The organism is Vibrio sp. 10N.247.311.51, assembly GCF_041467855.1.
GTDB classification, from domain to species: Bacteria; Pseudomonadota; Gammaproteobacteria; order Enterobacterales; family Vibrionaceae; genus Vibrio; species Vibrio coralliirubri.
In genome coordinates this window covers 115,343-209,517 of the sequence record NZ_JBFSVK010000007.1, presented here as the reverse complement: position 1 = coordinate 209,517, position 94,175 = coordinate 115,343, and the positions used below count along the sequence as shown (strand labels likewise).

At 42.9% G+C, this 94,175-nt stretch carries 80 protein-coding genes and 2 pseudogenes (1 of these 82 cut by a window edge); 43 read left to right on the top strand and 39 right to left on the bottom strand.

Features of this window, described 5'->3' with window-relative positions:
- The first annotated feature begins 953 nt into the window (after positions 1 to 953).
- From AB6E85_RS09260 to AB6E85_RS09235, 6 genes are all read left to right on the top strand, one after another.
- Positions 954 to 1,580, top strand: coding sequence for a transcriptional regulator (locus tag AB6E85_RS09260; RefSeq protein WP_372142379.1), 627 nt, complete (start codon positions 954 to 956; stop codon positions 1,578 to 1,580).
- Positions 1,567 to 2,025 carry a hypothetical protein gene (locus AB6E85_RS09255; RefSeq protein ID WP_372142377.1) on the top strand — a complete coding sequence of 153 codons (459 nt, stop codon included), beginning with the start codon at positions 1,567 to 1,569 and terminating at the stop codon, positions 2,023 to 2,025. Before AB6E85_RS09260 ends, AB6E85_RS09255 begins: the two co-directional genes overlap by 14 nt.
- A gap of 199 nt (positions 2,026 to 2,224) precedes the next feature.
- Positions 2,225 to 3,397, top strand: a complete 1,173-nt coding sequence (locus AB6E85_RS09250) for a GGDEF domain-containing protein (protein WP_372142376.1) — start codon at positions 2,225 to 2,227, stop codon at positions 3,395 to 3,397.
- Positions 3,398 to 3,480: 83 nt separating this feature from the next.
- Positions 3,481 to 5,148 (top strand): response regulator, encoded by a 1,668-nt coding sequence (locus AB6E85_RS09245; RefSeq protein ID WP_372142375.1) that lies wholly within the window; start codon positions 3,481 to 3,483, stop codon positions 5,146 to 5,148.
- Between the two features lie 29 nt (positions 5,149 to 5,177).
- Complete coding sequence (locus tag AB6E85_RS09240; RefSeq protein WP_372142373.1) at positions 5,178 to 5,807, top strand: TfoX/Sxy family DNA transformation protein; 630 nt, start codon at positions 5,178 to 5,180, stop codon at positions 5,805 to 5,807.
- 291 nt (positions 5,808 to 6,098) lie between these two features.
- Positions 6,099 to 7,823 (top strand): methyl-accepting chemotaxis protein, encoded by a 1,725-nt coding sequence (locus AB6E85_RS09235; protein WP_372142387.1) that lies wholly within the window; start codon positions 6,099 to 6,101, stop codon positions 7,821 to 7,823.
- Positions 7,824 to 8,017: 194 nt separating this feature from the next.
- Here the strand turns inward: AB6E85_RS09235 and AB6E85_RS09230 are convergent, their stop codons facing one another.
- From AB6E85_RS09230 to AB6E85_RS09220, 3 genes are all read right to left on the bottom strand, one after another.
- Positions 8,018 to 8,233 carry a PAS factor family protein gene (locus AB6E85_RS09230; RefSeq protein WP_372142371.1) on the bottom strand — a complete coding sequence of 72 codons (216 nt, stop codon included), beginning with the start codon at positions 8,231 to 8,233 and terminating at the stop codon, positions 8,018 to 8,020.
- Positions 8,196 to 9,950 (bottom strand): DNA phosphorothioation-associated putative methyltransferase, encoded by a 1,755-nt coding sequence (locus AB6E85_RS09225; RefSeq protein WP_372142370.1) that lies wholly within the window; start codon positions 9,948 to 9,950, stop codon positions 8,196 to 8,198. The genes AB6E85_RS09230 and AB6E85_RS09225 overlap by 38 nt, the downstream gene beginning before the upstream one ends.
- Before the next feature lie 79 nt (positions 9,951 to 10,029).
- Complete coding sequence (locus tag AB6E85_RS09220) at positions 10,030 to 11,247, bottom strand: tyrosine-type recombinase/integrase (protein WP_372142369.1); 1,218 nt, start codon at positions 11,245 to 11,247, stop codon at positions 10,030 to 10,032.
- 192 nt (positions 11,248 to 11,439) lie between these two features.
- On the opposite strand from AB6E85_RS09220, the pseudogene AB6E85_RS09215 reads away from it, so the two are divergent.
- A pseudogene (locus tag AB6E85_RS09215) lies at positions 11,440 to 12,096 on the top strand (IS5 family transposase); the annotation flags it as partial.
- 233 nt (positions 12,097 to 12,329) lie between these two features.
- The gene (locus tag AB6E85_RS09210) at positions 12,330 to 12,881 is read left to right on the top strand and encodes a hypothetical protein (RefSeq protein WP_136994508.1); all 552 of its coding nucleotides are present in this window, start codon (positions 12,330 to 12,332) and stop codon (positions 12,879 to 12,881) included.
- Between the two features lie 216 nt (positions 12,882 to 13,097).
- Here AB6E85_RS09210 and AB6E85_RS09205 read toward each other — a convergent pair.
- Positions 13,098 to 13,322, bottom strand: a pseudogene (locus tag AB6E85_RS09205) (integrase); the annotation flags it as partial.
- Between the two features lie 236 nt (positions 13,323 to 13,558).
- Between AB6E85_RS09205 and ylqF the strand changes: the two are divergent.
- Positions 13,559 to 14,503, top strand: coding sequence for a ribosome biogenesis GTPase YlqF (gene ylqF / locus AB6E85_RS09200; RefSeq protein ID WP_086714176.1), 945 nt, complete (start codon positions 13,559 to 13,561; stop codon positions 14,501 to 14,503).
- 282 nt (positions 14,504 to 14,785) lie between these two features.
- A complete protein-coding gene (locus tag AB6E85_RS09195; protein ID WP_170930168.1) occupies positions 14,786 to 15,811 on the top strand; it encodes a GGDEF domain-containing protein in 1,026 nt (341 codons plus the stop codon).
- A gap of 169 nt (positions 15,812 to 15,980) precedes the next feature.
- Here AB6E85_RS09195 and AB6E85_RS09190 read toward each other — a convergent pair whose 3' ends face one another.
- The gene (locus tag AB6E85_RS09190) at positions 15,981 to 16,526 is read right to left on the bottom strand and encodes a GNAT family N-acetyltransferase (RefSeq protein ID WP_019824456.1); all 546 of its coding nucleotides are present in this window, start codon (positions 16,524 to 16,526) and stop codon (positions 15,981 to 15,983) included.
- Between the two features lie 166 nt (positions 16,527 to 16,692).
- Here AB6E85_RS09190 and AB6E85_RS09185 point away from each other — a divergent pair, with 166 nt between their 5' ends.
- Complete coding sequence (locus AB6E85_RS09185) at positions 16,693 to 17,835, top strand: acyl-CoA desaturase (protein WP_372142368.1); 1,143 nt, start codon at positions 16,693 to 16,695, stop codon at positions 17,833 to 17,835.
- A gap of 257 nt (positions 17,836 to 18,092) precedes the next feature.
- Positions 18,093 to 19,508 (top strand): endonuclease/exonuclease/phosphatase family protein, encoded by a 1,416-nt coding sequence (locus tag AB6E85_RS09180; protein ID WP_372142366.1) that lies wholly within the window; start codon positions 18,093 to 18,095, stop codon positions 19,506 to 19,508.
- 314 nt (positions 19,509 to 19,822) lie between these two features.
- On the opposite strand, the gene AB6E85_RS09175 is transcribed toward AB6E85_RS09180, so the two are convergent.
- A complete protein-coding gene (locus AB6E85_RS09175) occupies positions 19,823 to 20,662 on the bottom strand; it encodes an isopenicillin N synthase family oxygenase (RefSeq protein WP_004730947.1) in 840 nt (279 codons plus the stop codon).
- Positions 20,663 to 20,863: 201 nt separating this feature from the next.
- Here AB6E85_RS09175 and AB6E85_RS09170 point away from each other — a divergent pair, with 201 nt between their 5' ends.
- Positions 20,864 to 21,472 carry a DUF2238 domain-containing protein gene (locus AB6E85_RS09170; protein WP_048608344.1) on the top strand — a complete coding sequence of 203 codons (609 nt, stop codon included), beginning with the start codon at positions 20,864 to 20,866 and terminating at the stop codon, positions 21,470 to 21,472.
- Positions 21,473 to 21,560: 88 nt separating this feature from the next.
- Here AB6E85_RS09170 and AB6E85_RS09165 read toward each other — a convergent pair whose 3' ends face one another.
- The 5 genes from AB6E85_RS09165 to AB6E85_RS09145 form a co-directional block, all read right to left on the bottom strand.
- The gene (locus AB6E85_RS09165) at positions 21,561 to 21,812 is read right to left on the bottom strand and encodes a hypothetical protein (RefSeq protein ID WP_017067298.1); all 252 of its coding nucleotides are present in this window, start codon (positions 21,810 to 21,812) and stop codon (positions 21,561 to 21,563) included.
- A gap of 21 nt (positions 21,813 to 21,833) precedes the next feature.
- The gene (locus tag AB6E85_RS09160; protein ID WP_372142365.1) at positions 21,834 to 22,739 is read right to left on the bottom strand and encodes a DMT family transporter; all 906 of its coding nucleotides are present in this window, start codon (positions 22,737 to 22,739) and stop codon (positions 21,834 to 21,836) included.
- Between the two features lie 48 nt (positions 22,740 to 22,787).
- Entirely contained in the window at positions 22,788 to 24,479 is a 1,692-nt protein-coding gene (locus tag AB6E85_RS09155; protein WP_372142363.1) for an SgrR family transcriptional regulator, read from the bottom strand.
- 154 nt (positions 24,480 to 24,633) lie between these two features.
- Positions 24,634 to 24,867, bottom strand: coding sequence for a DUF3389 domain-containing protein (locus tag AB6E85_RS09150; protein ID WP_017064605.1), 234 nt, complete (start codon positions 24,865 to 24,867; stop codon positions 24,634 to 24,636).
- Between the two features lie 95 nt (positions 24,868 to 24,962).
- On the bottom strand, positions 24,963 to 25,388 hold the full coding sequence (locus tag AB6E85_RS09145; protein ID WP_004730936.1) for a hotdog fold thioesterase: 426 nt from the start codon (positions 25,386 to 25,388) through the stop codon (positions 24,963 to 24,965).
- Positions 25,389 to 25,528: 140 nt separating this feature from the next.
- Here AB6E85_RS09145 and AB6E85_RS09140 point away from each other — a divergent pair, with 140 nt between their 5' ends.
- On the top strand, positions 25,529 to 26,317 hold the full coding sequence (locus AB6E85_RS09140) for a M48 family metallopeptidase (RefSeq protein ID WP_017060066.1): 789 nt from the start codon (positions 25,529 to 25,531) through the stop codon (positions 26,315 to 26,317).
- A gap of 137 nt (positions 26,318 to 26,454) precedes the next feature.
- Here AB6E85_RS09140 and AB6E85_RS09135 read toward each other — a convergent pair whose 3' ends face one another.
- Complete coding sequence (locus tag AB6E85_RS09135; protein ID WP_086968002.1) at positions 26,455 to 27,537, bottom strand: site-2 protease family protein; 1,083 nt, start codon at positions 27,535 to 27,537, stop codon at positions 26,455 to 26,457.
- 357 nt (positions 27,538 to 27,894) lie between these two features.
- Between AB6E85_RS09135 and AB6E85_RS09130 the strand changes: the two genes are divergently transcribed.
- From AB6E85_RS09130 to AB6E85_RS09120, 3 genes are all read left to right on the top strand, one after another.
- Positions 27,895 to 29,154: an outer membrane protein transport protein gene (locus AB6E85_RS09130; protein WP_372142362.1), complete on the top strand. Its 1,260-nt coding sequence runs from the start codon at positions 27,895 to 27,897 to the stop codon at positions 29,152 to 29,154.
- Between the two features lie 13 nt (positions 29,155 to 29,167).
- Positions 29,168 to 31,600: a VolA/Pla-1 family phospholipase gene (locus AB6E85_RS09125; RefSeq protein WP_372142360.1), complete on the top strand. Its 2,433-nt coding sequence runs from the start codon at positions 29,168 to 29,170 to the stop codon at positions 31,598 to 31,600.
- A gap of 223 nt (positions 31,601 to 31,823) precedes the next feature.
- A complete protein-coding gene (locus tag AB6E85_RS09120) occupies positions 31,824 to 32,381 on the top strand; it encodes a PhnA domain-containing protein (RefSeq protein WP_017060062.1) in 558 nt (185 codons plus the stop codon).
- A 72-nt stretch (positions 32,382 to 32,453) separates the two neighbouring features.
- Here AB6E85_RS09120 and AB6E85_RS09115 read toward each other — a convergent pair whose 3' ends face one another.
- Positions 32,454 to 33,368: a LysR family transcriptional regulator gene (locus tag AB6E85_RS09115; protein ID WP_372142358.1), complete on the bottom strand. Its 915-nt coding sequence runs from the start codon at positions 33,366 to 33,368 to the stop codon at positions 32,454 to 32,456.
- A gap of 237 nt (positions 33,369 to 33,605) precedes the next feature.
- Here AB6E85_RS09115 and AB6E85_RS09110 point away from each other — a divergent pair, with 237 nt between their 5' ends.
- Genes AB6E85_RS09110 through AB6E85_RS09100 form a run of 3 tightly spaced genes read left to right on the top strand, consistent with a single transcriptional unit; the run spans position 33,606 to position 36,058 of the window.
- Complete coding sequence (locus AB6E85_RS09110) at positions 33,606 to 33,818, top strand: DUF1656 domain-containing protein (RefSeq protein ID WP_004730923.1); 213 nt, start codon at positions 33,606 to 33,608, stop codon at positions 33,816 to 33,818.
- 10 nt (positions 33,819 to 33,828) lie between these two features.
- Positions 33,829 to 34,689: an HlyD family secretion protein gene (locus tag AB6E85_RS09105; protein ID WP_372142357.1), complete on the top strand. Its 861-nt coding sequence runs from the start codon at positions 33,829 to 33,831 to the stop codon at positions 34,687 to 34,689.
- Positions 34,690 to 34,702: 13 nt separating this feature from the next.
- Positions 34,703 to 36,058, top strand: a complete 1,356-nt coding sequence (locus AB6E85_RS09100) for an FUSC family protein (protein WP_372142356.1) — start codon at positions 34,703 to 34,705, stop codon at positions 36,056 to 36,058.
- Positions 36,059 to 36,185: 127 nt separating this feature from the next.
- Here AB6E85_RS09100 and AB6E85_RS09095 read toward each other — a convergent pair whose 3' ends face one another.
- The 5 genes from AB6E85_RS09095 to AB6E85_RS09075 all read right to left on the bottom strand — a co-directional run bounded on the left by AB6E85_RS09095 (position 36,186) and on the right by AB6E85_RS09075 (position 42,399).
- A complete protein-coding gene (locus AB6E85_RS09095) occupies positions 36,186 to 37,475 on the bottom strand; it encodes a DEAD/DEAH box helicase (protein WP_372142354.1) in 1,290 nt (429 codons plus the stop codon).
- Positions 37,476 to 37,676: 201 nt separating this feature from the next.
- Positions 37,677 to 38,417, bottom strand: a complete 741-nt coding sequence (locus tag AB6E85_RS09090) for a DUF1223 domain-containing protein (RefSeq protein ID WP_372142352.1) — start codon at positions 38,415 to 38,417, stop codon at positions 37,677 to 37,679.
- Positions 38,418 to 38,592: 175 nt separating this feature from the next.
- Entirely contained in the window at positions 38,593 to 38,781 is a 189-nt protein-coding gene (locus AB6E85_RS09085; RefSeq protein ID WP_017059812.1) for a hypothetical protein, read from the bottom strand.
- Between the two features lie 313 nt (positions 38,782 to 39,094).
- Positions 39,095 to 40,096 (bottom strand): TerC/Alx family metal homeostasis membrane protein, encoded by a 1,002-nt coding sequence (locus tag AB6E85_RS09080; protein ID WP_048612514.1) that lies wholly within the window; start codon positions 40,094 to 40,096, stop codon positions 39,095 to 39,097.
- A gap of 563 nt (positions 40,097 to 40,659) precedes the next feature.
- On the bottom strand, positions 40,660 to 42,399 hold the full coding sequence (locus AB6E85_RS09075; RefSeq protein WP_372142351.1) for a bifunctional UDP-sugar hydrolase/5'-nucleotidase: 1,740 nt from the start codon (positions 42,397 to 42,399) through the stop codon (positions 40,660 to 40,662).
- Positions 42,400 to 42,637: 238 nt separating this feature from the next.
- Between AB6E85_RS09075 and AB6E85_RS09070 the strand changes: the two genes are divergently transcribed.
- Complete coding sequence (locus AB6E85_RS09070; RefSeq protein WP_048608392.1) at positions 42,638 to 44,401, top strand: ATP-dependent endonuclease; 1,764 nt, start codon at positions 42,638 to 42,640, stop codon at positions 44,399 to 44,401.
- Positions 44,402 to 44,577: 176 nt separating this feature from the next.
- On the opposite strand, the gene AB6E85_RS09065 is transcribed toward AB6E85_RS09070, so the two are convergent.
- On the bottom strand, positions 44,578 to 45,072 hold the full coding sequence (locus AB6E85_RS09065; RefSeq protein ID WP_372142349.1) for a DUF1097 domain-containing protein: 495 nt from the start codon (positions 45,070 to 45,072) through the stop codon (positions 44,578 to 44,580).
- A 204-nt stretch (positions 45,073 to 45,276) separates the two neighbouring features.
- The gene (locus tag AB6E85_RS09060) at positions 45,277 to 46,182 is read right to left on the bottom strand and encodes a LysR substrate-binding domain-containing protein (RefSeq protein WP_048613690.1); all 906 of its coding nucleotides are present in this window, start codon (positions 46,180 to 46,182) and stop codon (positions 45,277 to 45,279) included.
- Positions 46,183 to 46,441: 259 nt separating this feature from the next.
- Here AB6E85_RS09060 and focA point away from each other — a divergent pair, with 259 nt between their 5' ends.
- Entirely contained in the window at positions 46,442 to 47,893 is a 1,452-nt protein-coding gene (gene focA, locus AB6E85_RS09055; RefSeq protein WP_372142348.1) for a formate transporter FocA, read from the top strand.
- Between the two features lie 274 nt (positions 47,894 to 48,167).
- Here the strand turns inward: focA and AB6E85_RS09050 are convergent, their stop codons facing one another.
- The 3 genes from AB6E85_RS09050 to AB6E85_RS09040 all read right to left on the bottom strand — a co-directional run bounded on the left by AB6E85_RS09050 (position 48,168) and on the right by AB6E85_RS09040 (position 49,704).
- Positions 48,168 to 48,737 (bottom strand): YceI family protein, encoded by a 570-nt coding sequence (locus AB6E85_RS09050; RefSeq protein ID WP_372142346.1) that lies wholly within the window; start codon positions 48,735 to 48,737, stop codon positions 48,168 to 48,170.
- Positions 48,734 to 49,273 (bottom strand): cytochrome b, encoded by a 540-nt coding sequence (locus AB6E85_RS09045; protein ID WP_048608399.1) that lies wholly within the window; start codon positions 49,271 to 49,273, stop codon positions 48,734 to 48,736. The genes AB6E85_RS09050 and AB6E85_RS09045 overlap by 4 nt, the downstream gene beginning before the upstream one ends.
- Before the next feature lie 185 nt (positions 49,274 to 49,458).
- Positions 49,459 to 49,704: a DUF2164 domain-containing protein gene (locus tag AB6E85_RS09040; protein WP_017059821.1), complete on the bottom strand. Its 246-nt coding sequence runs from the start codon at positions 49,702 to 49,704 to the stop codon at positions 49,459 to 49,461.
- Positions 49,705 to 49,993: 289 nt separating this feature from the next.
- Between AB6E85_RS09040 and AB6E85_RS09035 the strand changes: the two genes are divergently transcribed.
- Together AB6E85_RS09035 and AB6E85_RS09030 are read left to right on the top strand one after the other, a co-directional pair.
- A complete protein-coding gene (locus AB6E85_RS09035; RefSeq protein WP_017069925.1) occupies positions 49,994 to 50,629 on the top strand; it encodes a hypothetical protein in 636 nt (211 codons plus the stop codon).
- Positions 50,630 to 51,205: 576 nt separating this feature from the next.
- Positions 51,206 to 51,943: an EAL domain-containing protein gene (locus AB6E85_RS09030; RefSeq protein ID WP_372142344.1), complete on the top strand. Its 738-nt coding sequence runs from the start codon at positions 51,206 to 51,208 to the stop codon at positions 51,941 to 51,943.
- A 180-nt stretch (positions 51,944 to 52,123) separates the two neighbouring features.
- Here the strand turns inward: AB6E85_RS09030 and AB6E85_RS09025 are convergent, their stop codons facing one another.
- The 3 genes from AB6E85_RS09025 to AB6E85_RS09015 are packed head-to-tail and all read right to left on the bottom strand — an operon-like array spanning position 52,124 to position 57,323.
- Positions 52,124 to 55,183 (bottom strand): efflux RND transporter permease subunit, encoded by a 3,060-nt coding sequence (locus AB6E85_RS09025; RefSeq protein ID WP_372142342.1) that lies wholly within the window; start codon positions 55,181 to 55,183, stop codon positions 52,124 to 52,126.
- Entirely contained in the window at positions 55,180 to 56,235 is a 1,056-nt protein-coding gene (locus AB6E85_RS09020; RefSeq protein ID WP_050620782.1) for an efflux RND transporter periplasmic adaptor subunit, read from the bottom strand. The genes AB6E85_RS09025 and AB6E85_RS09020 overlap by 4 nt, the downstream gene beginning before the upstream one ends.
- A complete protein-coding gene (locus tag AB6E85_RS09015; protein WP_372142340.1) occupies positions 56,235 to 57,323 on the bottom strand; it encodes an efflux RND transporter periplasmic adaptor subunit in 1,089 nt (362 codons plus the stop codon). Before AB6E85_RS09015 ends, AB6E85_RS09020 begins: the two co-directional genes overlap by 1 nt.
- Before the next feature lie 150 nt (positions 57,324 to 57,473).
- Between AB6E85_RS09015 and AB6E85_RS09010 the strand changes: the two genes are divergently transcribed.
- Positions 57,474 to 58,217: a TetR/AcrR family transcriptional regulator gene (locus tag AB6E85_RS09010; RefSeq protein WP_048612523.1), complete on the top strand. Its 744-nt coding sequence runs from the start codon at positions 57,474 to 57,476 to the stop codon at positions 58,215 to 58,217.
- A 114-nt stretch (positions 58,218 to 58,331) separates the two neighbouring features.
- On the opposite strand, the gene AB6E85_RS09005 is transcribed toward AB6E85_RS09010, so the two are convergent.
- The 3 genes from AB6E85_RS09005 to AB6E85_RS08995 all read right to left on the bottom strand — a co-directional run bounded on the left by AB6E85_RS09005 (position 58,332) and on the right by AB6E85_RS08995 (position 60,605).
- Positions 58,332 to 59,603, bottom strand: coding sequence for a DEAD/DEAH box helicase (locus AB6E85_RS09005; RefSeq protein ID WP_372142338.1), 1,272 nt, complete (start codon positions 59,601 to 59,603; stop codon positions 58,332 to 58,334).
- Positions 59,604 to 59,660: 57 nt separating this feature from the next.
- Positions 59,661 to 60,272: an ACP phosphodiesterase gene (locus AB6E85_RS09000; protein WP_048612524.1), complete on the bottom strand. Its 612-nt coding sequence runs from the start codon at positions 60,270 to 60,272 to the stop codon at positions 59,661 to 59,663.
- A 204-nt stretch (positions 60,273 to 60,476) separates the two neighbouring features.
- Complete coding sequence (locus tag AB6E85_RS08995; protein ID WP_017059831.1) at positions 60,477 to 60,605, bottom strand: hypothetical protein; 129 nt, start codon at positions 60,603 to 60,605, stop codon at positions 60,477 to 60,479.
- 446 nt (positions 60,606 to 61,051) lie between these two features.
- On the opposite strand from AB6E85_RS08995, the gene AB6E85_RS08990 reads away from it, so the two are divergent.
- Positions 61,052 to 62,275: an aromatic amino acid transport family protein gene (locus AB6E85_RS08990; protein WP_017064640.1), complete on the top strand. Its 1,224-nt coding sequence runs from the start codon at positions 61,052 to 61,054 to the stop codon at positions 62,273 to 62,275.
- A 148-nt stretch (positions 62,276 to 62,423) separates the two neighbouring features.
- Complete coding sequence (locus tag AB6E85_RS08985) at positions 62,424 to 63,848, top strand: methyl-accepting chemotaxis protein (RefSeq protein ID WP_017064641.1); 1,425 nt, start codon at positions 62,424 to 62,426, stop codon at positions 63,846 to 63,848.
- Between the two features lie 407 nt (positions 63,849 to 64,255).
- Here AB6E85_RS08985 and AB6E85_RS08980 read toward each other — a convergent pair whose 3' ends face one another.
- From AB6E85_RS08980 to AB6E85_RS08970, 3 genes are all read right to left on the bottom strand, one after another.
- Positions 64,256 to 64,981: an HAD-IA family hydrolase gene (locus AB6E85_RS08980; RefSeq protein WP_050633293.1), complete on the bottom strand. Its 726-nt coding sequence runs from the start codon at positions 64,979 to 64,981 to the stop codon at positions 64,256 to 64,258.
- A 305-nt stretch (positions 64,982 to 65,286) separates the two neighbouring features.
- Positions 65,287 to 67,095, bottom strand: coding sequence for an HD domain-containing phosphohydrolase (locus AB6E85_RS08975; RefSeq protein ID WP_372142336.1), 1,809 nt, complete (start codon positions 67,093 to 67,095; stop codon positions 65,287 to 65,289).
- 60 nt (positions 67,096 to 67,155) lie between these two features.
- Positions 67,156 to 67,650 carry a hypothetical protein gene (locus AB6E85_RS08970; RefSeq protein ID WP_372142334.1) on the bottom strand — a complete coding sequence of 165 codons (495 nt, stop codon included), beginning with the start codon at positions 67,648 to 67,650 and terminating at the stop codon, positions 67,156 to 67,158.
- 248 nt (positions 67,651 to 67,898) lie between these two features.
- On the opposite strand from AB6E85_RS08970, the gene AB6E85_RS08965 reads away from it, so the two are divergent.
- The 4 genes from AB6E85_RS08965 to AB6E85_RS08950 all read left to right on the top strand — a co-directional run bounded on the left by AB6E85_RS08965 (position 67,899) and on the right by AB6E85_RS08950 (position 73,993).
- Positions 67,899 to 68,375: a CreA family protein gene (locus AB6E85_RS08965; protein ID WP_017059837.1), complete on the top strand. Its 477-nt coding sequence runs from the start codon at positions 67,899 to 67,901 to the stop codon at positions 68,373 to 68,375.
- A gap of 128 nt (positions 68,376 to 68,503) precedes the next feature.
- Positions 68,504 to 69,808 carry an inosine/guanosine kinase gene (locus AB6E85_RS08960; protein WP_050644845.1) on the top strand — a complete coding sequence of 435 codons (1,305 nt, stop codon included), beginning with the start codon at positions 68,504 to 68,506 and terminating at the stop codon, positions 69,806 to 69,808.
- A gap of 294 nt (positions 69,809 to 70,102) precedes the next feature.
- Positions 70,103 to 71,851 carry a formate--tetrahydrofolate ligase gene (locus tag AB6E85_RS08955; RefSeq protein WP_372142333.1) on the top strand — a complete coding sequence of 583 codons (1,749 nt, stop codon included), beginning with the start codon at positions 70,103 to 70,105 and terminating at the stop codon, positions 71,849 to 71,851.
- Between the two features lie 237 nt (positions 71,852 to 72,088).
- Entirely contained in the window at positions 72,089 to 73,993 is a 1,905-nt protein-coding gene (locus AB6E85_RS08950; RefSeq protein WP_372142331.1) for a diguanylate cyclase, read from the top strand.
- 63 nt (positions 73,994 to 74,056) lie between these two features.
- Here AB6E85_RS08950 and AB6E85_RS08945 read toward each other — a convergent pair whose 3' ends face one another.
- The gene (locus AB6E85_RS08945; RefSeq protein ID WP_048608431.1) at positions 74,057 to 74,662 is read right to left on the bottom strand and encodes a beta-phosphoglucomutase family hydrolase; all 606 of its coding nucleotides are present in this window, start codon (positions 74,660 to 74,662) and stop codon (positions 74,057 to 74,059) included.
- Positions 74,663 to 74,749: 87 nt separating this feature from the next.
- On the opposite strand from AB6E85_RS08945, the gene arfB reads away from it, so the two are divergent.
- On the top strand, positions 74,750 to 75,160 hold the full coding sequence (gene arfB / locus AB6E85_RS08940; RefSeq protein WP_050654392.1) for an alternative ribosome rescue aminoacyl-tRNA hydrolase ArfB: 411 nt from the start codon (positions 74,750 to 74,752) through the stop codon (positions 75,158 to 75,160).
- Between the two features lie 93 nt (positions 75,161 to 75,253).
- Here arfB and AB6E85_RS08935 read toward each other — a convergent pair whose 3' ends face one another.
- Positions 75,254 to 75,571, bottom strand: a complete 318-nt coding sequence (locus tag AB6E85_RS08935) for a helix-turn-helix transcriptional regulator (protein WP_372142329.1) — start codon at positions 75,569 to 75,571, stop codon at positions 75,254 to 75,256.
- A gap of 201 nt (positions 75,572 to 75,772) precedes the next feature.
- On the opposite strand from AB6E85_RS08935, the gene AB6E85_RS08930 reads away from it, so the two are divergent.
- The gene (locus AB6E85_RS08930) at positions 75,773 to 76,099 is read left to right on the top strand and encodes a hypothetical protein (RefSeq protein WP_372142327.1); all 327 of its coding nucleotides are present in this window, start codon (positions 75,773 to 75,775) and stop codon (positions 76,097 to 76,099) included.
- Between the two features lie 115 nt (positions 76,100 to 76,214).
- Here the strand turns inward: AB6E85_RS08930 and AB6E85_RS08925 are convergent, their stop codons facing one another.
- From AB6E85_RS08925 to AB6E85_RS08915, 3 genes are all read right to left on the bottom strand, one after another.
- Positions 76,215 to 77,273 (bottom strand): trypsin-like serine protease, encoded by a 1,059-nt coding sequence (locus AB6E85_RS08925; RefSeq protein ID WP_372142326.1) that lies wholly within the window; start codon positions 77,271 to 77,273, stop codon positions 76,215 to 76,217.
- A gap of 279 nt (positions 77,274 to 77,552) precedes the next feature.
- A complete protein-coding gene (gene gcvT, locus AB6E85_RS08920; protein ID WP_372142324.1) occupies positions 77,553 to 78,686 on the bottom strand; it encodes a glycine cleavage system aminomethyltransferase GcvT in 1,134 nt (377 codons plus the stop codon).
- A gap of 448 nt (positions 78,687 to 79,134) precedes the next feature.
- Positions 79,135 to 79,758, bottom strand: coding sequence for a helix-turn-helix domain-containing protein (locus AB6E85_RS08915; protein ID WP_017064652.1), 624 nt, complete (start codon positions 79,756 to 79,758; stop codon positions 79,135 to 79,137).
- Positions 79,759 to 80,199: 441 nt separating this feature from the next.
- Between AB6E85_RS08915 and AB6E85_RS08910 the strand changes: the two genes are divergently transcribed.
- The 3 genes from AB6E85_RS08910 (at position 80,200) to gcvP (ending at position 84,893) form a co-directional block, all read left to right on the top strand.
- Entirely contained in the window at positions 80,200 to 81,492 is a 1,293-nt protein-coding gene (locus tag AB6E85_RS08910) for a serine hydroxymethyltransferase (protein WP_048663507.1), read from the top strand.
- Between the two features lie 51 nt (positions 81,493 to 81,543).
- Complete coding sequence (gene gcvH, locus AB6E85_RS08905; protein ID WP_017064654.1) at positions 81,544 to 81,924, top strand: glycine cleavage system protein GcvH; 381 nt, start codon at positions 81,544 to 81,546, stop codon at positions 81,922 to 81,924.
- 89 nt (positions 81,925 to 82,013) lie between these two features.
- Entirely contained in the window at positions 82,014 to 84,893 is a 2,880-nt protein-coding gene (gene gcvP / locus AB6E85_RS08900; protein WP_372142322.1) for an aminomethyl-transferring glycine dehydrogenase, read from the top strand.
- Positions 84,894 to 85,235: 342 nt separating this feature from the next.
- Here the strand turns inward: gcvP and AB6E85_RS08895 are convergent, their stop codons facing one another.
- Entirely contained in the window at positions 85,236 to 85,892 is a 657-nt protein-coding gene (locus tag AB6E85_RS08895; RefSeq protein WP_372142320.1) for a hypothetical protein, read from the bottom strand.
- A gap of 390 nt (positions 85,893 to 86,282) precedes the next feature.
- Between AB6E85_RS08895 and AB6E85_RS08890 the strand changes: the two genes are divergently transcribed.
- Positions 86,283 to 87,665, top strand: a complete 1,383-nt coding sequence (locus AB6E85_RS08890) for an MATE family efflux transporter (protein ID WP_372142318.1) — start codon at positions 86,283 to 86,285, stop codon at positions 87,663 to 87,665.
- 87 nt (positions 87,666 to 87,752) lie between these two features.
- Here AB6E85_RS08890 and AB6E85_RS08885 read toward each other — a convergent pair whose 3' ends face one another.
- Positions 87,753 to 88,808 carry a DUF1254 domain-containing protein gene (locus AB6E85_RS08885; RefSeq protein ID WP_050646387.1) on the bottom strand — a complete coding sequence of 352 codons (1,056 nt, stop codon included), beginning with the start codon at positions 88,806 to 88,808 and terminating at the stop codon, positions 87,753 to 87,755.
- A gap of 403 nt (positions 88,809 to 89,211) precedes the next feature.
- Between AB6E85_RS08885 and AB6E85_RS08880 the strand changes: the two genes are divergently transcribed.
- The 6 genes in view from AB6E85_RS08880 to AB6E85_RS08855 are tightly spaced (at most 19 nt apart) and all read left to right on the top strand, a layout consistent with a single transcriptional unit that may run on beyond the window.
- Complete coding sequence (locus AB6E85_RS08880) at positions 89,212 to 90,180, top strand: MoxR family ATPase (protein WP_122080888.1); 969 nt, start codon at positions 89,212 to 89,214, stop codon at positions 90,178 to 90,180.
- A 14-nt stretch (positions 90,181 to 90,194) separates the two neighbouring features.
- Positions 90,195 to 91,127 (top strand): DUF58 domain-containing protein, encoded by a 933-nt coding sequence (locus AB6E85_RS08875; RefSeq protein WP_372142317.1) that lies wholly within the window; start codon positions 90,195 to 90,197, stop codon positions 91,125 to 91,127.
- 19 nt (positions 91,128 to 91,146) lie between these two features.
- Positions 91,147 to 91,686: a DUF4381 domain-containing protein gene (locus AB6E85_RS08870; protein ID WP_372142316.1), complete on the top strand. Its 540-nt coding sequence runs from the start codon at positions 91,147 to 91,149 to the stop codon at positions 91,684 to 91,686.
- Positions 91,679 to 92,704 carry a VWA domain-containing protein gene (locus tag AB6E85_RS08865; RefSeq protein ID WP_372142314.1) on the top strand — a complete coding sequence of 342 codons (1,026 nt, stop codon included), beginning with the start codon at positions 91,679 to 91,681 and terminating at the stop codon, positions 92,702 to 92,704. Before AB6E85_RS08870 ends, AB6E85_RS08865 begins: the two co-directional genes overlap by 8 nt.
- Positions 92,697 to 93,677 carry a VWA domain-containing protein gene (locus AB6E85_RS08860; protein ID WP_372142313.1) on the top strand — a complete coding sequence of 327 codons (981 nt, stop codon included), beginning with the start codon at positions 92,697 to 92,699 and terminating at the stop codon, positions 93,675 to 93,677. The genes AB6E85_RS08865 and AB6E85_RS08860 overlap by 8 nt, the downstream gene beginning before the upstream one ends.
- Positions 93,671 to 94,175, top strand: partial view of a hypothetical protein gene (locus AB6E85_RS08855; protein ID WP_372142311.1) — the 5' portion only. It continues 215 nt past the right edge of the window; only the first 505 of its 720 coding nucleotides appear in the window; its start codon is at positions 93,671 to 93,673; its stop codon lies beyond the right edge, outside the window. Before AB6E85_RS08860 ends, AB6E85_RS08855 begins: the two co-directional genes overlap by 7 nt.

Here is a 94,175-nt window from a genome sequence, read left to right as displayed (position 1 = left end):
AAATGATCAGATCACAGGACTTGGAAAAGGTTCAACTAATTTAGGCAACAACGCCCTTTAACATTATACGAGTGTACTTGATTGAATATGGATGAGAGGAGAAAGGTAATTTCTATGTCGAGAGCATCTACGCTATACCGAAAGAAAATATGGTCGCTGGTTTAGTGTTCGAAGGAGTGATCGTTTTACTGAGCTTCGCAGATATCATGATTATTTCGAGCTCGAATGACCCAGGAACGATAAAATTAGGATTGGCGATTTTACCTATTTTTCTCATGTTATATGTTTTCTTTGGGCTGGACTATCGCAAAACTTAGGGTCGAAATGTTGGGCTAGTTTTATATAGTAGCGAGCTCTAAATTGATGAGTCATATAGAAAAGCTATACATACCATTTGGCTTGATTATTGAAATTGACGTTTTTGACGTCTTTTTTGACGACGAAATGTACAGCTGATTTCATAAGTACTTGATTTGAATGTTAATAAAGGTGAATTGATTAACTGGCTAATTTATCAATTGGGTGCGATTTCTATCACATTAATCGCATATTTTGACTATAAATTATATATTTTCATTATGATTTTTATAGTATTCCTCTTCTAATGCACTCCTTATATAACTTAAGCTTAATTTGTAAAAACTCGGGAGAGCGAGCATGGGAAAGTTAAATGGTATTGTAACTGAGCGCCGAATGGCCGAGGTAGCACCTACAAGGGCTACTCTTATAGCTAGGTCAGTCCAGTCTCTTTTAGACATGTGTGACAATGAACTTGTGATAGAGAAAAATGTCCATTGCACCTTTCGGATTTCAGAACACGAACAGCATTGGCTAGAAGAGTACTTTGTAAGGAAGGGAGGTCAAAGGTTTACAGTGACTAGCATTCTTAACTAGGTAAAGCATAAATAATAAAAAGAACTATAATAAGTTGGGGTTGTAAGTTGGAGTCAAAAATGGAGCTTATTCACATAGGTACTTTTGAGTTGGAGATTTCTCAAAATGCCACTTTGAAGATGCCTGATGGAATGGACTATGTCATTACTTTACCGGAAGCTAATATTCTTAAAAAACTTCATAGTGATATTGACTCATTAATACCTAGAAAGGATCTCGAATTAGCCGGTTGGGGTGAAGATAACTCGATAGGAGTTAACTCTTTAGCTGTTGCTATTTCAAACTTGAGAAAAATTCTTAAGCTCGGAGGTATAAAGATAGTTAATGAGCCTAAAAGAGGCTATAAGATTGTCTTAAGCGATGCTGATGTGCCGATCTCAGAAATATTTGCGATTGATAAGACTCAGATAGGTAATGAAATTTCAAATAATAAAACCGAGAAATATAAAAATGGAAAAATTATAAAGATTGGTTTGATTTCGTTTTTGATTTCGTTTTCCAGCATATTTATTTTCTATTTTTCAATGTCGTGGGTTTATGTGAAGTGTGAGTCAATATTTAATAATGAAGTTTGCTATCAAACCTCACAAGAGAGTGACTTAGGAAAAATAAAATTTAACAAAAATAGTAAAATATATTTTGCATCTTTAGACGAGTATGTCGAGGTGGCTGATGATGTTGAATAAATTATTAGTTATTTCTTTGTTCATGTTTTCGATCACAGTTTCATTTTTTATGTATGGTTTGGTTAATGGAGCTGGTTGTTCTTATCAACTCACCGATATGGTAACGGACAATAATCGAGAGACATTTTTGAGTTGTTATCGAGGAAAAGTAGTCGCTTTACATTATCATCGAGAAGGTGATAGTAAAATTCTATCTACATGGAAAGTTGAGGGAAGGCAATTAGTGTTTGGTGAACAAGTTATATACTTGGTCTACAATAGGAAAAGAGTTCAAGGCGGAGTTGATGAAAATACAAGTGACCGATATAACCGAATATCTGAAGGCTACAAGATGTTGTTTTATAAATTTAAGATCGTAGGGAGTAAAGTCTATATTTTCCAAAAGTTCCCAAGCAAGAAAGTGCTAACTAGTGACTTTAAAGGACGTATTTCGTTGTCAAATTAATTTTAAGATTTAAACAATGTCAAAATCAATCATTAAACAGCTTACTTTAAATAGCCAAATCGTGTTTGCAACGTTAATAGTGCTTAGCTTATTTATCCTTGACTTAAGCAAGAAACGAACGGAAGTTCAACATGAACTGGAGTTAGTTCTTAACACTTTTACTTTGTATACTAACTAAGTATTAGCTGATGCTTTATATTTGTCAGATGATTCTAATTATAGCATTGATTCATCAATACCAGATAATATTGATATGAAGAATTTTTATTATCACAACAACTTCTACGATCTAAATGAACAACAGAAGATAATTACAAAAAATATTTTTGATGGCTTTCATTCACGTATTAACTTTCGTAATTTTGGTATTGCTTTTCCTGAAGATGAAATTTTTATAAGTTCTTCTCCATATCAGGATATTGTTGCCCCTATTCCTTTCACTGATCTTTGTAGGGCCATAAAAATTTGTACCGATCGATATGTTAATAATCAGTATTATGATAATGGGATCAAAGTTAGCAATAGCTACTATTGGAACTCAAAATCGATAGTTACAATTTATATTCCTATAAAATATGCTAACAATACTTTTGTGTATTTTATTAAATATGATGTACCAACTAGTTCGTATTTTTCATCTTTATTTAACTTCAGAATTGACAATTTTGATCTAACATCAAATAAAGAAATCTATTTGAGACCCAAAAAGGAATTAGACTCTATATTTTCGATTAAGCTTAAGGAATCTTTTGAAAGAAATGGAATCAAGATAAACTATGATGTAAAAATACCACTTTTATTGATCCTAGATGAAAGAGATTTAGCTAAACTTTTAGCGATTTTATTCTTAATCTTCTTATCTGTCTATAATGTAAAAATTAAGCATAAGCATAAAGCTCACCTTGATAGAGTTAAGATTCAGTCTTCTATCGATAGTTTGACAGGGGTATATAACAGAAATTATTTTGACGAGTATAGAAAAATAAAGTTTAGTCACACAAAATATGCTTTGATATCTATAGACGGTAATAGAATTAAATACTTTAATGATAACTACGGACATAAAGTTGGTGATGATGCGATAAAAATAATCGCATCAGCTTTGAAAAATAACTTTAGAGAAGAGGACCTGATATTTAGATTAGGTGGGGATGAATTTTTGGTTATTGTTATTGGCAATTGTGATGTTGGAAAACTAGATATGATTATTGAACGGTTGCATAGTTCACTTTCTCTGTCCGAAGTTTTGAAAGGGCAAGTTGTTTCTATTTCTTGTGGTATAGCTTTTTCCGAAGAGGCTAATGACTTTGAAACAGTACTTAAGCTATCGGACTCGAGAATGTTTGAAGATAAAGAAAAATTATTGATATAAATTATACTTATATTGCGGTTTTTTACTGTAAATAATCACTTTTCCTACGTACGTTACTGCTTTATTTTCTAAAAGATTAAGTGATGGACGTTTCAAAGCTAAAAGTATTAATACTTGATGATTCAAATGTAGTGTTGAATAGTATGCGAGGGATGCTATCGAAAATAGGATTTAACGAAAAAAGTATTTTCTTCTCTCAAAGCCCGAAGACTGGCATATCTATAGCAAAAAGAGAAGTTTTTGATTTAGTTATATGTGACTACAATTTCTACTCAACGCTTGACGGTAAGCAAGTTTTCGAAGAAATGAAACATTTTGATTGCTTAAAAAGTGATGCTTTATTCATCGTTATAACAGGTGACTCATCACTTGAAACTGTTAACGCATTGGTAGAGCTAGAGCCCGATGATTACCTATTGAAGCCGTTTAATCAGTCGTTTTTGAAGACTAGGGTTATTCAAGGACTTAAGCGTAAACAAGCGATGAAAGACATCTATGTTGCAAGAGCTCTTGGAGATTTTTCTCAAGGCATCGCTGCATGCGATCAAATATTGCCTTTCTTCCCAAGCTATTACACACACATTATGAGAGAAAAGGGTAGATTTCTTAGACTCATGCAGCTCTGGGAGCAAGCTCAATCATTTTATTCAGAATTGTCTGCTAGTAATGACTCTGATTGGGTCAAGCTAGGAATATCTAACTCTATGAAAAACCTCGGAGAAATTAACAAAGCAAGGAAGGTTGTTGAGAGTATTGTCGAGCGGGATCCTAACAATGTTAGTGCGTTGAAAGAAATAGCAAGTATCGAAGTTCTTTCCCACAACATTCCGGCAAGTATTACACACCTTCAAGCTGCAAATAATTTGACCAAAGGCAACTCAGAGCGAGAGCTTGTGATATCAAATTTGTCTTTATCTGTTGGAGATTACTCTTCATCCCTAGATTTTTATAAGAAATATGTCCAGTGCAATAATGATACATTCAGGAGTAATAACTGGATGAAAATAAATCTTATTAGACGAATGCTAATGCGATATTCTGAAAATCAAGAATCAGCTTCTAGTCTACTTGAGATTGAAAGGTTAATGGCTGAATTGCTATCGATAGATCAACGCTCAAAAGATTTACAATTACAAATTGATATTATCTCAGCCCACGTATTATTGGTTCAAGGTAAGTATGATGACTTTGTTAGCTTGCTCAATTCATCTTATAAAATTACAAGTAAGGGAGAGTGTCGCTTCCATTTCTATGACGTTTTGTATTTTGTGTGGCTATTGTCCCATTGCTCTTATGACAACGAGTGCAAAAAAATATCCTTAATGTTGATCAAAGCATTTGAGACTTGTGTGGTAGAAAATAAGAATGACCTTAACAGTGAAATAATATTAGACTCTATGAACCTTTTGATGGAGAGTATATTGGAGATCGAAGAAAAGAAAAGTACATGGTTGAACGATAAATATAATCTAATTAAAAGCCTTTCAAATAAAGAGTCACTTCCTATTTATATAGAAATTTCTAGGAAGTACCCAACTCTTGTATCTGTTAGGACTAAGATAGTAGAGTACCTTGGAGAAATTTGGCCTGAAGGTTTTGGGAAAAATCAAGTTAGAGTATTGTTGAAACAAAGTGACGATATAATACGTCAATCGAGTGATAACTCTGAACTTAAAAAAACAACTTATAATCAAAGCTATAATAAGGCGTTATCATCAATAAATGGAAAGAAAGCCTTGGTAACGCAATAGTCCCATCCTAATTAAAAATAGTTCTATCAATGAATAAAGAGTTTCTAAAAAAATGCTTAAACTTACTTCAAAGAGTAGGTGAAGCTAAGTACATAACGTTGTTTGGTAGTTATGGGGTTTTTATCAATGGCAATTTGATCGGAAAAGTAATTCACGACGACTTTTACGTCAAAGCCGATGAAGAGCTCATTTCATTTTTTTTGGATAGCGGCATATCTCCATACTGTTACGATAAATGTAATGGGCATGTGGTTACGAAATATTATCCGGTAAATGTTGACGATACAAAATATTTTTTTGAACTTATCCATAAAGTCATTATTTCATGCGAGAGTGAGAAATTGGTTCTTTCAAAAACACTGACTCGTTTTAAAGACCTGCCAAACTTACGTTTATCTACAGAAAAATTGTTGTTAAAGGCCGGTATTAATGACGTAGATAAGCTTAGGTTGGTAGGCTCGGTGTCAGCATGCCTTGCCATTAATCAAGTACATAATATCGAAATAAATGAACAGTTTTTATTATCGATAGAAGGGGCCATTCGCGGTGTGCATTGGTCGACTTTTAGTCAGGGTATACGCAGTGAACTTTGGCTTGAATATGTTGATGCTCGGTCGTGTATAGATGTAGTCCTGCGATGTTCGGACTGCGTAGAATAAAGGATCTAGGTCTATCTCCTTGGTCATGTAGTGATTTAATCAAAAGTGACACAGTGTAACCAATTTGATTTTAACAAATTTACGGACCTGTAAGTTTAGGACTGGGTCGACGATAGTGTGAGGTTAACATTACTGATACAAAAAATATAACAATAACCAGGTCGCGCAAGTTGGATATCCATTCTTTGATGCGATTTATTTAGACATTCATAGTTAATTTAGTAAAGACGAGGCACGTATATGAATATAAAGAAAAAGCTCTATTCGTTGGGGATGTTCTCCATCTTCGGCATGATTTCACTGCTGTTTACCACATCACAATTTGCAGACACCACCGCTCAAATGAGCGAAGCCAAACAAATTACCAAAGAGCTTGAAGTGCGTTTGCTCAACCTTCGCCGTAACGAGAAAGATTTTTTACTGCGTAGCGATATGAAAGACCTCGACAAGTTCGACGTAAACTACAAAAAATTCTTAGCGTCTGAATCTGAGCTAGATACAGTGCTCAGTGATTTAGGTTTAGCCAACAGCACACACCTACGTGAAGACATCGAAACTTACCACACCAGCTTTGTTAACTTAGTTAAAGCGAGCGAAGTCTATGGGCTATCACGTGACAAAGGTATGCTAGGCGAGTTTCATGTTTTGCTCGATAACATCAGCGCGACAGCCAGTGCGGAACAAAAAATCGAGCTTTACCTGTTCAATGACTTAATTGAGAAGGGGGAGTTTGACCCGAGTGTTCTTTCTATAACTTCAAATATGAGTAGCTCAGCGGCTTTGATAGACGCTGCTCGCCAAGTGGTTGAGCAAAAGCGCGTGATCGGTTTGAAGCGTAACGAAGGCCTGCTAGGCGAAGCGCGTTCTGGTTCGCACGTTATCGAGACTCAGTTTAAAGAGTTCTCGGCGGTGCTAGACCAACAAACGCAGCAAGAGATGGACAAACTATCGCTGATCAACAACATCCTTTGCGTCACACTACTTGTGTCGATCATTCTGTTCAGCTGGTTAATCGTCCGTTCTATCATTGGCAAAATTGAGTCACTGCTTTCGGTTATCCGTAATATCGTTAACTCAAACGACGTGTCTATTCGCTCTCACCTAGATGGTAAAGACGAACTCAAAACGCTAGGCCAATACTTCAACCAACTGTTGGATCAACTGGAAGGGCTTATCGCTGCCTCTCAATCTAAGTCACTGCAACTGACACAAAGCACATCGAACATGCATGATGAGCTAGAGTCAGTAATCAAACAGTTTGAAGTTCAAGCAAATCACACATCTACAATGACAACGTCAGTTCAAGAGATGGTACTCACCATTGGCGAGATCTCTGAAAGCACATCGGTTGCCGCTGAAGGTGTACATCAAGCGAAAGTGAATGCCGATAAAGGCCGTGAAGTGGTGGTTGAAACCATCAGCAACATCACCCAGTTGTCTGAACGTCTTTCAAGCAGCCAAGATTCGATCAGTTCACTGAACCATCATGTTGACCAGATCGGCGATGCAGTAAACATCATCCAAGGCATTGCAGAACAAACTAACCTATTGGCATTGAACGCAGCAATTGAAGCAGCACGTGCGGGTGAACAAGGTCGTGGCTTTGCGGTAGTTGCCGATGAAGTACGCGCACTAGCAAGCAGAACGCATCAATCGACCACAGAGATAACTTCAGTGGTGAGTGCAATTCAAAGCCAGATGCAGGCGTCGATGGCAGAGATTGGCGAGTGTAATCAACAAGGTCAACTAACGCTGAAAGATTCGGAAGAGCTGGATGCGAGCTTGCAACTTATCTTGAGCGACATGGAAAGCATCCAAGGTAATTCAGAACGTATTGCTTCAGCGATTGAAGAGCAGGGCGCAGTAATGGCGCAAGTGAGTGACTCAATTACTGAGCTGAACACTATATCGAACGACAATAACGCTTCGGCGCAGCATTGCTTAGTTGAAGTGGACAAGGTAGCAGAGCAAGCGAACGATATGGACCAAGCGGTGGCGCAGTTCAAGACTTCTTAATTGATAATGATTTGAAAAGCACTTAATAATAGGGAAACCAAGATTTAAGTGGGATGAAAACAAAGGCGCAGATTATCTGCGCCTTTTTGCATTTGAGTGCTTTGGATGTGATTTACCTTGTCAAAAAAAGACCCTGCTCGGGGGGAGCAGGGTCATTTGGTTCAATAACGCTTGTTACTGTTACTGTCGCGTTGTTATTTACTTCGGCCTTCCAACACTTCGAGTGCAAGATCGACCGCTTTGTCGATGTTGTCGCATCCCGCTAACTTACCTGAGCTGATAGGACCAAGCACATTAGCGTATAACGAGAGCTGCTTGTTAAATGGCAGGCTCAACTGCTCATATAACCGCTGTCTAATCTCGGCATGCTGCTCAGGAGCGTGTGCAGCAAGTCTTTTCAAAGGCATCATAAGCGGCTAGGGTGAGTTTTCCTGATGTGATGTGAATCTTTATGAGGTCAATTTCGTCACCTAGTTCGCCATACATTTGCAACCCTGAACCTACGTATACTCGTAGCAGTAGTGGTAAATCATCGATAAGGTCTCGATGTAGGATCAGTGAGTGCCCTTCGTTTAGCAGGCTTGCTGGTAGTTGACCGTGTGCTTTCTCGCATTGCTGATGAATTAAGTCGGTGTCGGCAATCGCAAACAGTAATTCCGCAGCTAGGTTGATTGCGGTTTTGTAATCATCAAACAAGGCTTTGATGTCGCGCTTTAGGGGCTCTGGTTGCTGCGTATAGGGTTTTCTTTTCTCAAACAGTCCCATAGCAAAGTAGAGGAGAAGATCTTCTTTTCGGCTCTTTTCTGCTTGTTCAAATTCTTTGGTATCAAACATCTCTTGCAGTAAGTTGAAGGTTTTTCTGTGTGAGCCTATTAACTCAAGAATTTTGTCAGATTGTTCAAATTCATTATTGGCAGGAATACGCCCTAGCTCTAAACAGGTATTCCAAAAGCTATTAAACAAGCCTTGATGTTGAGTAATAAGCAGTTTGGCTTTGTCTTTGGCTTCAATAGGCTCTGGTGACGTCAGTTGCTGCCATTTGTGGTGGCGTTTGTATTTACTTTGCAGGTACAGTTGCTCTTCCAATTTGTCTTTGAAGATATAAAAAATACCAGGCGCGACGGTAATTGCGTCTTCTTGTAGGCTTCTCTCTATGTACGCTTTGATTTCTGATTGCGTATAGTATTTTTGGAAGGTGTTACGAGAGGTGATGACCCCATCTTTATAAGGTTTGAACTGAGCAATGTAGTTTTCGTTAGCCAGCATGACAGAAACCACCAGAAACTTGTCTGCTAGCTCCCATGCGTCTAGTAGGGCTTCGAGTCTGTCATCTTGGTCTTCTATTACGTTAAGAACAAACCCTATGTTTACGATATCAGAACTGGATTTGTCGTTGTCGGGTTGAAAGTTCGGATCCCAACCCAGAGCGTCGAGGCCATGTGCTTCGAGCTCTCTTAAATCGTCTCCGCGGCCACAGCCATAATCGAAAATTGAGTGTTCGCCTTTTAAGTAACCATGTTTAACGAGAGTCTTCATTGGTGCGGAGAGTTCATGACGAACGATGGCCGTTCTGTACCTATCAATCCCAGTTTCTTCTTGCGTTGTTACAGAGGAGCATCGGAATAGTCGACCATCGACAAGCTCGTAACCATTGCGTGCTATTAGGTTTTCCCAAGAACGTTTAAAACCAATCAAACGGCTGTTTTCGTACAGGCCTGCATTCTCGCCTTCTTGTGTGAGTGAAACGAAATGTTCGTAATATTCACTCGTTGGCAAAACCATGGTTTCTTTTCTATGTAAGATCGGTGGGTTTTCAGATTCGCGATAACCTGTAATTTTGTGGCTTAGTTTAGAGAGGTCGACATTGAGGCTTTGTTCTAATGCGGGATAGGAATCAGTATAAAAATTAGGGTAGTGGAGAAGAGATAAACGGAACTCTTTTTTAAACAGCTTAACGAGGTTCCAGTCTTCTACATCTAAGTTAACGGCTTTTGCTACGGCAGGAATGAACTGTATCAATGCATTAGGTAGCGCACTGAATGCATCTTTATGAAGGTAAATCGCATTGGGCAGTTGTTTGCCTATGTTAACCTCAGCAACTAATTTAGAGAATTGATTCACATCCATGTTAGTTGCTCTTTTTAATGTTTATTAGTTAATGACAAGCTGTATATTATTGAATGTCCGGCTTCCTCACTCGTGTTGTTTAGTGGCTGCTATTCGCTTTCATTATAAACTCACTCCACCAGCGCATGATTTCTTTCCTTTGTTCGAAAAAATCAGAGCGGTTATAGCTTGCTCTTGTCGAATTTTTGTCCATATGCGACAGGCAAGCTTCAATGTGAAGCGTATCGAATCCTTTTTCATGTAAAGCAGTAGAGGCAATGGCTCTTAATCCATGTGCTACAAGTTCATTTTTAAAGCCCAAACTACGTTTTAATGCTGCGTTAGCAGTAAAGATACTTAGGTGGCTTTTTGGGTTTCGTTCTCCGGGGAAGACGAATTCTTTACCTCCACTTTGAATCCTGATTTTTTCAAGAATACTAATAGCTTGTTTGGTGAGAGGGACTCTGTGTTCACGTCTACGTTTCATTTCCTCAGCAGGTATGGTCCAGCATTGTTTTATTAAATCGATGTCTTTCCAGCGTGTTCTAGCAGCTTCTTTTGGACGGGCGATGGTATGTAATTGCCATAATAGAAGTAGTTTGGTTTTATCTTGAATGTTCTCATTCTGTTCTAAACGAGACAATAATTCGTCTAATAATTCGGGACGTATAGTAGGCATGTTTTCAACTTGGTGTTTCTCAAATGAGTTGATCATTTTTGTTAGAGGATTAGCTGATATGACATCGCTCGCTACAGCGTATTCCATTATTTGATTTAGGCTTTGGCAAATTCTTTTAATGGTTGATAGTTTACCATCGGCTTCCAATGGCCTTAGTGTTTCAATAGCATCACGTCGACTGATCTTACTTATAGGAAGTGCGCCTAAATGGTCGAATACGTATTTTTCCAATGTTCTCCAGGTTCGTTCTGCATGAAATGGACTAACCGATTTACTCTTTCTTTCAAACCACATCGTTGCAACAGCAAGAAAGTTATCACTGTGCTTACGCAACTCTTCAATTCTCTTATCTTCTTTAAGGCGTTTAGGGTCTACACCTTCCGCAATTTGCTTCCTATATTCTGCTGCTTCTAATTTGGCGGCTGCCAGTCGTAAAGAGGGATAGGTCCCCATCGAAATTTTGGTTACTTTACGCGTTACAGGGTGACGATATTTAAACTGCCAGGCTTTCGTTCCTGTTCCTGCTCTGGAGCGTTTAGGTCGAATACGAAGTTGTAGGCCCTCTTCAACAGTGTAGGTATATTCCTTGTCTTTGATAACGAGAGCTTTGATTAATGTATCTGTAATTCGTTTGGCCATAACAATGATTACATGGAGTGATTGTGGAGACCATTGTATAGTAATTTAATCTGGTGGGGTACCAGGTGGGGTACCAAAATGTTGAATTGGAGCAGAATTTATTGGGATGGCCTGGGATGTGGAATTCATTTAGGTTGTTGTAATTTATAAGGTTTTGGTATTTATTGAGTGGTTGTGGGATTTTGATTCAGGTGCCCCCATTACACCTGCATCAGTCGTAGAGCAAAGCAAGTTGAGATCTCATTTAAGACTAAAACTAGAGGAGCAATACAGCACCTAGCCATTGATGCAACTGGCCTTAAGGTTTATGGCGAAGGTGAATGGAAAGTCAAAAAACACGGGACGGATGGCAAGCGTAGAGTCTGGCGAAAGCTGCATATTGCAGTCGATACAAGCACTCATGAGATCATTGCCGCCGAGCTAAGTTTATCAACGGTTACAGATGGAGAAGTACTCCCGAACTTACTGAAACAAACACGCCGAAGTATCCTTGAGGTGTCTGGTGATGGCGCTTACGACACGAGATTGTGTCACGCTGCTATTAAGATTAAGGGAGCCATTGGGCTTGTTCCCCCACGAGAAGGGGCAGCCTTCTGGGAGCGTGGTCACCCGAGAAATCTCGCCGTGGCTTGCCAGAAGTTATATGGCTCAAATAAGTATTGGAAAGAGCGGTATGGATACCACAAACGTTCACTCTCAGAAACAGCGATGTATCGTGTTAAACAGTTATTAGGAGGGCAACTGAGCTTAAGAAATTACAATGCACAGGTGGGTGAAACTTACGCGATGATAAAAGCGTTGAACAAGCTTACTGGGTTAGGTATGCCTGAAACTTGTCGTATCGACTAAGAAACGCCCGAAACGGGGTAGCTCTATTTTTAAATCTAATTACGCAACAAAGCCCTTACGATGACTTAATCGAGCGACTCGAGTCCACTATAAATCAATGGACAGAAACACATAAGAAGTCAATTAAATAGGATGTATAACGACTTGTCGTCGTTTTTGCAAAATACAAAAAGAGCAAAAGCGTCGCCAAACCTAGAGCCGTTTATTGAGGCGATAAATTTAAAGGAAGCATTATGCACTGGAACCTGTTTATTGTTTTGGAAAGCGATCTAGCTGATGTTTCCAAATACATCGAGTTTGATGAGAGAAATTTTGACGCTTTCTCCACTGAACTATCAAAGTTACTGCTATCCATTGGCTCGGAAGTGGATGTGGTTTTAAAGCAACTTTGTCGAACCGCAGACGCAAAGGCTTCTAGAAAAAACATCATCGATTACTTCAAGGTCATTAACAGCAATGCTTCAGCCAAAGAAATGCTAAATGAGGAGGTTTTTATAACGCGATTCGGTTTGTCATTTCAACCGTTTGCTGGTTGGGATGAAAACAATCGCCCTAAATGGTGGAGAGCATACAACAACGTCAAACATGATCGATTGCAAAACTACCCTGAAGCATCCTTAAAAAATGTACTGTTTGCAATTTCAGCATTGATGGTTTGTATTTTCTACTTAGAAAAGCTATCTAATCCTGAGAAAAACAATAAAAAGATCACATCAGCACTACAACCAAGCACTCTACTGTTGAAGCTGCAAGAAGGTTACTACTACGACACGGTGGTAGTTTAAATTAACAAACGTTTAAGGTTTCAAGTTACTTTTTCTCATCAGACACGACTACATTAGGTTAAGTGCTCTAAGAAGCTTTTGTCCAATTTTGAGTCACGATGCCAGCGGAACGTGTGTACGATTTCATCGTGACTTATCAGCAAAGTTGCCAGAACAAGTATGAGCTAGTGCAGTTAAAATGTGTGAGTTATACGTTGCTTTTGCATTCCCATGCAACTAACCCACAACCTTAAGACTCTTTTTACCACTCATCGACAAGCTCCCCTTTGCAGCTTCTTCAATGTGGTCACTCCACCACGCCATGAGAACTTTACGACGTTCAAGGTAATCTGTGCGATTGTATGCGCTTCTTACCTTATCTCTATCCACATGAGAAAGTGCAGCTTCGATAATATCAAGAGTAAAACTTTGCTCACTCGAGATGGTACTGGCTAACACTTGATAAGCGCAAAAGATCAATCTACTCAGAAGACAAATTTTTAACCGTTTAGGCAACCTCTCCGTTTGTTAAATTACCCCAAATCAATAGAAAATGTTAATATCGTCACATTAATTGCTGATGCGGCTATAGGTGACTTGGATTGTACCTTTGGTACCCCAAAATCGAATTCCACCTCTTGGTACCCCACCTGATACCCCGCCAGCCTAACCATAAAAACAAAAGGTAACAAATACATATGGTTGCAAGCAAAATCCAATGGTTTCCGGGTCACATGCATAAAGCCCGCAAAGAAATCGAAGAAGTTATCCCACAAGTTGATGTGATCATCGAAGTACTAGACGCTCGTATTCCGTTCAGTAGTGAAAACCCAATGATCTCCTCACTGCGCGGCGATAAGCCTTGTGTAAAAGTGTTGAACAAGCGTGACCTTGCAGATCCAGAACTGACTCAACGTTGGATTGAACACTTCGAGAAAGAGCAAGGCGTTAAAGCGATTGCGATTACGACTAGCGTAAAAGAAGAAGTTAACCACGTTATGGAGCTGGTACGTAAACTGGCGCCGCACCGTGAACAGATGGGCAAAAACATTCGTACAATGATCATGGGCATCCCGAACGTGGGTAAATCGACTATCATCAACTGCTTGGCTGGACGTACGATTGCAGTTACTGGTAACCAACCTGCGGTAACTCGTCGTCAACAACGTATCAACCTGCAGAATGGCGTGATCCTTTCTGATACACCTGGAATCCTTTGGCCTAAAGTAGAAAACCCACACAGTGGCTTCCGCTTGGCTGCAACAGGTGCTGTAAAAGATACAGCAATGGAATACGATGAAGTGGCATTCTACACAGTGGAATACCTAGCAAAGCAGTACCCTAACCTTTTGCAAGAACGTTACCAAATTGAAGAACTGCCAGAGTCTGACATCGAATTGATGGAAGCGATTGGTCGTAAGCGTGGAGCACTTCGTGCCGGTGGACATATCGACATTCACAAATGTTCAGAAATCCTGCTTCACGAATTGCGTAACGGCACTTTAGGTAAGGTAACGCTTGAGTTGCCAGAAATGATCACACAAGAGCTGATCGAAGTTGAAGAAGCGGCTGCGCTGAAAGCCGAACAACAGATCAAGAAAAAAGAAGAGCGTCGTAAGCGTTATTTGAAGAACAAGCGTTAATCGCGATTAGTTTTTATAATCTGCTTTAATTTCTGTTTACCACTCTTACACCAGCCTCTAGATATTCACGCTCTATCGATAATAGAGCGTGAATATTGCCCGCTACCGTTTGTTGATCTAGCTAACATACTGACAAATCTATAGAAATGGTCGTTTACAATCCCAAAGACTGTGACATACTACGCAAATTATTGTGTATCAATCTCGGCTAATTTCTCAATGCGCTCTTATTCTGGGTTCAAGAATCAAAGATTTAAAACCTATTTCGATAATGAAATTTATTTGCCGTACATAAATTTCATCTACATCCCTATCTCAATATTCTGTGCTTTTATCGTCACCGACTACATCCACTTTGGTAGCGAGTGCATTACGCCTATCATTTTCCGAGTCATACTTTTTTTATTGATGATGGCCGCCGCCAGATACTGTATTACAAACAAACCCAACGTTTTGGAACTCGTAGAAAGTGCCTTCCTTGTAATTAGCTCACTTTTCTTGGTCTATGTCGGTCGACTAGCCATCGAGCTGAACAACTTCGATTACCAAGGTGGCATCATTTTAGTGATGATCTACATTGGTACGTTTTCAAGATTGTCAGCCAGATACAGTATATCTACGCTGTCGTTTATCTTTTTGGCTTATCTCATCGGCCTTGCGCCACTGCTTTATGAAGCGGAGCCAGAGCATGAAATAGAAACAATTTCCGTTTATATTTCGGCTTACATCCTAATCTCAGCGGCCTGTATTAGACGTGACCTGGAAGTACACAAACGTTTCGCTCAATCCGAGCAACTCCGCAAACAAGCGATTCAGCTTCGCAAGCAATCCAATATGTTCGAGGCCCTTTCCTATCAAGACGCACTAACGGGCTGCTACAACCGCCTTTATCTTCATCAGGTGATAGAACCGAGCATAGACCGTCAGCGATCCATTACATCGATCATGATAGATATTGATCATTTCAAATCGATTAACGACACCTACGGCCATCAAATGGGTGACATGGTTATTAAAGAACTGGCCGATGAGATTCAAAAACGACTACCGACTAGCAGTAACTGCTTTCGATACGGCGGTGAAGAGTTTTTGGTGCTGGTCCAAGGAGAAACCGAGGCTTCAATTGAATCGCTGGTTAATGCCCTTTTAGAATCCCCTACTCGCCTTAGATTAGAAGTAACAATTTCAATCGGTGTGAAACATGCCCCTCAAGCCCTTGGTTCTGTCGAGCAGCTTATCGACGACGCTGACCAAGCACTCTACATTTCGAAAAAAGGCGGTAGGAATAAGATCACATGGTGTGATTAATCGCCCAATATTTCACGCATCTTTGCGAATCATTAAAACGACCACTAATTCAATCAAAAAAGCCCCGAGCAACTTAATACTCGGGGCTTTTGTCTTTGTTCTTCTGCTTTAAAATAGCTTCGTTAAGAACCTGCTACTCAGCAAAAAAACAGTATTCAACAAGAATCGACTAAGAATACACAACGCTAGCTGTTTTCTGTTCAAGTTCAACGGGAGAGCTCCAAGAAATCACTTTTTCATTCACTTGGCTGCCACATGGTGCGTTCCAAACTTGCTCTAGTTCTTCTTTGCCACCAATCGCCTGATAAAAAGCAATCGCTTGGTGGTTCTCAGACATCACCTCTAGGTAAAGCCCTGAGTCCGAATAGTATTGCTGCAACCACTTCGACAATTCAGACAACAGACGCTTGCCTACACCTCGACCACGATAATTATTGTCTACGTGTAGCGCATCAATGAACGTGCCACGTTCAAAGTTGTGATTACCAAACGCGCAGACGAAACCAACCAGTAAACCACCTTCTTCAAGCAATAAAACATGTTGGTTGAAAGGAGGATTAATCAAACGAGTCTGCCAAATAACAGATCTGTCCTCCAAAACATCATTTTCTAAGTAATCATCAGCAAGAATGCCACGGTAATATAGCTTCCAGCTATCCGCGTGTAATTGGGCAATCCGCTCATAATCTTTATATTCAGCTACCTTAATTTCCATTTATTAGCCCTTAGTACTTCCATTTATGACTTGCTACTACATTTCACACTACCTTTATACAATATTTAAGCAAAACATACTAATACACGTTTACACTTTCAATATTGACTTACACGTGTACGCTGATATTCTAGCGCACAGATGTAAGCCCAATGGAAATTTGCTAATGAATAGTGCCGACAAACAATCTACAAAAAAGCCGCCATTAATCTGGCTCAATATTTTTGTGTTCTCTTTTAGTATGCTGCTTGCTGTTGTTGCGGCTCCCGTTTATGGCTACTTTTTTGGCTATGGCATGGAGCACTGGATATGGCTAGCAATCTGCTTTACGTTCTGTAACCTTTCAATCACGACGGGTTATCACCGCTTATGGTCACATAAAGCGTTTGAAGCGCATTCAAGCCTAAGATTCCTGTTTGCATTAGGTGGTGCATTTGCCCTGCAGAACAGCGCGCTACACTGGTCTTCTGATCACCGTGTTCACCACAAGCATGTCGATAACAACGACAAAGACCCATACTCTGCAAAACGTGGATTTTGGTACTCACACATTGGCTGGATGATCCGTAATTACAGCACTTCAATGTACGAAAACTACGAAAACTGCCGTGACCTTAAAAAAGACAAGATCGTTATGTGGCAGCACAAGCACTATGTTCTGTTGGCATTGCTGATGAACTTCGGTGTTCCTATCGCGTTAGGTATTATTTACGGTGACATACTTGGCATGTTGTTAATCGTAGGCGCTGTTCGTTTGGTACTTAACCACCACACAACATTCTTTATTAACTCTCTTGCTCACATCTGGGGTAGCCAACCTTTTACGGATAAAAACACGGCCCGTGATAACGGTGTGTTAGCGGTTTTAACTTTTGGCGAAGGCTACCATAACTTCCACCACATCTTTGAGAACGACTACCGTAACGGTATCTACTGGTGGCAATACGATCCAACAAAGTGGCTGATCAAGAGTGCTTCGTGGATGGGACTGGCAAGTAAGCTTAAGAAAACCCCTCAAGCTCGTATTGAGAAAGCTGAAGCGTCAATGTTACTTAAACGCACCCAGCAAAAAATCATGCACCGTGCCGACAAACAACAAATCGCGGAGAAGCTTCAACAAGAGTTTGATGCTCTAGTATCAAACATGAATGAGTATTACGAAGTTAAAAAGCAGCTACTTGAAAGCAAGCGCGAAGACGTTGTGAAGAAGTACGAACACTCTGTTCTTAAAGTTCGTTATCAGCAAATCAAAATGAATTTCGAACAACAGAAGAAAAATTGGGCAATGACAGTGGAACAATATGCTTAACAGTCATTTAACATTAAGTTGTTTTTAATCAATAGCCTAAGTAATAATTACTTAGGCTTTTTTTCACAGGCAAAAAGCTATGATTTCTGTTGAATAAAAACTCCAATTTAAAATGGAGCAATGTCAAATATCACACCTAAAGTGCAAGAGAATGCTTTATTACATTTCCACTTGTGAACAAAGTCACTTACAGGGTTTTGTTTTGTAACATAAAATGCGCGCCTCCTGTTCCACGGAATACACAAGCGAGTTATTTTATGAAAATGTTAAAAACATCACTAGCGCTAGCAATCTCTACTTCCCTTTTATTCGGCTGCGGTGACGAGACAACAAACAACTACTACCCTCAAGAACCAACGGTTCCTTCTTCTACAGAAGCTAAAATTGCCGTATTTAATCTGTCTTTTGACCGTTATACCTACGAAGATCTTGTTGCTGAAATGAAACTGACTAAGCCAGAACAAGATGCACTGGTTGAGGGGTGGAAGAATGACACTCTATCGGACGAAGACAAAGCGACTGCGCTGAAAGTAATCCAGATTCGTAACGTAGCTGCAATCATCCAGACTGAACGCCCAGAAGTAATCATGATGGCGGAGTTTAACAACGATGGTACCGCTGAAAATAACGATGCTCTTATCGGGTTCCGCTTGAACTACCTATCTGTATCTCAAAATTCAAACAGCTTTGATCAAGACGGCACTCAGTTAGAGCCAATCGTATTCCAGTATTTCGCAAACTTCGCAACCAACACTGGCCTACTAAATGAATTTGGCTTCGATCTGGATAATGATGGTGTTGCCGGAGCTCTACCTGGCGATGCATGGGGTTTTGGTAACTACCACGGACAATATGCGTTCGCTCTAATGTCTATGTACGAAATTGATCACGACAACATTCGTACTTTCCAAAAGTTCAAGTGGAGCGATATGCCTTCGGCTACCATGCCAACTATCACCAACTGTAACGATTCTTGGAACCCTATCCCAGATGGCATGGAGTGTGGTGACGACTGGTATACCGCTGAAGAGTGGGCAGAAGTTCGCCTTTCTTCTAAAAACCACGTTGACGCACCAATCCTAATTCCTCAAGAAGACGGTACATCAGATACGATTCACCTACTTATGTCTCACCCAACGCCACCTATTTTCGACACGGGTAAGAACAAAGTTCAAAATGCTGATGAAGTCAATTTCTGGGTCGATTACATCGAAGGTCAAAGCTACATGTACGACGATAAAGGCGTGACTGGCGGATTAAACACAGACGCTAAATTCGTTGTTATGGGCGACCTTAACGCTGACCCTCTTAAAGGTGATGGTGACTTGAGAGCAATCAATGCACTCATGGACCACGACAAAGTTAACCGTTTAGCGACGTTCGGTCCATTAGCACCTGCCAGCCTTGGTGGCCCCGAGTGTCTAGCTCTTGGCGAATGTAAAGAAGCGAACTGGGATACTCCATACCCAGGTCAAGTAACAAGCACGAGCGGACTACGCCTTGATCATGTTGTACCATCAGAAAACCTAACAATTTCAGACTCTGGTGTTTACTGGCCAGCAACGTTCGAAGACGGCCGTCTATTAATGAATGACGAGCGTGTAGGTAGCTACGGTAACGGAAAAGATGTTTCTTCAGATCACCGTATGGTTTGGATTAAGGCAGAATTATAGTATCGCTATAACTTAGCTAACCCTTACCCAAGGCAGCTTATTTACATTATCTATTCAGTTTATTTCCCAACTAAGTCGATAATAAAGGCGCCTTGAAAGTTGTATGCCGAACAACGACATGGGGTCCATCGCTGATCCATTAACATTACGGGCACCACATAATTTGGGTTCTAAAAACACATATAATTGAAAATGTGCTCACGTATCTAATCTATATCTTGATGTTATTGGTGATGAGAAATAAATAAAAAAGGTCAGCGATTTAGCTGACCTTTCACATCTATCCCAATTTTAGGGACGAAGCATTTAACTTATTAGATAACGCCAAGCTCTCTTAGACGTTCCATTAGGTATTCGTTTGCTGTGTACTTTTCAGATAGTACTACTTCTGGTTTCGGGTGAAGGAATAGAGGCAAAGAGATACGAGATTTCTCTTGGCGTTCACCTGATGGGTTGATTACACGGTGAGTTGTCGATGGGAAGTAACCACCTGATGCTTCTTGAAGCATGTCACCGATGTTGATGATCATGTTACCGAAATCACATGGAACATCTAACCACTCGTCATTTTGAGCTTTAACTTGAAGGCCCGGTTCGTTTGCAGCAGGAAGAACTGTCAGTAAGTTGATGTCTTCGTGTGCCGCAGCGCGGATTGCACCTGGCTCTTCATCACCTTGCATTGGTGGGTAGTGAAGAACACGAAGCAGAGTCTGTTCACTGCCGTTGATCATTTCTGATAACGCAATAGAGAATTTCTCTTGTACTTCTTTAGGAGCATGAGCTTCAACCCAACCTAGTAGCTCTTGAGCAAAAGCATTCGCACGTTGGTAGTAATCTAGAATCTGTTCTTTCAGCTGCTCAGGGATTTGGCCCCAAGGGTATACGTGAAAGTACTCTTTGATGTCTTTTACAGTGTGGCCCTTAGCAACTTCAGACACTGAAGGTGGAAAATATCCATCTTGTGTTTCAACATTAAAGTGGAAGTTCTCTTTTTCTTCAGAGATGAAGAATTGGTACCAGTTTTCGTAAATTGACTCAACAAGCTCTTTCGGGATTGGGTGGTTCTTAAGAACACCAAAACCAGTTTCACGTAGAGAGCGAACAAATTGTTCTGCTGCGTCGTCAGCAAGGTAATCGACAGTTTCCAGTTTCATGACTTTCTTTCTTGTTATGTAGTAATAGAGCGATTTTAAGGATCGCTTTGTTGTAAATCAAACTTTTGTGAAACTCTAGCAACCGTTTGTCTAGATACTGGGCGATAACGCTACTTTTCAACAAATCTGGTGATTAAAGCTCAATTGAACACTGTTCATTATTGTGTAACACTAATAAAAACTTCGACGAGAGATCTTGATATGACAATCACGCCACTTGCTCAAAATCGACCATTACTGTCATTGACGACGCTGTATCTGATTGTGTTTTTATTTTCAGCGTTTGCTCCCTCTTCAAGAGCGGTATGGATTGCCGAAATTGTCCCAGCGCTTGCGATATTGGTGGGTATTTGGTGGTTATCAACCAAGCTCACCTTCACTAAGACAGCTTACGTTTTGATGTTTATCTGGCTGATTTTGCATACGATAGGCGCGAAATATACCTTCGCAGAAGTGCCATTTGATTGGTTCAACAACATGATAGGGTCTGAACGGAATAACTTTGACCGTGTCGCGCATTTCTCTATTGGCCTTTATGCTTACCCACTCGCTGAGTACTTGATTCGTAAAAAACTGGCTCAACCGGTGCTGGCATGTTTCTTTGCGCTATTTGCGATCATGAGTGTTGCTGCAGGTTATGAAATTATCGAGTGGTGGTACGCGGAGATTGCAGGTGGTGATGAAGGTATCGCGTTCCTTGGTTCACAAGGCGATATTTGGGATGCGCAGAAAGATATGCTGTGTGACACCACGGGCGCAATTGTCTCGCTATTACTTCTAAAGCTTCAAGGGCGTGTCAAAGCTTACTGAGCTCAATTCTTTACACGTAGTATCAAAAGCAACATTCAAATGCCACACACAAACCGTGCTGTGGCATTTTTAGTTTCATCGTGACGGGTTATTTCATCGTTACCTTGCCACCAACAAACTTGTAGGCTGGCGTACCTCGAACCAAAGTGTCTCGCGCAAATTCAATCCCGCATTCAGGGCATACACATGGCTCTGTCGTGAAATCTTCAACGATACGCTCCTTAAAACATTTCACGAGTGCACCTTTGCCACCTTTCCGATACTTAAAAAGCTGCGTTTTACATTTGGCACAGAAAATCTGAACCGTCTTGGTCGGTTGTTTCTTGTTTGGTTTAGCCATAGAAGTTAATGATTGAACTCTTTATTTCTTAAGTTTAGGGGCGACAAGAACCAAGCTTATCCCAAGAAGTATAACGGTTGATGAGACTATAAATTGCATAGTGACAGGTTCAGATAACAATAATACACCACCAAGTGTTGCGATAACTGGAACAGAAAGCTGTGCAATAGACGCAACCACCGTATTCAGTTTTTTCACTACGTAATACCACAAACTATAACCCACTCCAGAAGCCACAGAGCCCGATATAACCGCGTAAATCAAACCTTGCTCAGTGATAGACACTTGCGTTAACGCATTAGGTATCGAAACTAATAAGCTCAATGCCACAATGATAACTAGCGAGCTGAATCCAAAGTTAGCGGTGGTCGATTGCAGTGCGTTTGACGATTTCTTTCCTGCCAATGTGTAAATGCCCCACCCAATTCCGGCCAAAGACATCAAGATGATAGAAACTAAATCGGGTGCCTGTGTCGATTCCGTTGGCATTAACAAGTAAACGAGCCCTGCCACCGATAACAAACACCCGCCCCACTCGATCAGCGACATTCTGTTGCCAGAAAACAAGTGCGCGGCAATCATCGTAAATTGCACCGCGACAAACAACACCAGAGCACCAAGACCTGCGCCAAGCTCTAAGTAAGCAAACGAAAAACCAAACATATACACGAGCAGTGACAATATTGATGTTAATTGAAACTGTGATTTGAGCTTTGTGTATAGCGATGTGTTGTTTGTTAACTCACGTTTAGACTGAGATTGGGAAGATAACGTTACTAAAATCAAAAGTGTAAGCGCACCAGATAAGATGCGCACGATCGAAAAGCTCAATGGATCAATCGTTTGATCCATTAAGGCCCAGCGACACAAAACTGAATTAGCAGCAAATGCCACCAGCGTAATAAATGTAACCATCACAGTTTGCATCGTTTTGTCCTAATTGAGTTGTTTGGTCCTAATAAGTGTTCTTGGTTTTCAATCAACGTCAGGCTTCACCCAAACTTGGCTAAAGTCGAACCAACCTAATGCATTACATTTCGCGTTTTGCAACGTACCACATTGATCTTTATTAACGCCTAACCAGCAATGGAACATTGGAATCAATTGATTGCTTTGAACCAGTTGTTTACCGAGTTGTCTTGCTGGGAATTGCTCGAATTCACCGGAACGCCAACGGTCAATCATGTGACACCATTGGTCGAAGTCTTCTGCCGGGCTAGATTCATCAAGAAAACTGTAGTCCATTAGCCAACCGGCTAAAGCGTCGTCTCTGTTATTAGCGATACCCATTGGGTTAATCCAAATATCGACATCATCAGCGTGTGGTGGATCGGTTTCGTAACCGTAAAGATCAACATCAACGTTGTATTGCTTCAGCACCGTGACAATCGCCTTGGCAAGCGTTGGAAACATTGGGTGTTGGCATTGATACGCCAATCTTATGGTTGGTTTGATATTTGCTGGTGGACAAACTGGCACCTTCAATTTTATGTCATACCAACCGGGTTTTATCCCATAAGCGTGCAGCACGCCCAAATCGATAACGGTTTCTTTTGGAATATGAACAAATAGATCCGCCGCATTCAACGCATTCGATAAAAACTGTGCCCATGCAGGATCTTGTGCAATGCCTTTCTTTCTATTGAGCAGTAAATACGTGCAACCAGGATCGAGTTCTACTTCATCGCTATCGCCACGGTCGGCCATTACAGGTTTAGATAGGCTTGGGTAAACCATTGAAGAATAAGCCTCATCCACCACCCAAACTTCAACGCGATCAATTAACGGTCTGAAACCAAAGTACCCGTTGAAAGCGGTTAACACGAGTTGTTTCTCGTCGTTCTTTTCAATGCGATAAGGCCCCGTTCCAATCGGTCGAATATCGTAGTCTTCACCACGTAAAGTGATCGGTAAAGTAACTTTAGCGACCGATTCCGTTAGTGCGAGCGGAAAATACTTATCTGGACGTGTGAGAAAAACATCTACTACACAATTTGCAGGTGAAGAGACATCTTTGATATGCGAAAACATGTTGAGAGGTTCGAGCGCTAGCAGTGTATCCACAACATGATTGGTTAACAGAGGTTCCCCGTTATGGAAACGAACACCGGGCCTCAAAAAGAACCGCCATTGATGATCGCTGATTTTTTGCCATGAATGAGCAAGATCGGGTTGAAGTTGGTCATTCTCATCTAGACGAGTCAACCCACTGAATACCTGACAAGCGATATGTTGCTCTGAACGACGCATCGATTTGGTTGGGTTAAGCATTGAAAGCGGTCGGTAATAAGGCAAACGAATAACTTGTTCGCCTTCTTGATACTGTACACCCAAGTAGTTTTGAATAACTTGGGTGAGTTTGGCAGCATTGTGGTCAAGCACTGACAGTGCCTGTCCAATTTTGCCTTCTTGTAAATAGCGTCTTGCTAAGTTTTCACTGACATCACAACGATTCTGTTTAAAGATAAGTTGAGATAACTTCCCTCGACCAGCTGCTGGTAACCATTCTACCCACCCTTCTTCTTCAAGCTTGTTGAGTACCATTCGAGCATTACGACGGGTACAACAGAGCACATCCGTGATGTCGTCGAGCTGAACATCAGAATCTTTACCATCGAAGTATTCAAACAGGGTTTCAAATTGAACGCGAAGTCTTGGGCTGCTCATAAAGAGGAAAACTTATTCAAAGGACATTGAATTCAGTTTCCCTATTTTATGGCGTAAAATCAATATTACTGACACGATTTTATTGTGAATTATTGAGTACGACATCCTAAGATGTTATTCAATCTTAAGGGTTAAGTGCTTTTACCGTAAAGGATTACATTACATCGCAGCCAATTTCATTAGCTATTTCACGAAGCTGCTGTTCATCGTCTAATTTTATCGACCATTTACACTCAGAACCGTTAGCTGAAATGACATTTGCCCCTTTTCCGATCAATTGAATTGCATCAACTTGGGCTTGCAGCGTGACTCTATGCTCACCATCTAAACGAACAACCAATTCATGTGCGGTTGCGATGACTTTTCCACTTTTAAACGTTATGACCATGGGCTTCTCGGGTTACTTCTTTAAATACTGATTGCTTGTTCTAAATACTGATTACTTCTTCTAAAGACAAAGCCAGCGTACGACTGCCTAATCTGTTATCGCTTATGTTTCTTCACGGCAATGGTTAAGCGGCTGGTACAAACTAAGCGTTGACGCTCATCAGTGATATTGATCTGCCATACTTGAGTAGAGACGCCCAAGTGAATAGGCTCAGCAGTACCGATAACGTGCCCTTCGCGCATTGACCTTACGTGGTTCGCATTGATATCGAGCCCAACGCAATAATAGCCTTCTGGTACGCAGAAGTTTGCAGCCAATGAGCCAAGCGTTTCTGCTAGCACAACCGATGCGCCGCCATGAAGCATACCCAGTGGTTGGTGCGTAAAGTGACAAACCGGCATGGTTGCTACCAAAGAGTTGTCATTTACTTCAGTGTAAACAATGTTGAGGTGTTCAATTAAGGTATTTTTTGAGGTCGCGTTGAAGGTATCTAGGTCAACGGGCTTTTTCCAAATACTCATGTGGGTTCCTTAATTATTGATCTTGTTATCGCGTGCATAGCTTTTTTCTATATTACTGGCTGTTAGTTATCTTACAGCCCTTAGTTATTACGCAAGTTGATGTTAACATGCATAAAAACCGAATACACAGAGGATATTGTATGACGTCATGGATGAAGTTTGCCTCGCTTCTCACACTTGCAGGCCTAACCGCTTGTAGCGCTTCTCCGACAGGCAGAAACCAATTGCTGCTTTTTTCAGATAAAGACATGTCTCAGCTTGGAGCACAATCTTTTGAACAAATGAAAAAAGAACAACCCATCAGCAAAGATGCCAAAACTAACGCCTATGTACAATGCGTAGCGAACAGCATCACTCAATATATTCCTAAACAAGGTTTTAGTGAATGGGAAGTTGTTGTGTTTGATAGTGACCAAGTGAATGCATTCGCCCTGCCTGGCGGCAAAATCGGTGTATACACGGGCTTACTCAAGGTCGCAGTCAATCAAGACCAACTCGCGACGGTTATCGGTCACGAAGTGGCACACGTTCTTGCAGACCACAGTAATGAGCGCCTGTCTCAGTCTCAAATCGCTAATACTGGCTTATCTATTACTAACGTCGCGTTAGGCGCATCTGAGTACAAACAGTATCAAGGTATGACGATGGCCGCGTTAGGATTAGGCGTTCAATATGGTGTTATTCTGCCGTATGGGCGAACTCAAGAGTCTGAAGCCGATGTTGTTGGTTTAGAGTATATGGCTCAAGCAGGGTTCGATCCAAACCAAAGTGTCAACTTATGGCAAAACATGGCCAAAGCATCAGGCGGTAATCAACCGCCAGAATTGCTTTCTACGCACCCTTCCCACAGTACGCGTATTAAAGATCTACAAGCAACGATAAAAACGCTTCCTCAATCAGGGTCACCAAGACCCAATTGCAAAGCGTAATCTAAGTAAGAATCGCCTAGCTGGTGTAAATACAAAAATGCCCTATCCATATTGGTTAGGGCATTTTTAGTTTCTTGCTAACTGACAGTTCAAGTGCACTAGGCAGCTGAATAAATCCAACAACAGCAACTCACAGGTTAAGTACCGAGAATTTGTAATGGTAGGCTTAATAGCTGATCACCAGTAGATGCAAAATACCAGATAACACCGATCAAACTGCTCACTAAACCCACATACCAAACGAACGACACGACTTGACCGTATTTGTCTAACGGCAACAAATGACTGTGATGACGCCCTTTCCATTCGAATAGTATTTCAACACTGCCCATGATCAATAAGAAACCAAACAGGGTTAAATTCAACTGATAACTCAATACCACGCCAGCAACGGCAGCCGCGACACACAACACAATACCAAGCACACTGTTCATCGAGAAGCTGATACTTTTAAGAACATGTCCGCCATCGAGAGGCAAAATCGGCAATAGGTTGAACAGGTTTAATAGAGCATTAAATACCGCAAGGCCGGCAAAGAACATTTCTCCAGTAGCCCAATACAGCACCATAAATACTAACGACAATATCAGGCCGAACAATGGCCCCATTATTGAGATAACCACATCTTGCCAGCGCGTATTAATCTTTTCATCGGATAACGCTAAACCACCAAGGAATGGTATCAAATAAATGCCTTTGGTCTTCATGCCGAAGTATTTCATCGCTCTAATATGACCGTACTCATGGAACATTAAACAGGCGATTAAGGCCAAAGCGAACTGAATTGAAAACAACCATGAATAGGCCGCTAAACTCGCAGAAGCAAGTACGACCTTGATTAGCTTGGCGCTTTTTAGCGCTTTCATACCGAGCGACACCAACCCAATTAAGCTAAAACGCTTCTCTGGTTTAGGAGCGACAACAGGGGTTTGTTGCTCGATATCTTTGGTGTTTCGATTGCCTTCGGAAATGGTTTGGCCATTGACCAATGCTTTATACGTCATCTCAAACGGTTGCCACTGAACCGTCGACTCAACGTGACACTGCAACGTTTCTTCGCCAGCGCGTAGTGTAAATTCGTGTTTTCGGGCGTCTTCTTGGTCTGTGGTTGCATCTAATTGAGATACCAGAGTGTTGTCCCAATACAATTGTTGCCACCCTGCCATTGACCCCTCTAAACGAAGCGGTTTACCAAGAAACTCTATCGCGAGTAATTCCAAACTTTAATTCCAATTTAATGACTTCTAACGAGTGTCGATATTATGCCGATTTAGCGATCGGCGGTAAACATAAACAAAGTTGTTACATATTGAGCAATTGAACACTATTCGTACCAATAGCTAACATAAACATTCTGGTCACACCTCCAACCACGAATAAAGCATTGATTATGATTATATTATTAGTGTTAGAGTGCCGCCCCTCAAAAATATAACCTCTCAAAATAACAACTATTTCTTTGACTTTATATAAAACATGAATTTAACATGCTGTTTACATTAGAGCTTCAACACCAACAATGCTCAGTGTGTTTTCAAACGATAATAATGAAATTCGATGCCCTAGGAGGGTCAAGGATGAAAACAATACAACGCTCTCTCGTTTCGCTTTCTGTGCTATTTGCGTGCAATTCACTTGCGGCTGGCTTCCAAGTTGCTGAGCATTCTGCCTCAGGTCTTGGTCGCGCATTCTCAGGTGAAGGCGCTGTAGCCGATAACGCGAGTGTACTAGCGAGAAACCCCGCCGCAATGACCCTATTTGATACAGCCCAATTTTCAGGCGCGGTTTCTATCGTTGATCCAGAAGTGGATATTACTCAAAACAATGTTCCGGGTTCTGGCGGACAAAGCCAAGTATCTAAAGACGTAGCGCCACTGCAAGTCGTCCCTGCGGCATACTACATCAGCCCTATTAACGATAAATGGGCTTGGGGCATTGGTATGTTTTCTAACTACGGCGTTGCTACCGATTACCCAGACGATATTTATGCGGGTGATCTTGCAGGTGATACTTCACTAGTGTCAGTGAACTTAAACCCCAATGTGGCGTATCGAGTTAACGACCAGTTTAGTGTTGGTGCGGGTGCGAACCTTGTTTACGCCGAGGCTGAACTAAATCGTCATCAAGGCTCTATTTCGAACATCACTGGAGATCCTGCCTCAACAAAACTGATCAGTATGACAGGTGAAACATTTGCATTTGGTTGGAACGTGGGCGCGTTATATGAACTGAATGAAAACAACCGATTCTCTATCGCTTATCGTTCAGAGGTAGACCTCGACTTTGATGACGGTGACTTTACTGATTACACGGGCAGCATCGTGGAAGGCAGTGCTACGACAACAACAGGACGTCTAAAAATCACGTTGCCTTCGATTATTGAAATTTCAGCTTTCCACCAATTGACCGACCAATGGGCAATTCACTACGGGTGGCAACAAACTGGGTGGAGTAGCTTCAAAGAGCTTAAAGCGACAAGTTCAGATTGTGTAAGTGGCGAGTGTTTTAAAAAGACCGAAGACTACGACGACAATAACCGTTACTCACTGGGTGCAACTTACCAGTTAAACCAAGAATGGACCTTAAGAGCTGGTTTAGCATATGACGAGCAAGCTGGTGAAGCAACATTAAGCATCCCTGATAGCGACCGTTTCTGGTACAGCGCAGGTTTGACTTATCAGTACAGCCCTAACCTTTCAATCGATGCTGGTTTCGCTCTTGTTCAAAGTAAAGAAGGTGATTTCACTGAAACCAATGAACTTGGTCAGGAACTTGAATTCTCTGGTGATGCAGTCGCTTACCTATCTGCAATTCAAATGAACTACACCTTCAACTAAACGGAATTAAAACATGAAAAAGTTATTTAATGTTTCGCTGCTCGCTTCAGCAATGTTTCTTGCTGGTTGTGGTGATGACTCTTCGAGTTCAGGTGCTTCAACAGCGATTCAATATGAGCAATACATTCAAGATTCACTCGCACAAGCGACGAGCATCAAGTTTCAATTAACGGGTGCTGATATTGCTGTTCCTCTTCCTAGCTTCGCGTTGATGGATGCTAGCGACGGTACACTTGGCTTGCCGACTGGCGGTGATGACTCATTAACCAACCCTATTGCAGCAATGAATACAATGGATGGTTGGTCTACCTCAATGCCAATCATCATGGACTTTGAAGGCACAGGTTTAGCTGATGGTGTCGCAACTGGTGGTGTTTACCTATTAAAGCTTAGTGGCTCACTCACTTCTGAAACGGCACCAAGTGTTACTGGCGTACTGGTACAAGGAACTCATTTTAATGTTCTATCTAGTGCCTCAACTGACACATTCACTATTGTATTCAACGGTTCTCTTGATGCTTCGAGCGAATACGTGTTGGCACTTTCCAATGAACTAACGGATGTTAATGGCGATCCTGTTGGCATGTCGGCAAGTTATGCTGCTTTGAAATCAAGTGCAGTAACTTACACAGAAGGTAGCCTTGCTCAAGCGCAGCAAGTCACCCAAGGTGTTGAAAAGATCTTTGCTGGAGCGACTGCTGCAGGTGCGATTAACCTTGATACTGAGAACATCATTTACTCGACTTGGTTTACTACAGAGTCTGTTGGTGATTCCCTTTTCGCGACAAAAGCCGCAACGGCAACAGGATTGGCTGCGACAAATCTAAATGGTGTTTGGAAAGATAGCGCAAACCCTAACTCAGTCGACCTTTCGGCTGCCTACACAATGCAGTTCGGCTCAACAGAACTTTTCACAACAGCTCTAGAAAACGATACTGACTTTGATAAATATGTTGCTGGCGACGACGCAACAACTATCGCAACCCTTAAAGGAGCGATTAAAGGATTGTATGGCGCTACTGACAACGTTGATGTAACCCAAGGTTTTGTTCAATTACCTTATTATCTAGAAACAAGTGCTACTGAATGGAACTCACAGCCATTCGAATCGGGTATGCCTAGCTTAGCAAAAGTTTCAAGTGCTTTAAGTGATAGTGCCGAGCAAGCAAATATGGCTACTCAATTAGCTGCTGCTGGTATCGACACAAGCATATTAGCGACAGAGCAAACAGAACAACTAAAGTTAATCGGGTTAAACTTAACGATGTCCGATGGTTCTCCACTTGATAGCGAAAGAGTTATTACGAAATACTCTCCAGTTCCTCAAGTTAAATCATTAGAATCTGTCGAATTTTTGCTATTTACGCCTAATGGTACAGACCCTACTGATATAGTCATTTACCAACACGGTATCACCTCTGCAAAAGAAAATGCTTACGCGTTCGCTTACAACTTAGCGAGAGCCGGAAGTGCTGTCTTGGCTATTGACTTACCAATACACGGTACTCGTAGTTTGGATGACCAACGTTCTGCAAATGAAGATGTCTTAGCTTATTTAAATCTCACTAACTTGCCTGTAGCGCGTGATAACGTTCGTCAAAGTGGACTGGATGTAATGGGTTTAAGAGCTTCATTAACCGCTTCTTTGCAAGCTGGTTTACTTGCTAGCTCACCTTTGAAGGGATTTAACATAGCTACTGGCTCACAAGTTAAGTTTCTAGGTCATTCGTTAGGCGGTATTGTCGGAACGACAGCAGTTGCGTCTTCTAACCGTACGTTAGGTAGCACAACTGCTGATGCGCTTTATTCATTCAGCGCTGCTGCTATCGAAAACTCTGGTGGCCAAATATCTAACCTTTTGTTGGGTTCACCTTTCTTTGGCCCACAAGTTAAGCACAACGTAGCCTTGGGGGCTTCGGCAGAGTACGCAAGCTATGCGGCAGCTAGCTGTACAAACAGCTCAGATAAATTGTGCTACGAAACATTTGAAAGCAGTGCAACCACAGCACAACTAGCTGCAATGACTGCAGCATTTCAACAGTTCGCGTATGCGGCACAAACCGTGTTAGATACTATTGACCCTTACACAAATGCTGATTACTTGCTAGAAGCTTCTACTCAGATGCCAATTTACATGGGTCAAGTTCAAGGTGACGAAACGGTACCAAACACCGTTGCGGATGCACCGTTTGCAGGAACAACACCACTTGCGACAAAACTTGGCTTAACCGTTGTAGATGCAAGCAATACAATGCCAAACGGAACCAATGATTTTGTTAAGTTTGGCAAAGATGCAGTTCACAGCACATTTGTGGCTCCGCAAGATGACAGTACGCCTCTACCATTAGATTTAAGCCACCACGTTAGCATGCAGACGCAAGCGGTAGACTTCTTATTAGATAATGCTTTAACTGCAGCATCTATCGATGGTTCTGTATTGGAATAACCACAAGTTCTAATTGAAACCAAATGCCAGCCTAACCGTTGGCATTTTTGTATCTGCCGTTCGAACAATTTCCCTAGTTAACCGTTTGCATAAAACTTTAAAACACAAATGGTTGATCTCAGCTAAAATTAATCAAGACAGAATACCGTACGACCTCTTTCTTTATTGTAAATAAAGTGGATAATAGCCCCGTAATTTAATACCTAATAAATGTGAGTCCATTATGTCTTCTGAAGCTACTATGCTAGAACGCTGCCAATCTAAATGTGAACTATGTGGTTCTGATTCTTCTCTTACTGCATACGCAGTGCCGCCACACAGCCACGTAACAGTGGATCACGGCATCATGGTATGTGACAAATGTCTTGGTGAGATTGACGATCCTAAAGATATCAACCACTGGCGTTGTCTGACTGACAGCATGTGGAGCCAAGAAGCGCCAGTTCAAGTAACAGCATGGCGTCAACTTACTCGTCTGAACACAGAAAGCTGGGCTCAAGACGCGCTAGACATGATGTACCTTGAAGAAGAAACATCAGTTTGGGCACAAATCGGTATGTCTGCTGATGACAAGCCTCTTGATGTGAATGGCGTTGAACTTAAAAAAGGTGACGACGTAACAGTAATCAAAGACCTGCCAATCAAAGGTACTAACCAAGTGATTAAGCAAGGTACTGTTATCCGTGGCATCAGCGTTGGTGACGATCCTAAGCTTGTTTCTGGTAAAACAAACGGCGGTCAATCAATGTACGTAATCGCTGAGTTCTGCCGTAAGAAGTAATTCTTCTTTTCGCTGAACAAAATCTAAAAAGGCGCTAATGAATAATTAGCGCCTTTTTAATATCTCAAATTTTCACGACTTAAAACTATCAATAAGTTGCTCACGGTACTCTTTAATGACCGACACCAAAGAGCCTTTGATACCACTGACTTGTTTCGAGTGCGGACACCACAACGCGAATCCAAATTTGAATCCTTCCACCATTTGCGCAGAGTGAATGGGCTCTATTGAATGTTTTGAAAATTCAGAGTCGGTAAAAAAGGCTTTGGGAAGAAGTGCCCATCCAAAACCCTCTTCAAGCATTTTGATCATTAACGAAAGCTGATCGATCTCTTCATAGTCAGAGCTCACGATAATCTTTTCAGACATACCTTCGTCAATCAGAGACTTCAATACGAACTGTTTAGAGTTCCTAAGTGCGACTAATACTTCGTCTTTATCAATATGTGAGAGCGCTCCACCTTTCTGTCCGAATGGATAGAACTCAAAATGCCCAAGGAAAGTAGAATCAAAACTGTGCATCGCTCGGCTATTGTGAGCATTCACAAGTCCAAAGTGATATTCCCCACTTTGTATTCCTTGTTTAATTTCGTTCTTATTCCTAACCAGAAAGTTCACTCGCATCATTGGGAAATCGTGCTTAAGTCGTTTTCGTATATCGACCAAAACACGTTGTGGAACGAAACTAGAATACGCGATTGTTATTTTCTCTAACCCACCATAAGAGAGGCTCAACGCCACTTTGTCAAAAGTACGAGCTTGCTCAATCGTCTGTTTTGCGTAGTGATAAAGGAGGTGCCCGTCCTCCGTTGGTTCAACAGAACGCCCGACCCTTTCAAAAAGACTCACCGCAAGATGATCTTCCAAGTTTGTAATCACCTGACCCACGGTCGTTCTGTGCTTGTTAAGCTTTACCGCCGCCTTGCTAAATGACCGCTGTTCATAGACGGTCACAAACGCGAGAAGTTGTTCAATACTAAAGTTCATTTTGATGTGCTTACTTTCTTAATCATGCATACGAGATAGAAAAACATCTACTGCAACAGAATAATAATGATAAAAAGACAGAGCAAAAGTGACTACTGATTTGTACCTTTGCTGCCTATCCTTCCTAGTATATACCTAAACCTGTCTGGATTTGATGGATCTGATCCTCTATATACGATTATTAACATTGCCATAGTTCCTTTATCGTTACCTTCTTAAAACGATAGAGACAGACCCATGAACACAATGCCACATGAACTCGTGTGGGGTGAGATCTACTTCCCTCCTTTGCTATTGGTTATCGCGTTAGCTTATGTATTGACGATATTGACTGGCTCAATCGCGACAAAACTTGGGCTACATAAATATGTCGCTTTTCCTGCAATTGCCGAATTAAGCTTGATCGTAATTTTCGTCGGCGTTATCGGTCAATTCATTACCATCTTCTGAGGCATTCACCTTGATTAAACGTTATCTCATCACGCTACTACTGGTCGTTGCCGCAAGCTCTGTGGTTTATAGCTATTACCAATCTTATTCGAGTAATCCCTGGACTAGAGATGGTCAGGTCAGCGCTTACATAGTTTCAATTACTCCCCGAGTTACAGGGCAAGTGACTAAAGTCCATATTGAGGACAACTCACAGGTGGCGAAAGGTGACTTGCTGTTTGAGATCGACCCAAGCATTTATCAAGCGGCCTACAATAAAGCGCTGGCGACACAGAAACAGGCTCGCGCGCTCTTAGCAAAAGCTAAAAACGAAGAGCAACGCGCATTGAACTTAGAAAAGAGAACACCTGGCGCTATGCCAGTGCTGACATTGAATAACCTGAATAACGCGGTTGAGACAAATGCAGCTAACGTTGCACTAGCAAAAGCCAACGTTGAAGAAGCGCATTTAAATCTTGAATACACCAAAGTGTACGCGCCAACCAACGGTTACATCACGAACTTAAACCTACGAGAAGGCTCTCAAGTCGTAGCCAATACACCGGTAGTTGCATTGATCGATAAAGACAGTTTCTGGATCGAAGGCTATTTCAAAGAAACTGATCTGGTGAATGTTGGCCCTAACGACAAAGCGCTTGTCACTCTTATGATGCACAACAATACTCAATTGGAAGGCCATATCAAAAGCATTGGCTTTGGTATTGCAACACAAGACGGCAGCACAGGTAATGACCTTCTTCCTAACGTGAACCCAAACTTTCAATGGATTCGTCTTGCTCAACGTATACCAGTCAAAGTAGAGCTTGATAACGTGCCTGAAGACTTACAACTTCGTGTTGGTATGACAGCTTCACTCAAGATAATCAAATAGTTGGATGGCTTTTATGTTCAGTGCATCAACAAAAGAAGCCATTAAAGCGGCTCTCGCTATTGTTATCTCTATCTGTGTTGCGTTGTGGTTTCAATGGGAGAAACCTTATTGGGCGGCAATTGCGGTTGCGGTCATGGCACTGAACGAGAGCTTTGCTCATTCAATAAACAAAGGTCATAACCGATTAATGGGCACCTTATTAGGGACTGGTTATGCCTTTTTCTTGATTGCGATGTTTTCTCAGGATCGCTTTCTGTTTTTGATGTTTTTCACTTTATTTCTCGGTACATGCATCTTCATGTCGAGTGATGAAAAATACGGTTATGTCTTTTCAATAGGCTTTGCAGTTTGCTCCATCATCTCTTGTATGGGTGGGTTCGATAACCAAATTACATTCTATTTTGCAGTGCTTCGAATACAAGAAACTCTATTAGGTGTTATCACCTTCTCGATTGTTTATCGTCTGCTCTGGCCTGTAAATACTGAGCAGAACTTTGTACAACGATTTGAAACAAGCAGAGAAACGCTGATAACAGCAATGAGCGATACCAACAACCTTGATATAGAAGCTTTAGAGTCCAATACCGCTAATATTGAAAAGCTCTATCAACTGTTGGATTTGCCGCTCGCTGGCAGTTATCACCTAAAAGAAAATATTCACGCATGGCGTTTACGAATCAACGAAATGGCGCATATTCAAGGGCGTTTGCTTGAGATCGCCTCGGGTGAACTGACTCAAGCTATTGATTGGGTCGCTCTCACCCAAAAAATGGAAAAACTGGAGTTAATGGCGCCAAACACGTCACTAATTGATGATGTGCCATTTGTGATGAGTGAGAACAAAAACGTCTCTTGGCACCATGAGCACCGTACGTTTGTTCAACACCTTAATGAAGATGGGAGAAAAGTCTTACAAGGTGTCTCGATGTTCGTCACGTCGTTATTGGTTTGGATATACCTGCCTGTACCGGGTGGTTTTATTTTCCCGATGATTGCTGGCATATTTTCTTCAATGCTTCCAACTATGCCGCCAAGTGTTATTAAGGATGCGTTTTTTGGTGTCATTGGAACGGGCACGGTTATCTTGCTTCAATATATCTTTATCATGCCGATGATGACTGAATTGTGGCAATTGGCGTTGTTCTATTTCATCAACAGCATAGTGATATGGAAAGTGTTTGCGACACCTAAACTTATGGTGCATCGAATACTTGGTATAAACCTGCTGGTCGTACTGACATCTGGCGCGCTTAATCTAACACCGGTTTATCAGATTCAAACACCATTGCTAATGTTAACCACACTGCTCATCATTTTGATGATAGGAAAATTATTCACAGACCTATTTAGAGTCAAAAGTATCGCTTAGTCTCGTTACGCGGAATCGCTTAACTTGGGATTAGAAAAACAAAAAAGGCGCAATTAAGCGCCTTTAGAATGTATATTGTTTACCGAGTCATATAGCTAGCTGAGTCATATAGCTAGCTGACTCAAGATCAGTTGTTGTTTAGCCACACATCTTGGTTTTGTGGAGCTTTCTTCTTCTTTTTCTTCTTGCCTGTACCAGCCGGTGGCGCAACAGATTTTAGTGCTGCAATCAGGTGAGCTGTCGCTTCTTCATCCACTTCAAAGCCTTCTATTTGCTCACGCTCAAGACGAATCTTGTTCTTCTTCTCGATGATTTTGAAGTGGTGGTAATCTTCGTGATCGATCAAAGATAGCGCAAGACCAACCTCACCTGCACGACCACTTCGGCCGATACGGTGCATGTAGTCTGATGGGCTACGCGGCAAGTCAAAGTTGATTACCACAGGAAGCTTTTCGATATCCAGACCACGTGCCGCAATGTCTGTCGCGATAAGAACGTCGATCTCGCCAGATTTGAAATCTTCAAGGATACGAGTACGTGAACCTTGCCCTTTATCACCGTGGAACACTTCAGCGATGATGCCGCGCTTGTAAAGCTTGTCTGCTAGGTGCTCACAGCTGTTTTTCGCATTAACGAAGATCAGAGCTTGGCGCCATTCGTGTTGTTGAATTAGGTGTGCGAGTAACGCTGTCTTGCGACCTTTTTCTACTTCGAATACACGTTGAACCAGTGTGCTCGCATTGGCACTTTGAAGTTGAACTTCAATTGGATCATTCAATAGTTCGTGAGTCAGCGTTTTAACTTGCTCAGGGAAAGTTGCAGAGAACAACAAGGTTTGTTTTTTGCTCGGCAAGAGCTTCAAGATTGCATCAAGTTCTTCGGTAAAACCTAGGCTTAGCATTCGGTCAGCTTCATCAAGCACTAACGTTTTCACTTTGTCTAGCTTGATTGCGTTGCTTGAAATGAGGTCAAGCAGACGACCCGGTGTTGCCACCAAGATATCAGTACCGCCACGTAGCGCCTGCATCTGAGTGTTTACCGATACACCACCAAACACACAAACCGTTTTAATCGCGCCATTGAAATGCACAGCGTAAGATTTAACGCTGTCTGCTACTTGCTTAGCAAGTTCACGAGTAGGAACCAAGATAAGGCCAGAAACAAAGTTACCTTTGCCTGAACGACGGTCCAGAGGTGCATCTTCATGAATTTTTTGTAACAGTGGAAGTGCAAATGCTGCGGTTTTACCTGAACCGGTATTTGCGCCTGCAATTAAATCGCGTCCTGCTAACACACTTGGAATAACTTGCGCTTGGATAGGAGTTGGCTGTTGGTATTCAAGCTCAGATAAACGAGCCATCAAAGGAGAGATTAAGCCAAGATCAGAGAAGTTGGTTGGTGTAGTGGTGTTAGTCATTAATTGCAGGAACTCAAAGCTAAAATAATAGCGCGCTATATTAACGTATTTCAGCAGTATTACGTAACTAAATCGCCCTTTCGCTTCTATTTGACCGATTAATACCCGTCAGAAACCAAGTTATTGATGTGAGAACCTCGATACTCGCCGTACCTGCTTCTTCTAAGTGTACTCTAGCTATTCGATTGCTTTGGTTGGCAGTTAGTTCAGCCACCCTGCTACCGTTTGTTCCGGTGCATACGAGTTAGGCTCGGTCAACCAAACGGCTATTGCGTCTGGTGTAGCGACGAGTGGCTCAAAATTGATATTAAATTGCCATTCAGACTCACCACGTTGATAACCATCGTAAACCACAACAAAATCATGCTCGAGTTTCTTACCTCTGTTCTCGCCCGCGTTAACGCTGGTGACTTCGTTCATCGCCAGTAAAGCTATATGAGCAACATAATCCCCTTTGCCTTCGTAACTTACGCTGAACGTATCGCCTTTATGGTTGACCGTTAGCTTGGGGTTATTTTGTTGTTTAAGCGAAGGTAATGTTCTGTCTAACCAGTTAAAGTAACCGCGCCACTCTTTTCCATCGACAACAAAGCCCGGCGTGTAAACCCCACTTGTTACGCCATAAGCTTTATACAGTCGTTGCTTCTGACTGAACGCCTTACTCGCGAACTTGTCGCCCCAACCTAAGTAATCCCAATAATCGACGTGATAGGCGAGCGGAATGATTTGTGTCCACAGTTTTGGATGGTCTTCAAAAGTACTGAGGTAGGCATCAGCAGGTGGACAACTTGAACAACCTTCAGAGGTGAAGAGCTCGATAACCTGTGCGGGCTGGCCTTGATTACTCCAGGTTTGTGCAAGCGACACTGAGGAATAGAAGCCGATCGGTAAGGCAAATAAACAAAGTTTGATCAATGATGAATTGCGTTTGGCGTGTGACATACCGAGATCCTTGTACAAAACGAATTGAATGGCGCTCAAATACAGACCGTGATGCCTAGGTTTTTCTTTCAGGTGCTTAATTTGCGAAGAGATAGAGTTTATTTCAGATACAAAAACGCCAGCTTTAGAAGCTGGCGTTTTCCTAAAATTCTATATTTACATGTTAACGCTGAGATTAACGGTTGATACCGATATCGCGTTGCATGTGACCAGATAGGTCGCTTGCGTAGTAACTACGTGGAGAGTTGTCTACGAAAAGAATATCGAAAATGTGTGCAATCAATCCTTTGAAGTTAACCGAGTAGGTCTTCTTATCCATAGAGTTAGGAACAGCGATAGTATTCATTTGTACTGCTTGAGCCATGATTGCCTCTCTATAAATTTATTAATGTGTTTCGTTCTGATGACAAGAATAATAGGTGATTTTTTGCAGGTTAAAAAATGACTAAAATTAGATTTTGAGATTAGTTTTTCTAATGAAACAAACCATTAACAACACCACAAAATAGATATGCAGGCTATGTGAGTATAAATTCAATATAGTGTTTAAATCATGCATTTAGTACAAATATCCCACAAACAACAGTGGCCAATGTCACAGAAAATTTACATAAATAAATTTTCCACTTCATCAGCCACGTGTTCATTATCGACTTTTCGATAAGTTATATTTGTTTTTAATTTACTTGTTCAATGCCTGGCTTCTTCGCATAAACCGACGCTATAACCGCAATCGTCATAGTCGAAATCAGCACAGCAAGCGACCAATAAGTTGGGATAGCCCACTCACTGTCAACCAATAGCATTTTCACACCGATGAACACCATGATGAATGCCAATGCCGGTTTCAAATAGATGAACTTGTCCATCATACCTTGCAGTACAAAATACAACGAGCGAAGACCAAGTAACGCAAACACGTTAGCCGCAAGTACCAAGAACGGTTCTTGTGTTACCGCAAAGATCGCAGGGATAGAGTCCAATGCAAACATCACGTCCATCACTGCGATCGCACCGATGACCAACATCATTGGAGTGAATGCCCATTTAGCACCCTGTTTAACCATTAATGCAGGGCCATGGAAATCCTCTGTTACCGGCATCACTTTACGAAGTAGCTTTTCAGGCAGTGTATTCACACTCTCTTCTTCGCCCTTGTCTAATGCCAGCTTAATACCTGTACCAATCAAGAACGCAGCGAACACGTACAGTACCCAGTGGTATTCCGCCAATAGCTGTGCGCCTAGTGCGATCATAATTGCACGAAGCACCAATGCACCAATGACACCCCAAAGAAGCGCACGAGGTCTTAGATGCTCAGGAACTTGGTATTGAGCAAAGATCATCGCAAAAACAAACAAGTTGTCTACGCTAAGGGATTTTTCTAACAAGTAACCCGTTATGAATGACACGGTTGCTTTTTGCGCTGTGTAGTCACTGTTCGGCGCATAAATGTCCCAAAACAGGTAAATAGAGCCAGCAAACAAAAACGCAAGTACAAACCAGAAAACACTCCAGATTGCCGCTTTCTTGATAGTAACGTTGCCGCCACGAGTCTGATAGATATCAATAGAGACGAGAATAACCGTCAGCAGGAAAAAGCCCGCATAAGTCGTCATGATTGGCGATGAAAAAAAGGATTCACTATTTGTAGATAATAGAGATTGAGTTGAGTTCATTATTCCTCCGGGCGGAAGAACTGTACAAAGACCTTCCGCAAACAAAGCATATCAAGCTCCATAACGGATCTTGACTGTGATTGCGTTGGTCTCGTTGAAGTGAAATATGGGATTTCACCTTTACATACCGGATAGACTCTTGGCCTAACGAGATGACGATATGTAAACTTGCGCTAACTACTCCCCAAACGCGTGGATAATAATCCTCTGATTGTGTTTCGTCTATATAAATTTGCACGGAAAAAGCAAAAAAGGAGCAATCTGCTCCTTTTTTTATTTCTTTCACTTACGCTTGGTATAGCGTGTATTGATAATAAGAATACTGCGACTGTTCAAAAGCTAGTCTTATCCAGTGCGCAGAACCATTACAAACCTGTAGTGGGCACCAAATACACTAACGCTGACCAAACTGATACCCAACCGACAACCGCTACCGCATCTAACCAATCTTTCTTATCCATGCATATCTCCACAAGAAGGCGACCTGCAGAGATGAAGCATAAACAATGCCAATTTTATAAATAATCCAACGTAATAACATTAAGCATCAACATCAGGCGTGGTTATCTAAAACATTCCATGCAATTTAACGGTTCATTGTGTTGAAGCGACTCTGGGTGGTCTTGCAGAAACTCGATGAAGCAGTCTGCCATAGAGTCAGTGGTTACCGTGCCATCACCTATCATGTCCAACACAGCGTTATAGCCCTCTTTCCCTTTCATTGTGTAGGCTGACGACGCGCCACGGTAAATACGGTTGCGAGAAACAGTCTGCCAACCCAATTCATCAGAGTGGATTTCTAGATGGTGAATCCTGTGTCCTAAAGGCGCTTCTTTGTGGTAACAAAACCTCAAATTATGCGTATAAGGGAAGCTGCCTGAACCTGTGCCCACGACACCATTATCGATCGCGTTATTGATTGCACCTTCAAGCATGCCAGCGATCGTTTCACCTTTTACTTCATACACACCAATGGGTACGGCAAACGGTAGTAGTTTTCCGGCAATATCGGCAACAGAAACATCGCCGCTATTGAGTGAATTTCTAACACCACCTGCGTTGTGAATGGCAAAGTCAACCTGATGCCCTTTCTTGTTCATTAGATGGTGAAATGATTGAGCGACCAAGGGCGCGAGTTGGCTCGGGCCTTTATCATCTGGTATACGTACATGGCGAAGTTTTGTGTCTGCATGAGCAATCACTTGTTGCTGAAGCTTTCGAACTCGCGGCTGGTATTTATCCGTCAGAATGCTCTGCAGCTCAGGATCTTTCTTACACACTGCAATATTGGGGTGATTGTTCAAAAACTCACACGCCATATCGTGGGCATCGTCTTGTCCTACTTCACTCAGTTTCGCATCTATAAAGAGTCGACGGCCTAATAACAGTTCGTTTTTACCATTAAAGTGCGTCACTTTGCCTTGAGAATCGAACTGGATTTCGCAGTGTCCTAAGCTCATGGCGTGGAAACCCGCTTGCACAACATAGGTATCGCCAATTTTCACACCGTATTCATCATCTTTAACTAAGCCGATACCAGAGAAATCACCTTGTAAGCGATGACTATGACCACCAACGATGACACCAATACCTGTTACGTTGGCTGCTAACTCTAAATCAGCTTCGTAACCAAGATGGCTAAGTAACACAATCTTGTTGATGCCTGCTTGATGAATTTGCTCAATGGTCGATTTTGCTGTTTCCAAAGCATTTTCAAACGGTGTATCGATATCTGGGTTAGCGATGCCTGCCATCTTGTCGATGCTTAAGCCGAATATTGCGACCTTCTCGCCGTCAAATTCTTTCGTTATAAAAGAAGCACTTCGTGTTTCAGGCAGATAAGGCTTAACAATGTCGTTGTCCGCTAGCGTATGAGTTTTATTGATATCCTCATTCGATAGATTCCAGTTACCGGCCAACAGTGGGAATTTGATTCTTTTCGCGAAAATCGCAACGGGCTCATTACCCATGTCTAACTCGTGATTACCGAGCGTCATGGCATCTATATTAAGGGCATTCAACAAATCGGCGTTGGCTTTTCCCTTGAATAAAGAAAAGTACAACGTGCCCTGGAAGCAGTCGCCAGCGTGCAGGAACAAGGTTCCAACCTTCTGACGCTGGGCATCTTGTTCTATTTGTTTGAAGCGTGTTGAAATTCGAGCAAAGCCACCAGCACTGACATAAGGTTCAATGATGTGGTTGTTCATTTTAAGTGATAGCTGTAACGAGGTTGGTTCAAAGTATGAGTGGGTGTCGTTGATGTGTGCCAACACTATTTTTGCTGGCTTATTCTTTTTAGTCATATTTTCTTCTCTCTTTGTCCCTTCATACTAGGTCGAGAATCATGACAGAATCGTGAATTTTATGAAACTGCACTGCAAAAAAATACTCGAGATAGATCAAAAATCTCATTTTGCACCGTATTAATAAACAACGGGTTTTGTGACAGGTGAGCATACCGGATTTGGATTTTTCGATTATGATTAAAGATATCTGTTAGCTTTCAAACAATTAGCAGAGCCTTCCGTTAGGAGTAAGCCTATGCAACTAGAAAGAATCGAGATTTCTGGCTTTCGAGGTATCAAGCGCATGTCACTCGCGTTTGACGAGCTAACCACGCTTATTGGCGAAAATACTTGGGGTAAGTCTTCATTATTGGATGCCCTTTCCGTCGTTCTGCCCTCAGACGGTGTGCCATATCACTTTGAAATGACCGATTTTCATGTCGATTACTCTGTTTCACACCCGCAGTCTCAACATCTTCAAATTGTTCTCGCATTAAAAGCTAACGATAAGAGCGAGCTTAACGCAGGTCGTTATCGCAAACTCAAACCTATTTGGGTTCAAGATGAGTTTGGCGTATTCCGCATCTACTATCGAATCAGCGCGACGTTAGAGCAGTATGAGACAACCACACATTATGCATTTCTTGGTTTGGACGGTAATCCGCTCAAGCTTCATCATTCAGAAAAGCTCGCTCAAGAATTAATGACCTTACATCCCGTCATCCGTTTGCGTGATGCAAGGCACTTTGATCGTCCTTTCAACGGCAAGTCCCTTAACCACAATGCTCACCTGCCGACTAATGTTCACGCCAATAACGGTCACGCTAATAATGCAAATTCAAACGGGAATCATCACGCTAGCAATGGAAATGGCACAAACGGAAACGGCGCCAATAACGGTAATGGTCGCCAAGCAAGAATAGAAAAACGAATCGACAACACATGCCGTCGTTTAATGGCGATTCCCGGTCATGTTAATAAAGGTGAAATGCGCAGTAGCCTAGAGTCGATGCAAAGTTTGATTGAACACTATTTTTCTTTCAAAAGTACTTCTCGTCGTAACCCTAGAAAACAGCGAGATGGATTGCTTTATTCTGCGGGTGCCAATGATCAGAGTATTCATCAACTTGTTGAAGAGACCAAAAATAAACAAACCCGTTTATTATTCATGGGGTTACTGAACGCTTATCTACAAGCTAAAGGGCCAAACGACCTAAGACGATGTGCGCGCCCTCTTTTGATCCTTGAAGATCCAGAAGGTCGATTGCACCCAACACACTTGGCAAGGGCTTGGAGCTTGATGCAGAAGTTGCCCATGCAGAAAATCCTCACCACCAACAGTGGCGACCTACTCGCAGCAGTTCCACTTCAATCGATTCGTCGCTTGGTTCGTCAGTCAGATAAAACCATCGCGAATCAACTCAACATGAACCATTTCAGTAAGGATGAACTTCGTCGAATTGGTTTTCATATCCGCTTCCACCGCTCTGGGGCACTGTTTGCTCGCTGTTGGCTATTAGTCGAAGGTGAAACCGAGGTTTGGTTGTTCAATGAACTTGCCAACCAATGTGGCTATAACCTAGCAGCGGAAGGTGTGCAGATTATTGAGTTCGCCCAATCAGGACTTAAGGCGCTGATTAAGGTTGCACAAGAGTTTGGTATTGATTGGCATGTGGTGACTGACGGCGATGCCGCGGGTAAAAAGTATGCCGCGACAGTGTTATCGAAACTCGGTAATGATCAGGAAAGACATCGACTCACCGAACTGCCTGATAAAGATATAGAGCATTATCTATATATGAATGGGTTTGAGAGCTTTTTCCGTGACATGGTTAAGATACCCTACGATCACCCTATCCCTCCGAAGAAAGTGGTCGCCAAGGTATTGAAAAAACACGCAAAGCCTGATCTTGCACTTGCCATTGTTTCTCATTGCGAGAATCAAGGACAAGAATGCATTCCGCTTTTATTAAGGTGGACATTAAAACGCGTGATCACCATGGCCAACGGAAATACCTAAGCATAATTTGTTTTATAGAAGCTATCAGTTGCTCTACTGATGAAATATTTAGCTAGTCACCTTAACGAAAAAAGGCACACCAAATGGTGTGCCTGTATAAATCGATATACAAATTAATTGGGGGTTATCTTGCAAGAGTTCACAGTGACTAAAGCGGTAATTGCTTAATGTATTTATTAAGCCTTTGCCTGTTTAGCATGTTGTTCAACAACTTCCGAAGATTGAGTCGATTTCTCGTGAAGCCATAGGCCCGTTGCTTTCATCAAGTATCCAAATACACCACCAAGCAGTAAAGATGGCACTACAAGTTGCCAATCGCCACCTGCAGCAAACGTCGCACAGCAACCAATGAAGGTTCCTGGGATATAACCTAGCCACGCTTGTTTCGCTTGAATACACATAAAGAAAGCCACAATAGCAGTAATCATGTAGCCCAAAATCTCTAACCCTACGAAGGTTGAGCTTTCGATAATCACCATTGCCCAGAATACGCCAGTCATGTTGGTCAATAAGCTACCAGCTAGTCCTTTAACGCCGCCTGTTGGCGAAGCAAAGTAACTGGTGCAACCTAAGAAACCTGCCCATGACAATAAGCCGAAAGAGATAGCAATCCATCCCCATAGACCTGACAAAATACCTGTTGTTAATGAAATCGCGACTAATGTACTCATACTATTTCTAAAGCCTAATTACGTAATTGTCCGCAACCGGATTTAGCCTCACTTAAAATCAAGTAAGCATACTATGGGAAGATAGCGCTTATTTAGCCGATCACGATCACATTAATAATGTACGCGAGTGTGCATTTATCACCAGATAGAGACCGAAATCGCTTATTCAACATATTTAGTTATCAGTATTTTATCAAATCTACCTTACAGAACCGATGGCTTGCCTTTCATCATGCGCTTACCTTCACGCTTGATACATTCAGCAAGTGGGTTCTCTGCCATGTCAGCACGCCAAATAAAGGACAAGGTTCTTTCCATTTCAAGCTCAGGAACATTCAACGTCACCAGTTGACCTGACTCAACAAACTGTTCGACATCTAGATAAGGTAAACACGTTAAATATGGGCCGTTTGCAACCAAACTTCTTAAAACAGGAACGTGTTCATACTCTCGCCAAACATCGAGATCGCCAATCAAATGGTGAATAGAGCTATCAAAAACTTTGCGAGTACCCGAACCATGTTCGCGTAATACCCACTTTGCTTGTTCTAATTGCGCCAAGCTGACTCGTTCACGCTTCGCAAACGGGTGATGAGCCGATGCAACCACCGTTAAATGGTCAGTACACCACACTTCTTGGTGAACTCGGTTGTCATCACAACGACCTTCGATAACACCCAAGTCATATTGATAATCTAATACACCATCAATGACTGCGTCGGTACTTTGCACGCCAAGCGAGATTCGCATCTCAGGAAAGTCGTTATCAATAATACTGATGAGATCCGGAACGAGGTGTTCCGCTGGAGTTTGGCTAGCACCTAATTTGAGTTCACCACTCAACAAATGCTGCTCGTAAAAACCCATCTCAATTTGCTGCGCATCTTGCAGCAAACGCTTCGCTTTTGGTCTTAGCCACATGCCCCAATGAGTCAGGGCCATTTGCTTGCCCTGCCTTTCAAACAAAGGCCTGCCGAGCATTTTTTCCAACTGTGCAAGAGACATACTTGTCGCCGACTGAGTCAACGCCAATTTGTCTGCTGCCTGACTAACGCTCCCGGAGTCTGCTACTGCATCAAATACCGCGAGTTGCTTTAATGAATAACGCAAAATTCATCCTTAATGCTTTTAATTATTTGTGTCCTGATGCTCGTTTTTTATAAAGCCGATGAGCAATCAATTTCATTCTACGCGTAACCAAATCTATATCAATAAATTTGATGTGGTTTCTAAAAATTATCAATTTTACCTCTACCCCTCAACGCCCTAATCTGAAATGGCAGGACACAACGAGCCCTGCAAAACATTACTGATTAACCAAGTCATTAACACTAGGAATTACACATGACGGATTGTTCAAGGGGGGGATATGGCAACCAGCACTTCTGAAAATCATCAACTGTTCTCACCAACAGAAATGATGGCGGAAGCAGAGAAGTTTGCATTAAGTAAAGCAAATAAAACCAGCAGCATGACATTGAGTTTGGCAATCATGGCTGGCGCATTCATCGGGCTTGCTTTTCTATTCTACATCACGGTAACCACGGGCAGCGCTGATGCTGGATGGGGATTAAGTCGCTTAGCCGGCGGTCTTGCCTTCAGTATGGGTTTGATCTTGATTGTGATTTGTGGTGGTGAGCTGTTTACCAGCTCCGTGTTATCAAGCATCTCATGGGCTAACAAGCAAATCACCTTCACGAAGATGTTGTCTATCTGGGGCAAGGTGTATGTCGGCAACTTTATCGGTGCCATGTTCCTATTGGCTTTGGTAAGTGCAGCAGGCTTGTATCAACTGGATGGCGGGCAATGGGGCTTAAACGCTCTAAACATTGCTCAACACAAGCTACACCACAGCCCTGTTCAAGCGTTGGCTTTGGGTGTGCTTTGTAACTTGTTGGTGTGTTTAGCGATTTGGTTAACGTTCAGCTCTGCTAACGCAATGACCAAAGCAATGATGACCGTGTTACCCGTTGCAATGTTCGTAAGCTCAGGCTTTGAACACTGTGTGGCGAATATGTTCATGGTTCCTCTAGGCATCACGATTCAAACATTCGCCCCGGAAAGCTTCTGGATGCAAATCGGCGCAACACCAGCGCAGTACGCAGACTTAAACGTCATGCAATTTGTCACCGCAAACTTAATACCAGTGACAATCGGCAACATCGTAGGTGGTTCAGTATTGGTCGGCTTAGCCAACTGGAGTATCTACCGTCGCCCACAACTTAAAGCAGCAAAAATTACTGCTATCACACAAACAACAGAAATTACGTCAGTTAAGGAAATTACTATGAACACAGCAACTACTATCAAGCAAATCATGAACACTCAACCAATTACACTGAGCGTAGAAATGCCAACATCAGTCGCGATTGATTCACTTTTAGACGCGCAACTTGTTAGCGCTCCTGTTTGCGATGTTGAAGGCCGTCTAGTGGGTATCTTCTCTGTTCATGACGTAATGGTTGACCTTTGGTGCCAAGATTACATCCCAACTAAAGGCCAGAAAGTCGTAGACCTAATGAGCCGTGATGTTGTGGCAATCGATGCAAACGACAAGCTAGTAGACGTTGCTGAGTTCCTATGCATCGACAAAGAGCAACTGTACCCGACGACAAGCATGGGCTTCGCAACTCGCCTGACATCTCTTTCTCTAGAAGAGCGTGCAAAAGCGATGAAAGTTAGCCAACCACATATGCTTCCAGTGTTAGAAAATGGCGTAATGGTGGGTGTGTTGACTCGTATTGAAGTAATGCAAGCACTGCGTCCAATCTACGGTGACCGACTAAACGTGGTTCCTAAAGCTGAACTAGAAACGGCTTAACTAATCTTAAGGTGAACTATTAGGGATTAGTAGTTCAATTAGATAACTCAGTCATGGCAACGTTGACTGGCTAGAGGCAAATGGTGGCTTTTAACGTACTAAACGGTTTGACACAAAACAGACCTAAACACGTTGCCATTTATCTCAATAAAAAAGGCGCAAAGTGAAAACTTTGCGCCTTTCTCTATTTCTAACTGCTGACCTATTTAGTATCGACCAAAATTTTGATGTCTCTAAAAAATGTTGATACCTGTCAGAAAGCTAGAAAGCTAGATTACTTCTTTACGCCTTCAACGTGTAGATCCATATCTACATAGCTTGAAGCGCCCATTACTGGAATGTTGAAGTCAGCAAGCTCTAGACGAGTTGTACCAACGAAACCTGCACGCTCACCGCCCCATGGGTCTTGACCAGCACCGATGAATTCAGCTTCGATAACGATAGGCTTATTCACACCGTGAAGTTTCAGATCACCCATAACTTCAAGTTTGCCGTCACCTTTATCAACCACTTTTGTGCTGTTGAATGTCGCATCAGAAAACTTACCAGCATCGATGAAATCACCGCTACGGATATGCTTATCACGCTCTGCGTGGTTTGAATCAAGGCTTGTAGTATCAACCGTTACGTTTACTGTAGACGCTTCAACGTTGCTTTCATCAAATGAGAAGTCACCTGAGAATGTGTTAAAACGACCTTGGATAAAGCTGTAACCTAGGTGGCTAACTTTAAAGTTAACTGAAGCATGCGCACCTTTTGTATCAATCACGTAATCAGCGGCGTTCGCAGCGAAAGGCATTGCCATTGCAAATGCTAATCCTGTAGCGATAATTGACTTTTTCATTTTGAAGCTCCTATCATTTTTCGTAGCGTATCGTCTTTGTCGATAACGTGGTGTTTTATCGCCGCTAAGGCGTGCACTGATGCCATGATGATCAGTACCCATGCAGCATAGTAGTGAATCGTTCCTGCGAGATCAGATTGGTTTGCAAACAGTTCACCCATACTTGGTACAGTGAACCAGTTGAATACGTCGATCCCGCGGCCATCTGATGTTGAAATCAAATAACCTGAAATAAATAAAACCGCTAAGTTAATGTACATAAAGCCATGAGCGATCTTCGCTGCTGCAACTTCATAGCTTTTACCTTCCACTTTAGGTGACGCGGTAACTAACTTCCAAACCAAGCGGATAACGGTAACAGCAGCCAAAAGAATGCCTACAGAGCGGTGGTAGTCTGGTGCTGTTTTGTACCACTCGCTGTAGTATGAAAGATCAACCATCCACAGGCCTACACCAAACAAACCAAATATCGCGAGTGCTGAAATCCAATGCATCGCTCTAGCTAAAGGGTTGTAATTTCTAACGTTGTTGTCCATGCATCTCTTCCGAATGTTAACGAGTCGTGTAGTTTTGAAAATCGTACCCTACACTAAGTTTGTGTAACATATTATTTACCAAGCTTTACATTAGTTACATCATTTCAAATTAAACGAGTTATTCGAAATTTTTGAACAAGTTGCTTTATTGATAAATTTCTTTGTCTAACAAGCGCTTGTTGGGTTTAAATCTCAACGATTTGTTCGATCTCGTAGAGTTCATCTGAGATGTCTAACATCTTACGTTCCATCACTTTTTGAGCGTCTTCTATCCCCTTGTTGTAATACACTGCGCCAAATTTTTTGCTGATGAAATCGACCAAAAATTCCGTGTCAAACTGACCAAGCTCCACATCGAGTTCATCTTGCAGGTACTTTTGGAGCGTATGAGTAAGCTCAGACTTTTGTTTCGAATCTAATTGAATGGTCATGAATGTTTCCAAATAAAGAGTAGGTAGATCAATCGTGATTCGCTAACTAAACTATAATTTCGTTAGCTCACTGTAACTTTGCTAATCAGTCGAAGTTTTCTAACTAGCTATAATTCCTCATAATTTAGTTTACAGACCAGTAGAGTGCCAGTGCTATCCATAAAATCGCTCAGTTATGGCTAATTTTGATAGAGGGATCAAGAACTCGCACTTTGAGGATAGGTAATGGCACCGCAATTACCGTACTATTGCCCATCAATAAGATAGTAACCGTGTATAAGGGGCTTCATTGTTATTAGATCTAGTGATTAAAAGCGTTAATCAGTTTCAAGACGATTGCCTAAAGCTCTGTGAACGCCACTACCCTACGGTGCACAATCAAGGGATCAGTGAGCACCATATAGGAAAGGCATTTGCTCGCCGAATGGAGCACACCTTCGTTAGCTTTAATCATGCAAGCAACATCAGCCCACTTGAAATGCTTTCTTCTGGCGAAACGCCTCGTCACTTCCGAATATCTTCCGAAATTGGTACCGTTTGGATGATCAGTCATCATATGGTGAGCGCCGGGAAAACCTGTCGTAGAAAGTTGATGTTGGACATCCATAATTGGCAACAAGAGTATGGATTTTCCATTCAACCCAATGACGTTTTGATCATTGTCTCCGACCATTGGATTAGCCGAAGTAAAAACAGTGGTGAATTATTGCATTGGTGGATGGGTGAACTCCCAGACGAGATCACTGAATATAGCCAACAAGGTATCACGCTAAGAGAGAGTGATTCTCAATTCGCTACTGACTTAAACAATAATTTTAAAATCAGCCCTTGCTTCATTAAATTTGGACACCCTTTAAAGCGGTCAGGAAATCAACAACTGGTTCGTAAATACCTGCAACTTTACGCAGTACTTCAATGGCAGTAAGAATACGGGTCAACTTTTTTAATCAGTCTTGAAAGTAAATAGTTAAACCTCCATCCCAATATTTTATAAAACCTAGCTCAAGCCCTACCCAATAATCAATCAAAGTTTATCTTCGATAAAATAATAACTTATCAGCTCATCGTTCATATTTTGAGAAGTAGATATCATTTATATGCAAACAGAGTTGTTTGTTAATAATGTAACTTTGACACTCCCCCATAACCTGAGGCTTTATCCTTACTTTCACCTGGTGTATTGGCGTTGAAAGCTTATATTGATAGGTGTTGATATGAGATAGATTACTCAGAGATTAAATTCACAACGGTCATTATTAATGGTGAATGATAAGTAATTTTAATGACTAATATCAATTATCATGCTGTTTTTTCGTTAATTATATTTATTTAAATATTGGCTCTACAAATGAGTTTTTATTAATTGACAATTTACTTACACCTGTCAATATTGTGACAGCCGCGACATGTACGTCCGCCATTGAATAAGCCCTCTTTACTAGCGACTATGATTTTATCAGACAGAAGTGAATTTATTAGCTGTATATCCGTAGATGCTGATATGCAGTTTATTGCGAAATACCAAGACCTGACGCTTAGAAGCGTCTATCAACCTATATTCGACTCTTCTATGACTCAAATAGGTGTTGAGGCTTTGGTACGCATTTCAAATAACAAAGGTGATATTGTTCGTCCTGATCACTTCTTCCATTCCGACGAAACCTCAAGCACAGACAAAATCAATGTCGAGAGGCTGAGTCGAGCGATTCATATCCGTAACTTCGCACAATCGACAATCCGTCATTTACACCTATTTTTGAACGTTCTTCCAAACGTTGGTGAGTTGTTTGCTGCAGAAAAGGTCAGCGATAGCTTGTTAGCTAAACGCCTTCACGAGCTTAACCTCTCATGCGAACAGATAGTGATGGAGTTGGTAGAGTTGAATGCAGAAAGTGAAGAGCGTTTGAAAGATGCCGCCCTTTCGCTTGCGGATAATGGCTTTCAAATAGCGGTCGATGATTTTGGCACACAAGCATCAACCGAACAGCGCGTTCGTCACATTAACCCTCATATCATCAAGATAGACCGCTCGGTTATGTTGGACTTTGAACAAGGCGACACTCGAGAAATGGAGTTAGTACTTGATCTTGCAAACCAAATTAGCGCAAAGACAGTGATTGAAGGTATTGAAACCCAACAACAACTCGAAGCGATGCAGAGCTTAGGCTTCAATATGTACCAAGGCTATCACTTAGCCATGCCAAAGCCGATTGAGTTAGATATACGCCAAGCAATCTAGAATCGCCTTATTCTTCTCAAAGCCGCTTGCCCATTGGGTAGCGGCTTTTTTAATGCTTATCTATTCGTACCCTCTTGCCACTTTCACTTGTTAAGACATTTCAGGACGGGACAATACGTATAAAAAAGCCCAGTCGAATTTGACTGGGCTGGCTTAAAAGAATCTGGTTTATATCAATCCCTAATAACCCGCAGTGGACGGTTTGATTCTATATAGAATAGCGAACATCACTGGTACTACTATTAGCGTTAGTACGGTAGCAAAGCCTAAGCCTGCCATGATGGTAATCGCCATCGAGCCGAAAAATGCATCGAATACCAAGGGAATCATGCCCAAGATAGTTGTTAATGCTGCCATAGATACCGGTCGCACACGACTGATCGCACTGTCGACAACCGCTAAATATGGGTCTTTACCTGTTTGTAGCTCACTGTTGATCTGGTCAAGCAGTACGATACCGTTCTTCAAAATCATGCCACTTAGACTCAATAGACCTAAGAACGCAGTGAAGCTGAATGGCATATTAGTACCTAACAGACCAATTGAAACACCAATGATAGAGAGTGGCACCGTAAACCAAATCACAAGTGGCTTACGAACCGAGTTAAACAGAAGCATAGTGATGATAAACATCAGCAAGTAACCCATTGGCAGTGAACCAAATAGAGATTCTTGTGCATCTTTAGAACTCTCGTACTCACCGCCCCAACTAATGTTGTAACCTGCTGGTAAATCGAGAGCTTCAACCTTTGGTTTTACGCGAGCAAACAAGCTAGCTGGTGTTTCATCACCCAATACATCGTGATCAGCCAGAACCGTTAACGTACGCTTTCTGTCACGACGTTGAATCAGTGGCTCAGACCATTGAAGCTCAACTCCATCGATCACTTGTTCTACAGGAATGTAGGTTTGCAGTGATGGGCTCCAGATCTTCACATTGTTTAGTGATTCAAAATCAAAACGCTCTTCTTCAGGCAGGCGTGCCACGATAGGTAACATGTGCGTACCATCGCGCAGTAAGCCGATGTTGTAACCACCAAACGCCATCTGTAGTGTCTCAGACAGATCTGTCTTTGAAATGCCAAGGCGACGTGCTTTTGATTCGTTAAACAGTGGCACGAGCTCTTTGGTACGTTCACGCCAATCGTGACGCACATTTCGAGAGCCAGGATCCGCCAACAGGATATCTTCTACCTCAACAGCTATGCTGCGAAGGATCTGCGGGTCTGCACCGCTAATACGAGCTTCGATTTTTGAAGCTGGCGACGGGCCAAACTCAATCAGTTTAAATTGGAACGTAGGTTGTTCAAATTTATTGGCCAAGTCCTTGTCTAGCCCTTCTAGGACTTTAAACATGGTGTCTCGGTCAGTCGTTCGTACCTGCAGCTGACTGTACGCTTCGTAACTTTTCTCGGGTTGGTATGTCAGCGCAAAACGTTGCATGCCCTGTCCAACCGTTGTTGTCACAAACTCAACGTCGTCTTGCTGGCGAATGTAGCTTTCAACTTTTTCTGTCTGCTTGATCGTTTCACGAACATCGGTACCTTCTGGCATCCACATGTCTACGTAAAACATTGGCGTGTTTGACGGTGGGAAGAACTGCTGCTTCACCATACCAAAACCGACCACAGAAACTGCTAATAGCGCGACCATACTAACTACAGTAAGCCATCTAAATCGAAGTGCTACTTTCAGACACGCACCGAATACCACAAACAGGATGCCTTTGTATGGGTCTTCGTTCTCATCAACCTTGTCTTCTTCTTTAAGCAACATCTCGGCAAGGAATGGCGTTAGTGTTAGTGCTGTTACCCAACTCAAAAACAGTGAGAAACACAGTACCCAGAACAGCGAACCCATGAATTCGCCTGTCGCATCTTTCGACAAACCAATCGGTGCAAACGCTGTGATAGCGATAATGGTCGCACCTAACAGTGGCCATTGTGTTTGCTTCACGATGTCTTTCGCTGCTTGAAGCTTGGTTTTGCCTTTCTTCAAGCCAACCAAAATACCTTCAACGACTACAATCGCGTTATCCACCAGCATACCTAGCGCGATGATCAAAGCACCCAGCGAGATACGGTGCAGTTCAACATCGTTGTAGTCCATCAAGATGAACGTACCGAACACCGTCAGTAGCAGTACTAAACCAATGATCAAACCACTGCGTAAGCCCATCGCGAACAGAAGTACGATGATAACAATTGCGACCGCTTCCACTAGGCTGATCAAGAAATCAGCAACAGACTTGTCCACTTCTTGTGCTTGGTTGTAGAAGTAATTCAACTCAACACCGGCTGGCTTAATGCTTTCTAAGCGATCAAGTTCTGCATCAAGCGCATTACCAATTTCCACCACGTTTACGCCCGATGAGAACGCAATACCTAGGTTGATGGCTGGTTTGCCGTTGTAAGTTAATACATTACCTGGTTTTTCTTGGATTCCGCGAGTAACCTCAGCGACATCTTTCAAGCGAATTAGGTTACCCGTATCGCGACCATGAATAATTAAGTTTTCTAACTCTTCAACCGTGCTCAGCGTGCCGTTAGGTTTGATGGTTAGGCTTTGACCATTGAGCATTACCTCGCCAGCCGATACCACACTGTTTTGCTGTGCGAGCAATGATGTCACTGTCGACATGTCTAGGTTTAACGCCGCTAAACGCTCAAGTGACATCTCAACGAACAATTGCTCTTGTTGGTCGCCTGCGATACTTACCTTGCCTACGCCTTCAACCAGTTCGATTTCACGAGTGAGATAATCAGCATACTGTTTGAGCTCGACGTAATCGTAGCCATCCCCAGTAAGCATAATCATCACACCAAACACATCACCAAAATCATCGATGATCTGGACAGAGTTAACACCACTAGGCAGCGTTGGTTGTAGATCGTTGATCTTTCGACGCATTTCATCCCAGATTTGAGGTAGCTCATCCGGACCATAGTCCATCTTCATGCTCACCATAATTTGAGACATGCCATTCGACGAGGTTGAGATAATTTTGTCGATATAAGGCAGCTGTCTTATCTCTTTCTCAAGGGGGTAAGTCAGTTCTTCCTCAACTTCCATTGACGTTGCGCCAGGGTAAGTTGAAATAATCATTGCATCTTTAATGGTAAAAGCTGGGTCTTCTAAACGGGATAGGTTGCCAAAAGACGACACACCGCCAATGGCTAAAATGACTAGAAACAGCCAGCTGATTACTTTGTTTTTTATTGAATATTCTGCGATGTTCATTCTGCTTTTCCTGACAATTGGATTCCGTCACGGAGTTTTCTTAGATTCGAGTTTACGAGTCGATCACCTTGCTCAACGCCATGAGCGATTAATGCGCCTTGGCCACTGATCTTGTCGACTTCTACTTCGCTTTTGAATGCTTGTCCGTCTTCCATTTTCCACACATAGAACTGATTCGCTTCAGAGCCCGCTTCTAACGTTGTCATTGGTAACTGGTAGCCTTGAACATCGCTCAGGCCCGCTTTCGCCATATCCACATTGACCGTAACGCTCGTGCCCGGCAGAATTTCACTTTCAGGCTGCTGCATCTGCATCCAAAATTCGTAGGTACGGGATTGTGGGTGCAGTTCACTGGTGTGTTCGAGATACGTCAGTGGATATTGGCCTGTGTGACCGCCAAAGGTCGCCTCAGGACGATAGCTATTTGAACGCATGTCTGGGCTAATTGACGCCAAGATCGAATCTGATACTTGAATTCGCACATACACCTTGTCGTTCTGGTACACACTCAGTAGTGTTTCTCCAGGCGTCGTATTTTCGAAGCGTTGCTTATCGACAGTTGAAACTGTTCCTGAGAACGGCGCTAAAAGTTCTGTGTAACTTAGCTTGCGTTTCGCCGCCGCCAAATTGGCCGATGCGAGCTTATAGTTAGCCGTCAGTTGGTCGTGTTCTGATTGCGATAGCATTTCGCTGCCAAACATCTCAGTACCACGGGCCAACTGTTTGCTCGCCAGTTTGAATTGAGATTGAGCGTCAGTCAGATCTTGGACGTACGTTGCGTTATCTAAGGTGGCTAATAACTGCCCTTTTTCGACGTTATCGCCCGCTTCTACTAATACTTGTTGAATCTCGCCTGCTAGCTTAAATGCCAAGGGAGTCAATTCAGCTGGCATCACCTGTCCATTAAAACTTCTGAACTGATTAGTAAGCGGTGCGCCAACTTCAAAGGTAGAAACCAACAAAGGCGGTTGTTCACGGTGTACAGCTTCATTGTTACAGGCTTGAAGTAACAGAGCCGACGCGACAACAACTGATAATTTTGAAAGGTTCATTAAATACCGCCCTCACGAAGCCAAGCTTTTACTTGTTGTCCGTCTGATAACACATCCACACCCGCTTCAACGATAAGGTCACCAGACGACAATCCGTCGATAACCTTGCCTTGCTCATCAAGAAGGACTTGTACTTTAGAAATCAGTTGAGAGTCAGGGTTATAGCGCCATAATTCACCATGGCCTGCTTCTTTGTTTAACCAAGCTGAATCCACAATACCAATGCCGTAGTCAGATTTACTTTTCTGAACTTCAACTTGCGCTGTCATGCCAGAAAGTAGATTGATGCCTTCTGGCTTTTCGATAGACACAACTGCTTGGTAGCTGTTGGTGTCTTCATCTGGTTGCGTTGAGATTTCTTTAAAGCGAGTCGGGATACGAATGCCGCGGTGGCTGTCCATCACAACCCACATGTTTGAGCTCGTTAGGTCTTGAATAGAACGGTCTTCAAGCTTTGATACTGGAATTGAAAACGTCACATCCATTTCACTGTGATTCAAAATATTCAGTACTGGCTGCTTTTCTGCGATCAATTGATATTGCTTTCCAAACACCATCGATACCACGCCATCGAATGGAGCAACTAAGGTAGTGTAGCCAAGGTTTGTTTTTGCTTGGTCCAACTCAACTTCAGCGGCAGTAAAGGTGTTCACGGCTTGGTCGTAGTAATCGGTACTGACCAGTTTTTTCGCATACAACTCAGAAGCTTGTTTGTATTGGCTGTTCGCCAGATCAAATTTAGCTTGGGCTGCGTCAACGGCAATACGGTAATCCGTCGCGTCTAATACGGCTAACACCTGACCTTTCTTCACTTCTTGTCCCATACGAACATCGAAGGTTTCTATATCACCACCCACTTGGAAAGAAAGTGCCGCACGGTCGGTTGCATCAACCTTTGCAATGAAGCTATCAAGATCGATATCAGTCTGTTGCGGGATTTCGAACAGCTTTACAGGCTTGATTACCTGCTCATTTTCCTCTGACTGAACTTTGTCACATCCAGTTAGAGAGCCTGCGAGCAATAGTGCTGCAATAACAGCTCCCATGCGCTTGCTCGATATGGCATTGATAGACAAATTGGACTGCATGATGTCTCTCCATTTAATTATTATGATTTATTACACAGGTGGGCAGTATATTTAATATTAAATAATTCTCAAGCTTTACTTTCCACTTGTGCAGTATTTTTTATTTCAGTAAAAACAGTGTAGAATGTGGTAATCAGGTAATTATGTGAAATGAAGATGACCGAAAAGAAGCAAGGTAGAAGAAGTGCAAAAGACGCCGAAGAGACGCGTTTTTTGATCATGAGCGTTGCCGCAGACATGTTCTGTGACTTTGGCTACGATCGTGTATCACTGCGAAACATCAGTGAAAAGGCAGGCGTATCACATAGCCTTATCCGCCACCACTTTGGTAGCAAAGAAAAGATTTGGCATGCGATAAGTGATTGTTTACACGATTATTTTCAGTCTTACATCAGTAAGATTATGGAAGAGCTGCCAAAAGATGTTGCGCCAAATATCGCTATCTACCTGTTTAGCATGCGTCTGTTCACCAACATGATTCACTCACGTAGGCCAATGCAGCTTATTTCGGACTCTGTTCGCCAAGAAGACAACCTTGTTGATTACTTCATCGACAATGTCGGCGATGTTGAAAAAGAGATTAACGGCCTTGCCGCTGAGTACAATGCAGCTAACCCAGACAAAATGATCAACATTTACGAAGTTAAATGGCAAATGATCATGTACGCAAACGGCGCTGTATGCCTCACTCCCTTCATGGAAAGCACTTGGAATGAAGGCGATATGGTTACCTCACCGGAAGATGCCCTACTTAAGCATTGGCAGCTTTTCAACACGCAGATGGTCAGCAAGTTCAATATTGAAGAAGAGTGGGTTCTTAATCCAACCTCGATTGAAGAGCTGATTTACGAAGTGCCATGTGAATGGAAGTGTAACCAGGAACATAAAGCTTAATCGGCTTCATACCCATTAAGAGCTTATAAGATACAAAAACGCGCCGTTACAGAAGTCACTGTAACGGCGCGTTTTTATATTATAGATCTTTAAACTGGAGCTTTGTCCAGCTTGTTAACGACGTGCTTTACCGCGATTTTGATGAATCTTAAGCTTCGCTTTCATCTTACGTTTTTCTGATGAACGGCTCTTGCTGCGACCACCACGATCGGGCGCTAGATCTTTTTCTAAGCTTGGTTCAAAGCCCTCTAGCCACTCTTGAGGCAAGCGTGTATCAAGTAATCGCTCAATATCACCCAGCAGGTAAGCTTCGTCCTGACTCATCAGAGAGATCGCTAAACCGCTGTTGCCTGCACGGCCAGTACGTCCGATGCGGTGAACGTAATCTTCTGCTTTGAATGGCATGTCATAATTCACAACTTGTTCTAGCTGCTGAATATCGATACCACGGGCTGCCACGTCGGTTGCGATCAACGCGCGAACTTTACCTGACTTGAAATCGTCTAGGGCTTTTTGACGCGCACCTTGGCTCTTATCGCCATTGATTGATGCCGCTTTAATGCCGTCTAACTTAAGCTCTTTAACGAGAGCATCAGTACCCTGCTTAGTCTTAGTGAACACCAACACTTGTTGCCAGTTTTTTGAACCAATCAAATACGCTAATAGCTCACTTTTACGCGACTTATCTACCGGGTAAACCACCTGTGTTACGGTTTCAGCAGTGCTGTTTTTTGGCGTAACTTGGATTTCACTTGGCTTTTGCATCATACGGTGTGCAATCGCTTTGATTTTGTTATCAAACGTTGCAGAGAAGAACAGGGTTTGACGCACTTCGTTCATGCGAGAAAGAATACGCTTGATGTCAGGCATGAAGCCCATATCTAACATACGGTCAGCTTCATCCAATACCAGTACTTCCGTATGGCTCAACATAATGTTTCTAGTGAACATATGATCAATAAGACGACCAGGCGTCGCGACAAGAATATCTGCGCCACCGCGTAGGTTATCAGTTTGCACCTTCATGCTAACGCCGCCGTAAGCCACCACGACTTTAATGTCGGTGCCCTTCGCGTAGCTAGTTAAGTTATCGAAAACCTGTTGTGCCAATTCACGAGTTGGTACTAATACAAGCGCACGAACGAGCTTAGGGTTCGGAATAACGTTGTCTTTCGTCTCGATTAATCTTTGAATAATCGGTAAACCAAACGCGGCCGTTTTACCTGTACCCGTTTGAGCACCAGCCAGTACATCTTTGCCTTCTAATACCAATGGAATTGCTTGTTCTTGAACGCTGGTAGGAGCCGTAAAATTAAGCTCTGATAGCGTGGCAAGAAGATGCTCAGATAATCCTAGTTGGTTAAAAGATTTTGTAGATTCAGACATAGTATGATGCTCAAAGATTAAATAGGCGCGGATTGTAGCAAACCTGCATTACGCTGTTTACCTTTCCTTTTGATTTTTCTTCATTTGAAGCGCATTAAACTGCTTCGCTTCTTCTAAAACGTTGGGATAAAGCTCATTAAAGTGACACTGCAACGTATCATAGTGACGTTCGAGGTCATCGTAACATGCCTCAAGCATACCGAGCTTTGGCCTTCTCAACGCCATTCGCTGCAATACCACCTCTATAGATGACATGTCTTGATAGCTCTCTAACCATCTGTGCTCAGCCATTTTCTGATGAACCATAACGAAATTTTCTGGCCAGTGTGGCTCTTGATGTTCAAAGATCTGCTCATGGCTATCTAAACAAAAACGCTCTAATGTCTGCTGTGAAAATTGAGCCCAATGATTGGCTAAGCAGTGATCCCAAAATACATCGAGTGCGATAGGCGCAAAGCGTCGTGTTTGGTCAGAGAAAAGTGATTTTGCAGAACGAGATACATCATGACGATCAGTATAGCTATCAACAAATCGATGAAGCCTAATACCGTCAGAAAGGGAATCAGAATAGTGTTTATTAGGGTCGCCTTTAACAAAATCACCCAACAGGTTACCTGCTAAGTTGCTGTTACAGTGCTTGGCGATGTGGAGGTGTGCGAGAAAGTTCATTGAACCTCATTAAAGTATCGAGAACTAAGTAACATGGTAAACGTACTCGTTTATCTTCGCGAACTTTAATGAGGATAGTTTTGGTATGACGTGTGAGCGAATAAGGTTTGCTCAGTTTAGAATTGTTTGCTTTGAGAAGCTTTAGCTAAGAAAACTTTTAGCTTTAAACGTTTCAGTTGAAACTCAATTAAAGATCTTAAAAGCTTAGTTCGAAGACTTGAAAAGCTCTTCTGCTAACTGTTTCACTGTCTGTTCATAGTCAGACAAATCAATGCCAATTTCCATAGCATCTAACAACTCTAGACTTTCGTCATTATAAGATTGGTCACTCATTGTGCCCCCTCTATTCCTTGATGTGGACATGATGTCCTATTAACTAGTACACCATCTTGGACTTATATTATGTCACTTTGATGAACGCACTCTACTCTACCCATTCCATATTCATAGCTTAAAGCTACTCGCGATCATTAACGCTTTTTTACGCTAAAGGGGTATACGCGAACGACATATGTACTGCCACCTTACACCAAGTACAACAAATTACTCTATAAATTTTGAAGCCGATCATGGTCAAACGTTTGCTTTGCTCATTTGAATGCTGCCACGCCCGTCAATGTAAACATTAATTTACAGTGGATATTTTTAATTACAATAGGCATTGCATTTGGAATTAAACTCAATCAGAATACTTCAAAATCGAAATATTCTTTGGGTTTATGCGCTTAAGCTAGAAGAATTACAATGAAAACACACCCTAACGTAAAGAATTATATACAATGAATAAATCAAAGGTTTTTGGTAGTACTTTGATCATTGCAGGCACAACTATTGGTGCTGGCATGCTCGCTCTTCCACTTGCTTCTGCAGGTATTGGCTTTTCAACTTCACTTTTCTTGATGCTGGGTTTATGGGCGTTAATGGCCTTTACGGCGCTATTAATGGTAGAGCTTCACCAATTCGCAGAATCTGACGCTACCCTGCACACGTTAGCTCACACCATTTTAGGGACAAAAGGAAAGTGGATTGCGAGCTTCGCGGTGATGTTTCTTTTCTACGCTCTGTGTGCGGCATACATAGCTGGCGGCGGTGCGCAATTTAACCAACGAATTTCGGATATCGCGGGTATCGAACTCAATGCTCAAATCACCACGCTTCTGTTTACCCTATTAGTTGCCGGCGTTGTGACGATTGGTACACACAGTGTTGATAAAGTTAACCGCGTTTTATTTGGCTTAAAACTTATCGCGATGGTTTTGGTACTCAGCTTCCTAGCGCCAAACATTACCTCTCAATACCTAATGAGCATGCCTTTACAACAAGGCCTGATTGTGGCGGCGATTCCGGTTGTGTTTACCTCTTTTGGTTTCCACGGCAGCATCCCATCAATTGTTCGATACCTAGATGGTGACGTTCGTTCTTTACGTAAGGTAATGATTATTGGCTCGGCACTGCCTCTGGTTATCTACGTTTTCTGGCAAAGTGTTACTTTGGGTGTGATTAGCCAAGAGCAATTATTGTCTGATACAAGTTTAGGCGCGCTATTAGTCTCTCTATCGCAAACTGTCCATCAATCCAACCTAAGCGTGATCGTCGGTGTGTTTGCGGACCTTGCACTGCTGACATCTTTTATTGGTGTGAGCTTGGGTTTATTTGAATTCATGGGCGACTCACTGAGCAAGAAACTAGGTAACGCGAAACGTGTTAAGACAGCTGCTATCACCTTCTTACCGCCACTGGGTTTTGCCTTATTTTACCCACAAGGCTTCATCATGGCTTTAGGCTATGCAGCCATTGCACTTTCAGTGCTCGCGATTCTGTTACCAACAGTGATGGTCTACAAGGTTCGTTACACTGATTTCTCTGTCAAACCTCAATCTGCAGAAGCCAGTTACCAAGTGTTAGGCGGTAGCAAAGCGCTGTTTTTAGCAGGTAGCGTTGGCGTATTTATCATTGCCATTCAAGTTCTTATTTCAGTAGGGTTACTGCCTTCTTTGGGCTAATAAACCTATAAAGAACTAATTTGCTTGATCTAGGTCTCATAAATAACATGTCACTATCATTAATTTTCACAATTAGTCGATTGAAGTCACATTTTTATTGAGGTCGGTTATTTAGAGTCCACGGTAAAGGATTTACCGTGGAGTTTTTATGAAAGAAGTACAATTTCGAACGATAGACAAACTGTTTATCAAGATGTCGATCAACGACAAGTTTTGGGTCATTTTCTTAATCTTTTTTGCCGCTTTGGCAAGCCTAGCTGGACTGAACTACGTCAACAAAATGGAACACATTGACGTAACTGCAAAACAGCAGGTCGAGTATCAACTGCAAGGTATTTTATCAGCATCAGATTCCCCTGCTTCTGTTCGCTCTGTTAGCCAGCAAACTCGCGCTCAACAAACCACTATTTCAAACAATGGTTCGGTGACTGCTACAGCACTCGCACAAGATGGCAACTACTACTCACTTACCGTTTCAACTAACGATATACAGAATCAAAAGCAGCAAGCACTGTACACTTTATTACTGAGCTTTTTGTGGTGTGTGCCTTTTGGTCTTTTCTGTTACTGGGTAGCGACTTTCCTAGGCGGCGCACTTTGGGTTCTTTACTCAACGACTCAAAAGATTGGTGATGGGGACTTAACATCACGCCTTGGCTTTCACCCTGGCCGTGACGAATTTGGCACGATTGGTTGTGCGCTTGATCGTTCAATGGACACGCTTAGTGAGTTAGTCAACAACGTAAACCACAGTGCAGCAACGCTAAGTGAAACGTCAGCTTCTTTCGAAACAGAGATGAAGCGCAGCGAAACACAAATCATGAGCCAAAACGCCTCTCTAGACTCTGTAGCGACAGCAATGGATCAGATGACAGCTTCGGCAAATGAAGTCTCTAACATCTCTGCACGCTCAACGGAACAAACAGAACAAGACGCGCAGCAAATCAACGATAGCCACGCGAAGGTTCAACAGGCAATCTCGGAAATCACCACCCTTTCCTCTTTGATCGAGCAAACCTCATCTTCTGTTACTAGCTTGAATGTGAATACGAGCCAAATTAACGAGGTCATCACGACGATCAATGCCATTTCAGAGCAAACTAACTTACTTGCTTTGAATGCTGCGATTGAAGCGGCTCGTGCGGGCGAACAAGGCCGTGGTTTCGCTGTTGTTGCAGATGAAGTAAGAACACTGGCAAGCCGCACTCAGTCGGCTACAGTAGAAATCCAAGCGATGATTGAACGCTTACAGCAAGAGAGCCAAAATATCGCGAAGATCACCGAACAGACGGTTGACCAAGCGCAAACCAGTAGCCAGTTGATTTCAAACATTGGTCACGACGTAAACTCGATTGCAGATTCAGCTCAAGCACTAATGGACATGAGTATTCAAATTGCAACATCGGCAGACGAGCAAAGTAACGTTGCCAATACGATTGCAGCAGAACTTAACGATATTCGCAGCCAATCAGATGTGATTAAAGACGTGGCTCAGAATTCTTCAAATGGCGTATCTAGGCTAACAGAAGCGTCGGTTTCTCTGTCTCAGACGTTGGCACGATACCGCACTTAAGGCTCAACTAGCGAACTAGCAGCGTGAATTGAAAACTAACTAATGAGGACTCGTAATGGGTCCTTTTTTTTGGCTTTTGTTTAATAACATTACAAGGGGCATGGTCAATAACGATGACATTATCAATTACCATGAAGCAAGTCGCAAAGGAGAGATTAAGGAGCGTCAGAACTGTCTAATATTCGAGCTTAGGAGTAATCTAATTGAACGGGTCTTTTTTCGCTTACCCTCTTGCTGCAGGTGACACATAATGAATAAAACAGAAACACCAAACACCGACGACATTACATGCCCTTTATGCCAACACGACGAGTATCTGCTTTCAGAAAGTGGAGAGAAGTTTACTTGTGCATCTTGCGGTTTCCACACCAAACAATTTAGTAAGGTAGTCAGCCTTCAACTAAGCTCTACCCCACCAAAGCTGCAGAATTCGATATACCACCATTTGAGCAGTGCTTGCCATTAATCCACACTGAAATTTCTTCTAGACTGTAGATATCCTGAGCCGCGAGTTCTGCTGAGTCGGCTTCGGAATCTACGATTGCTTCATCAATACTCGGGCGCAGTCGAAACGATTGGATACCTGCGCGAACACCAGCCTCAATCCCTTTCAACGTATCATCCACGTAGATGCACTCATTCGGTAGAAAGCCCATGTTCATGGCTGTGTACATAATTAGATCAGGCTCTGGCTTCCAACTGTTAGCATCAAAAGCTGAGAACACTTTGCCTTTGAAGTCGTCTAGCATGCCTGTCATCGCCAATGAAGATTCAACTCTAGATTTCGGTGCATTGGAAGCGATACAAAACTCGATGTCTTGTTGTTTGAGAAATTCAATAAGTTCGATAGCGCCGTCCATCGGTTTTAAATGACGCTGGAACAGTGCTTCTAATTCAGTGCGGTATAACGGCTCAAGTGTATCAATCGAGATAGATAGCCCAAGACGTTCTTGTGTATCCATTAAGATGTCGGCTAGCTTCCCGCCTTGAAAGTGCGCATAACAGTCGTTGACGTTTAACTCTGCCCCAAAGCCAGTGAAAACGTTCACCAAAGCTTGGCAGCACAGCTTTTCACTATCGATAAGTGTTCCGTCACAATCGAAAATCACACATTTAGTCTGTTCTAACCGCATAGGTATCTCACTCAGATTGAATCCAAGTTTTATCCTATAGTGTTCTTTCAATGGGCGAGATGATTGAGGTAACAGTTTGCGGATACAGGCTTATTTCTCTTCGCGAAATATGGAGTTGATCACTTTATCGCTCAGCATAAGCAACAGTTTTCATCAAATTAACCCAGATTCTACGAGACCAAATACTGCGAGGTTTACATAAGTGACTCAATTTCAGTGGAAAATATAAATCATAAGTTCCTAGTCAGCTTGAGGCGAATTGATAAAGAAGCCAAGACGTATAGGCAACGCAAAGAGAGCGACGGTTAGCTAACAACCGACTCTTCTAAGACCTTAGCTTCAATCGAAGGTGAAGACGCATATTCCAAAGTTCCAGTATCGGGATACGAATCTCGGATAGCGACAAACTCGGGTAAGTGTTTCAGTAGTAATTTAGTCAGCTGAGGATCAAACTGGTAGCCACACTCTCGCTCAAACAAATCGACCACCATCTCTAACGGCCATGGTTCTTTGTAGCAACGTGCACTAAGCAGCGCATCAAATACATCGGCTACGGCGGTGATACGAGCAAACAGGTGTATTTCATCACCCACTTTGCCATTCGGGTATCCAGCACCATCCCAACGCTCGTGATGTTCGTTAGCAATGATTGCCGCGAGGTTGGTAATATCACCCGCTCCGCTCTTCAGTAAGTTATAGCCAGCCGTAGTATGAAGCTTCATCACCTCCCACTCTTGGTCGGTTAATTTCCCAGGTTTATCCAAGATCGATTCAGGGACAGAAATCTTACCCACATCGTGCATTGGGCTGATGATCTCAATCATCTCGACCTCACGATGGCTCAAGCCACGATACTTCGCTAGCAATGCAGACAGCTTGGCTACACGCTTAACGTGATTACCTGTTTCGCCAGAGCGGGTTTCAATTGCTTCTCCGAGAACATGAATCATATCCTTTTGGATATTCAAGGTCTTTTTCTGAAGCTTTAAGATTCGTTTGTTCTTATTCGCCAACTCTTTCTTTTGGCGCAGAGTAACGAATTGCATCAAGATGATCAGGCTTAAACCCGCAATCACCATCGACAGCCCCAATAACAACTGGAAGTTTTTGCGAATAAAGGATGAAGGCTCGTTAATGAAAACCGCTTCGTCAGGTAACGCGTTTGCACTAATCCCGTATCGTTTCATTGCAGGGTAATTAAATACAAAACGCTTGTTGTCTCCTGGAGTTAGCGGTGTCGTAAAACCAAGAGGAAGATATTTATCCAATGCATCGACAGCCTCTTCACCCATGCTTTGAGAGTGATTAACGTAACCACCGAGTACATCACCCGAAATATAGAACTGCCACAAAGCAAACACCGGAGCAGCACTCGCTTTTGACAACGTATCCGCAATCTCTTGGTAAGTGTGGTAAACCCCTTGCTTCAACTCGGTGTTGTAATGACTGAGCAATACCGCATCGTCCGCAGAGATCCCTTCCAAAAATTGGCTTGTATGTACAAGCGACAAATCGCGAATTTCTATGAGGTTAATATTCGGAAATTCAGCCATCATTTTGTTCATTTCTTTATGAATCAGCTCAGACGTTACACTGTAATCATTTACAAAATAAAGATTCTTTAGATTAGGTCTTAATTTGGAGATCAGCTTAATATTAACGTCTATCTGATCGTTCTCATAAAGCACGGTTGCTCTGTCAGACACCGCGTACATGTCGGTACTGAAATCATTGATGCCGGCTGCAACGACAGGTGTGGAGCGGTCAATCAAATTAGGCAGAGATTCCAGGAAATTGGCCGCGTTATCGTCCGTCGCAATTACGCCATCAAACTTATAACCTGCATATTTCGCACGTAAGTAGTGCGCGAGAGAGTCGTAGTACTCTGGGCTGTGGACACGCTTTGAATCCAAATACTCGATTGAGAGCTTAACTTCGGTTTGAGACTGGCTGAACGCACTGTCTATCCCTTTTTGGAAGTCAGCAGTCCATTGATAAGAAGGTTCGTATGAGTGTAAAACTAGGATGCGTTTTATATCCCAGTCGTTAGCAAAGCTGAGTGAAGAATAAGCGCTAACACACAATACAGCGATTGATATCAATAGCTTGTACATACAATACCCTTTAAATAAGACGGGGTATTGTACTTAGATTAACGCTTTGTCAAAGAATCTTTAGTTCTCGATCCACACTTTATCGCAAGAAGCATGATCTTGTGCCCAAAAATCGTGTAACTGCTTAGCAAAGTTGTTGATACTTTGACCATTTCCAGCAACGAGATCCGAGATCAATAGGGCATCATCTGCTTCTGTGACGATAGCGCTCGCCACAACTTCACCATTTTGAGTACCAATATATAAGACATGATCGTCAGAAAGCATAATTTGGCTCAAGAACTCAAGCATGTGTGCCCTTTCGGTTTCATCTTGGTAAACGCTTGCTTGGTTAAGTGAAAATAGCACGGTCAATTTATGGAAATCGACTTTATGCAGTTCATCAATTTGGGAAGGAGTTTGATCTTGTGCTAGGAGTTGGTATGTCTTGGATGGAAGTTTGCTTTGATAAAGTTCGCGGCCGAGGAGGCTCTCTTTTGCGGGGTAAGCAATATCGAGCTGGCTAAACAGCCATTGGTTTTTCTTGTGTGCAATTTCAGGTATTTCGTTATTCATTCTTTTAGTACCTACGGTTAGTATCCCCAAATATCGCAGTTATTTGGAAGACATACGGTCGGCTGAGGTGCCGAGCTACAAGCAGAGAGCATACAGAGCATGACCAAGGCCAACAAGTACTTTAAATGCTTCATATTTTTCATTATCCAACAACATCCTTTAAGAACTTAGCGAAAAGCTCTACACTCGTATTCAAGCTTTCAATATCCTTATAGTAAACAGAACTATATAAATAAAAAGGACTTCTTATGAAAAAAGCCTTAATAGCAGCAGGTATCGTGACAATGTTAGCTGGCTGTTCGGACAACGAGGTTGGCGACGTCTCACTGGGTTTCTTCACAATGAAGGATATCAAGATGTCTTCATTAGATGACGATAAGATCGCAGGTGTTACCTGTCATATCGCATCAATCGAAGCAAACCTTAGCCTTTCTGATCCAAGTGATAGCTCTATCTCTTGTCGTCAAACAGGTGAAATCACACCAGAAATGATTGCTCAAATAGACAAGAGTAAGTCTGGTGAAGTGGTATTCAAGCAATCGAAAAGTATCTTCTTTAAAACAATGAAGGTTCGTCGTATCTACGATGCAGAGAATCAGTCGCTGCTTTACTTGTCTTACACCACCAAAGAAACGGAAGGCAGTTTCAAACATAGCCTTTCAACTGTTCCACTTTGGGGTACAGAGGCTTACGTAGACCCAGCAACACTTGTTCCAGCTGAATAGCCTTAAGCACAAGTAAGCCGAATCACCTGTACAGACATTGTGCAGGTGATTCAAAATGTAATAAAAATGAAAGAAACAGAAACAAAATGTGATATCATGCGGCAAAATTTTTTCACTGTATTTTTCATATGAAGTTTCCTGGACAGCGTAAATCTAAGCACTACTTTCCAACTCACGCACGTGATCCGTTGGTCAACCAAATTCAACAAACACCTAAACTACACCGCGCAACAGTGGTCGGTATAGGTCAAACGATTGTTGACATCGAAGCCCGTGTTGACAACGAGTTCCTAGAAAAATACGAGCTGAGTAAAGGTCACTCACTGGTATTGGAAGAAAGTAAAGCAGATGCGCTGTATGAAGAGTTAGTTGAGCGCGGTTTGATCACGCATCAATACCCTGGCGATACTATCGGCAACACACTGCACAACTATTCCGTACTTGCAGACAGCAAATCTGTCCTGCTTGGCGTAATGTCTAAGAAGATTGAAGTTGGCTCATTTGGTTATCGTTACCTTTGCCGCACTTCTTCTCGTATGAATCTAAACCACCTTCAAACTGTTGATGGTCCAATTGGTCGTTGTTACACGCTGATTTCTGAAGATGGCGAACGTACGTTTGCAATCAACGAAGGCCACATGAACCAACTTCTTCCAGAGAGCATTCCTGAAAAAGTGTTCGAGAAAGCTTCTGCATTGGTTGTGTCGTCATACCTAATGCGTGGCAAACCTGAAGATCCGATGCCAAAAGCGGTACAAAAAGCGATTGAATACGCCAAAGCGCACAATGTGCCTGTTGTACTAACACTTGGTACTAAGTATGTGATCGAAGGCAACGCTGAATGGTGGCAAGAATACCTGAAAGAAAACGTAACCATCGTCGCGATGAACGAAGATGAAGGTGAAGCGCTAACGGGTGAAAAAGATCCTCTATTGGCTGCTAACAAGGCTCTTGAGTGGGTTGACCTCGTTCTATGTACTGCTGGCCCTATTGGTCTATACATGGCAGGTTACACTGACGAACCAGCGAAACGCGAAACCACACTGCCATTGTTACCGGGTAACATCCCTGAGTTCAATAAATACGAATTCAGCCGTGCGATGCGTAAGCAAGACTGTAAAGACCCAGTAAAAGTGTACTCTCACATTGGCCCTTACCTAGGTGGCCCACTTGAGATTAAGAATACCAATGGCGCTGGCGATGGTGCACTTTCAGCACTACTTCACGACATGGCAGCAAACAGCTACCATCACGTGAATGTACCAAACTCAGAGAAACACGAGCACGCTTGTCTAACTTACTCTTCACTGTCTCAAATTTGTAAGTACGCAAACCGTGTAAGCTACGAAGTGTTGACTCAGCACTCTCCTCGCCTTTCTCGTGCACTACCTGAACGCGAAGATAGCTTAGAAGAAACATACTGGGATCGTTAATCGACCATATTAGGCAGTTACCTTTTAAAGGTTAACGCAAAGTGAGATTACCCATTCCTTGAAGGGCTGCTATATGCAGCCCTTTTTGTATACAACGCCAATATAACTGCAGCTCAAGGTAATCAGATCGAATATTTTGCTCGTTTAAGATTTGATCTCGCGCAATGACTCTTTAGATCTGTTATCTTCCAGCACATAATTCGTGTGGTTTGCCTTTACTTGGCAAATTTATACAGTACTATCGCCACGCAAACGTTTACGTACCACCTTTCGGTTCTGATATAAGGATCAAATATGCTGTCTGATATTGATATTTGTCGCTCTACTCCCCTTAAAAACATCAGTGAGGTTGCCAAGCAAGCTGGCCTGCACCACAACGAACATCAGCCATTAGGGCAATTCAAATCTAAAGTGTCTCTCACATCACTTGAACGCCTCGCCAACCAACAAGATGGTAAATTAGTCGTAGTCACGGCGATCACACCGACACCTCTTGGTGAAGGCAAAACCGTCACTACTATCGGATTGGCACAAGGCCTCGCAAAGATTAACCAGTCGGCTATGGCCTGCATTCGCCAGCCTTCAATGGGTCCGGTATTTGGCGTAAAAGGCGGCGCAGCGGGTGGTGGTTACTCTCAAGTTGCCCCTATGGAACAATTAAACCTGCATCTGACAGGCGATATTCATGCTGTTACGGCCGCTCACAACCTCGCCTCTGCCGCCATTGATGCGCGTTTGTATCATGAACAGCGTGAAGGGTTAGACGCCTTTGAAACGCGTTCAGGCTTAAAAGCACTGGATATCGACCCAAGTAGAATCGTTTGGCGACGTGTACTTGACCACAATGATCGCGCATTACGCATGGTCACGGTTGGCAAGAACGAAGCAGACAAAACAATTAACGGCTTTGAGCGAGAAGATGGATTTGATATCTCAGCCGCTTCAGAGCTAATGGCTATTCTTGCTCTAGCTGATGACCTTCAAGATTTAAGAAAGCGTATCGGACGAGTGGTACTTGCCTACAACAAACAAGGCTTGCCGTTAACCGCAGATGACTTCAACGTTGCAGGCGCAATGACCGTAACAATGAAGGATTCTATTGAACCAACATTGATGCAAACCCTTGAAGGCGTTCCGACCCTAATTCACGCCGGGCCTTTCGCGAACATTGCACATGGTAACTCTTCAATTATTGCCGATAAGATAGCGTTAAAACTGAGTGACTTTGTTGTAACCGAAGGTGGTTTCGGCTCAGACATGGGTTTCGAGAAAGCGTGTAACATAAAGGTTAAGGCATCTAACAAGAAGCCCGATTGCGCTGTGGTTGTCGCTACATTACGTGGATTAAAGGCCAACTCTGGTTTATACGATTTGAGACCGGGCACTCCATTACCAGATTCAATTTTTAATGATGACCAAGACGCGCTAATTGCAGGCTTTGAGAACCTTAAATGGCACATCAACAACGTTAAGCAATACCAAGTGCCTACAGTTGTTGCGATTAACCGATTCCCACAAGACTCCGCTCAAGAGCTCGATGCTTTGAAACAGATGATCACCGACTTCGACTCAAGCGTTAGCGTTGAAGTAAGCGAAGCATTTGGTCAAGGTGGCGAAGGCGCGACTCAACTGGCTCACGCCGTGGTAAAAGCTTGCCAAAAACAGAGAGAATTTAAACCTTTGTATCACTCAGAGCAAAGCCTAGAAGAAAAGCTGATGGCAGTTGCTGAAGTTGGCTATGGCGCGGCAAGTATTTCGCTATCGACACTGGCTAAAAAACAACTGGCTGAGTTCAAACTTCATGGCTATAGCGACCTATCGGTTTGTTTGGCAAAAACACCACTATCAATCTCGACAGAAGCACACATTAAAGGTGCACCCACTCAATTTGACGTGCCTGTTAGAGAACTAAAACTGTGTGCTGGTGCTGGCTTTATTTACGCGTTGTGTGGCAATGTGATGACCATGCCAGGCTTGCCTGACAAACCGGCGTTCATGTCGTTAGATATTGATAGTAATGGAAATATCGTCGGCCTAAGCTAGATGCTCTTAGCTAGATAAATGGCAATTAATCGCGATTAATTTGGCTCAATTTTCAGACCGGTGTTCTATATTGAGCAATCATTCCCTTACGAAGTGATTGCTCAACAATCAAGCTTAAGTGCAAAAAGTTGCACTAAAATCGTAGTTATATGCGAATCTTGTCTTAACTTCTGGGTCAAGATCACATTAAAAACCTTATAAAATATATAGTATTGCGCTGATTCTTTGAGGACAGTGATGAATACAAGTATAAAAAAACTAGTCAGCCAATTTCTATGTACCATCTTTGCCCTAGGACTAGTCCCTGCCCTCTACATAAACTCTGAATTAGACAGGGTTGAAGCTCAGCACACGCTAAATATCAAACAGTCCAGTCAGAACCAGATCGAATACAGCTTTCATGAGCTCGCTGTTATTGTTGAGCAAATATCTAACTCTGTTCCTTCTATCGCTGACTCTCAAACACTACTCCGAGCGATTCAAGAACCTTCTATTATCCATAAAGAAACCCTGCAAGATCTTTGGGTGATGTTAGCTCGTGGCCAAAAATACTATTCTCAGCTTCGTTATCTCGATCTAGCTGGAAACGAAGTGTTCCGCGTTAACTACAAAGACGGTAAAGCAACTGTCGTCCCAGAGAACCAACTGCAAAACAAATCCTCTCGAGATTACTACAAGATGCTACAGAAGTTAGAGATTGGCGATGTCAGCTCTAGAGGCATTGACTTAGAAATGGAAAATGGAGAAATCATCCACCCATTAACGCCGGCGCTTCGCATTATGACGCCAGTCGCTGAAGGGAATCGAATTATTGGTTACTTCATTGCAAATCTAAACATGCTTGAGATTTACAAGCGTCTTCATTACCAAATCGGAGACTCAGCTGCAGTCCCGGTCATTCTAAACAAAACAGGCCATGTCATCATGGGCCCCGACCCGGCTGAATCATTTGGACATGTTCTAGAGTCACGTTCAGACAAGACATACGCAAAGCTATATCCGGCGCTTTGGAAAGACATTCAAAACAACTCTTCGTCTAGCTATTTCGATGGTAAGAACTGGTATTTCCACTCTGACATCAGCCCAAAGATAAAGCAGTTTGAAGGCCCTATTTACATGGTTCTTCACATTGAAAATCAGCAGTTCAGCAGTCAATACCGACAAGAAAAACAAGCGATTGTCGTTCAGATCATCACCTTATCTTTCTTGATTTCGATGATCTCCGCTGGCTTCGTATTGTGGAACAGCAACCACAAGAAGAACAGTATCGAGAGCCAACTTGCTAAGGCCGCGATGAATGGTATGTCTGCCTTGGTGATTACCGACAGAAACAACCGAATCATCAAGGTAAACCAAGAGTTCACCCGTGTGAGTGGCTACGAGTTAGAAGACGTAAAAGGCCGCCAACCGTCCATGTTTGCTTCTGGTCGCTACAACGAAGAGTTCTACATAAAGATGTGGAGCATCATCAAAGAGAAAGGCATGTGGGAAGGCGAAGTGGTTAATCGTCGTAAAGACGGGTCTTTGATTACGGAAATACTGCGAATCCAAACCATTAAAGATTCGAAAGACGTGATTCAGTTTTATGTCGCTTCATTTGTGGATATCAGTAAACACAAAGAGCTAGAAAACAAACTTAGAAACCTGAGTGAAAAAGATGCCTTAGCTGGGTGTTGGAACCGCCGTAAGTTCGATCTTGAGCTGCGAGATGAGTGTTCTCGTGTGAATAGATACCCTACTCGCGAACAATCTTGCTTAGCGATTTTGGACATAGACCACTTCAAACGCATCAACGACAGATTTGGTCATGATTATGGTGATAGAGTCATTCAAACCGTTGCTCAGGTATTACAACGAGAGTGCCGAGAAACTGATTTTGTGGCTCGCATTGGTGGTGAAGAATTTGGCGTTATTCTACCTCATACCACAACGGAAGAAGCTGAATACGTTCTCAACAGACTGAGAATTGCTGTCAGCCTTGAACTCGATAACGTGGTGACGGTCAGTGGCGGAATCACCAACCTGACCAACGACCCTGCTCTTAACTACAAGTGCGCCGATTTAGCACTCTATGAAGCCAAAGCAGCAGGCCGAAACAGTGTTTGCTTATTCCTAGACAGCGAAATGAGCGAAATCGCCTAACAGAAAATCGATATTGTTCCGCTAGGCTATCAGTTTGGCGGTTTAACAACCCAATCCTTTCAATCAGCTTGGTGCTGGATAGAACTCTAGTTTGTTCCCTTCTACCACCAGAATACAATCCATGTTCGCAGCATGAGCAGCCTGCTTACCTAGGTTGGTATCTTCAAACACAACACACTGCTTTGGCTGCAAACCCATACCAAAACACGCATCCAAGAAAGTATCCGGATTTGGTTTGTGATTCTTAACGTCAGTTGCTGTCACTAGGATATCGAGCTTACTCAAGATATCTGTCTTATCCAGTAACTGTTCGGCACTTTTACGTTGACTACCCGTCCCGACTGCAATCTTCTTGTTACCCAGATGCTCTAACAACAGAGAGTGAGTACAAGGGATAACGTCACCTTTGTCTTCAATAGCTGCAAACGACGCCATCTTAAACGTAGAGACCGCTTGTGGGTCGAGCGATAAACCGTATTTGCTGTTCACCTCACCGGCTATCTTATAACTTGGCATGCCACCCAAGCTATGCAGCCAAGACGCTTCAAAATGAAAGCCGAACTCTTCAGCCGTTTGCTGCCACGCCTTTACATGTGCAGGCATTGTATCGATCAACGTACCGTCCATATCAAAGATTAATCCTTCATATGCCGTTAAATCTATTTTCATCACTACTACCACTCTTTAATAAAGTTACTGATACCATAACCAATATTCAGTATCATGGCGCCATATTACCGTTCAAAATGGATGTTTATGTTACAAATATCTAACTCTGTTTCGATTCAAGACTGGGAACTCCAGTTAACAGCGATCAGAGCACAAGGAGCCGGCGGTCAGAACGTCAATAAAGTATCGAGCGCGATACATTTACGTTTTGATATCAAGCACTCTACCCTACCTGACTTCTATAAAGAAAAGCTTCTCGCACACAAAGATAGCCGCATCACTAAAGATGGCGTGATTATCATTAAGGCACAGCAGTATAGAACACAGGAACAAAACCGAGATGATGCTTTGATACGTTTGAAAGAACTGATCTTGGAAGCAACAAAAGTTCAAAAAGTGAGACGAGCGACTAAGCCAACACGTGGCTCTCAGAAAAGACGTTTAGAAAGCAAGAAACAGAGAAGCACCACCAAACAGCTGCGTGGAAGAGTGAGCTGATGGCTTCATACGCTCAGAGAACACATCACCCTAGAAATATCTGTCAATTTAACTAACGAATAGATCCATTACACTGTTTATTTGAAAGAAAGGCTACTGCTTCTTTTTGACCGACAAAATCAGCTTGATTAACAACAGGCGCTCTTCGCTGGTCAGCAGGCGACTGACTGCTTCTACATCTTCCGCTGTCGCTTGTGATGCACCAACAATATCAAGTACCACATCCAAATCCGTCACTTTTAAGGTTCTGGTGATTGAACGATACTGAGACATCTTGATGTCCGCCTCGCCGCGTTCAATCCGTTGATAAGTTTTTAAACTCATTCCCGCACTCGAGGCTAACTTTTCTTGAGACAAGTTGGCTTGTTTCCTACGCTCAATCAGCGCCAATATTATGGGTTCTTGTGACATAAGCTCATCCTCAAAAGACAGTTATGTCCTAAATTCAGCAAGAAGCAGACCATATTGACTTGTGATGGTTTACATAAGCCATCAAAGGCATATTATTCGCTTGATAAAAACCGTTACGTTTCATAAACCTTCACACTGATATCAGTTGTGAACGTACAGGCTAGGTAACTTGAGTATTCAAGTGTTGGGAAATTAGAAAAATTGCAAATTGCGAATAAGAAAGACGTCATATTGGAAATTGCGAATCGTTATAAATTGGCATTTCCTTGCATTAAGCACGCATTAGAAACGGGCAATACCCGCTCAGAAATTATTGCAGTGCAGCATAGGCTACTGACTTACAAAGAAGTGCTGTTGCACGGAAGTATGTTGGAAGAGAAAGAGTTGAAGCAGGCCTTTTCTGCTCTGAATCAAAATGAAAAAGGTGTCGCACAAAGCGGTATTCAAAGCATCAACGACGCAGTAAAAGAGATGGATGTAGTTGTCGAAAGATACAGTAGAAAAGCGTCTACTGAATTCTGTGCCTAATCTATTAATATCAACGAGTAGCGCTAACCTCTGAACGGCTTAAACAAACAAAACAAACGGCCAGTCATAGTTGAATGACTGGCCGTTTGTTTAGCTAACATGAAGACGTGGGTATCTAACGAGACATCGCTCTTCTAAACCCACCGAGTAACATCAACGCGCCTAGCAAGCCAAACGACACACCGCCTCCACTGCCACCTGAGCCAGATGAGCTTCGACCAGCATAGGCAACTCGTTTTGCCTCTGTTGCAGAAAACTGGACTGTTTCCGTGCTATCGATTACCCCGTTAGTTACATCCGTAATCCAATCTTTATAATCATATATCTCGGTAAATACAGATGTTACGCCGATACCCGCACCACAAGTAGTCGGCCCAAAGCTTGTGATGCCAACCTGCTCGTAAGTTGAACCATTTTTCCAAAAGACCGGTCCGCCTGAATCACCTTGGCATGTACCACCATAGAGGCCATTATCCGGTCCATTACCATTGAAGCAAATTTGCTTTTCAGTGACTAAAGAACCAAATACAGCCTTGCAATTTATCGTATCAACGTATGTAAGGTCTACTCTTTGTAACAGATTGGTGCTGTCCTCGCCTGACTTTGTATTGCCGTGACCTACTGCGACAAAGCTATTATTGATACCCCGATAAGTGTCAAAAACAGGGATTTGAGTTTCAGCAGATGTACTCAAGCCAAGAGATGACTCTAACTTCAAGATAGTAATATCATTCGGTAAAAGATTTGCTTCAAGGTCTGAATAGTCACTGCGATAGTAAACGTCAGATACTCGTACTTTCTGAACACCACCATTTGGAAACAACGAAGTGTCTTGTAGTTGAGGGACGACAACAGTAAACAACTGACCTTCTTCATCACCGTAAATACAGTGCGCCGCTGTCAATACATGGTAATTGTCTAAGATAGTCGCACCACAGTAAGGGCCTGTAGAATAAACACCGTCATAATCAATACGATCAATGAACAAGCTCGCCATTGAAGGAAATTCCGTCACTGAAGCGTCGCTACCATTCACAATATAAGGTGTTACACCCACATTAGGAGTACTTTCGTCCGTGTTTTCCGTTGCCATAACACTTGATGTGTAAATCAATGGCGCTAAAAGCCCTAAAACGGCTTTACGAACCGGACTCATTGTATGGTTTACGTTCATAGTTAACCCCTTGTAACCCCTACTACTTATTTACAAAAATGATGAATCGCCACCATAACACGTCACAACCGTGATTATAGTAAGTATTTGTAACGATATCGCCACATATCTCATTTTATAAACGAATTTTAAGTAACCGTTGTTAGTGGGTAACGCTAAACCTTATACGCTCGCAAAAACATACGCTACCAAAAACAAAAAAGCCTACCGTTAGGCTTCCCAGTAAAGAGAAGCAAACAATAGGCTTTCGTTAAACTTGGTGTTTTCTCTTAAAAGAGATTAGCCACGGTAGTAACGTTGAGGTACGAATGGCATTTTTTCTACTGTCATAGGTAGCTTCTTGCCACGAACTTCAGCGAATACTTCAGTGCCAATAACCGCTAGGTCAGTACGAACATAAGCCATAGAAACAGGCTTGCCCGCGTTAGGACCCGCAGTACCACTTGTTACAACGCCAATCTTGTTGTCTTCAGCATCGAACAGCTCAGCGCCTTCACGTACTGGAGCTTTAGTCTGACCAACAAGACCAACACGCTTGCGTTGAACGTCTTTAGTCGCGATTTGCTCAAGGATGATATCAGCGCCAGGGAAACCGCCTGCACGTTCACCGTCTGTACGACGCACTTTTTGAATGCCCCATAGGAGGCTAGCTTCGACTGGTGTTGTTGTTGTATCTAGATCGTGACCGTACAGACATAGACCACACTCAAGACGAAGTGAGTCACGAGCACCCAGGCCAATCCACTCAACTTCAGCTTCTGAAGTCAGCTTACGCGCTAGTGCTTCAGCGTGTTCGTTCGGTACTGAGATCTCGTAGCCATCTTCACCCGTGTAGCCACTGCGGCTCACGATGCATTCAACGCCATCGATATCAACTTTTTGAACATCCATGAACAGCATGTCTGCAACGCTTGGTTGGAAACGAGCAAGAACTTCAGATGCTTTAGGGCCTTGAAGTGCTAATAGAGCGCGGTCATCAATCACTTCCATCTCTACGTCAGCTGGTAGGTGCGCAGTAAGGTGGTCGATATCTTGTGTCTTACAAGCCGCGTTCACAACAACAAATAAGTGATCGCCTAGGTTTGCAACCATAAGGTCATCCATGATGCCGCCCTGCTCATTAGTAAAAAAAGCGTAACGCTGTTTACCAGAAGGAAGGTCGATAATATCTACAGGAACCAAAGATTCTAAGACAGCAGCTGCGTTTGCACCATGTAGACGAAGTTGCCCCATGTGAGAAACATCAAAAAGACCGGCAGCGTCACGAGTGTGTAAGTGCTCTTTCTTTACACCTAGTGGGTACTGAACTGGCATATCGTAGCCAGCGAAAGGAACCATTTTCGCACCCTCTTCAACGTGAAGTGCATGCAGTGGTGTTTTTAGTAGGTCTTGATTAGCGTGTTCTTGAGTCATTTTATTCTCCATGAAGCGTTGCAGGCTGTCCAAAATCAAGTCTGCCGCTTATATCTCTATTTAGAGTCGCCTCTAACGATACGGATTAACGTTAGAAACAGTAGATAGTAAAAAGTGATGTCTTTTATATAGGCTTATATTGTTAGCTTTATAAATCTGAATAGCTGTACAAATCCCATACAACTCACTTTCTAAGAATTCACTTCAGTAAACTTCAATCAACATGAGTAAACCGTGTTCACTATAATAAACAAGCCTGAGTGATTTTTACACCCTTAACAAGATTAAAACAGCTCAAAATGTGACATTTAACAATTTAAAAACAATTTATAGATACATACAAAAACGCGATATTGATGATTTTCACATCAATATCGCGTCTATTGGCTAACGTTCGAAACAAAAGCAAACGTTTGCATTCACTATAAGAAATTCTAAGTTTGTTAACTTATTTTGCAGTCACCCACAAAATGAGTGCATCTTCTGTACTGGTCGAAATCAGCATGTGGCCCATATTGGCATCGTAATACATACTATCGCCTTCGCTCATTGGCACAGGTTCGTAGAATTCTGAGTAGAACATTACATCGCCAGAGATGATCATTAAGAACTCTTCACCGTCATGACGCACCCAATCATTATACTCTTCAAAAGTACGTGCTCTCACGCGGCTCTTAAACGGCATCATCTTCTTATTAGAAAGCTCAGTCGCAAGCAGCTCATGTTCATAAGTCGGTGTTGGGTGTGGTTTACCTTGGCCTGCCTTGGTTAAGTCGCGACGTCCTGTTGCCACTTTTTTCCTTGGCGGCTCAAAGAGTTGCGGCATATCTATTTGCAAACCCATCGCCAATTTTTGCATTGCTTGAAACGTTGGTGAGATCTGTTCGTTCTCGATTTTGCTGAGCGTAGAACGCGCCAAGCCTGTTCTTTGGCTTGCTTCTTCTAGCGTAATCCCTAGCTTGCCGCGGATATCTTTAATACGCTGGCCAAGCCTAAGTGGTTCGATATTCTGGTCTAACGTTTCCTTCGCCAACGTTAAAGATGGGTACTCATCATAAATGTCTTCTGACATAGGTCCCTCATTAATTTCTTGCTTCCTGTCTATTAATTTCATTGTTGCATGAAGCGCTTTGTTGATTAAAGAGCACACAGAGAAATAAAGCGTGCTCCCCGTAGCAAAACAAGAAAAGTTGTTTCCTATTGGAAATTTTTGTTGAAAATTGATTTTATCGGAGCTATGTTATCGACTTGTTAGATGAAGAGATGCTACTTCAGCTTGCAGCAAATGATAGATTTAACATTTGTAAGAGCTGTTTTTTACCCGAACTTTTTGGGAAACAATTCGTGCTGCATTGACCCTACAACGATCGCTTAGACGCTGTAAGAGTATATTTATAACGCAATTCACGTTTATCTATACCTATATAGCGCAAACGATACCGATGCAGAAATCAACGTAAGACCTAATGGACTATAAAAACAATCACCATTAGCTTAATGAAAGGTCTCGACAATGAACGCTTACCAAAACCATAGCTTAGACAGTTTTTTCTCTACGAACCTATCTGCGACTGACGACGCAGTATTTGCTGGAATCCAAGCAGAGAACACTCGTCAAAACGAACAAATCGAACTTATTGCTTCTGAGAACATCGTTTCTAAAGCAGTAATGCAAGCTCAAGGCACTTGCCTAACCAACAAATACGCAGAAGGCTACCCAGGCCGTCGTTACTACGGTGGTTGTGAGCACGTAGATACAGTTGAAGCTATCGCGATTGAACGCGCTAAACAGCTGTTCAAATGCGAATACGTAAACGTACAGCCTCACTCAGGTGCTCAAGCAAATGGCGCAGTTAAACTTGCCCTACTTCAACCTGGCGACACTATCCTAGGTATGTCTCTAGACGCTGGTGGTCACCTTACACACGGTGCGCGCCCTGCAATGTCTGGTAAGTGGTTCAACGCAGTTCAATATGGCGTAGACCGCGACACTCTTGAAATCGATTACGAAGCGGTTCGCGCTTTAGCAATCGAAAGCCAACCTAAAATGATTATTGCTGGTGGTAGTGCTATCCCACGCATTATTGATTTCGCTAAGTTCCGCGAAATCGCTGACGAAGTTGGCGCTATCCTAATGGTCGATATGGCACACATCGCGGGTCTTATCGCGACAGGTGCTCACCCTAGCCCACTACCACACGCACACGTTGTTACTACAACAACGCACAAAACACTTCGTGGCCCACGCGGCGGCATGATTCTTACTAACCACGAAGACATCAACAAAAAGATCAACTCTGCAGTGTTCCCTGGCCTTCAAGGCGGCCCACTAATGCACGTTATCGCGGCTAAAGCAGTGGCGTTTGGCGAAGCTCTTGGCCCAGAATTTAATACTTATATTGATTCAGTGATCGACAACGCAAAAGTTCTTGCTGAAGTGTTGCAAACTCGCGGTTGTGACATTGTGACTGGCGGAACAGACACGCACCTAATGCTGGTTGACCTTCGTCCTAAGGGCTTGAAAGGTAACGTAACTGAAGAAGCATTAGAGCGTGCAGGGATCACATGTAACAAAAATGGCATACCATTCGACTCAGAGAAGCCTATGATTACTTCTGGCATTCGTTTAGGTACACCAGCTGGAACCAGTCGTGGTTTTGGCACTGAAGAATTCAAACTTATCGGTGAATGGATCGGCGATGTTCTTGACGGCTTAGTTGAAAGCCCTGAAGGCAACGCTGAAGTTGAGCAACGTGTTCGCAAGCAAGTTAAAGAGCTTTGCAAACGCTTCCCTCTTTACCGTTAAACCGTTTTTAAGATTTAAATTAAAACCTCATAAATTTTTGGAGAATAAGCAATGGACAATACACTAAAGTTTGCAGACAGCCACGAGTGGGTAAAAGACAACGGTGACGGTACTGTGACTATCGGTATTTCTGAGCACGCTCAAGAGATGCTAGGTGACGTTGTGTTTGTTGACCTGCCTGACACTGACGACGAAATTGAAGCTGGCGAAAGCTTCTCTCTAGTTGAATCAGTGAAAGCTGCTTCTGATATCTACGCACCAATCTCTGGCGAAATCGTAGAAATCAACGAAGAATTAGAAGATAGCCCAGAGCTAATCAACGAAGAACCTTATGAAGGTGGTTGGATTGTTAAAGTGAAGATGTCTGATGCGTCTGAACTAAACAACCTTAAAGATGCGGAAGAATACCTAAGCTCTATCGAAGAAGACTAATAGGTAACCTCATTACGATAAAGCTGCTTTTTTGAGCAGCTTAATTTTAGGGGCTAGCTCACGGCTCCAGAGAGAAAGTAGAACATATCATGACTGAATTACTTCAAAGCCAATTACTGAAAGACTTGGGTACGCAAAACGAGTTTGTTGCTCGTCATAACGGCCCTAATAAAGCAGACCAGCAAAAAATGCTTGAAGCGATCAACGCGACTAGCTTAGAAGCACTGATCGACGAAACGGTTCCTGCACAAATCCGTCTTGAAAAACCAATGACACTTGCTGCGCCACTGAGCGAAATGGACATGCTGACCTCTCTTAAAGAGATCGCTAACCTAAACCAAGTGAAACGTACTTTCATTGGCCAAGGCTACTACAACACATTCACTCCAAACGTTATTCTACGTAACGTTTTAGAGAACCCAGGCTGGTACACAGCTTATACACCATACCAACCAGAGATTTCTCAAGGTCGTCTTGAAGCTCTACTGAATTACCAACAAATGGTCATGGACTTAACTGGTATGGAAATCGCGAACGCGTCTCTTCTTGATGAAGCGACAGCGGCTGGCGAAGCTATGACACTGTGTAAGCGTGCTGGCAAAAGCAAGAGCAAAGTATTCTTCGTTGCTGACGATGTTCACCCTCAAACACTAGAAGTTGTTAAAACTCGTGCTGAGTACATCGGTTTTGAAGTAATGGTTGGCGCTCTTGAAACACTTCCAGAGCAAGACGTATTTGGTGCGTTAGTTCAATACCCTGGTACAACAGGCGAAGTTCGTGATCTAACAGACATCATTGCGAAAGCTCAAGCAAACAAGACTCTTGTAACGGTTGCAACTGACCTACTTGCTTCTGCTCTACTTAAGCCAGCTGGCGAAATGGGCGCAGACGTAGTCATCGGTTCAGCGCAACGTTTCGGCGTTCCTATGGGTTACGGCGGTCCACACGCAGCATTCATGGGTACTCGTGAAAAGCATAAGCGTACAATGCCAGGCCGTGTAATCGGCGTATCTATCGATACTCACGGTAACCAAGCGCTACGTATGGCAATGCAAACTCGTGAGCAACACATCCGCCGCGAGAAAGCGACATCGAACATCTGTACAGCTCAAGCACTTCTAGCAAACATGGCGTCTTTCTACGCGGTTTACCACGGTGCAGAAGGCCTTCGTACTATTGCTCGTCGTACACACCACATGACAGCTATCCTAGCAGCTGGCCTGACTAAAGCGGGTTACGAGCTAACGAATAACAGCTTCTTTGATACCATCACGATCAACTCTGAAGAGAAGACAGATGCACTGTACGCGAAAGCGCAAGCAGCAGACATCAACCTTCGCCTTCTAAAGGGTAAGATCGGTATCAGCTTAGACGAAACAACCACAGTCGACGACGTGAATGCACTGTTTGCAATCTTCGACGTGAAAGAAGACGTTCAAGCACTATCTTCTGACATTGCATCAAACGAGTTTGCCGCAATTCCAGAAAACTGCCGTCGTGAATCAGAGTTCCTAACTCACCCAGTATTCAACACGCACCACAGCGAAACGCAAATGATGCGTTACCTAAAACAGCTTGAGAACAAAGACTTCTCACTAACGCACGGCATGATCCCACTGGGCAGCTGTACGATGAAGCTGAACGCTGCTGCTGAGATGATTCCAGTAACATGGCCTGAGTTTGGTTCTATTCACCCATTCGCACCTCTTGATCAAGCAGCGGGTTACACAGCGCTAGCGAAAGATCTTAAAGAAAAGCTATGTGAAATCACTGGTTACGACGATTTCTCACTACAGCCTAACTCTGGTGCATCTGGTGAGTACGCGGGTCTAATCGCGATTCAACGCTACCACGCAAGCCGCGGTGACGCTCACCGTAACGTTTGTCTGATTCCAAGCTCTGCGCACGGTACTAACCCTGCAACGGCATCTATGGTTTCAATGAAGGTAGTGGTTGTTAAGTGTGATGAAGATGGCAACATCGACATGACAGACCTAGCAGCGAAAATCGAGAAGCATAAAGAAAACCTATCAAGCATCATGATCACTTACCCTTCTACGCACGGCGTATACGAAGAGCAAGTGAAAGAAGTGTGTGAACAAGTACACGCAGCGGGCGGTCAGGTTTACCTAGACGGCGCGAACATGAACGCTCAAGTAGGTCTAACTTCACCTGGCTTCATCGGTTCAGACGTATCTCACTTGAACCTACACAAAACATTCTGTATCCCACACGGTGGTGGCGGTCCGGGTATGGGTCCTATCGGTGTTAAATCGCACCTAGCACCTTTCCTACCAGGTCACATCGAAAACGGTGTACAAGGTTCTGACTACGCGGTATCAGCAGCAGATTTAGGCAGTGCTTCAATTCTACCTATCTCTTGGGCTTACATCGCGATGATGGGCGAACCTGGCCTAACAGACGCAACTAAAGTAGCGATTCTGAACGCGAACTACGTGATGGAGAAACTACGTCCTCACTACCCTGTTCTTTACCGTGGCACTAACGGCCGCGTAGCGCACGAATGTATTATCGATATTCGTCCGCTTAAAGAAGACACAGGCATCAGCGAAGAAGATATTGCTAAGCGTCTAATGGACTTCGGTTTCCACGCACCTACTATGTCTTTCCCAGTAGCAGGCACGCTAATGGTTGAGCCAACTGAATCTGAAGATTTAGAAGAGCTAGACCGTTTCTGTGAAGCGATGATCGCAATCCGTCACGAAATGGCAGCAGTGAAAGCGGGTGAATGGCCACTAGACAACAACCCTCTAGTGAACGCACCGCACACGCAAGTTGACCTTTCAGGCGCAGAATGGGATCGCCCTTACTCTCGCGAACTGGCTTGCTTCCCATCGAAAGCAACGAAGAACTCGAAGTACTGGCCAACAGTTAACCGTGTAGACAACGTATACGGCGACCGTAACCTAATCTGTTCTTGCCCAAGTATCGACAACTACGAAGACTAATTTTTGTAGATTTTAGATAAACAAAAGCGAACCACTTGGTTCGCTTTTTTGTTTTTCAGATTATATGACTAAGAAAGCATTGACCTTACCGTAAGGGAAAGGTTTAAGGTTGAGTGAAACCAACGATGAATTAGGAACTGATTATGGGATGTTGCAATAAAGCGCCAAAAGGTGGAGCCCCTCTTGGCTTGCTTCTAAAAGTAACGCTTGGGATTGGTCTTTTTGTATTTCTGCTAGCTCTGTGGCAGTAGAAGACTTGTACAGCGTTAGATTTCAAACTAAGACGTGTTAGTACTTAAAAGTCATGTAGTGCCAAATTGCTATTGGCGCCATAGTCGTTTGTTATGTTCGGTGCTTAAAAAGGTAACCTTTTGCTTCTTTATGCAGAAGGAGTTGGACATCTTGCTTAGTTGTCTGCCCAAACAAGTTCGTAGAACTAAGCTCAAAATCCAGCACTTCATCACTAGATACTAGATGATTATCAATTTTCATTTTGAATACCCTACTCTGGGAAGCTTGAAGTAATGCAATACTTTCATACTCTAGGTATTGATCTAATTCTGCATGATAAGACCAAAGAATTGCTCCACTCCTACCTAACAACTTAAGCTGAACATCATTTGCAAAGTTATCTGACACATTCATCACTTCGAAGGTTACCTCAATAAAGGCTAAGAAGGTAATCCGTGCTACTTCAGGATCAGCTTGATCGATTAGACGTGGTGTCAAAACGGACATTGGTGCTTCACCACTAAAGTCTTTAGCATTTGAAATATGCAAAAGTGTTCGCTCTCTAGATAACTTTTCATTTCGGTATATGAAATATGCAGAAATGAAAGCGAGAAGACCACCAGTGTAACCACCAAGAAAGCCTAACCACCCATTGATATCACCTACCATCTTCCCGGGAGCATAAGTCATATATACTTTGATAAATAATGGAAAAAACAAAGGTACTGATATGAGCAACAATAAAATGATAAATCCAGATTTCTTCAATTTTCCTCCGAGAACAGAATAGTTCTTAGACTGAAAAACTCTGCATTTAAAGACAGAGTTTTCTATCTAGTTCTTTATGCTATTAATTGTACTAGCCTTTATCTCTCCACAACAACCACTTATACCTCCACACTAGTGATTAGCGTGGCAAACATATAAATCACCTATCTAGTATGGCCTACAATAGATCAGACACTTACATGCATTAAACCAGTGTCTTGGCCATCAGAATCCGAGCCTATCTCAGAGTAAGAGAAATTCTATAAATCCAATGCTTGACCCTATACGGTAAGGTGTTTATATTGTCGCCCGCCCAACGGGGCACATCCTAAAATGCACACCGGCCATCCTGCCATCATTCGTGTATTTATATTGGTGTTGTGAACTTCCATGCTAACGAAACTTCGTCCTTTTACTCGTGAATCGGGTGCGCTGATGCACCTTTCGATTCCAATCATTTTGACTCAAATAGCTACCCAAGCGATGGGATTTGTCGATACGACAATGGCTGGCCAAGTAAGCCCTGCCGATCTTGCGGCTATTGCACTTGGCACTAGCCTTTGGATTCCTGTGTTGCTGCTACTACGTGGTGTGATTATGGCGTTAACGCCAGTCGTTGCTTATCACCGTGGCGCTCGCGACTTTCAGAGTATCTCTGTTGAATTCTTCCAGATGGTATGGCTTGCATTAATTGCGAGCGTACTACTCATCGCTTACCTCGTAAGTGCAAAACCGATCTTAGAATGGATTGGTGTAGCCATTGAGATTATCCCTATTGGCAGTGACTATGCGTTTGCCTTAGCCTTTGGTGTGCCGGGTATTGCCCTGTTCTACACGTTAAATGGCTTTTGTGAAGGTATGAACAACACCAAAGTACCGATGATCATCTCCGTGGTTGGTCTGTTGGTAAATATTCCGGTCAACTACGTGCTTATTTACGGTAAGTTTGGCTTCCCTGAAATGGGTGCGGTGGGTTGTGGCTGGGCGACAAGCTTGGTGTATTGGCTAATGTCGGGAATGCTGTATTCCTACATTAAAGGTCATCACCACTACAAAACTATTATTAGCTTTGCAGACGCTAAGCCAAAAGCAAAAGAGATGCTTCACCTTCTAAGATTAGGTTTACCTATCGGGATGAACATCGCGGTATGTGGCAGTATCTTTGCGGTAATCGCTCTGATGATCGGCCGTATTGGTGCTGAGAACGTGGCAGCGGCGCAAATTGCACTTAACATCTCGAGCCTAACTTACGTGATTCCGATGAGTATCTCATTTGGTATTACGATTCGTGTTGGGCATGCACTAGGCGAGAAAGACGAACTTGGCGCGATTGAGCGCAGTAAAGTCGGTATTTTAGTTGCAGCTTTGATTTCACTGCTTTCGGTTGCGATGTTCCTGCTGTTCCCTGAGTGGATAATTAGGCTTTACACCACCGACCCTGCAATCAGCGCAACAGCAGCGGTATTGTTGACCTTTACGGCGATGTACCAATTCAGCGATGCATTGCAAACGTCTGCTAACGGTGCATTACGTGGCTATAAAGACACTAAGATCCCAATGATCTTAGCTATAGCTTCATACTGGGGCTTAGCACTACCACTAGGCATGGTGTTGGGCTTAACAGACCACATTGTTCCTGCAATGGGTGAAGAAGGCTTTTGGATTGGCATTCTAACGGGATTAAGCGTATCAGCTGCGTTGATGTTGCTTCGCTTGCGACACGTAATTAAGAAGCGTGACTTGCCACCAGCAGATGTTGCAATAGCAAGCTAAGATAGACAAACAAGCTAAAACAAAAAAACGCGCTACTACCATGGGTAATAGCGCGTATCTATCAATTGTTGTACGACTATCGCAACATTAGTTCACTGCTTTAACGTAAGGAAGTACTCGGAATCCATCACGTACTTTTTGGCTTGGAATGTAATGACGGAAAGCTAAGTTAAACACACCAGAGTCGTTCTCTGTTTTGATGTTGTTGACTGCGTCATCACCACAACCAAAGCTTACTGTGTAAGTGCCGTCTGCATTTTTCTCAGCCGTGTTTGAGCTTACGTTCGCCACTTCACCAAACATGAAACCTTGCTTGTTGTAGACCGTTACCGACCAAAACGCTTGGTTTTTAGGGTCATCAAAGGTTGCCTGATGACAAGTATCTGCCGGGAAGTTGCCAGAGACTTCATAAATATTGTCATCTAACTGCGCGCCACCCCAACCGATAGCCGCACCCACTGCGTACTTCTCTTTGGTAAACATCTCTTTTGAAGCATCTTCAGGGCTAGTAAACATACCAAACGTCGCCTGAGCACCATCGCGTTTTAGTAGTTTTGGCATTTCCATCTTAAGGTTTTTCTCTACCTCATCGAATGATTTCTCATCCACTTGCATTGCCATGAATTCGCCGTCTGCTTTTGCATCAATGCTCATCTGATCTTGGATTTTATGAACTTCATCTTTGGTGAACGTCGCATCAGTACGAACGATGACATACACGTGGTCGCCACTGTGAGTAGAAAGATCAAACGTACCAGAACCGTATTGCATTGGCTGAATGCGGTGGTCTTCTGTAATCACCTCCATCGACATGTATTTGCCTTCAGGAATCTCAGGTAGCGTAATCGTCGCGCCTTGTGAAACGTTAATCACAGCCATTGAGTAGTAAGTGTCTCGGTTCATTCGAACCACAGGCTGTTTATCGGTTGGCGTGAGTTCGCGTTTGTGTAGGAATTTATTAACACCAACAAGCTCTTGGTTTTTCAAATATTGGCGTGACGTTTCGTACACCGCGTAATTGTCGACGGTAGTCACTTCACCATCGGCATTGAAGAACTCTGTCAGAGTTGAAACTTCTTCAGCTGCGTAAGAAGAAAGAGAAACTGCGCTTAAACCTAAAACTACTAATGCTAATTTTTTCATTGTTGACCTCTAATAAAATCGATAACGCTAAATCAATACATAGTCCATTTGTTTTTGTTCGAACAGTTAGTTCGTTAACCGCTCAACTTGTGAACAATGTTATCAAGGCAGCATAAATTAACAAATGACATCGCCGTATAAGAGATATGCAGCGAAGTAATGTTACTTATCAACCTTTATACTTGATTAAAATACAAACAATACAGTAGCCTATTTATAGACCAAGCAATTCAGTATTTCCAAGGTGAGTCGTTAACAAAGATATGTTGATCGCGTATGTCGAAATTATTTTCGACTACTCTTAGCAAAGGTGATTTAAATAGTTGCTTTAACTAACAATATTTATCTTTTCGCCATCTGGTGACCTGAATCCCACTTGATTAATTAGTCAATAGGTAAGCAAATGAACCCAACTTTAGACTCTATAAACCAACTAAAGCAGCAGATGGAATCCTCGGTAATTGGCCAGCAGCATATGGTCGACACATTACTCGTTGCACTCCTTACAAATGGTAATGTTCTGCTTGAAGGATTACCCGGAACAGCAAAAACTCGATCTATCAAATCATTGGCTTCTGCCCTAGAAGTTGACCTTGGTCGCGTTCAATTTACGCCGGATCTTCTCCCTTCTGACGTAACAGGCACAGAGGTGTATCAAGACGTTGATGGCAAGCCGACGCTTACCTTCCAACCGGGGCCAGTTTTCAACAACCTATTACTGGCCGATGAGATCAACCGTTCCCCAGCAAAGGTACAAGCAGCGTTGTTAGAAGCAATGGAAGAGCGACAAATCACTGTAGCTGGCAAGACTTACAAACTGCCTGATCTATTCATGGTTTTAGCGACACAAAACCCGGTTGAACAAGAAGGTACTTATCCGCTGCCAGAAGCGCAAATGGACAGATTTATCATGAAAATAAATCTCGATTATCCAGATGCGGATGCCGAAGAGCAGATCATTAAGATGGTTCGCAGTGAGGAAAAACCAAGCACAGACAAACCAGCACCTATTGATCCTCAATGTATTTTTGATGCTCGCGATCAACTGCGCGACATACATTGTAGCGACGCAGTTCTTAAGTACATTGTCGCGATTGTGGTGGCAACAAGACAACCAGAGTTGTACCCAGAGTCACCCCTTTCACAATGGATTGGTGTTGGTTCAAGCCCGCGTGCAACCATCGCGTTAGACAAGTGTTCACGAGCGATGGCATGGCTAAACGGTAAGGACTTTGTTGACCCCGATGATGTTCGCAACGTGGTTCATGGCGTTCTGCGTCACCGCCTGATTCTATCGTACGATGCACTTGCTGAAGGCGTCAGCTCAGACCGAGTCATCGATGAGATTTTGTCTCAAGTTGCAGTAGCGTAACGCGAGAGGTCACCATGGAGACGAAACCAACACTTGATCCCGATATCTATACCAATCTAAAAGCATTGCGATTGTTGAAATACAAGGCGCATGGCTTTGACTTTCTACCCAATCAGCCAATCAACAGTGCGTTAACAGGTCGCCATGTATCGAAGCTACGAGGACGTGGATTGAACTTTGAAGAGATGCGTCACTATCAGATTGGCGACGATATTCGCACCATGGATTGGAAGGTGACCAATAGAACGGGCAAGCCACACGTCAAAATATTCTCTGAAGAGCGCGAGCGTAACGTTTATGTCATGGTCGATCAGCGCGCCAGCATGTTTTTTGGCAGCACGGGTCGAATGAAATCTGTGGTTGCTGCAGAAATCGCAGCTTTGATTGCTTGGAAAGTCATAGACAGTACCGATCGTGTGGGTGCCATTGTTTATAACGACAGCTCTGCTCTGCCTATTTCACCACAACGCAGCGCAAATCACGTGCTCAAAATACTCAATGAAATTGCGAGTAAAAATCAGCAGCTCAAAGCGGGAAAGGCTCAAGACACCCAATCCAATTCGTTCGCTAAATTGTTTCATCAAGCGCAAAGGTTGGTTAAGCATGATGGGTTAGTGATCTTGATTACCGATGGCTACGGCTATAACGAGCGTAGCGAAGAACAGATCAAGGCTATGTGTCAGCACAACGATGTGGTCTTGTGTCATGTTACCGACCCACTGGAGCATGATTTAGCCACGCTTAATAAGATGGTACTCAGCGACGGGCAATTGCAGTTATCCGTATCAGGCCAAGAAGCACAGTTACGCGATGCATTTGCCAAAGACGTGGTTCAAGCCATAGATAATTTCACGGCAGTGGCGAAGAAATATCGAATCCCTGTATTGCCTTTCAACACAGTAGAACCAACCGATGTTCAGCTTAGAAAAGCACTCGGCGCGAGTTAAACAACTGAGAATGCAGACTATGACGACTAACACTGGGCTTGAGCCTTTACAGCCAGAAAATGTGAATCCATTAATGGCCTCTTTGTCTGAGCCTTCTTTGCCAGAAAGTATCTCGTGGCTACCGAATGCAACAGGCTGGTACTGGCTACTCTTGTTGCTGTTTTGCTTCGCTTTATATCGTGTCTATTTAGTTATTCAAAAGTACCTAGCAAACACATACCGACGCGCTGCCTTGGTAGAACTCGAGCAACTCTCTTTGGAGGCTCAGTCTGGTGAGTTTTCATCATTTCAAAAGCTACCACAACTGCTACGAAGAACCGCATTGTACGCCTTTCCTCGTACAGAGGTCGCACCTTTAACCGGCACAGATTGGGAAAAATGGTTAGATGACCATTGCTCCAATCGCCAATTTTCATCCGAGTTCTCTACATCAGAACTTTCAGGCGTACTTGCTCAACTCGCCTACTCTTCAGCAGCGACATTAACGGAAGAAAAACGAAACGCCATCATGGAGAACGTTGCACTTTGGATAAAGCATCACGAGGTGTCACATGATTGAATTTGAATACCCGATAGCGTTTGCATTGCTTTGTTTACCCTTTGCCGTGTATTGGTTATTACCTGTTTACAAAGAGTCAAAAAGCGCGATTCAAGTGCCCTTTTTTGACCGCCTTATTGCCGTGTCTTCACAAGAGCCCTCTGAAACCGCGGTCAAGATGAGCCGTCGTAAAGTGCAATGGCTATTGGTCATTATCAGCTATCTTGCTCTTATCGTTGCGATTGCCAAACCGATGTGGATAGGCGAACCAATTGAACAAAAGAAATCCGCTCGTGAAATTATGGTCGCACTGGATCTGTCTGGTTCGATGTCAGAAGAGGATTTTGCCGACAAGCAAGGCAACAAACACGACCGTTTAACGATTGCAAAGCAGGTGTTGCGAGAGTTCGCAGCCCAGCGAGAACATGACCGCTTAGGGTTAATATTGTTTGCCGACTCAGCTTATGTTCAAGCACCTTTTACGGAAGATATTAACGTGTGGCAATCGCTGCTCGAAGACGTTGAGCTTGGCTATGCTGGATTTCAAACTGCTTTTGGCGATGCAATTGGCTTATCAATTGCCGTATTCGAACAAGAACAGAGCCGCCAAAGAGTGATGATTCTGCTAACCGATGGTGATGACACAAGCTCGAAAATGCCTCCTGTCAAAGCCGCCGAAATCGCCGCCAAATATGGTGTGAAGATTTACACCATTGCAATTGGTGACCCGAGTACCAAAGGTCGCTACAAAATGGATCTTCCAACATTGGAGAAGGTATCCGCAGCAACTGGCGGGCAGATGTTTCATGCTATGGACCGAAAGCAACTCGAACAAGCTTACGCAACGATAGATGAACTAGAACAGCAAGAGTTCGAACTGTTATCCCATCGTCCGAAACACAGCTTGCACCACTATGCTTTTGGTGTATGTCTGGTGAGCAACCTACTCGCAGCCTTAATCGTGTTTGGTGCAAATCTGCGTCGTAAAAAAGAAATAAAGCGCGTTATTCGCCGTAGAGAGGAGCTAACCAATGACTGATTTCAATACACTGTTTGGTGGCGATATCACCCAGTTTCATTTCATGCGCCCATTATGGTTGTTAGCGCTGCTCCCGTTCGTGTTGTTTTATCGTGCACTCGTTCAACAAGACGATTTGGTCGCTCAGTGGCAGCCTGTCATGTCTAAAAACATGGTGGAACATCTGTCTCTCAACCAAAATCGAGCGCGTATGGTTTCTCCTAATCGATTGTTTTTGGTGTTTGCGGTTCTCGCCACGCTCATTATGGCGGGTCCAACGTGGCAGCAACAACCTTCACCATTTTTTGAAGACAATTCCGAGCTGGTGATCGCCTTGGATGTCTCTGATTCAATGAATAAAACCGATATTCAGCCGTCACGATTAGAGCGCGCAAAACAGAAGATCAATCAGCTTGTCGAACTGCGCGGCGACGCAAAAACTGGTTTAGTCATATACGGCGGCAGTGCCCATGTCGCTATGCCTGTCACCAAAGACAAAGAGTTAACGCGATACTTCCTCGATGTATTGGATGGAAGCTTGTTGCCAGATAACGAGAGCAAACCGGCTTCGGTGTTAAAGCCAACGCTCGAGCTAATCTCACAATCAAAAGCACCATCAACGGTTTTGATACTGACGGACAAGACCAATGACCAAGCGATAGAAGAATTCGCTAAAGCGTTTGAACAACAGCAACACCAAGTGATCGTTTGGGCGATGGGTGAAAACCCACAAAGTGGCGGAAATGGCACAGTAGGTTTAACAGAAACTCAACTCGCTTCACTGTCACAACTCGCGCAAGCAGGTCATGGAAACATGGTTTCATTCACCCACGACGCTAGCGATGTAGACGCGGTTTATCAAGGCATTCAAAACAACCTGTTTGCGGTCAGCGATAGCGCCCAACCTTGGTTAGACGCGGGCTATTGGTTGCTGTTCTTGTTGCTGCCGATTCAATTGATGTGGTTTAGAAAAGGGTGGACGCTACAGTGGTAAATAATAAACAGGTAGTGAATCATAAGTTCGGTAATCTGATGAAGCCAACCTCTTCGACTCCGAACCAATCCAGTCGTTTAGCTTGGTTATTCAAACTTAAGTCAAGGCACTTGTTGCTTGTGCTTATTGCAGGAAATCTGATTTGGGGAATCGCCAATAAGCACTCATTTTTTGATTTTTGGCTATCCAACGATCAACACGCTTATGTCGAGTTCAAACAAGGCAACTACGCGCAAAGTGCCGCTCTGTTCGATGATCCAACATGGAAAGCCTACAGTCGTTATTTGTCAGGTGATTTCCTCGGCGCGATTGACCAATTAAGCCCACAAAAGAGTGAACAAGGTGGCGAACCGGTAGCGCTGACTGATTTCGCTAAGTTAATCGTCGCGAACAGCTACGCTCATACAGCTCAATTTGATAAAGCTACTGCGCTTTACAACGAACTGTTAAACAACGAAAAGTATTCAGAACAAGCAACCAACAACCTAGCCGTTGTGG

Bases quoted from the DNA above. Each gene is read 5' to 3' on its own strand.
- AB6E85_RS08945 (WP_048608431.1), bottom strand. From the start codon at position 74,662: ATGAAAATAGATTTAACGGCATATGAAGGATTAATCTTTGATATGGAC.
- AB6E85_RS08970 (WP_372142334.1), bottom strand. From the start codon at position 67,650: ATGAATAACGAAATACCTGAAATTGCACACAAGAAAAACCAATGGCTG.
- arfB (WP_050654392.1), top strand. From the start codon at position 74,750: ATGTTACAAATATCTAACTCTGTTTCGATTCAAGACTGGGAACTCCAG.
- AB6E85_RS09230 (WP_372142371.1), bottom strand. From the start codon at position 8,233: ATGATGCCTTTGAAAAGACTTGCTGCACACGCTCCTGAGCAGCATGCC.
- AB6E85_RS09185 (WP_372142368.1), top strand. From the start codon at position 16,693: ATGAATAGTGCCGACAAACAATCTACAAAAAAGCCGCCATTAATCTGG.
- AB6E85_RS08910 (WP_048663507.1), top strand. From the start codon at position 80,200: ATGAACGCTTACCAAAACCATAGCTTAGACAGTTTTTTCTCTACGAAC.
- AB6E85_RS08975 (WP_372142336.1), bottom strand. From the start codon at position 67,095: ATGTACAAGCTATTGATATCAATCGCTGTATTGTGTGTTAGCGCTTAT.
- AB6E85_RS09120 (WP_017060062.1), top strand. From the start codon at position 31,824: ATGTCTTCTGAAGCTACTATGCTAGAACGCTGCCAATCTAAATGTGAA.
- AB6E85_RS08955 (WP_372142333.1), top strand. From the start codon at position 70,103: ATGCTGTCTGATATTGATATTTGTCGCTCTACTCCCCTTAAAAACATC.
- AB6E85_RS09130 (WP_372142362.1), top strand. From the start codon at position 27,895: ATGAAAACAATACAACGCTCTCTCGTTTCGCTTTCTGTGCTATTTGCG.
- AB6E85_RS09190 (WP_019824456.1), bottom strand. From the start codon at position 16,526: ATGGAAATTAAGGTAGCTGAATATAAAGATTATGAGCGGATTGCCCAA.
- AB6E85_RS09005 (WP_372142338.1), bottom strand. From the start codon at position 59,603: ATGTCTGAATCTACAAAATCTTTTAACCAACTAGGATTATCTGAGCAT.
- gcvT (WP_372142324.1), bottom strand. From the start codon at position 78,686: ATGACTCAAGAACACGCTAATCAAGACCTACTAAAAACACCACTGCAT.
- AB6E85_RS08960 (WP_050644845.1), top strand. From the start codon at position 68,504: ATGAAGTTTCCTGGACAGCGTAAATCTAAGCACTACTTTCCAACTCAC.
- AB6E85_RS08965 (WP_017059837.1), top strand. From the start codon at position 67,899: ATGAAAAAAGCCTTAATAGCAGCAGGTATCGTGACAATGTTAGCTGGC.
- AB6E85_RS08865 (WP_372142314.1), top strand. From the start codon at position 91,679: ATGATTGAATTTGAATACCCGATAGCGTTTGCATTGCTTTGTTTACCC.
- AB6E85_RS08870 (WP_372142316.1), top strand. From the start codon at position 91,147: ATGACGACTAACACTGGGCTTGAGCCTTTACAGCCAGAAAATGTGAAT.
- AB6E85_RS09015 (WP_372142340.1), bottom strand. From the start codon at position 57,323: ATGCAGTCCAATTTGTCTATCAATGCCATATCGAGCAAGCGCATGGGA.
- AB6E85_RS09170 (WP_048608344.1), top strand. From the start codon at position 20,864: ATGACAATCACGCCACTTGCTCAAAATCGACCATTACTGTCATTGACG.
- AB6E85_RS09000 (WP_048612524.1), bottom strand. From the start codon at position 60,272: ATGAACTTTCTCGCACACCTCCACATCGCCAAGCACTGTAACAGCAAC.
- AB6E85_RS08980 (WP_050633293.1), bottom strand. From the start codon at position 64,981: ATGCGGTTAGAACAGACTAAATGTGTGATTTTCGATTGTGACGGAACA.
- AB6E85_RS09030 (WP_372142344.1), top strand. From the start codon at position 51,206: ATGCAGTTTATTGCGAAATACCAAGACCTGACGCTTAGAAGCGTCTAT.
- AB6E85_RS09225 (WP_372142370.1), bottom strand. From the start codon at position 9,950: ATGGATGTGAATCAATTCTCTAAATTAGTTGCTGAGGTTAACATAGGC.
- AB6E85_RS09155 (WP_372142363.1), bottom strand. From the start codon at position 24,479: ATGAGCAGCCCAAGACTTCGCGTTCAATTTGAAACCCTGTTTGAATAC.
- AB6E85_RS09020 (WP_050620782.1), bottom strand. From the start codon at position 56,235: ATGAACCTTTCAAAATTATCAGTTGTTGTCGCGTCGGCTCTGTTACTT.
- AB6E85_RS09240 (WP_372142373.1), top strand. From the start codon at position 5,178: ATGAATAAAGAGTTTCTAAAAAAATGCTTAAACTTACTTCAAAGAGTA.
- AB6E85_RS09180 (WP_372142366.1), top strand. From the start codon at position 18,093: ATGAAAATGTTAAAAACATCACTAGCGCTAGCAATCTCTACTTCCCTT.
- AB6E85_RS09075 (WP_372142351.1), bottom strand. From the start codon at position 42,399: ATGACTAAAAAGAATAAGCCAGCAAAAATAGTGTTGGCACACATCAAC.
- AB6E85_RS09145 (WP_004730936.1), bottom strand. From the start codon at position 25,388: ATGAGTATTTGGAAAAAGCCCGTTGACCTAGATACCTTCAACGCGACC.
- gcvH (WP_017064654.1), top strand. From the start codon at position 81,544: ATGGACAATACACTAAAGTTTGCAGACAGCCACGAGTGGGTAAAAGAC.
- AB6E85_RS09070 (WP_048608392.1), top strand. From the start codon at position 42,638: ATGCAACTAGAAAGAATCGAGATTTCTGGCTTTCGAGGTATCAAGCGC.
- AB6E85_RS09235 (WP_372142387.1), top strand. From the start codon at position 6,099: ATGATTTCACTGCTGTTTACCACATCACAATTTGCAGACACCACCGCT.
- AB6E85_RS08885 (WP_050646387.1), bottom strand. From the start codon at position 88,808: ATGAAAAAATTAGCATTAGTAGTTTTAGGTTTAAGCGCAGTTTCTCTT.
- AB6E85_RS09150 (WP_017064605.1), bottom strand. From the start codon at position 24,867: ATGGTCATAACGTTTAAAAGTGGAAAAGTCATCGCAACCGCACATGAA.
- AB6E85_RS09045 (WP_048608399.1), bottom strand. From the start codon at position 49,273: ATGGACAACAACGTTAGAAATTACAACCCTTTAGCTAGAGCGATGCAT.
- AB6E85_RS09210 (WP_136994508.1), top strand. From the start codon at position 12,330: ATGCACTGGAACCTGTTTATTGTTTTGGAAAGCGATCTAGCTGATGTT.
- AB6E85_RS09010 (WP_048612523.1), top strand. From the start codon at position 57,474: ATGAAGATGACCGAAAAGAAGCAAGGTAGAAGAAGTGCAAAAGACGCC.
- ylqF (WP_086714176.1), top strand. From the start codon at position 13,559: ATGGTTGCAAGCAAAATCCAATGGTTTCCGGGTCACATGCATAAAGCC.
- AB6E85_RS08890 (WP_372142318.1), top strand. From the start codon at position 86,283: ATGCTAACGAAACTTCGTCCTTTTACTCGTGAATCGGGTGCGCTGATG.
- AB6E85_RS09095 (WP_372142354.1), bottom strand. From the start codon at position 37,475: ATGACTAACACCACTACACCAACCAACTTCTCTGATCTTGGCTTAATC.
- AB6E85_RS09115 (WP_372142358.1), bottom strand. From the start codon at position 33,368: ATGAACTTTAGTATTGAACAACTTCTCGCGTTTGTGACCGTCTATGAA.
- AB6E85_RS09025 (WP_372142342.1), bottom strand. From the start codon at position 55,183: ATGAACATCGCAGAATATTCAATAAAAAACAAAGTAATCAGCTGGCTG.
- AB6E85_RS08925 (WP_372142326.1), bottom strand. From the start codon at position 77,273: ATGAACGTAAACCATACAATGAGTCCGGTTCGTAAAGCCGTTTTAGGG.
- AB6E85_RS08880 (WP_122080888.1), top strand. From the start codon at position 89,212: ATGAACCCAACTTTAGACTCTATAAACCAACTAAAGCAGCAGATGGAA.
- AB6E85_RS09050 (WP_372142346.1), bottom strand. From the start codon at position 48,737: ATGAAAAAGTCAATTATCGCTACAGGATTAGCATTTGCAATGGCAATG.
- AB6E85_RS08950 (WP_372142331.1), top strand. From the start codon at position 72,089: ATGAATACAAGTATAAAAAAACTAGTCAGCCAATTTCTATGTACCATC.
- AB6E85_RS09175 (WP_004730947.1), bottom strand. From the start codon at position 20,662: ATGAAACTGGAAACTGTCGATTACCTTGCTGACGACGCAGCAGAACAA.
- AB6E85_RS09080 (WP_048612514.1), bottom strand. From the start codon at position 40,096: ATGAACTCAACTCAATCTCTATTATCTACAAATAGTGAATCCTTTTTT.
- AB6E85_RS09040 (WP_017059821.1), bottom strand. From the start codon at position 49,704: ATGACCATTCAATTAGATTCGAAACAAAAGTCTGAGCTTACTCATACG.
- AB6E85_RS09100 (WP_372142356.1), top strand. From the start codon at position 34,703: ATGTTCAGTGCATCAACAAAAGAAGCCATTAAAGCGGCTCTCGCTATT.
- focA (WP_372142348.1), top strand. From the start codon at position 46,442: ATGGCAACCAGCACTTCTGAAAATCATCAACTGTTCTCACCAACAGAA.
- AB6E85_RS09090 (WP_372142352.1), bottom strand. From the start codon at position 38,417: ATGTCACACGCCAAACGCAATTCATCATTGATCAAACTTTGTTTATTT.
- AB6E85_RS08935 (WP_372142329.1), bottom strand. From the start codon at position 75,571: ATGTCACAAGAACCCATAATATTGGCGCTGATTGAGCGTAGGAAACAA.
- AB6E85_RS09085 (WP_017059812.1), bottom strand. From the start codon at position 38,781: ATGGCTCAAGCAGTACAAATGAATACTATCGCTGTTCCTAACTCTATG.
- AB6E85_RS09110 (WP_004730923.1), top strand. From the start codon at position 33,606: ATGAACACAATGCCACATGAACTCGTGTGGGGTGAGATCTACTTCCCT.
- AB6E85_RS08915 (WP_017064652.1), bottom strand. From the start codon at position 79,758: ATGTCAGAAGACATTTATGATGAGTACCCATCTTTAACGTTGGCGAAG.
- AB6E85_RS08990 (WP_017064640.1), top strand. From the start codon at position 61,052: ATGAATAAATCAAAGGTTTTTGGTAGTACTTTGATCATTGCAGGCACA.
- AB6E85_RS09065 (WP_372142349.1), bottom strand. From the start codon at position 45,072: ATGAGTACATTAGTCGCGATTTCATTAACAACAGGTATTTTGTCAGGT.
- AB6E85_RS09140 (WP_017060066.1), top strand. From the start codon at position 25,529: ATGACGTCATGGATGAAGTTTGCCTCGCTTCTCACACTTGCAGGCCTA.
- AB6E85_RS09260 (WP_372142379.1), top strand. From the start codon at position 954: ATGGAGCTTATTCACATAGGTACTTTTGAGTTGGAGATTTCTCAAAAT.
- gcvP (WP_372142322.1), top strand. From the start codon at position 82,014: ATGACTGAATTACTTCAAAGCCAATTACTGAAAGACTTGGGTACGCAA.
- AB6E85_RS08875 (WP_372142317.1), top strand. From the start codon at position 90,195: ATGGAGACGAAACCAACACTTGATCCCGATATCTATACCAATCTAAAA.
- AB6E85_RS09245 (WP_372142375.1), top strand. From the start codon at position 3,481: ATGGACGTTTCAAAGCTAAAAGTATTAATACTTGATGATTCAAATGTA.
- AB6E85_RS09165 (WP_017067298.1), bottom strand. From the start codon at position 21,812: ATGGCTAAACCAAACAAGAAACAACCGACCAAGACGGTTCAGATTTTC.
- AB6E85_RS08985 (WP_017064641.1), top strand. From the start codon at position 62,424: ATGAAAGAAGTACAATTTCGAACGATAGACAAACTGTTTATCAAGATG.
- AB6E85_RS09255 (WP_372142377.1), top strand. From the start codon at position 1,567: ATGATGTTGAATAAATTATTAGTTATTTCTTTGTTCATGTTTTCGATC.
- AB6E85_RS09160 (WP_372142365.1), bottom strand. From the start codon at position 22,739: ATGCAAACTGTGATGGTTACATTTATTACGCTGGTGGCATTTGCTGCT.
- AB6E85_RS08860 (WP_372142313.1), top strand. From the start codon at position 92,697: ATGACTGATTTCAATACACTGTTTGGTGGCGATATCACCCAGTTTCAT.
- AB6E85_RS09125 (WP_372142360.1), top strand. From the start codon at position 29,168: ATGAAAAAGTTATTTAATGTTTCGCTGCTCGCTTCAGCAATGTTTCTT.
- AB6E85_RS09220 (WP_372142369.1), bottom strand. From the start codon at position 11,247: ATGGCCAAACGAATTACAGATACATTAATCAAAGCTCTCGTTATCAAA.
- AB6E85_RS08995 (WP_017059831.1), bottom strand. From the start codon at position 60,605: ATGAGTGACCAATCTTATAATGACGAAAGTCTAGAGTTGTTAGATGCT.